This is a genomic window from Ruegeria sp. MALMAid1280, assembly GCF_049195285.1.
Taxonomy (GTDB): Bacteria; Pseudomonadota; Alphaproteobacteria; order Rhodobacterales; family Rhodobacteraceae; genus Ruegeria.
Map to the genome: position 1 here is coordinate 1 of NZ_JBMIRT010000040.1, position 110540 is coordinate 110540.

Sequence of the window (110540 nt, forward strand, 5' to 3'; positions counted from 1 at the left end):
AACAGGCCTTGCTCACAATGCATCGGGTGCGCCAGCTCATCGTCCGGCAGAAAACCCAGATGCTGAACGTGATCCGTGGTCTTCTGCGAGAGTTTGGCCATGTGATCGGGAACGGGCCGGTAGCGGCGATGCGCTTCGTCAAAACGTTCCAGACCGATGACTGCCCGGACATTCCGGACGTGGCGAAGAGCATGCTCAAGACGCTCTGCGACCAGGTTATTGATCTCGATGATCGGGTGACCTTCTACGACAAGCTGATCGAATATCATTCCCGGATCGATGAACGCGCCAAGCGGATCAGAACAGTTCCCGGCGTCGGCCCTATCACCGCTTCGGCCATTGTCGCCACCATCGGCGATGGCAAGCAGTTCAAGAACGGACGCGAGTTTGCCGCCTGGCTCGGACTCACGCCATTGAATCGGTCAAGTGGCGGTAAAGAGCGGCTAGGCCGGATCAGCAAGAAGGGTGATCGCTATATCCGACGATTGCTGGTGATCGGCATGACCTCGCAGGTTCAGCGTGCCCGCGGATATCCAGAACGTGTGCATCCCTGGATCATGCAGCTTTTGGAACGCAAACCAATGCGCCTCGCGACCATTGCTATGGCAAACAAAACGGCCAGGATCATCTGGGCCATCCTCACCAAGGAAACAAATTACCGGCAATCAGCCGCATAAACGGAGGAGCAATACAAACACGAATTGCAAGACGAATGCCATGATGGCACGTGCGGTCATCCGAGAACCCGGGAACCCGAGCTTTGTCCTGAACTTTCAGGTTCGCGTCGCCGATTGGGACCAGGTTCACGGAACCCATCAAGGCCAGCGGCAATATCGAAAACCGCGATCAAAGGCCGGACACAGGACTGTACTGACCAGCCGCGCAATCAGAGCATTTTTCCCTTGCAAAGCAGACGTCATCCACACAGGACTTTGCGGACTTGCGCAGTCGCAGATACTGCTGACGCAGCATCTTCTTGCATATGCAGCATTTCAATCACGGCTCCGAAGCGAAGTCGCCGGAGCAGACATTAACAGTCATGGATTTAGCAAAAACCTGAGCTGATTTTTCACCCTAGTCCGGCGGAACAAGTTATACGCGAACCATGCGTCTTACTGTTGCGTCTATTCCAAAGTCGGCTTTGACCAGTGTCGGTGTGGCACAGCGACCAACGCCTGATGGAACAACCTACTCGGCCCCTTTCACAAATGGCGACCCTAGTCGAGATGGTTGACTAATCAGCGGTCGCCACAGTCATGGCAGCCGGAATAGGCACCTCCCACTTTGGTCCCGATCCATGTTTTTCCAGAACTTTATCAACAACGGCCGCACGTATTGCAGCGGCATGCGTGGCGGGTTGCGGTCGCAGCAGTGCACCACCGCGGGCTGTTCCTTCAAGGAAGTAGTCATACGGCGCACCTGGGTCTGTCACGTGCCACTTCGACGCGACAATGACTTGTTGAAAATCTCTGAAACCAGCCTTCTCAAGGACGGGAAATGCAATCTCCGGATCGGCATAGTCGTTTGCGCCAGGCCCAGGTGGCAAGGCAATATCCGGAGACCCGTGTTGGCCTATTGCGCCAAAGACGTAGCCAAGCGCCGTGTCCACTTCAGGTCCACACCAAACAGAAAATGCCAGCTTGCCACCAGTACGGAGCACACGTCGTGCCTCCGCCAGAACTCTTGGTGGGTCCGGGACGTGAGGCATCCCAAAACCGATTGTCACGACATCAAAGGTCTCATCCTCAAAGCTGAGCGACATGGCATCGCCTTCGACAAACTTTGCCTCTGGCACCTCAACCCGGGCCATCTCCAACATGGCCGGTGAGAAATCCAGCCCGATCACCTGCGCACCGGCTTTGCACAGAGCAGCGGTCACGTTTCCCTGACCACAGCACAAGTCGAGCGCTTTGGAACCAGGTCTTGCCCCAACCGCAGAAACCATCGCTGGCACCACCATGTCTGCGGCCTTGGCAAAGACGCGGGCATAAGATTGTGCGACATCCGATTTTGCCCATTCTCGCCTTTCCAAAGCGGCAAAAGAGTCCGGCGTTTCTGTCTCAGCCATGTTTCCCCCCAGTTTTGTATCATTCAATAAAGAGTGCTCTGAATACGCCGACGCTCAATTGCTGTTGATACAACCAAGCTGTGACTACGATCCGGTCTGAAATGCGGAAATCACGATAGTTGGCGCAACGCCGTTCTCGTTATCCAAGATCGTGTAATAGTGCCGCCAGGCCCGCTCTAATGACCCATCCTCCCGCGTGAGCTCCCAATTTACGACTGCTAGGCTCAAATGAGGCCCTTGGCTAAACAGATCCACGGCGCGCAGGGAGGCATTGTGAACACCTCCAGCACGGAACGCATCAAGCCTCGTTTGATTGAAATCAGTGATCTCTGTCTGAGAGACGTAAAGCGTCATTTGGCCATCCAGTGAAACCATGAAGCATGGGACGTTGAAAAAGCGGTCCAATTCCTTGAGCGGAGCGTCACCTCGAATGACACTTTCCCAGGTTTGGCGGTAGTCTGAAACTAGTTGTCTGGCTGATTGCACGGTGTCGCCTCCTTGTTCGAGTTAAGGCCGTCTGGCTATGAGCGTTGCAAAGACCTGATAGCCATAAAGGGCGCCACTTTCAGCGCGACGGCGATATTCCGCAACCAGACCGTCGTGCAGCGCCTGGCCAATCTCGCCGCGCTTCATCAGCACCTTTCCGGTTTCTTCAACCCAAGGCAGCATCTGGTCATTGTCGAGAACGCTGCGGCTTTGGAAGCTGAAATCTTCCAACATGAACCCTGCCTCGGTGGCCAGCCTTTGCAACTTCGCAACGGCATGTGGGTCAGTGACAAACTCCTGAACGAAAATCTTGGCGCAGGCATCGAGAGGGTCGTGCGGATAGTTCCCCAACGACGCTTTGGAGAAGTCTGCATCGCAAACGACCAAACGCCCGCCGGGCTTCAACACACGCGAAGCTTCCGTCAGAAGTGCTGCCGGGTCTTCAACGTGGGTCAGCACTGTGTGCATGATCAGGTTGTCGACTGCCCCATCTTCCAGAGGCAACGAGGCTCCGTCTGCGACCTCGAATTCCACATTGTCTTGCCCTTGCACCCGTGCCTTTGCTTCTTTCACAAAGCCCTTGGATGGCTCGAAGCCAATGACGCGCGCGGGGCTGGCTTTCCCGGCGATGCGGCGGGTTACGGCCCCGGCACCGCACCCCACGTCTATCGTCAGACTGTCTTCTGAAAACGCGAGCTTCCCAAGGTATGCCGAAACGATCTTTTCCATCGTGGGGTCTGACTGTCGTTCATCCATCGAGTCAGCAAAGGCTGAAATAAACTCTTCCCCTGCTGCATCCACATCTTGAAACGGATCGGCCATGTGTATTGTCCCCCTAACACTCAGACTTCTTTGGTTTTCTCTCCTGGACAGTTCGCATCGGCAAAGTCAAATCGAAGAGCTGCCCGCACTCTTGCCAGCTTTCAGCTCTTTCTCGGATTCCAAAATGCCTTTCGAAAGGTCGTTCAGAACCGCGGCAAACGCGTTCTTGTCCAGCTTGTAGAACACCCAGTTCCTGATCTTCTTCGATGTCACGAGATTGGCCGCGGCGAGCACCTGCATATGTTCGGTGACGGCGGGCTGGCTCAGCTTGACCTTCTTCGTGATGAACCCGACGCAGACGCCATCTGCAACAAGATCGCCGTCGCGTTGTGGCGGGAAGTGGCTGGTTGGGTCCGCCAGCCAGTGAACGATCGTAAGGCGCTTCGGGTTCGAAAGTGCCCGCAAAGCCTCTGCCGTTGACTCGATTTCACTCTGCATATAGCAATCATCCTATATAGGTTGCCTCCTATATTTAGTGAGAAGGTGCTGCAAGTGAAACGGCATGTCACGTAAAATCGGCCTGATTGGCGGTCTTGGCTGGCCCGCGACGGTTGCGTACTACGAAGCCATTTGCAGGGCAGCTAAATTGGACGGTCACAAAGGATCGCCCGAGATGGCCATCGAGTCACTCGACATGTCCGTGACCGTCGCTGCCCGCGGCGTTGCAGGAGATGAGAAGAGTTGGTCGCGATTTGACGAAATCTTCAGGCAGGCACTCGGCAGATTGTCGGCCGCCGGGTGCGATTGTGCCGCCATCGCCAGTGTCACACCGCACAACCGACTGGATGCTATTGCGCGAGATACGCCGCTGCCCGTCATTAGCGTTGTGGATGCCGTGACGGACAGGGTTCGCCCCGGGACGCACTCTAAGGCAATAGTTCTCGGCACGAGCGTTACGATGAATGGCAACCTCTTTGACGATGGGCTGGCGGAAGTGGGTGTCACAACAATCCAGCCAAACAAGAACGACGTGACCGGGATGACCAGCCTTCTCGAAGATTTTTTCTACACTGGACGAGCCATCGAAGGTCGGAACAGTCTGATCGCCTTCATCAGATCAATTGTGGCCGATCAGAGGAGCGTCCTGATCATTCTGGCCTGCACCGACCTGACCCCTGCATTTCCGGAGAGCGTGGGTCAGGCAAGGTTCACCGCTAATGGCTTTGATTTTCTGGACGCAACGGCGGCCCATGTCGCGGCCATCTTGAAGGCTGCCGAGATTGAATTTTCGGATCAACCCGTTTCCAAGCGAATGTAGAACAAGAAGGACGGCCCATGCTCCAGTTCAACGCCGAAACCACCCGATTGCTAACGATTGCCTATGAGGGCGCCGAGTTGACCCGCCGGCGACAAGCTTCCTTTGACGCTCTGAAGCCCAGTACTGGTGACACAATCCTTGATGTCGGGTGCGGAAATGGCTTGCTCACCGCCGAGCTCGCGCGAACCGTAGGAAGCGACGGCAAAGTCGTCGGCGTTGACCCCAGCGTGGACATGTTGGCCGCCGCGAAGGAGCGCTGCGCGCCCTATGACAACGTAGACTTCTTGGAAGGCGTCGCTGACAGCATCCCTCTCCCGGACGGCACCGCTGACAAAGCGGTTTCCGTACAGACGTTTGAATACATCGATGATGTCTCCGGCGCGGTCGATGACGTCCTGCGCTGCCTGAAGCCGGGTGGACGACTTGTCATCAGTGATTTGCACTTTGGAACATTTGTCTGGGCGAGTGATGATCCCGAACGCATGTCAAAAATGATCGCCTCCTGGGACGATCATTTTGCCAGTGGGACGCTGCCGGAACGACTGCCAAGCGTCCTTAAAGCCAAGGGTCATGAGATCGAGGCCGTTGTGCCGCACAACATGACGGACCACGAGCTGAAACCCGACGGCCTTGCGATCATGATGATGCATCTGATGAAGAACTACGCCGTTGCGAACGAACACGTCGAGGAAGCCGTGGCGCAGGCTTGGTTCGACGAGCAAGTTAGCCTTGCGAAAAAAGGACGGTTCTTCTTTTCCCTCACCCAGTTTGTTGTCGTCGCGCGAAAGGCAGGCTGACACCGACAAAGCCTCTTCACATCAAACATCAAGGCCGTTTTGACGGCCGAAATCAGTGTAGAATGTATCGCTTCGGCACCTCTCCAAAGTCGCCTCATCGGCTTCTCTTGGGTCATTGCCGGGGCTTTGAACGCCTGTGCCCTCGATGAAGCGGTTCACGAGATTGAAAACGCCGCACACCTGGATGGCATCGAACAGAGCACCTTCCGACCAGCCCGACGCATACACGGCTTGCGCATCCGCCTCCGTCATGCGCGATGGTGAGACGGTGAGTTTCTCAACATAGGCAAGGACTGGCTTCAGGTCTTCCCGGACAGGGGCCGTGTCACGATCTTCCATCAATGCCGCTATCGTCTCGACCTCAATACCGTAGGCCTTGGCGAAAACAATGTGTGCACCATGGCAGTATGCGCAGGCGTTCAATCCCGAGACATAGGCTGCGATCAGTTCACGATCCGCAACCGAGAGATCGCTCTCACCCCGCATCACCAGACTTTCGTATGCACAGAGCGGCGCGAGCTTTTCCGGAAAGGCTTGATAGACACTGCCAAGTGTCGCGTTGTCGGGCAGAGAGGGAAACAGGCGTTTCATCTGATGTAGTCCAATTCTGCTGAAAGCACTCGCAACTCATACTGCGCAAATAGACATGCTCCTGCAACGAAACATGGCAACATTGCCCTCGAAGGACCAAAAAGGAGAATGATCGAGTGAGTGGTTTGCGCTTTTCTGATCCTTTCCGAAATCTGGGACAATAGAACTGGCCACGACACCTCATTCCGTACAATCAGTGTCATTTTTCCTCCGACCGGAATGCCAACTCACCTGCTGCTCTGCCGGCAGCCTTGAAGTAAGAGGTGTCGCCGTGGATCAGAGCAAGGCTCATGCTGCCCTCAATCAAGGCCATTACCTGTCTGGCGATTTCATCATGTCTTTCCAGCCCATGCTCATGAAGCAGTTCAGACAACCATTTCTCTGTCATTGTCTTGTGCGCGCTGGCTGCCAGACGTGCCGGGTGACCCGGCCGATCAGCAAGCTCGGTAGAGATCCGTGTGAACCCTGACCCCATATAGTTGTCACCATCAGCCCAGTCCGTGAGTTGAAGGAATAGGTTCTCGATGACTTGGTTTAGGGGTGTTTCCCTTGGTCCCGCCCAGGCCTTGAACCGACCGAGGACATAATCGTGCTGTGCGTTTAGTACGTCTGCGACGATGTCATCCTTGCTCTTGAAATGGTAGTAGATGGTGCGCTTTGTCACTCCGGTCGCCTCGGCGATCGCATCGACACTGACCCTCGAAAACCCCTCTCGATAGAAAAGCCGATAGGCAGCGGCAAGAATCCTCTCTCGGGTGCCGGTCTGACTCAAATCCATCCTCCATAGGTATACTCACTAGTGAAGTGACATAAAGTTTGCAGCGATCTAGCTGTCGGATCAACGCGATTGCGTTCAAATGAAGGAAAGCCATCCAGGTGAAGGAAGCCGCAGATATCCCAGAATCCCGATTCAGGTGGGTTGTCGCCATCTCCGCGGCCATGCTTCTGGCAGTGGCGATGGGAACCCTCGTGAATGGGATGTCTGCGTTTCTGGTGCCGCTCGAGGAAGCATTCGGTTGGCAAAGAGCAGAGACCTCGGCCATCAATTCCTTCGGGCTGATCGGCATTGCGCTCGGCGGCATTGCAATGGGTTTTCTTGCCGACAGGGCGGCGACCCGTACAGTCTGCCTCATTGGCGCGGGTGCAATGTGTGCAGCCCTAATGCTGTCCGCCCACGCCACTGCACTATGGCAATTCTACGCCTTGTTCTTTGTTGCAGGCGCTCTCGGCGGCGGGGCTTTCTTTGCGCCCGTTATTGCCTTGGTTGGCGGCTGGTTCCGACGCGGAGCGGGACTTGCGATAGGCATCGCTTCGGCTGGGCAGGCGGTAGGCCAGGGCCTCGTACCGTTCGGCTCCGGATACCTTATCGAAACCGTGGGGTGGCAGAGCGCGCTGAGCTACCTCGGGATCATATGCGCGGTTGTACTGGTGCCGTTGTCCTTCGTGATGATCGATCCGCCAGAAGGCAACGGGAGCGCCGCAGCCCAGGTTGAAAGTGGTTCGACGCTTTCGCCCCGTCTGGTTCTTCCCGCTTTGTCGATTGCAGTTTTGGGGTGCTGTGCAGGCATGGCCGTGCCGCTTATCCACCTTGTGCCTCTCATTCAGATCGTTTGCGGAGTCGGCGCTGAAGCCGGTGGTCCATTGCTTCTGATGCTCATAACGGCAATTGCAGGGCGCATCTTCTTTGGACGGCTCGCCGACACGATTGGTCCGCTTCGGGCGTGGATGGTAGCCACGGCTTGGCAAACTGCGTTGATGCTTGGTTTCATGACGCTTGGATCGCTGCAGGCGTTTTGGGTTTTCGTCGTTCTCTATGGGTTTGGCTACGGCGGCGTAATGACCGGCGTATTGGTGTCTGTGCGTGCCCTCACGCCAGCATCCCGACGCGCCTCGGCGACCGGAATTGTGCTGGCTTTTGCTTGGCTCGGTCACGCGGCCGGCGGATGGCAAGGGGGATTAACATTCGACCTAGCAGGTACGTATTTCTGGGCATTTGCAAACGCTACGGTTTTTGGACTTGTAAACCTTGCTATAATTGGTGCGATCTACTTGGTATCGCTACGGCGGTCTGTGCAGATATCTTGACCAGACTGAAGCAACGCATTGATTCGAAAGTCCTTTTTTCGTGATCTGGGACGACACGTTTACACGCTCAGGGAAGGATTTTGACTGAACCGTCAGCGTTTTTTCGGCCATCCGTTTTGGTTGCGCAGTGAAGGTCTGGTATCGATGCAGCCCAATTTTGATTCAGTTTTCTGATTTGAGCCTACTTAACCAGTCTTGCAGCATGGCTTTGAACAGAGCAGGGCGTTCCCAACTCAACGAATGCCCCGCAATATCGAGTAGTCCGTAGGTGGCTCGCGGATAGCACTCAAGCATCGCCATCGTGTCAGCATAGCCGGAGATCGAGTCCTGCCTGCCCGAAAGAATCAACGAAGGCTTGTCGAACCGCGATGCCAACATTTCGTCGTGGTATGAGAACAAGAATTTGTTTGTCACTCGCGCTTCGAGATCGGCATCGTGGAGCGCGGCGGCGGGAACCTTCGTCTGGCGGATTTTCTCGATGATTTCGGGGGTCTGGATCACCAGTCTCTCCGCTCGACCTGTCACTGAAGACGGCTGCCCTTTGAGCAAGTCTGGTCGCGCAATGATAGGCCGGGCTTCAGGCTTTGGCGGCGGCGGGTCAGTTGGAAATCCCCCGGGGACAATGAGACACAGGCCTGCAATCAATTCCGGATCGGAATAAGCTAGGCCTTGGGCGATGTAGCTGCCACGTGATTCACCAATCACGGCAATACCGTCACTGCCGGAAATAGAACGCGCGAAATCAAGGACGCAACTTGCAATATCATCTTGTGACTGCACACCCTCGAATCCGGTTGACTGCCCACATCCCGGCAAGTCCAGATAGACCCTTCGCCACCCGTTTAAACCCGCAAAGCACGGTTCGACCGCATCAACCATATGTCGGTGATCCAACCTGCCTCCGTGAAGGATGAGTAACGGAAACCCAGATCCAAATTCAGCGAAACTCAATTTCGACATAATGAAACCCCTAAATTGAAGACACTAGCCTCTAGATTCCGTGATGTCACTTGGCCGGTCCAAGAGGCAAAACTGCTGCATGGTTGCGTCGCTATCTCTGCCACCGCACAGCATTGTAAGTCGAACTCTTGTAGCGGTTTTCGTGCTGCATGCGCTCGCAGCGAAAAAGTGAATCAGAGGTTGTGCTCTCACCCCGGTTTCGCCGCCCAGAGCGTGAACTTCGGCTCTTGATTTGCCAACGACCGTGCATTGAGCGACACGACACAAGATCAAAGACTTGGACCGCCGTGCCGATGAACGGTCTCGACAAGCGTGTTACACTGGCGTCGCCGCACGAGCATCAGGCCGTTCTGAGCCGATTCCATTGAAGAACTCATTTCGATTTTGCGCTTTGGGGTTGGTTGTGGCCAATTTTTGTTCGGCAATCTGAGACGGTGCCGCTTGTCATCCTGTGGCCGGTACCATGGGCTTGAGTTTTGCTAGCTTCCGGAGGTTTTGGGCGGTGGCTGCGAGGGTAAACTCGTCTTGGACGCCGCATGGGCCGCGTAATCGGAGCCGGCCCAGGCCGAGGATGCGTTTTAGGTGGGCGAAGAGCATCTCGACCTTTTTGCGCCGCCTCTGGGCCGTTGGATTGAACTCTGAGGCCGTGCATTGGCGGGCGAAGTCTCGGACGATCTCGTATTTCTCGCGGTGGATTGCGCGGGTCTCCGAGTTCGGGCAACACTTGGCCTTCAGCACGCAATTCGTGCAATCGGACTTCCGCGCCCGATATTTGCGGGCGCGCCAGCTTGGCGCGTTCCGCTTTGGATCGGAATAGGTACGCCAGGTGTGTCGCATCTCCTTGCCGCCAGGGCAGATGTATCGGTCATTCTCATCATCCCATGTGAAGTCGGATCGTGAGAAGGTTCCATCGGTCCGCTCACCCTTGTCGAAGACCGGGACGAAGGGGAGGATCTGGCGCTTGAGAACTAGCCAGACCAGATTGTCGGATGATCCGTAGGCGGTGTCAGCGGCGATCCATTCGGGCTTCACGCCAAACCGCTCTTTCGTTCGGTCGAGCATCTTGCGCATGGCACCAACCTCCGCCGTCTTGTTCGACCGGCTGGCGTCTACATCGACAATGATCCCGTGGTCTGTGTCGATCAAGTAGTTGTCGGAATAGGCAAAGAAAGCGGGGCCTTTGTCTGACTTCACCGTGACCGTGATGCCCGAGAAAACCGGGCGGCGCGTCACCGGCGTTCTGATCGGCTGGGGGGCGAAGGACATTGAAGGCCGGAAAGCCGCCTATGCCGAGCTGCAACGCCCCCGCGTAGGCCGCAAGGCGCGGATCACCGGAACCGTTGAGGAAATGTTGCCGCCTGAGGTGATCGAGTAGGGCAAAAACCTGCCAAAACCCTATGAGTTTTGCCGTAGGTTTTTGGCCAGCAGCGATTTTCTTGGCCTTGCGCTTCGGTGACAAAAACGACCGTTTATGGCACTATGGCCGCAGCGGTGCACACGCAGGGGTTGCTATCGGGCTGGGACTTCATCGACAGCTGCGAACCCATTTTCCGGATGCTGTGCTTTGTATGGAAGTCAGGTTCTCAAACCGTCCTGACAGGCAAGACCAAAATACATCGCATCACTTAGCGGGCGGTGCTAGTGTCGTGTTGGGGAGAACGCGAATGCCTACATTTGACAGTGAAAACGCTGCGAAGCTGCACCGCGAGTTGCATACACACTTGCCCTCAGATCCTGTACTCAGGGTCAAGACATTGGAAAGTCTTGCAGTGGAACGTGGACTGGTCGCGCCTGAAAGCCTCGACGCTTGGATTGAAGCCTATTCAGAGCATATCGGACCGAAACGCGGGGCGCATGTAGTGGCGCGGTCATGGCTTGATCCGGGGTTTCGGACACGCCTGTTGGATGACGCGGCAGAAGCCATCAAGGAGTTTGACTATCAGGGGGACGCGAGTGCTCACCTGAAGGCGGTCGAGAACACCGACACGCAGCACAACATGGTCGTGTGCACGCTATGCTCTTGCTATCCCTTTTCGATCCTGGGGATGTCACCGGCGTGGTACAAATCGACCGAATATCGCGCCCGCGCCGTTCGAGAGCCTCGCAAAGTGCTTACAGAGTTCGGCGTGGCACTCCCTGAAGATGTGGGTGTCCGCGTCTGGGACAGCACTGCCGAGCTTCGCTATATCGTTGTGCCGCAACGGCCCCCGGGAACCGATGGGTGGGGTGAGGAGCGCCTGGCAGCCCTTGTCACCCGAAACTCCATGATCGGGACAGAGCGAGATTTGAAGGCGGAGGCGGGCTGATGGACGGCATTCACGATCTCGGCGGCGTTGAGGGTTTTGGCCCGGTGCCCGTAAAGAGCGGCGACAAGGATTTCCGCGACTTGGAAGATTGGGAAAAACGCGCCTTTGCGTTGAACTGGTCGCCGATTGCGCCCGGAAGCACCATAGACTGGTTTCGCCACGGGCTCGAACGCATGGTGCCTGCTGACTACCTTGCCTTTTCCTACTTCCAAAAGTGGTGCACCAACGATCTGATAAGGATGCTCGATAACGGCACGATAACACTTGAGGACGTCAAACGCGGTCACGTACAAAACCCCGTTGCGCCGCCTCCTTCCATGACCGTTGAGGAAGCTGTGGCGGATGTGGCCGCGTCGGATTTCAGTTTTGAGAGAGACACGTTGCAGCGGCCCGCTTTTTCCGTCGGAGACACGGTGCAAGCGCGGCGTCATATCAATGCAAATCATACCCGCCTTCCGCGGTACGTGCGAGGTCTAAAGGGTGTGGTACTTGCCCATCATGGTGCGCATGTGCTGCCAGACCGCAATGCCGAAGGTGTCGAGGTGCCGGAACATCTTTATACGATTGGCTTTCGCGCCGTTACATTATGGGGCGAGGATTCCGACCCACGCGACGATGTCACACTCGATTTGTGGGAAAGCTACCTTGTTCCAGCCTGACGATCCACTTGCCCCACCCCAGCCGGTCTTTGATGAGCCTTGGCAGGCGCAGGCGCTCGCCCTGGCAGACAATTTGGTCCAAGCCGGTCATTTTACCGCGGCGGCTTGGGCAGAAACGCTCGGCCAAGAATTGAGAAGCGCCGAGCGCAAAGGGGCTCCAGATAATCTTGACACATATTATGGCGCAGTCCTGAGTGCACTTGAAACGCTCACCGAGAGCACCGGTATTTCCGAGGAGACCCGCATGCAGCGTCGCACCGATTGGGAGACCGCATACCTTCGTACCCCTCACGGGAAACCGGTTGTGCTCTAGCCTGTGAAGGCGCAGGGAATCAACGGCATGCTCGCGCCAAAGTTGATCTCAAGTTAGCGCTCACAAACGACCGTTTTAGGCCGCGCAGACCTCAGCCCCGTTTTCCGTCGTTAGAATATTCCGAACCGTGGTCGCGTGCCACTTTCCGCCCCGTGCGGTTTTGATCCCGCGTGCGTTCAGCTCCGCCGCGATCTGGCGAAGGGATGCGCCCCCTGCCCTGATTTGCTCGACCACCGGTAACACGTTCTCAGCATGGGCCAGCGCCCGCGCCTTGTTCACCGCCGCACCCTTGCGTGCCGCATGACGCTGTTCAGAAGCCCGCTCAGGGATAGACCAGCCCAGTTTGACCCCGCGTGCCTTCGCCGCCGCCAGCGCCGCCTTGGTGCGCTCCGAGATTGCGCGGCCCTCTTGTTCTGCGACTGCGGCCATGATGTGCAGCACAAAGCGGTTCGCCTCAAGCATATCCGCCGCCGTGACCTCGACCCCGCTTTCTAGAAGGTTCGCAATGAAGGCGACATTGCGGGCGAGACGGTCCAGCTTGGCAATGAGCAACACGGCCCCTGCCCGCTTCGCCTCTGCGCGCTGCCGTCCATTGGCTGGCAGGGTCGGCATGAGCCGTGAACTTGGGCTTTGCCGTTGTCGCTGCGCCAAAAGCCTCATCATCAAGGGTATCGAGATACTCGCGCACGGCGCGGGGTGCATCTGTGGGATCAATCTTGCGGGCCGCCCAGTCCTCGGGATTGCTGGAGTTCTGCTTCTGAACATCGGCGCTGATCAAGCTGGCATCGACCGCAAAGCCCTGGCCACCAACCAAGCCTTCCTCCATGCAGCGCGCTACTGTCATCTCGAATACATGGCGCAGCAGATCGCTTTCGCGGAAACGGCCATGTCTGTTCTTGGAGAATGTCGAATGGTCCGGGATGCGATCCGTCAGATCAAGACGACAGAACCAGCGATAGGCCAGGTTCAGATGCACCTCTTCGCACAGCCGCCGCTCGGACCGGATGCCGAAGCAATAGCCGACCAACAGCATCCGGATCATCAGTTCGGGATCGACCGATGGGCGCCCCGTGTGGCTGTAGAAATCTGCCAGATGTCCCCGGATGCTGCTCAGATCGAGATGACGATCAATCGACCGCAGCAAATGATCGCGTGGGACATGATCTTCCAGCGAGAACTCGTAAAACAGTGCCGCTTGTGCTTCCTGCCTTGGTCCCATCATAGCAAATCCTCCCGCTCAATGACGGAAGTGAATCAGCCAATTTGCCGTCGATCAACAAAGAGTTTTTCAACGGAATCAGCCCGAAGTTGACCTTGGATAGCGCCGGGTGAACTATGCTTGACGCACAGCCACTTACTTCTTTGCCTTACGGCATCCGCATGTGGATTAGACGAGGTTCGTCCACTCCAAGTTGGAGTAAGATGAACAGATTTGCGAAGTCGGTTTGGCCAATGTCGGTATTTTCGAATATGCCAAGGTTCTCAAGAATACCGGGAATAGTCTCCGCGTGGCCAACAACCAGAACCGCGTCCTCCTCATGATCGAAACTGAGCGCGTCGATCAGTCCGGCAGTATCGGCACGGTTCACCGAGTTCAATGGTAATCCCAGTTCTTCAGCGATTATCGCACCTGTCTGTTGGGTACGTTTGGCATCTGAGGTGAACACGACATCCAAACCTACGTGTGCCAGCATTTCCGCCCACGCAGAAGCTCGTGCCTTGCCTTCTTCGGTGATTGCGGGATCGTCTCCGCTGAGTTCCTTCTCAGCATGGCGGATGACGTAGACGGCATCTTGCGCCGATGTAGTGGGAGCCGCCACCATGGCAAAAAGGAAAACCAAAAAAGGCAATCTCATATCATCACTCCAGCTAATTTTTCCGCAAGGGTACTGATTGGGCGCGAAGGAGACAACAAACGTGTCCTCAAGGGTAAGGTCGGCTTAGTCCCGCTCCTGGTGAATTCGGCGTCTGATCCTCGCTGCGGTTAACATGAATGACCCTTCCTTCCGCTGCGCGTCGGAACCGAAATTCAAGCGCATGCAGCATTTCTGGTGCTGCGAGCGCGCGCAGCAAGATTTTGACAATTCCGCTGTGGGCTCTCCTTAAACCTTCGCCGCGCCAAGCGTGAATGGCAGATTACCGGAGCACCTGCCTTTCACCTAGTCAGTCCCGAACAGGTAAGATGCGGGACGTAGCGAACTTTGAACTTCTTTCTCTCAAGGTCCGCTTCGTTGATCAGGGCTGGACAAAAACGATCGTCTTCTCGGCTATCAGCCTTCTGGTTTGGTGCGGTTGAGAACTACACATCGGCGCGCTTCAAGAAGGTCAACGCGAGACCCAAGGCGACAAGAAGACCACCACAAATTCTGTCGATCCAGAGCGCCCCACGATTGCTGAGAAACTGAACTGCTTTTGCGCCCAGGCCCGCATAGGCGGCCATGACGATCACATCGACGGCGATAAAGATCAGAGCCAACGTTACATACTGCTGAAACATCGCTTCAGTCGGTGTGAGGAACTGCGGAAGGAAAGCTGTGAAGAACAGGTAGCCTTTGGGGTTTGTGACAGCGACGAGAAAGCTCTTCCTAAAGACTGCAACGCTGTTGTGAAGCGTTCCCGATCTGTTGTCTTCGGATGGGTTCGCGACCGGTTCCAACTGGCCGGAAGATCGCATCATCTGTACGCCCAACCAGACGAGGTAGCCGACACCGATCCATTTGACGACGCTGAACCAAAAAACTGATGCGGCCAGAAGTGCTCCGAGCCCCAGACCGGCAGCCGTGATCAGAACAGCATCAGAGAATGCGGCCCCTGCGATGCCGTACCCTGCCGTAGCGATGCCGAATCGTGATCCATTGGACAGGGCGAGGAGAACGGTTGGGCCGGGCGTCATAACAACAACCAGCGCCAAAAGGGCGAATGTCAAAAGAGACAATTCCATCATGCGGACTCCGAATTCAGAAAGTAGATGGCTAGGCCGGTCAGGATCAGGCAAACCCCGCTCAAAATGGTCCTAAGCAAGTTCCAAACCTGCCAGGAGGCTGAGTAGTCTTGCCAAATTTCACGGGCTGATCCGATGTCAGTTGGTACGGCAACCTCCGCCAGGGCTTCATTCATGGGGACATTCACCGTTGCTGTGACGAGCAAGGCACCGACGATGTAAAGAATGGCGGCGAGTCCAAAGTGCACGGCTGATTTGTTCCTGCTCTGCCGGGCCGCGATGAATGCCGTTGCCGCCAAAATGATTGGAGTCAGAAAGAAGGCCGGGAAAAACACCGCGTTTCGGACGGAGGTGTTCATCGCTTGCATCGCGGCGATTGCCGTTCGCGGGTCCGTCGCGTCCAAACCCCACATCGTCGAACATACCCAAGCGTAGAAAAAGCCAAAGATGGCCCCGATGCTTAGGAGTGAAAGCATCGACATTGGCAGAAGCAACCGAGCCATTAGACTTGCTCCGCCTCAAGTTCCCGGTGTTGGCGCGCTGCTGACACGACCGAGGCAAAGATGACCACCGCAGCGAATTGACCAAGCAGAACCGCCGGATAGATCAGACTAAATTGCGCATCGAAATATTTTTGAGGCCCGAAGGACACCAAAGCCATGATTGCAGCGAGAGCGCTTAAAATGCGTCCCGCCCGACTGTCCAGCGGTTGCACGATGATAGCCCCCAAAGCGACAGACATCGCAGCTCCTAGAAATGGAGCAATGCCGAACAAGGGCGTGGCGATGGGCGGGTGAGGTCTGATCCCGGCATACAGGGCGGAAAGCATGATCCCCTGCAGAAGAATGAGTGTCGCCAGGGCGGCGATGACATGACGATTAGATTGTTCCATTGCTTCTCCAAAGCGTAACTATGATTACGGTTGCATGTATCCGTAATTACAGTTACGGTTACTGTCAACAGGCTGGAGAATAATTTTGCGTGAAGAGAAACGATCCCTGCGGCAGCAACAGATCGAGACGGCGGCATACGAAGTGTTGGAGGCCAAAGGGTACGGAGGTACGTCCATGCAGGGAATTGCCAAGCATGCACGCGCCTCGAATGAGACGTTGTACAACTGGTACGGAGACAAACAGGGGTTGTTCCGCGCCCTTGTCACACGGAACGCTGAAGAAGTTAAAGCGCATCTGGAATCCGAACTGCAAACCGACCATGACGCGCTTTCAATTCTGGGAACGTTGGGTCCGAAGCTTTTGGATTTGCTGACAGGTGATCGCGCTGTTGCCCTCAATCGAGCCGCAGCAGCCGATAGCAGCGGCGAACTCGGCGCGACGCTTTCAAAGGCGGGGCGAGAGGCAGTGTTCCCACTGCTCGAACGGGTGTTGCTGCGCGCCCGGGACGAGGGCGTGCTCAACTTCAAACATACCGGAGAGGCTGTGGCGCTCTATCTGGACCTGCTGATTGGCGATCAGCAGATCAGGCGCGTCATAGGCCGCCTTCCTCAGCCATCGGAGACCTTTTGCCAAGAGCGGTCCGCGCGGGCTGTCAGGCTCCTCCGCGACCTTCTCGGCTAGACTCAAAGCTACCAAAGGAAATCAAAACATGACGACCCTTCTCGCGCCCAATGCCTGCCAGACCATGGCCGATCTCCGCGCCCAAATCGACGCGATCGATACGGACCTGATAGGCCTGCTGGTCAAGCGCAGCCACTATATCGACCGGGCAGTGGACCTAAAGAAGATTGAAGGATTGCCTGCACGCACAACGGATCGGGTTGCTGCGGTGCTGGACAAGGTCAGCACAACCGCGTCGGAACAGGGGCTGGACCCGGACCTCGCGCACAAGCTTTGGGCTGAGCTGATCGAATGGTCGATTCAGCGGGAAATCAGGGAGCTTGGGGAATAATGCCTTTCGGAGACGCCAGCGGCGCAATTGATGGGGCGGACCTATGAAACTCATCCGCGATATCAGAGCTGCTGGGATTTTTCATAAGGCAGCGAAGTCAATGCAAGCAGGTGACTACCAAGGCGTTCTTGACCGCCTCGATGGCTTCCAGGCACAACCGTATTTCACGGCCAAGGCAGAACTGTTTCGCGCAATGGCGCGGCATCGGCAGGACAGGTTTGCCGATGCGGTTCATCACTATGACAATTTCCTGACGAACCATCTCGCGGACATGCCGCCAAAGGACCGTGTCTATGTGGAAGAGTACGCGAAATTCTTCATAAGCCGTGCTCAAGCGAGAATTGATCCGTCAACACCATTATATTCATCTCTTGCGGAATTGAGAGAACTTGCAGCCTTGGCGCCATTCCTCACCAGAGCCGAGTTTTCTTTTGACAACTGGGCAGAAGCCGACGTGACCGGAAAAATCTGACCTTCAATTTCTTGGCCAAATGGCGTTTTGATCTAAGGTTTGCGGCCGCTGCATCTACCCCAATGGCCGCTATTTGAGACGCAGGTCCTTTGGGTTTCGCCTGGCAACCTGATAGACCCGCCAGGTGTGAGCAACCCTACTCGCCAGAAAGAAAAAAGGTGAAAAGAGCCCGCGTTCTCTGGCCCTCCGATCCAACAGTACGCGTTGCGCGGGAAAATGTCCGCGATGGGCCGCCGAAATCAAAAATTCGTCGCCCTGATGAGAGTCACCTCGATCTGCCATTTCTCGATGAACGTAGTAGCCCATCGCAGGATCACCGGCCTCTTCCAGCCAGCCTACAACTTTGCGCACGGTGGAAATGTCCTCTGCAGCCAAGGAGAGCATAGCCACCTCCCGCAAAACCGGGCTCAGATCTCCGAACTGCGGACGGAGTGAGCTTTCGCTGCGGCTGCGCCAAAGACTGCTTCGAGTGAGTGTGTCAAAACCGGTCGTTCTTGATCGCTAACGGTGCGTCAGACATCGCGCGAGCTCTACCACCGATTTGATCGCGCGCCGGGCGCGTGCCCAAGTCGGGAGTGCGCGACAAAGCTGTTTTCCGTAGTATGGAAACCAGCCCCTTCCCGCCTCAATCCCAGTTTCTCTGAGAGTGCCTACTCAGAGAACCTTGCGGTAGTACACAGACCTTTTTCCTGCGCAAATTGAAAGAGAGGAAGGCGGAAATATGCAATCAAACGCATCTGCATGTATCAGAATTCTGGAATCCCTAGTACCGCCATCTGTTTGCCAACCCGCTCAAGTACGTCTGGAGAAAAGACCATTGCTTCTTTGAAGCGTTTCACTGTCATGTCTGGATGGGCGCGCAATAACTTCTCTGCAGACGTGCGCGCTTCTTCTTCGCGTCCTGCTCCCAACAGCGCGGCACAGAGGTTTCGGTGAACCCAATGTGCATTCGGGCGTTCTTGCAGAGCGCGAATAAATAGGTCTGCCGCCTGATTGTCGTCACCGGCAACCTGATGAGCGCTGCCCATGCCTACAAGATTGTTGAAATTCATCGGGTCTAACGGGCTTAGGCGCATCGCCCGTTCGAAGTGTTTCATGGCCATTTCTGGCCGGTCTGCATAGGTTTCGAGCCAGCCCAAACGGCTCAATGCCCATGCGGAATTGGGATCGAGCTGGATCGCGCGTTCGAGAAGGACACGCGCAGCACCATAGTTGCGTGCAAATGTGTGAACCGTACCTAGTACCGACAGTATCAATGGATCGTCGGAAGACATTTGGGCGGCCCGTTCCGCGCGGGATAGCGCCTCGGCCTTCGCTTTGCTGATATCAGCGACCCAATTGTACACAGAGCGTTGCGCCCAGCACCAAGCGGCGAGAGCAAGTGCCATTGGATAATCGGGATCGATCTCAAGAGCCTTGTCTAGAAGCTCCAACGCTCTTGCCGCTGATTGCTCCTCTAACATCCAGGCATCGGGCATGGCGCGCATCGTGTAGTCATACGCGCCAAGATCATGAGGCGGCTTCCGCCGTGTACGTTCAATCTCCGCAAATTGAATTGAGGGCTGCAGGGCGCCAGCGACTTTCTCCGTTATCTTGTCTTGGAGATCGAAGATGTCGTCGAGAGACCCGTCATACTTGTCTGCCCACAGGTGTGCCCCTCCATCGGTTTCGATCAGCTGCACAGTGATTCTAACGCGTTGCCCCGCACGTTGGACCGATCCTTCAAGTACGTACTTCACGCCCAACTCGCGCCCGATATCCCGGACATTCATGTGTCGACCCTTGTAGGCAAAGGACGAATTCCGCGCGATCACGAAGAAGGACCGGATGCGCGAGAGGGTGGCTGTGATTGCCTCGACGACACCATCCGCAAAGTAGTCTTGGTCCGCGTCACCAGACATATTGTCGAAAGGTAAGACGGCGATTGAGGGCTTTTCCGGCCGCTGGAGCTGAACGCTGCTAGAACTTTTATGGGTGTTGTTGTCAAGCTCCGGAGACCAACGGAACACACGCACCGGCGTGGGGATGTTCTTTAATTGATGTTCGCCATCATCGGCAAAACTTGCTTCGATCCTCTTGGCAACGTGTTCATGAGTGCTTGCACTAAGGCTTATCCCACCTGGAGAAGCAATTTCCTGAAGGCGAGCAGCGAGGTTCACACCATCGCCAAAGATATCTTTTCCCTCGATGATAATGTCGCCAAGGTTGACGCCGATCCGAAGTCGCAGGAGCGGTTTGCCTTGCGGGTCCTCCTTCCGGGTAGACATTGCGGTCTGTATCTCGACGGCGCAAGCCACGGCGTCTACCACACTGCCGAATTCTACCAATGCACCGTCACCCATCAGCTTAACCAAGCGTCCCTTGTGAGCGGCTACGGTTGGGCCGAAGATTTTCTTGCGGATTTGGTTGACGGCGGCAAGGGTCCCTGTCTCGTCGGCGTTCATCATGCGTGAGAACCCGGATACATCCGTGGACATGATGGCTGCTAAGCGGCGCTGAACGTTCGTTGAACTCATACTGCTTTCCTAGCGGCGACTGCGTGAGCTCGCAAGACCGACGCATATTCGAGGTAGTGTATCTACCGCTTCTGCTTGATTGTTCTTGGCTTCCCAGCGGAACATGAACAATAACAGAGGTGGTATGGCACTGTGGCCATATAAGCTGGCCCCGTTTCAGTGGACGGTTTCAAAAGGTCCAGCTGACCGGTCTGCGAAGTCAGCCGGGCTTACGTTGCCAAGATACCCATGTCGACGACTTCGATTGTAGAACAGGTCGATCTACTCGACCAGATCGAGCGACAGTTTGGTGGCGGCAGACCAAAATTCTTAGGACGATGGGGAAGCCGCTACAGGTCCGAAACCATGCGTCGCCTACTTTTGTGGCAGGTCATAGGCTAGCCCAGCTCTGAAGCTCGCATGTCTGAATCTCAGGTGGGCTCGCTGACCCAAAGGAATAGGGCGGAGGTTCACCCATCCTTAAGACTTTCTTGCGCTATGGACACCATCTCCTTGATCAAAATGTCGAAGTCGCTCTGCGTGCTGCGGTGATTGGCGATAGCGCATCGCAAGGCATAAGTGCCAGAGACGCGGGTATCCGAGAGCGCCGCAATGCCGGTTTCCTGCAATCTCAGCATAACCTCCCGGTTGAGAAACTCGCAGTCTGTATCGGAAAGCCCCTTTGGACAAAGACGAAAGCACACGATGTCCAGAACCGGCTCAGCCAAAAGTTCCATGTCGGTGCGTGCGCGGATCAGATCTGCCAGATAATGCGCCTGGTCGATGTTCTGGTCGATCAGGCGGGCAAACTTCGCGGCACCGTGCTCCTTCAGGCTCATCCAGACTTTCAGCGCCCGGAAGCCGCGCGAGGTCTGGATGCCGAAGTCGTGCAGCCAATCGGCGGCCGCAACGCCGCGGGTTTCGCTTTCCAGATAGGCCTGAGACAAGGCAAACGTGTCCAGATGTTGTTCACGTTCTTTAACTAAACAGCAGCCGACCTCAAACGGAGCATGCAGCCATTTATGCGGATCAAGCGCAACGGAATCCGCGCGTTCCATTCCAGCCAGTAGGTGTCCGTGTTTCGGCGCCATCGCAGCGAGGGCACCGATGCAACCGTCAATGTGGAACCACAGGTTTTCTTGTGCGGCTAGATCTGCCAAGGCAGGAAGATCATCTATGGCTCCGGTATTTATCGTTCCGGCATTGGCGATGATTGCCACGGGCTGGACGCCCTCGGAACGATCAGTTGCGATCTTCGTCTGAAGCTGATCTACATCCAACCGATAGTCAGGCGTTGACGGGATGCGCCGCAGCGCCCTGCGTCCGAGACCAAGAAGTTCCATGGCCGTCAGATGGCAGCCATGCACCTGGTCGGAGCCGTAAAAGGCCAGACGAGCGCCGCTCAACCCTCCTTCCCGGATGCTTTCTTGCCCAAGGGCTTCATTGCGGGCAACGGTGAGCGCAATGAGGTTGGCCACTGAACCGCCACTGGTCAGCGTACCGCTGGCGGTGCTCGGGAAGCCTGCGATTTCCTTGAGCCAGTCTACCACTTGCCGGTCCATCTGGGCTGCGGCGTGATTACCCCCCCCCAGATTCGAGCCAAGAATAGCGGCCAGGAAATCACCCAGAGCGCCGGTGAAGTTACTCGATCCCATGTACCACATCCAAAACCGCGGATGGATGTTGCCCATTGGATAAGGCATCAGATTCTCCTTGATCTGATCGAGCACCTCTTCCAGCGGCGTGCCACTCTCGGGTAACGGAGATTCATAGAAACACTGCACCTGCTCTGGCATCTGTTGCCAGACCGGCGCGTCGCGCACCTCGCTCAGATAGGCCACCGCATCGTCAACCGCGCGATGTGCCGCCGCGCGGTGCGCCGCCCAGTCAGCAGGATCAAGGGTCTCTTCGCCTGACACTACGCACCCATCTGCGCTGTGGGTGTCGAGTGCGAGATCGCGATTTCTTCTTCGGTCATCTCCGGCTCGATGTTTTCGAAAAGTGGTGTGGTCATATAGCGCTCTGCTGTGTCTGGCATCATGGCCAGTAGGACAGAGCCTTCGGGCGCGTCCTGTGCGACTTGCAGCGCAGCCAGAACGGTTCCGCCACCAGACACGCCGGTCAGTATCCCTTCCTGACGCGCCAGATCTTGCGCTGTTTTGATCGCGTCTGGACCCGCAACGGGCATCAGTTCATCAAAGTACTTGTTGTCCAGAGATTCTTGAAGAACCGCCGGGATGAAATCAGGCGACCACCCCTGGAACGGGTGCGGCTCCCAAGCGCTGTGGCCTGAAGCCGGGCTGCCATTTGGGTTGCGTTCCTGAGCAATGCCACTGGCGACCAGCCCCGCATTGGCAGGCTCGGTTAGCACGATTTTGGTTTCGGGGCGGTCACGTCTGAGCACCCTCGCCACGCCGGTCAGCGTGCCTCCAGTGCCGAACCCGGTCACAAAATGGGTCAGCTTGCGCCCCTTGAAGTCAGCGACGATCTCCGGCCCTGTGGTGCGTTCGTGGATTAGCGCATTGGCCTGCGTCTCAAACTGGCTGGCTAGAAACCAACCATTAGCCTCGGCCAGTTCCACGGCTTTGTTGTACATTCCGACCGCCTTGAGCGCACGCGGTGTTAAAACCACCTTGGCTCCAAGCATGCGCATCAGTCGCCGCCGCTCAACTGAAAAACTGTCCGCCATTGTGATAACCAACGGATAGCCCCGGGCGGCGCAAACCATGGCGAGGCCGATGCCGGTATTTCCGCTCGTGGCTTCGATCACCGTTTGCCCAGGCTTCAAGGCACCACTCTTCTCCGCCTCGTCAATGATGCTTACGGCCAGACGATCCTTCACTGATGCCGCCGGATTAAAGAACTCTGCCTTCACGTAAAGCTCCACATGTGATGGTGCGAGTTTTTGCAACTTGATGATCGGCGTGCTGCCAATGGTTTCAGTGATGTTGTCGTAGATCATCGTGTTTTCCCTCGTTTCGGCCATTTTGGCTGTTTGTTTTGAATCAACTCTATTCCAGCTTTGGCGTCAGAGCTTGCAGAACATCTGTAGAAATCCTGTAGAGATGTTATTGTAAGCGATGATTTATTGTTTTGGTGATTTTGAACTGGATACGGGTTCGGCTGAACTGCGATGCGGCGGACAGGAAATTCCTGTCGAGCGGCAAGTCTTCCTGCTGCTGGAGTTGCTGGTCAAGAACGGCGAAGGTCTGACCTCTCAGACAGACATAATTGATACGATCTGGAACGGGGCAGCGATCTCAGATGCGGCGATCGCCAGCCGTGTCCGATCGGCCCGCGCGGCAATAGGAGATGACGGCGAACACCAGCGCGTCATTCGCACGGTAAGGGGCCGGGGCTATAGGTTGGTAGTTCCGGTCGTGAAGCGAATGAACCCCGACATGGCCGGCTTTTCATCAGCGGAGGGGTCGGCTCCGTCTATCGCTGTGCTCCCGTTCAGTGCGTTCGGCGACTTGGACCGCGCAACGATCATTGCCCCTGCCTTGGCTCATGAGCTGATCGTTACTCTGTCTTTGACCCGGTCGCTGACGGTCATTGCACGGGCTTCTAGCTTTCAAGTGGCCGACGGGAGGGAAGCGCAAGAGCGGCTGGATGTCGATTACGTTGTTACTGGGTCCGTAGAGATCCGCGCCAAAAGCGTAACCGTGTCTCCGGTCATGACATCGTCCAAGACAGGAGAGGTTATCTGGGCCGACAGGTTTCACGGCAAGCTGGATGACATCTTTACGATCAAAGCAACTGTTGCCAATTCCGTTGTCTCTGCTGCGGAAATGCATGTGCCGCGCCATCAGGCCATTCAAGCCAAGGCGCTTGATACCGAAGCTTTAGATGCCTGGAGTTTCTTTCACCTTGGTCTCAACCAAATTTACCGTTTCACCTCCGAAGATAACGCCAGGTCGGCTCAGTATTTTCAGGAGGCCCTCTCAAGGGCTCCCGATTTTGCCCGCGCGCATGCGGGTCTGTCATTTGTCGCCTTTCAACGTGCCTTCACAAGTTTTGACGAAGATCGCGGGGCCGCCGCACAGGAAGCCCTGCGCGCCGCCGAAAGGGCTATGGAGCTTGCCCCCGACGATCCCTTTTGCAATTTTGTTTTCGGCAGAAGTTACTGGATGTTGCATGATTTGGAGTCAGCGACGCATCACTTGGAACGGGCCGTCCAACTGAATCCAAACTATGCCCAGGGCCATTACTCGTTTGGTCTTGTTCAAACGTTGAATGGGATCAGTTCAGACAGTATTGATCGCACATCCGAACTTGCCACGCGTCTCAGCCCGCTAGACCCGCTTCTTTACGGGATGCACGGCATGAAAGCGTGGGTCCGGGTCAATCGACAAGACTGGGCCGGTGCCGCCGAATGGGCGGACAGGTCCGCGCGCACACCCGGTGCTCATTTCCTCATAGACATGTTGGCGGCGATGACCCATGAGGCTTGCGGCAACAGCAATGAGGCAAGGCATTTTGCGTCCCGCGCCCGTTCCCGCCGCCCAGACGCCAATCAGGACCAGTTTTTTGCAGCCTTTCCGCTGCCTGAGGGCCTGGCCCGAAACACCGGTCGGGCCGCTCTGACACAACTGGGTTTTTAGACAGGTGTTGACGCAGGACAGGTCCGTAAGATCGGTTGGCGCACTCGACCTTAATGACTTGCAGAATAAACCTCTTCGTCTTTACCTCGGAGCTCAGATAGAAAGTGGTGTCAGTTCATTCCGCTGACCTCAATAAGTTCGCGCCGCCAAGACCATTGTTGACAATGCAGGCCACAGTTCGAACCAGTTGCTTTAGCCACCACCAGAGAAGCTGACATTGATGCCCGCTGCAGAAGCGGTCTCTTTGGGCTCACAGCAGCCTAATCTGAAGCCGCTACTAAACTTAACCAAATAGCAAAGTGTTATTGACGCTAAGTCGTTTGCTCTGTAACTTAACCAAATGGATAACCAATTACATACACAGTTCCACGCTCTTGCTGATCCCACGCGATTAGCGGTCGTGGAGCGCCTGCTGAAAGCCCCTGCCAGCGTAAGCGAACTGGCAGAGCCTTATGACATGGCTCTTCCGGCATTCACTAAACATCTCGGCGTTTTAGAAAGAACAGGTCTCATCACGAGCGAGAAAATCGGTCGGGTTCGAACTTGCTCGATTAACCCGGCAGCGATGAGCCAGCTTGAAAAATGGTTTTCTGATCGCCGCGCACTTTGGGAAGCGCGCCTCGACAAGCTTTCCGAACATCTCACTCACAACAAAAAGGACTGACCCATGGATATTTACCATGAGACCGTGACGCTGGAAAAATCGCTACCAGCTTCACCAGAGGACGTATTCCGAGCCTACACGGACCCGAAAGCCCGCGAGATGTGGTCTGCACCTGACGACACAACCGAAATCCGCATTCTGGAAAGCAACGTCCGAACAGGCGGTTCGGAGACAGGCATATGCGGCACACGCGGTGAGGAACTGAATTGGCGCATGGATGTCGCTTACCATCTCGTTGAAGAAGGAAAGCTTATCACCTTCACGGAGGAGCTTTGGGACGGCGATAACATGCTGACCATCGCGCTCATCACGTTCGATCTTAACAAAGCGCCAGATGGAACCACCATTTTGCACCTGACAGATCAGGTTACATCGTTTGTGGGAAAGGGCGGCGTCCAAGGTCATCGCGACGGCTATACGAAGGCACTTGATAATCTAGCTTCGATGTTGACTGAAAAGGTCGCTTGATTGCGCAGTAGAAAGTCTATGGCCGCTCATTCCTCCAAACGGCGGCGCTGTGAGCGGCCATTCGAGCGGCGTGCGGCATTTGGTAGGTGTGGGCTCTCTCCTGCCGTTCTCTGCATATTGAAGTAAGGTCCGGTTCGGCCGCGTCCTGTTACCCCCGTCAAGTGAAGGCGCTACTTTCAGCCCGTTTGGCTTTCATTTTCTCCATCGCCATATCTTTCGCTGACCGACTTTTCCGCTTTGCGACCGTGCGCTGCGCATCAAATGCCGCCTGAAGTTCCTGGTCTTTTTCAGAAACCTCTTTCACCGGGGCAGGGGCCGGTTTCGCATCAGCCACTGCCTTTGCCGTATCCTTGGCCTGCTCTTCAGCAAGATCCAGGTGTGTCCCTTTGATCTTTGGCGTGTCGCCACCAAGGAACTGCATGAAATAAGGATCTTCGAAATATCGAATCTTGTTCGCAATCACGGGCATCTTGCCTTCGCGGATCAGCACAACCTCGTTTTCCGGCAGACGACCAACGTGCTCTGGCCGGAGCAGCCGAATGCCTTCTTCACGCTCTGATATGCTGCCCATTTCCATCTTGCCGAGTGCTCGAGACTTCGACTTGCTTATGACCGTTTTGTCCCCGATGGACCTGGACACATGTTCGCGTACTTCGGAATCCTCTGAGGCGGCAAACATCTGGGTTCCAGCGTTTGCCAGCATCGCCCGCACACCCTCGTGCCCATAAATGTCCTGTAGGCGCGACAGTGTTTGCGAAATCACCACGAGCCTGCCCCCGAACGATCGCATGGTGTCATAGGCTTCAACAACGCGCTCAAGATGGCCGAGGCGTTGGAACTCATCGAGCAGCATCAAAACCTTGAACGGCTCATCTTCGCCCGGCTCAACAGTTTCGATGGTGTTCACCAGATCGAGGAAGAACAGGCGAATGAGCGTCCGGAACTCTTTGACCTTTTTCCCTGGCACGGAAAAGTAGATCGAGCTGGGGCGCCGACGCAGATCTTCAAAGTTGATGTCATTGCCCTGCGTGGCTCTTGCTACCGACGGGTTGCGCCAGAGCTGCAGGCCGGAGTTCAACATAACCGAAATCGTTGACCGCAGGATTTTGGATTCTTCGGCTGCAAGATTCAGAAACTCATCTGCAGCTCGCGCATATCCAACTTCTTCAGCCATTTTCTCATAGTCCTTTTGCTTGGTCGTTTTGACCAGGCGCAGGACTTCGGAAATGTATGGCCGCTTTCTTTTGATCGCCAGCATCGCCATTGCGCAGAACATGCCTTCAACACCACCCATAAAGCCCTGCGCGGACGAGCTGGGCGTGTCGAACATCTGAGTTGCAACCTGAATCACTTCTTCCCATCGCCGGTCCAGATTGTCGGCACGTGCTGCGCGGCGCAGAGGGTTGTAGCTGTGGCTTTTGTCGGGGTTCTCGGGGTCGAACATAAAAACCTCATCGCCCATTGCTGCCCGACGCGCGCCGGTTGTCTGGAAAATCTCGCCCTTGATGTCCAGGACGACGCAAGACCCATTGAAACGCAGGACATTCGGGATCACAAAGCCGCTGGTTTTGCCCGAACCAGACGGGGCAATGAACATCGCGTGCGGCTTTTGGACACCGGGGCCGGGCTTATAGTAGATCGCGTTTTTGTCCTTTGGCTCACCAAATTTGGCAAACACGATTTCACTATCCAATTTGTCTTTGAGCTTCAGAACCGACGCATAGCCTTCCTGGACGAGCTGAGGGGCCTTTGCAAAGGTCGCATCACCGTATTTCGTTGAGGGACCACGCAGCGCAGCCGCCACAAATGCAAAGGTCAAAACACCCACTGCGACCACCGCCACCAGACCCATGATCTGCTGCGTCTCTGCAGGCTGTGCCATGAACTTCTCTGGGATCGCCCAGATGTCCAGCCCGCGAAAGCCTCTGGTGTTGATGTATTCGAGAGCCAGCCCGACCACCAACACCGCGCAAGCCGAGGTAGCGATAAAGCCCATAGTACCGGCTATCGCGACCTTCTTGCCTTTGGGTAGATCCTGAAACTCAGCCATCGGTCAGCTCGCGTTTGAAGAAGCACACGATGCCAAACTCGGCAGGTACGACGCCGACCATTTCCCAACCGTCTTGCCCGAGCTTCGCAAACTTCTCGCCTGCATTTTCCTCTACCCGCATCAAGACATTACGATACTCAAATTTTTTCATTCTATTTCTCCTTCAGATAAGTTGATCAGCGGTCATCAGGGGTGGGAAGATCACTCCGTTGACCTTCCGTTCGTCACCGATTTTCTTCATGTGAACGATCATGTGAATGGTGGCCCGGATGTCATCGACCACTTCTGACTTTTGAACGGTCGGAGATCCGCGACGCACCATCTTGCTCATACGTCCAATGGCATCTACTGGTGAGTTGGCGTGCATGGTACAAACAGAACCATCGTGGCCGGTGTTCACCAGTTCCAGGAACATATTTGCGTCGTCGCCCCGAATTTCACCGCAGACGAGGCGGTCAGGCCGTAACCTCAGCGCCGATTCCAGCAGCTTTGTTGGTGATCGAGGGCCATCTTCTTCGGAACGGTCAGCAAGTAGATCGACAGAATTGGGTTGCTCGATGTCCAGCTCGGCCACTTCTTCAATCGTCACGATCCGTTCGCCAGGATCGACGCGCTTCAGCATTGCATTGAGAACAGTGGTTTTGCCAGACGAGGTGCCCCCGGCAATGATCACGTTCCATTTGCTTAGCATCGCAAGGTCGGCCAGCTCGTCAAAGTTCATTGTTCCGGCAGCGAGAGCAGCCCGAGCCTTTTCAAGCGCGCTGTGATCATTGTTTTCTGCCAACGCCGCCTCTTTGCTGGCGAAGCTGAACGCGCCCAGATCGACGGTTTTCACGCGGAGCAGGCGGATCGCCACGGACCCCACGCCGGTTGTTGCTGGCGGAATCACAACCTGCACCCGCGCTTTACCCTGCTGTGTCGGCACGTTGGCCGTCGCAATCGGCTTCTTTTCTCCGAATGTCACATCGCTGAATCCGGCCACGCAGCGCCCGATGTTTTCCACATCATCTCTGTTCAGAGTAATGTCTGTCCTGGTCATGTGTGTTGTGCCCATTTCTTCGACCCAGACCGATCCGTCAGGATTCACAGAAATTTCGCTCAGGCTTTCATCGTGCAACAGATGCTCGATCTTGCCTGTATAGTATTCCAGAAGGCTATTGCCGTTCCGCCCGCTCATGTTCTTGTCCTTGGTAGAGCACTTTTTTGAACACTGGAGGTTGCCTTCGCTGCATCTCGGCTTTGCCTCGAACACGAAGGCATCCACATAAGATTCATTGCTTCCAAAAAGTGCTGAATTTGCTTCAAAAAAGGCCGCTACCGCACTCGATCATGCTGGCAGCGGCCGGAAAGACTGCTGAGGCGGTCGGCTCATTGGCTCGCGCTCAGAAGCTATCGAACACAACGTCGCGCTGCAGGATGGCGTTGATGCGACTGCCCTGATCGACAAAGACTGTCGGAGTAATGCGCAGGTATTCATCAAGCGCCGCTGCCGTAGCGTTCTGCAGGTTAGACCCCACTTGCGTTGCCAGATCAGTGCGAACCGAGTTGTTGCTATCGTTGTCAGAGACCAGTGCCACCGGCGCAATGCCGATGATGGACAACAGCGCTGCAGTTCCGAACCGTTTCCCAAAGTGTGTGTTCACCCTGCCGGTCGCACCAGTCCGGCCTTGACCGTCCGTACCAGCCGATCCGACCTGAGTTGACAGGCCGTCAGGCGTGATGACACGGCTCCAAACGATCATGATGCGCGTTTGCGCCAATGTCGTGTCCGCTCGATACTCGCCAAAGAGCTTCGATCCGCGCGGCAGAAGCAAACGCGTGCCGTCCATCGAGTAGACGCCACGTGTAATCGTCGCCACGACACTGCCGGGCAACTCCGAGCTGACCGCGCCACCGAACACAGCCGACAAAACCGTGCCTTGCGTCAGGGTGCGCGACGGATCGTCAATGATCGAGGCCCCGACGATGGGGGGATATTCTTCGACCAGATTGTTTTGCCATGTCGTGTTTTGGTTTTCCTGATAGCCGCGTTGATCTTCAGGCAGGCGGGTGTCGTCTGGCTGGACTTGAACCGGCTGCGGCGCTGCAGGGAAGGGTTGGAAAATGACCGGCTGCGATCCACCATTGATCGGCTGGTAGTTTTGACCGGGTGCGTCCTGTGCCATCGCGCTTGAGGCCAACGTGACCAGGGCGAGGGTGAGTGCTGTTCTGTTCATCGTCAGCTCCATCAGTTTCTGCCGTATGGGTTTTCATCGAACACAATGCCGTCCGACTGGTTCTGCCGCTGGCGCATCCGCTTGAGTTCTTCAAGCCTGCGCCGCTCATCATCGGTCAGACCTGTAGTCTGCAAGTGGCTCATACTGGCGAGCGCCCGGGCTTCTGCATCAGCGACCGCTTGGGCCAGCTCAGTTTGAAACTTTTTCTCGCGCTCATCATATCTGACCTGAAGGCGCTCGTTGGTCAGGGTCAGCGTTGCAATTTCACCGTCTTTTTCGGACAGCGAAACCTTGGCATCCGTCAGCTCGTCTTGCAGATCGGAAATCCGGCCATTCTGTTGCTCGATTGTTTTCAGGGCTTGTTTCAGCCCTTCGGAATCGACCTGCGGCACTGATGCCGGTGTTGCCACCGCTATTTCCTCGGGCAAAGCCTCTGGTTCTGGCTCATCGACCTCTGGCCCCCGTGCGGTCAAAAGCCCGTATCGTTCGCCACCACCTTGCTGCAAAGCGTCCACGCGGACACCCGTGTTCGTGCTTTTGCCTTCGTCGCCCATGACAAACCATACAAAGCCCAGGAACACCGCGCCTGCTATTGCGACGGTCATCAGCTTCTTAGGGTCGAACTTCTTCCGGACACGTTGCGACGGCTGTTCAGCCGCCGCCCGTACCGCAATTGTCTGATCGCGGTTCATTACTTACTGCCCCCCGGTTTAACTGTCTGTGAAGTGACGGGCCTACCGCTCACACTTGCCTGCTGAAACTCGTCGCCATCGTTTCGAACACAGATCGAAGTGTCCTCGATGCGCAGTGTCCAAAGGTCGGAAAGGCCCTGCACCTGGATAATGCCGCGCTCTTTGACTGTGGTGTTCACCATCAGCTCGCGGCCATCAGGCAGGACACGGAAAATCCCCGGCAACTCCGCATCCTGCGGGATTTGCATATAGGTGTGAACGCCATCATCCCACACGGCGGTGGGCGCAAAGTCCGCTTTGCCCGAGCGCGAATAGTTCTGGTTCACAAACCGGCCAGTTGGCTTCGGCTCGCTCCGAGCGACTGTGCCGCGACGCGTTGTGGTCCCGCCGCTGTTGTTTTTGTTGTAGAACGTGACCCGAAATGGAACACGTTTGCGTTCGGCGGCGCTCTCGGCCGGAACCAGATAGAAGTTGTATGTCCCGCGATTGGTCAGGACGGTCAGGTTTGAATCCGAGTTCAGGATTTCTGGCTTGAACGCAATAACGCGACCTTCCTGCAGGCGGGTGATCTGAAAACTCTCAGTGTCGCCCGCGCCAATGCTGCGGACGGTCTCGCCCTGCGGAAAGTGAACATAGGTAATCAGGCGTTCACCTACAGTGATGCGGTACACCTGGTTCTCGACGTAATGGAAATGCGTGATGCGATGATCCGCATTCTTTCCGTCTGGCGTCGGTGTGATTTCAGCGAGCAGAGGCGTAGAGAATGCCAAAACTGCTGCGGCGGTGGCGGTGAGTGTTTTGAAAGAACGCTGCATCAGACCTTCCCTATGGCGTCTACGCGGTAGTTGGTGACGACGAAGCCGAACGGATTTTCCAGAAGCTCATCCATCGACGTCACGATTTTTTCCTCAAACCCGTAGGTCACAGTGACCACGTAGCGGGCTGAGGCCGTTGCTTGGTTTGGCACGATCAGGGACTTGCGGATCTCGACCTGCACCGTCTCATCGTTGACCGGCGAGACGCCCAGAATTTCGGTCTGCACCTTTGTCTTGGGCGTATAGATTTCGTCAGGATGGTTGTCGTTCGAACCGTCCCACAGTTCGCGGTAGGACGTTTCGGCCAGCTCATCAGAACGACGCAGCACCGATTTCAGGCGCTCGTTGTTGTCCTGGACATCATAGGTTTCCCGGTCGCGCACATAATTTGCGACTTCACGGAAGGCCATCGCCTCAGAAGGTTCCAGTTCTTCGACTTTTTCAGTCAGCAGGACCGGCAGTTTCGTGTCCGGATCAATGGAGAATGGCACCGCGCGGATTTCCTTCAGGGGAAGGAGCATCGCCCAGCCAATCATAGAGGCCACGCCCATTGCCATGCCGACCATGCCGAATACCTGCCATTTGAAGGCATCGCGGCGTGCGCCCAGAAAGAGTTCTTTTTCGTGATCTGTCACGTGTGACATTTGCTCTGTACCTCGATTTATGAAGATTTATTGGCGCGAGCTTGTCGAATGCTCTGCCGGTAACGGTCAGCGGCGTAGCTCTGACGAGCTGCCCCATCCTGATTTCGGGCTCTGTGCGCTATGTCCCGACGCGCTTGCATTGCGCGAGACGCGCTGTCACGAACGCCAGTCCCGTCACGTGCTGCGGAAGCCATAGCAGCGGCAGTTTTCCCACCGGCTACTGCACCCCTTGCGCCGTCGCTTGCAGTGCCCAATGCACTTCTTGCGGCTGCTGCAGCACCAGTTGCCACGGCAAGACCCGAGGATGCCGAAACGATTGCACCCGACATCCCGCCCGCGAGCGACGGGATCTGCGTGAGCATCACGATTGAAACAATGCAGATCGCCAAAAACCGGCCACTGGCCTCCATATTGTTCACATCCTCAACAGCGGTCAGTTCGGAGCTGAAAAGGGCCTGAATAAGAGAAACGATGCCTGTCAGAACGACGATGACCATGATCAGGCCAACAGTCGTTTTCGCCCAGGCTGCGAAGATATTGGCTGTTGCCGAGCTGAGCAGCGTTGCGATGAAAACAGGCGCTAGACCCAGCAGGACCGCTAGACCGCCTTTTGCGATCAGCGCCATGCCGGTGCCAAAAGCAACGATGACAGCCCCAACAACCCAGAGAATAGCCCCGGTGATGCTCAGACCCCAGGTTGCGTTTTCAATAGCCTGCTGGCCCATCAAGAAACACTGAAGCGCAATGTCATCGAGTGCTTCCCAGACATTTGTTGTGCCGGTCAGTTCTCCGGCAATCGTGTCTGGGAGGCTCGAAATGCCCTGATAAATGGGTTGAAAGAAGCTCCAGCTAGAAGCCATACCAATGATGATCGTCGCCCGAATGATCCAGCCGACATAGCCACCAAACCCGATTTCTCGGATTTGAAGCACACCGTTGATCAGCATTGCCACGAAGATCAGCGCGGCTATTGCCCAGAGGGCGGATGCTAGATCCGCCGCCAGGCTGTTGTATGCTTGCTGCGAGAAGTTATTTAGCGCAGCCTCAATCGAGCTGACGAAATCTTGGATCACGGCCCACAAGCCTCCTCAATTGCAGGGCGCAGAGCTTCCAGACGGGTCCGTTGCTCTTTTTTCAGCGCGGCAAGATTGTCGGACGGTTGGGTCCAAAACTCGTCTTGGTCAGCTCCGACCTTTTGGGCGGCGTCCTCACGGCTTAAACCGCCCAGCGGACATTCGGTGCTGAAGGTCTCGCCAGATTTGCGCAGAATGCATTGCTCGATGGTGGCCTCGTGCGCAGCGATGACCTGTTCATTCAGGATCACCACCGACCAGTTGGTCACAAGAGGCTGCTTGTCTGCGGATTGGCCCGCTTCGGCCATGCGCGCTTGATCGTTTTTGACGAATTGACGACCGTACTCACGCGCACCCGAGTACCCAAGGCACTTACGATATTCACCGAACGGCATATCGACCTTGGGTGATGGGCGCAGCTTCACCTGTGCCGATGCAGCCCCCGACATAACGGCGGCGGCTGCAATGGTCAGGATGAGAGTTGAGCGGAGTTTCATTGTGAGGTTCCTCGTACATAGTTGCTGAGTGTCGAAAGATCGGCAGCGGTTGCAGCCAGATCCGTGCCCGACGCCAGAGCATTAGCCGAGGTTGCGCGTAAGATTTCAATTTCAACCTGAAGGAGTTTAAGGAGAACCGCCGTGTTGTAGTCGATTGCATCCTTCAGATCTTCTTGCTGACCGATTTCACCGCGCAGCTTTTCTGCATCTTCGGAGAGCTGACCGGCCATGTCATAGCCATTCTCACCCAAGGCCGATGCCATCAAGCCAGCGCCACCTCGCTCCGAGAGAATGCGCCGGGCTGGCACGTCTGACGTACTGAATTCTTTAAGGATTCCATTGTTCAGCCCCAGGCTGATTGATCGGCGTTCCATCGCGAGTCCGGCGACGCCTGGAAGATCGCCAATCGTATCTTCGGTCGCGTTCAAGGCGTATCCAAGCGTGTCAGCTGCCGTTGCCAGTTTCAGAAAGCTGCGGCTGTTGAACTGGTCCAGATCCGTCAGACCACTGATGGTTTTGAGGGAGTTTTCGAGCAGTGCCCTCTGCTGCTCGAGCTTCTCATATTGTTGCATCAGCTGTTCGTATTGGCGGACCATTTCCGCGACTTCGCGGGCCGAATTGGCTGCGTCCTGTGCAATGGCCGTGGCGTCGATGGTCGGAACACCTTGGGCTGCCGTCATAACTGGCAGGGCGGCCAGAACCGAAACAGCAATGGTTGTGCGGAATTTCTTTGAAATATCCATCAGACAAACTCCAAGTTTTCAGGGGAGGTCATGCGCTCAAAGTCACAGGCGCATTTGCTGCGATAGCCCGAATAGGTGCTGGTGCAGGCCGAGACAGCGGCCAGAACTACAAGGGTGATGACAAGGCGGGCTTTCATGTGATTTCCTTCCAGAAGTTGGGGTTTTTTCGCCAGTCAGGATCAGGGAACGATTTTCCGTCTGATCCGCTCAGAACACGAAGAAGCGGGCCGAGCGCGCCGACATCGACATCGAGCCAAACACTCTCATCACCTTTCTTCATGAGCATTACGCGGTCGCCAAAATGCGCCCTCAGCGCGCCCAGCTCTGAATCGTTCAAGCCGATTGCCCGGTAGTCTGCTTCATTGCCGGATCGAGAGGGGAACAAGAGTTGCGTGCTGGTGTTTTCCAGGATCGACTTACTTGCCGCTGACGACAGGAGGTGATCGGGGATCTGCGTCATCATCATCATCATGACGTTCAGCTTCCGATACGTGGTGTAGGCATTTATGAGGATGCCAGCGCCATAAGGGTTGCCAGCAATTACCCATGCTTCATCAATCACAAAGACAGTGGGTATCTTGGTGGCGCAGCGGCGTTCAATCTGGCGCATGACGTAGCTGATCCATGCCAGCCGCACCAATTCGTCATCCAGAACCTCAGAAATATCGAACACAAGATGACGGTCGCCAGCAGCAAACGGATCTGAGCCACCCTCGCCAAACATCCAGGACAAGCGGCCTTCGCCCGCCCATTCACTTGCACGCTTGTACAGGTTCTTGTCATCGTCAAAGGCTCTGAACCGTTCCACCAGTGAATCGAAGTTCTGAAGCGCAGGCGGCAAAGTGGCATTGGCTTGGCAAGCCCTTGTGATTTCATCCTTCTGATCGGTGGTCAGTGGTTCGTCATAGCTCAACAGGGCAATGACCCAATTGGCGAGCCAGCTTTGCCCAGCCTCATCCGTCTCGGTCTGAAAAGGGTTCATGCCGGTTGGCTCACCAACTCGGACGCGGATGTACTGCGCACCGAGCGCCCGCATTGGAGCCTCCATTGCCCGGTCTTTGTCAAAAGCGATGATCCGCGCGCCCTGTGCAACCGCCATTGTTGCCAGCAGCATCGCGATCACAGTTTTACCCGAGCCGTTCGGTCCAAGAACGATCGTATGCCCGGAGGGCAGGTTTTCAGGGTCGTTACTGGTCTTGGGAAGGTGCAGCGAAACATCGTAGCTGTCCCCGTGTGTCGTCGGGAAAGTCGCCAATGGCCCCGGCCAAGGTAGCTTTTCCGCATCCAACCCTTTGGGGCGCATGTGGAACGCAACCATATCCGCAAAGTTCTGGTCCGTGATCAGTTCTTCACGGGCGCGGAACGCGAAATTGCCGGGGTGCTGTGCGAAGTACACGGCACGGGCCGACATCGCTTCGCGCTTCACCGTGCCACCCGAAATCTGGATTTCACCGATGATGTGTTTTTCGGCGGTTTTCAGATCTTCCTCGTTCCCAAACACGCAGATCGACAGGTGGTGCTTGCCGAGTGACATGGTGCCGGAGGCAATGCCGTCCGCCAGAATGGACAAATCCTCTTCAAGCGACTTTGCCTTGTCGCCTGCCGAGCGCATTTGTCCCGACTTGCGGCGTTCCATTTCCTGCGCCTGGGCGCGGCTGATCGGCAGGAAGGATTGCGAAATCACGACATCAACCGGCAGGTCTAGCCCGTCGAAAATGCCGGGGAACGAAGCCATCGGGTAATTCTTCAGGGAATAGACACGGATGGAGCGTTCCTGATCGTCGCCCGTGACCAGTTTGCCGCGCTTGCCCTGAAACAGCACATCCTCTTGCGGCATGTTGAAGGCGATGGGTTCTGCAATGTTCGTGTGAATGATCGGCTGATACCGACCGTTCAACAGCATTCCATAATAGCCGAGCCAACGCCCCTCGCTGAGCTTCAGCCGGCGCATACGGGCCTCGCCCAGCGTGCCCGCCAGTGTTGTGAACACACCGTCGAGCTGTTCCATCATTTCGCGGCGTTCCTCGTCTATCGTTCCAGACGACATGCCGAACATCTGTTTTGCCCGCTCATCCTGCCGCTTTTGCAGAATGGCGCTGATGATGATCTTGCGTTCTTTCAGCTCTGCATCGACGGACGCTGAGCGCATGGCCTGCGCCACTGCACCGGCAAAGCCGGTTGGATCTGTGATGACATGACCAGTCTCAGCTGGGACGGTCAGTCGATGAACATAAAAGGCCACCTCATTGGGTGTCGTGCGCAATACACGCTCAAACCGTTCGGCCAGGAACTCGAACTCGTTTTCGTCCAGCGTGTTTGCGTTGATTCCGGTGATTTCTGCAGCGGCGATGAGGCCACCGTTGCGTGTAGAAATGACCTCATCGTCCACGACATAGCCATACGGCAACATCTGAAAGAGGCTCATTTCATCCTTGCGCCAGCTCGGCTCGATCAACGAGCGGGCAAGGGTCCACAAATCCTGTGCAGCAGGCTTAGGCACTATAGTAATCTCCCCCATGATGCTGGCGGTTTTTGGTGCGCGGAGTTTTGGAAAGGGTTACGGACAGGACGCGGAAGAAAGCCGGTTCCCATTCGTAAAAGAGGCGAAGCCCGGTGTAGAAAACAAAACCCGCAATGATTGCTGGCGCTATCCCGAACATGAAGAACGAAAGCATGGTCATCCCGAGGATCACCAGCAGATAGATCACGGGTAAGCCGCCCCATTCTGCGGGGCGGCTCAGGCCGCGAAAGACCGTATTGCGGCGCGGCATCAATCAGCCTCCGATGAATGTATCAGCGAGGCCGATAACAGCGCCGACGACGATAGCGATTACCGGGCCTTTCAGCGAACCCCAGCCGAACACGTAGGCGAGACAGCCCCAGATGAAGCCGACAGCGGCAAGGCTGACGCCAACGACCTTCGAGTCGGCCAGCGTTTCGTTGATGAAATCGCCAATGGCATCTTGCAGCCAGCCAGCGGAGGCGGGCGCTGCTGTGATGATGAACGCAGTGATCGCGAAAAACGCCATCTGCTGGTAGAAGTGGGTTCTTTTCATGAGGAAGTGCTCACTTTGCTTAGGATGATCCGCACGTAATTGCGGGTTTCGGTGAAGGGGGGGACGCCGCCGTATTCGACGACGCGGTGAGGCCCGGCGTTGTAGGCGGCAAGCGCCAGCTTCCAGGTTCCGAACTCGCGGTACTGCGCCGCCAAATAGCGGGCACCACCGTCGAGATTTTCTGCAGGGTTCTTTGGGTTCACGCCCAGGTCTTTCGCCGTTCCGGGCATGAGCTGTGCGAAGCCATAGGCACCCTTGGGTGACAGAGCGTCAGCCCGATACCGGCTTTCCTGCCAGACCAGCGCCATGAACAACTCGGCCGGAATGTCATGGCGTTCCGCCGCTGCGTGGATTTCTTTGACGATCCGCTCCTGCGACCAGCCGCCCGAGGATCTGCGAGGCCGCGGTGCCTTGCCCGCAATCTCGATCTTTTCCTGTGGCTTGGCCTTCGGCGCTTCCGGTTTTTCGTCAAGCGTGTACTCACGCATCCGGATTGGCCGAACGACGCCATTGACGATTTCTGCCCGCGCACCGTTCAGAAACACGCTGCCATCCGGCTCGTATTCGATGACCTGGGCGCTTGCGCCGGTCGCCACAAATGCCGTGGAGACGAGCAGAAGGGGCCGCATTGCTGCGATCATTCGGATTTCTCCTTTGCTTGAGTTGGCGAGGAATTGGAGGGGTTCTGTTCGTCGCCGGTCGCGGCCACGTACTCATCAGTCCAGGACGGCGGAATGCTGACAGCATCCACCAACCAGCCTGCGAGACTTGCGTATTCTTCGCCACCAAGGGCCGAAGTCTTGCGAGCGATAGAGCGCGACAGAAACGAAGCTGCTACGCCGTGCTGCAGCAACAGCGAAATCAGAACGCACAGATCATGCAGATGGTATTCGAGGTCGCTGCCAGAGCGAAAACCGCCGCTATAGAACACTTCACGGGGTTTGATTGGCGACGCCGGATCATACCCGATGGTGACAAAGGCAGTGTGCCCTTGCGGAGTTTCAACGCGGCGTGTTTCAGCCAGCCGACGATCAGGAAGAACTTTGCGCGCAGGCTTGTTCATGACAAAGCTCCCTGCGCATCAAGTTCCGCTTGTCGGATTTGCATTGCGAAATCCACTTCAAGGCGCAGCTCAACGACCACTTCAAGCGGCATAACGATGTCCAGCCAGACACCCTCACGGATCAGGTGAACGTGATAGGTGGCGTTTGGGTAAACGAACCAAAGGGCTTCATGCCGGTTCAGAACGTCGCGCGCGGTGTCGGCGTCGATTGTGCCTGACAGGTCGCAACCGAATTTCAGGGTTGCGTATGAGTTGGCATAGTTTGCTCGGCTGCTGCTTTGGATGAGCGCAGCGGCCTTTTCCGGTGAAGCAAAGCGGAACAGCTCTTTCGGACCCAACGCCTTGTTAACGTCTGCGTGCAACTTCAAGGCTTTGTAGAGCCGATTTGCACGGACATACTCAAGATCATTGAGGACATGGAACATTTCGAGCGCGATTCCGAAAGCCGTGGCGCGGGCATCGCTTTCCAGCCAGTATTCGCGCATTCCGCGCTTGATGGTTGACCGTTCTCCGGCAAGGTGGCGGATTACGGTGAGAATGTCCTTACGGGCTTGCTCGAAGCTCTGGGCGGCAGGCACCCAGCGCCGATCAATCTTGCTTTCGATAGTGTCGAAGGCCACTGTGATCACCTTTCCGCCTTTCAAAAAATAGGTCAGTAGTTTTTACATAATTACTATTATGAGGTTGAGGTTCCGATCATCTGAGCAGCAGGAAATTGGATGCCGGGACACAGCACTGAGCCCTTCGCGGGCTTCGTAGAAAGCCAGCATTCAGCTTGGATCAATCAGCCGGAAGGTCTGACCAAAGTGTCGGGGATGTCCTGTTCGGCGCTGTCGCTGGTCAGTGCTGCGCCGTCGCAAGCGCAGACACGTTGTTCAGGGTCGCACCCATTGACTCTGGCGCGGTGCTGTCCGATCTAAGATCGGCATCTAGGGTTACTGTTTTTACCATAGTACAGTTCTCTCTTGATGTTTGAGGAATGCCCGGATGGATTTGGGGCGTTTCTTGTCCTGTCGGTTGTTGGCGCAATCGACAGGACCGCTCACTGCTCGGTGGTTTTGTTCTGTTGTCACTAAATCGTTGTTTGATCCTTTCCTTCAGCCGCACCAGGACCGGCGTTTGCCGCCATAGTATGGGCGCGCGAGACCCTCGGAAATCAGAATGGCCCCGACCTCCTGCCCAGCGACACGCCCAACCGCTAGGAAGCGGTCATGCACGTCCAGATCTGGTTGGATGACCAGCTCTATCTGGTCCGCCGACTGGATGAGCTCTGTCAGCCTTGCTTTCGCTTTCAATCCCAGAGTTTTTTCCGCACGGCATTGCGGCCGATAGGTCTCCGGCGCATCAAACCCAACAAGCCGATATCGGTGTTCGCCATGATCGAGCGTATCGCCGTCAACGGCAGTCACTTCGGACGCGCTAAGGGTCTTTGTTTGTTTTGATGGTTCAATCCAGACCGCAACAAAGAACAAAGACGCGAGTGTAGCGCTGAGAAACAAGAGCCGTTTCATGTGCCCTGCCCCAGTAATTTGATGAGCCAGGTTCTCGAACGTGCCAGATCAGGTTTTGGATTTCGCGTCCAGAGCCTGCGCCGCTTCCAGACCCTCTGGAGTGATCGACTCGATTGTGTAGTCCGATTTGACGCAAAGAATGCGCCCGTCGCCAAATTCCTGGTGATGCTTAAAAAGCCCCGGCCAAAGATCGAACTCTCTGGGCTCAGCGCCCGCGCGAGAGATCTTCGACTTGCACAAGGCCCCGACATAGTTCGGAGAGCTATAAATGCAGTGGTACTTTGGTCGTCCAAGGGAAGCGAGTCCGATAAATTCGTAGCGGCATGTAAAGGGAACCTGATCTTCTTTCAGGCCCCGGACCATCTCGATGGTTACCACAGTGTATTGTCTCTTGTTGTCCGCCATGACGACCCCCTATGGGCCGTCTTCTACATCCAAAAGTTGTGGACTAAAACACAATCTACGTCAATATAAGAAAGTCAGCCGATTTACGATATTGGATTGTCAGAAATATATTGGCCGGATATTGCTTAAGCGATTCGCAAGCAGGAGAGACCATCTTGAAACACTCAAAATCCAGGAATAGAACTCGCGCGAAGGTCCTTGCAGTTGCACTCGCTGCACTGCCGGCCACGCAGGCCAGTGCCTATCCAATTGACTGTGCCATATTCCTTTGCCTCGCCGGAGGTTGGCCAAGTTCGGCTGATTGCGTCGCAGCCAAGGCGGAGTTCATTCGGCGCATCACGCCCTACCCGGTCGAACCTCCGCTTCAACTCTGGCGCTGTCCGATGAATACGTCACACAGCCCCTCGGACTTGGGTCCTATGGAACGGTTGGAAGCCATCAAGCGCACCAGTGCTAGCCCAGTTCCAGAACTTCCATCGGATGACACCGCTAAGCCATTACTGGTAGACGCATCGATCTCGATAGAAGAGATCCAGTCACATCACGGCCAATACGGTGACGGTTTCCAAGCCACCCCGATCAGCGTCGATCTTTCCTCTTCCGATTTCGACGTTGTGAGGTCCATCAGGGTTTGGGATGTGCGCCACTACAGCTATCGCCGTCGGTCGCGAGAGGACGACTGCGAGCGTTCGCTTGATCTGGTCGTTGGCAGCTATGACGACAACGTAAGCTTTCAATGGTCCGATCACGCCCCCGCGCCAATCCCAGCCTGGCTGCCCCTTGGCAATCGTTGTGAACCTCCCAGCTTCTTCCGCGGCGTTGGTGTTGAGTGGACCGACATTTTCGGGTTCAGCGATTACGAGCTCATCCGATACTGACATTGTTTGTCTAGTGGGTGAATGCGTTGCCCCTGCTGATGCCAATAAGCTTGCCAGCCGGATTGGCACCGAGGTCGTCTGGGCCAGAGGAACACCCTAGTCCCAAAAACAAAAAACCCCCGCAAGGCGGGGCCTCAGCGGGGATCTTCCTAAGTCACGTTTGATCACCTGATTTATAGGAAACTCCCAATTTACTGACAAGGATAAACGCATCTGTGCGAACGGTTTTTCTGTGTCTTTTCGCTGAGGTTCAACCCGCTTTGCTTCCCCGATGAGAAGTAGAACATGAGACCGTTGAACCATTCCGAATTCCATGCCCCGCAAAGACGCGATGCCAATACTGACCTTTTCCAAGGGAAGCCAAAACAATGAGCTTTCGGCAGATCGCATCCACACATCACCACGAAAACATACCTTTTCACAACGGCCTTCCCGAGGGTTGGAACCGAGACAGGTTTCGACAGCTCTGTGTGTGCTATGCGCAAATCAGGGGCGCTTCGGCCCAGTGTATTCGCACCTTTGAGATCATCATCGACATGATCTCGCCATGCGTGTTTCGAGACCCGTCTCAGGAACCCTTTTGCTACGCGCGCCAGGAAACACTGATTGCCGGGCGTGGCGTGACAGATCGGACAATCCACAATCACGAACGAGAACTGGAATTGATTGGCCTGCTCCAACGCAGGCTTGGTGCAAATGGGGCGCGCTGTAAGCGCAAGGGGCTCGGCCTCTTTCTGACCCCTGCTCTGAACCTCATTTCAGAGATGCGCGACGCAGACGAGCAAAGCAAAGCCGAGAAGAAAGAACATGACGAGCTGCGCGGGGATCGATCACGGCTGTATCGATATGTGAAACACAGCCTGGCCGTGCTTGCCTCACTCCCCTGCCCTCCTGAAGGTTTCGACGCGAAGATGGACGCGTTTCGGTCCTGGCCGCGCGCAGACAAGCTGAAATACATGTCGCTGGAGGCGCTCAAGCTACACGTTCAAGCGGCTCATGACCTTTGGAAATGGATCGAAGATCATGTCGCAAAACCCGGTGAAATTTCGGGTGAACCCGAAGCCCGTTTCGGGTCCCATATACAAGACCAAATTGAAGAAACAATTCTGTCCTGTAACGCCGATGGCGAGAGTTCAATGTCCTCGGCAAAAGCCTCGGAACCAGATTGTTCCGGCTTCGGGCCTGACGGCCCTCCGAATTGCTTAGAAAGCAATCATCCGACAGATACGGCATCACGCAAGGCCCAAAAACTACCGCGGGTGAACAATCGCATCCTTTATGAACTGGCCTCACCCGAGTTGCGCATGCATATCGATATCGCCGGTGGTGGAGATCAGAATTCCAAGCCAAGCCTCTTTGCGATTGAGACCGGTGTTTGGTCCCGACTTTCGGAGATTGGCACCAATGTCTCCGCCTGGCACGCGGCGATTGATCGGTTGACCATCATGGGAGCGATCCTGGCTGGAGTAATCACGGATGCGAGGCTGAGTGATCCGCGGTTGCCGCCCGTGGTTAATTCGGGTGGATACCTTCGCGGCATGGTGCAAGCTGAAGAACGGGGTAAATTGAACCTGATTTCCAGTTTCATGGGGCTTTTGGCGCGTAGAGCCCGAGAGGAGGAAGACGGGCTTCCGCAAGACCACTAGAGCGGGTTTTAGCTGTGTCGGATTATGCCCGCCAGCTGCTCAAATTGACGTGTCTCATCGGCAGGATATCGCTCTGTTTCCGCCTCCAGAACAGAACCGTATTCAAATCTGTGATTGGCTACGGGAATTCCCGAGTAGTTTGTTCAGCTTTAGGTTGCTAATCGGCCCCAACGGCAACGCGGAACAGAAAGACAGCTTATGAAAATCGCGGATATTGGCAATTCTGAACTGGATTTCAGGCAAACAGGCGAAGCGCGCCTCCAGGAGATTTGCTCCAGGTTTGGACTGGAAAATGCGTCCTACGCCCATATCGACAAGTATCACAACGTTGTCCACGGCTGCACCACGTTCCCGGCCGAATGGGTCAGGCATTACGTCGACAACGATCTGGTTCTGGCCGATCCCCTCATTCGCTTTGGCGCTGCAATGATTGCACCAATTGATTGGGCTGTGTTTGATGACCAGCGTGAACATGCACCGCTATTCGAGGCTGCAAGGGAATTTGGTGTGGGTCAGAACGGCCTTTCCATTCCGGCTATCAATCCGTTTGGTGAGCGTGGTGTTTTTACGGTTACGTCCAATCTGCCGCGGTCTGAGTGGGACGCCTTGGTCGCTACAATGCTCCCTGCCCTTCGCCATGAGGCACAGGTCCTGCATCTGCTTGCGCTAGATGTCATTGAAACCGTATTCAACTTTCCCTCGGATTCCCTGTCTGGCGATGAACTGGATGTGTTGAAGATGCTCGCGTCGGGTTTGATACCGTCTGTCATTGCCAGGCAGACGGGGCATTCTTCGCGAATGGTAGAGGCACTGACTGCTTCGATCACCACCAAGCTCAAAAGCCGGACGATTGAACAGGCAGTGGCGCGGGCAGTCAGTACTGGATTTCTTAAGTGGAGCGATTTCTTTGCCGACCCTGTGGCCGAACTGGTCAATATGGAAAGTCAGCGACTATGCGGTGGGATCGTCCGTTGGGGTGGCAGGTCTCACGAGTTTATCGCTTTTGAAGACGGCAGACTGGTTCGGAACGCTGATAGCTTTCAGCCGGTCCAGATCACGGATCTCGTGAGAGAGTTTAACTTGAGTGCAAACGAGGTGGTCGAGGAACTTGCGCGTAACATTGATCAAAGATTGCGGATTAGGTATCTCTGAATTCGGCTAAAACGCACTGCTTTGTCTTTGAAAAGACCGCAGGCGCAAGTTTCACGTAATTTCGCTTACGCCGCTGTGCCACCGTAGTAGAGCCCACTCTAACTCTGGTTTCTAAATCTCCTATTCTGCTGAAAACGCGTCACGTTCAAAGCTTGGCTACAGAGCCCTTAGACGCGAGGGCAGCAGATGCTGTCACCTTCGTTCGAACAGCCAAAAATTGGAGATTGAGGCCTTATCTCTGCAATGCCCTGGTATACTGGAGGATCTTGCCCAGCGTGGTTTCACAGGAGGTGCTGACCCGTTCGCCGAAACAGCGAGTCTGGCGTTGGCCGTGAAAGCTCCAGTAATAGCTTCTGACGCCGTCAACGTAGCGCTAAGGCAAATCCGCAATCGTTGTCTATTTGGAACCTGTCCCTCTATGAATAGATTTCAATTGGCGTTCCGTCTTTGACCATAGCGTAGATCTCTTCAATCTCCTGATCTGTGACAGCGACGCACCCTGCGGTCCAGTCACGCTTGTTCGTGGGATCAATTCCAGGGCGAGGGCCGCCATGGATAAAAATATCACCGCCCGGAGAACGACCCCGAGCTCGGGCAAACGCAGAATCCGCCTCGTTCGGATAAGAGATTCCGATTGAAAGATGGAAAAGGCTTTCGGGATTGCGACGGTCAATTACATAGGAGCCTTCAGGTGTTCGCCCGTCTCCTTCGAATTGCTTGTGACCTTCGGGGGCAAATCCGAGTCCAATCGGAAAAGTCCGCAAGACACGCTCACTACCATCGAGGATAAGTAGGCGCTGCCCTTTGTATAGCCGAAGCCGAGTCACAACCGGCCCATTGTAAGTACGGAACTTGTTTGCACAGCCAGACAAAAAGGCGGCTATGAAGCCAGAGAGAAACAAACGTCTTTTCATAGGAACTGCCCGGCTCATTTTGATTTTTTCAAAAGAATATCACTAAAGGCCAGTTGAACAAAGGTGTATTGGATCTCACTAGGACAGGAACCGAAAACCAAGTGATCAGTTGTGGCCACCTCGTCAGCAGTGCAATGAGTGACACTTTGATTTCGACATTTGTTATTCTTACGCAACCTTTCAGTTTTCGCCTATTCAGTATCGAGATCGCTGCTGTAGTCAGGTTTTTTGCCGCTGGAAATCTTGACGCCGATTATTAAGCGAGCCAGATCGTCTACCGAATTGGATTCTTGTTCTAAGGGTTCGTTCACTACGCTGCACCTGTATCGATTTTCAGGTACCACGTAGTTTCGCGCCGGGCCACCCACCCTCAGATAGCGTCACTGTCTAGCTGCAACTTAGGACAATCTCTGTCTATCTGAAATTAGATCTACCAAATTTCGCAAACATATTTGAGGCTCTATTTGTTTCTACTTTGCTTCATCGGCCCGCCCAACGAACCGTTCAAACACTGCAAGAGTTTCGTCACTTACATGATGCTCAATACCTTCAGCGTCATGCTCTGCCACTTCCGGTGAAACGCCCAAGGCGATCAGGAACTCCACGACAATCCGGTGACGCCTTCTACAAGCTTCCGCCAATTGACGCCCGGCATCGGTCAACTGAAGTGAGCGGTAAGGTATTTGCTCAATGAAACCCTCTCGTTTCAAACGAGTCAAATTTTTGGAAACCGTAGGTTGGGTCACGCCCAATCGCTCGGCTATTTCGACCGGGCGCGCTGCACCATTCTGATGGATCAGCTCCGCGATAAGTTCAACGTAGTCTTCAACCATTTCGCTTTGGTGAGCCTGTCGCACAGCCTCAAACCCGCTCGCCTGGGTATCAATACTACGATCTGAATTTACCGGTTTTGTTTCGGTCATCGGCTCATGATTACGTCGCTGGTCTAGTCTCCAGTGTATGCACCTGAAAGCCGAGCTTGACAATGAGCATGCCTTCATCCTTAAATTAGACAAGGCTAACTTAAATAGACAGTGCTATGAAACATCTGATAGCGTCCACACTTCTTTGCGCACTGCCAGTGATCGCGGATGCCACGGCGATTGAAGAATCTCCTTGGGCCCCGCGCGCTGCCGCGTATCGACTGACCTTGTTCATGGGAAATCTAACCCCGGTTCCCTGGGATGAAATTGAGAGGAGTTGGACTTCGCCCGCACCTGGCAGTGACATTCAGGTCGCTCCCCTATCACGCGTCTCCGACAACGAAGCGCTTGCGATCAACCAAGCTATGCAAGCCGAAGATCGGCAGGCGCTGTTCGAAGCAAGCACAACTGCCATTGCGGAGGGAATCCTGCGCCATCTGGATGTCGCAAAGACCGCGCTGGGTCAGCCTGAGGCGGCCCGCGAGGTCGCGCAAGCGGCTGCTCTGTTCCGCGCATTCGAAGATGGTATCAAGGCTGCGGACACGTCGGCGGCTCGCGACCTGGGCCGGGCATGGCTGGTTCTGAACTCCACCCTTGGCAGCGCAGGAGTACTGGGCAACGGCGCCCAAACGGTGGATGCCGACCAATTTGCAGAAGCTCAGGCCATTGTCGCTGCCTATATTCGTGCCAACTATCTGCCATCCGAGTATGCCCAACGCGACAAGTTAACACCGCTGCCTGAAACAGTTGTGCTTTCCGGCGAACAAATCACAATGCCCGCCACGCTGCCGCCAGGGTCAAACATCGGAGATCAGGCGCAGCTGCCGCGGCTGGTTCTTCAGTTTGAGGAGGCGGGTGAGGATGAAGCTAATCTACCGCTGGTGGCCTACGGTGACATGCTGTTCGACAGCCCCGAAATCTTCGGCGGCCCGGCGCGTGAGTTGGGCATCGCCTGCTCGACCTGCCACAACCGCTCCGACGTGAACCGGGATTTCTTCATTCCGGGCCTTTCATCCCATCCGGGTGGGATGGATGTGGACGGATCGTTTTTCAATCCAATGTTCAATGACCGGACCGATGATCACTTGGACACGCCTTCTATGCGTGGCATCCGCTTTACCGCACCTTATGGCCGCGACGGGCGCGAACCCAGCCTGCGCCGGTTCATCCGAAATGTGATTGTGACCGAATTCGCGGGAAAGGAACCAACGCCGTTCCAACTGGACGCGCTGGAAGCCTATGTCAAACAGTTCGACTTTCTTCCCAACCCAAAGATCGACCGGTCCGGCAAGCTGACCGATCTGGCGTCAGATGCCGCCAAGCGCGGGGAGTTGCTGTTCAACACCAAATTTGCCGGACTTGGTGACAAATCCTGCGCTTCGTGTCACACGCCTGACCGTCAGTTCCGCGATGGTCTGACCTACGACATCGGCAGCGCTGAACCACCATTCCCCGGCGGCACGGCTTCTGCGTTCGAAACCCCGACGCTGCGCAACGTCAATTTCACTGCACCTTACATGCATGACGGATCGCTGCCGACGCTGGCCAGCGTTGTTGACTGGTTCAATGATACCAAAAATTTGGGTTTGGACGAAGCACAGCGCGCAGATCTGACGGCCTACGTCGAAGCTGTTGGAGACGGTGAAGACCCCTATCAAGTATTCGAAGGTCGCAACAGCGTATTCCGCTTGTCCTGGGAAGAGCTGACGACATTCGCCAGTACGCTCGATACCCTGCTGCCGATGCAGGATGCCGAAAACATAGCGGTTCTGATCGACACGGTAGCTCCTGATCTGGCCGCGGATGCCAGTGTCATGGTCAATCAGAACGCCAAGCCCGAAATCTACGAATTCGCCGCGATCCTGCGAGCGGTTGGCGATGCCAGCGCCGAAGGAAACTGGACCGAAGCCATCCGCCAGTGGGAACTGTTCAAGTCCATGCAGGCCGAAATTGACGAGAGGATGTTCTGATGTTGTCGCGCCGCAATTTTCTGGTCGCTGCAGCCGCATCTGCAGCCATGCCCGTAATGGCTGCAACTGACCAGGGGCTGAAGCTGGCCTTCATCCCGCAGGAGAACCCCGAAAAGCTGTTGGGTGACATCAACGTCATCACCGGCTGGCTTTCAGAGCAGATGGGCGTCCCGGTCACGGGGTTTGTCACGTTCGACCACGCTGCTGCCGTTGAGGCGCTGCGCAACGGTGATGCCGATATCTCGTTCATGGGAGCGTTGCCCTTTGTGTTGGCCGAAGACCAGATCGGCGCCGTACCGCTATTGTCCGAGGTTTATCGCGGGCAACCCAGCTATTCGGGCCGGGTCTTCGTGCGGCGTGACAGCGGAATCGAAGCGCTGGCCGATCTCCGGGGACGTGACATCGCCTTTTCCGATCCGGTCTCGGAATCCGGTTACATCTATCCGCTTGATCTGTTTGTGCGCGCCGGGCTGTTCGCGGGCACGGGCGATGCCGACAGCTTTTTCGGGCAGAAATTCTTTGCTGGCGGATATCAGCAAGCGATGCAGGCCATGGCCAACGGACTGGTCGATGCGGCAGGCGCAAGCCAGTATGCCGATCTCTATCTGACCCCGGATCAGCAGGCCGAGGTCAAGGTGCTGGCGGAATCAGAACAAATTCCCAGCCACGCAATCATTGCCCGCCCTGATCTGGACGCCGGGCTGCAGGCAAAGTTCATTGAAACCATGCTGCGCCTCAACGAGAGTGAGAACCGTCATCTGTTGGCCTACCTCTATGGCCCGGATGGCTATCTTCCTGCTGATCCATCGGTTTACGAGGGCGTGCGCGAGACTGCGCGGCGGTATGGGTTTCTGAAATGAATCCTGTAGTTTCACTCAACGCGATATCGCAACACTTTGCCAGTGCAGCGGCGCTTACAGAAGTTTCACTATCAGTGCAGCCCGGTGAAAGCGTCGCGCTACTCGGTCCTTCGGGTGCGGGCAAATCAACGATGCTGGCTTTGTTGGACGGTCGTTTGCGTGGTTGGCACGGCGAAGCCCAGGTGCTTGGCAAGCCACTTTTGGCAACTGGGGTTCCATCCCGCGAGGACCGTGCCAATACCGGCTTTATCTTTCAGGAATTCGCACTGGTTGATCGGCAGAGTGTTTATCAGAATGTAATGAACGGTCGGATGGGCCGGATGAATATCTGGTCTTCGCTTTGGGGGCGGTTCCGGGAAGAGGACCACATGTGCGTGACACGGGCGCTTCAGGATACGGGGCTGTCAGACCTGGCAAGCCGCCGTGCCGATCAGTTGTCGGGTGGGCAACGGCAGCGCGTTGCGATTGCCAGATGTCTGGCACAAGAACCCGAGTTGATCCTTGCGGATGAGCCCGTCAGCAATTTGGACCCTGCTCACGCCGAACGAATTCTGAGCCTGATCACAAGCTCTGCACGTAGCCGTGGTATCGGCGTCATTTTCAGCTCGCATCAGCCGGATCTGTCGCGCCGCTTTGCCGAGCGCATCATAGGCCTGCGAGATGGCGTGGTATTGTTCGACAAACCGTCGGCTCAATTTACCAGCGGGGACATCGACGAGCTGTATCACGGCGCCAGTGTCACATCGGGGCTGCGTGTAGTCAGTTGATGGGCCGATCTGTCATTTGGGTCATGCTGGCTCTGGCGATCCTGTGGTCGCTGACCAGCGGGGATATGGGATTGGGCAAGCTGCCAGGCGCAGGGCCCCGTCTGGCAGAGTTTATGGGGCGCATGATCCCACCTGACCTGTCCGTTTGGCGCGAGGTTCTGACAGGGCTGGCGGAGACACTGAGGATCGCCATTCTGGGAACATTGTTCGCTGTAATCCTGTCCTCGGGACTGGCCCTTCTGGCCTCTGAAACTATGGTGTCACCAACAATTTGGCGCCCCGTCCGCGCCTTGCTGGCGGTTATCCGGTCGATCCCGCTGATCCTGGTCGCCATGCTAATGGTGGGCGCTGTTGGGTTGGGACCACTTCCCGGTATTCTGGCAATCACATTTCACGCGACTGGCATGTTGGCAAAGTTCTATGCGGAAGCCATCGACAACGTTGCTACCGCTCCTGTGGCGGCGCTTGAAAGCGCGGGAGCCAACAGAATTCAACAGTTGCGTTGGGCGATCTGGCCGCAGATGGCGCCTGTGATCATGCGCGATACCGTATTTCGGTTTGAACTAAATCTGCGCGAAAGCCTGATACTGGGCATTGTCGGTGCCGGTGGCATCGGGCTGTATGTGCAAACCTATGTACGGTCGTTTCAGTATGAAAAGGCTGCGACCGTGACGTTGGCAATCATTGTTCTGGTTTTATTGTCAGAGGCGCTGAATACGGCCTTGCAAAAACGGTTCAACTAAGCCGGAATCTCCCAATTCTCCAAGGAAAAGGCTCGTGTCTTTCCTTTCTTCCATCGCGGTTGAAGGTTGGATGCTTCGCTTGAAACCGGGCCGGTGTAGTCTGCTACACACCCCCTCACGCTGGTTTGTTAAGGCCTCAAGCTTGCTAGATTGAAAGTCGCCTGCGTTGAGGAAAATTCTTGGTGCCAATCTAGCGTTCAAACGGATTCACCGCTGTTTCCATGGGAATGTGTTGCCGAAACATTTGCTACCAGCCTGCCAGTGCGTAGTGCTCTGACACGTGCGTTCATCCAATGCCTCACGACGACTCGGTACATCAGTTCACGGAAAAAGCCAAAGTTCTGCCTGTGACGGACATAGAAGGAGTCAGGGGAGTCAAAGACCCCAAAATCCTGCACGATGCCGTTTCTTTGAATGTATGTGTCACGGCCTTCCCATTCGACCTGGGGATCGCTCAGGCAATCCGTCCCCACACCATACCCACACAGGCTTTCTGTTTTGGGAAATGTCTGCTGCAACACGCGTAAGAAAAGCTCATCCAGAATAAAGCCTTCCAGCTTTAGCCACGTACCCTCTGCTTCGACTTCGACCCATGAATGCACAATCTCCATCGGCGCCATCGGATAGAAAAGCTCGGGAACCACACCCCTCTGCAATTCTTTGTGGATCGTAAAGCCATGCAAACGGCATCGGATACCGCTGCCGCGAAACAGTGCCATCAGAAGAGTGCCCTTGGTATTGCATTGCCCATAGCCATTGGCGAGTACCTCTGACGCCGGGATATCGTCTGCACGGTTGTAACCAAAGGCAATCTCGTTACGCACGAAATCATAAATAGCGCCAATTCGATCCAATACAGGCAGATCGGGCCAGCTCCGTTCCGTTATGAGCCCCAAAATTGCGGGTGTTTCAAAATCAAGCAGAGGTGTGGCGGTTAGCAACGGGTCTCGGTTCAGCATTTGGTCTCTCGTCGAATCAACTCAGAAAGACTTTTAACTGCTATAGTGACTATAGCTTCAAGAGGCTAATTCCAGTTCGCAATAACGCTGCCCGGGGTTACGCGCCGATTTCTTCGTGATCAGTAAGACATTCGGAATGATCGCGCAGAACTTCGAGAACACGACAGTCCGAGGTGTTGCCGCCACTGCATTCATGCACCATGCGCTCCAGCTCGGTCCGCAACGCTTCCAGCCGCGCCATTCTTTGCTCAATCTGTTTGAGTTGCCGGCGCGCGATACTGTCGGCTTCATGACATGGGCGATCCGGATCGTCGGACAAATCAAGCAGTTCGCGTATCGCCTCAAGCGAAAACCCCAATTGGCGGGAATGACGGATGAATGCAAGGCGATCCAGTTCGGCATGGCCGTAACGCCTCTGGCCACCTTCGGTGCGCCCCGGTTCCGGCATAAGTCCGATCTGCTCGTAGTAGCGGATCGTCTGAACCTTGGTTCCGGTCTTTTTTCCGAGCGTTCCGATCGTCAGCATCTGGGTCTCCTTGCAAAGTTACAGCTTATGTAGGTTCGCGTCGACACCGCACAATAGTACCTTCCAGCCGGTGGACCTGTGACACCCAGCCGCAGGCTCAAAAACCCCTTTGAACCTCTAGCAGGTAGAGGGTGTACATGCCGTTCTGAACCAAGAATCACAGGCGGACGGCTAACTTTGAAACTGACCGTGTTTCAGAAAATCTTATGGGTAATGGCTGGTGTCGCAACGGCGGCATTTGCCTATCTGATGCTGTGGTCAGAATATAGACCTGCGCGGATTGAGGAGGGGTCTGTCCCGTTCGAAGCCAGGTTCGAACTGACAGATCACTCTGGTGTTGTCCGTACTCAGAACGACTTTGCGGGCAAATGGATGTTGGTGTTTTTTGGGTTCACCAACTGCCCGGACGTATGCCCTACAACACTGTCTGAGGTAGCAGCAGTGCAGGAAGGGCTGGGCGACCAATCAAACCAAGTGCAACCTATCTTCATTTCAATTGACCCCGAACGCGACACTCCGGCCGTCCTGGCCGAGTATGTGCCACTTTTCGATGCGGGGATCATTGGGCTTACAGGCACGCCAGAACAGATTGCGCAAACGTCCAAGACCTTTCCGATATTCTACGAACGGATCGAACAAACCCCTGCGCCGGATGGATATACGATGGGGCATACCTCTCATCTGTTTCTGTTCAACAAGGACGCTGGATTCGTCCAGTCCTGGTCCTATGGCACGCCTGCCGAAGAAATTCTTGCGGATCTGAAACAGAGACTCTGAGCACCATGTCCCGGTTTTCTAAAGATACACTTCTCGGCCTGGCCTGGGCGATTGCCTTGGTTGCTTCTCTTTCTGTTCTGTTCATTGGAGAGATCCTGGGGCAGACGCCCTGTGTGCTGTGCTGGTTCCAGCGCGCGTTCATGTTCCCATTGGCGATCGTACTGGGGCTTGGCCTGTGGTGGCAGGACCAGAACGTGGGCCGATACGGGATAGCACTGGCATTGGGGGGCGCCGTTGTCGCCTTGTGGCACATGGGCCTGTATGCTGGTCTGATCCCGGAAAAAATCCAACCATGCTCGGCAAGTGGTCCGTCCTGCACCGACGCAAATCAATCTGTTTTGGGCATCCCGATTCCGCTGATGGCGCTCGTTTCATTCGCGCTGATCGGCGTTCTGTGCGCCCTTTCACTCAAGGAGAAACAAGTATGAACAGACGTGGCATGATCTTGTCCGTTCTCGCGCTCGGTGGGGCCGGATTCGGGGCCGCCGCCTGGTACGTGAACCGAACGACTGCTTCAGGCAACACCGAGCCTGTCGCACCCGAAATCGCCGAAACACTTATCCGTTCCTACTCGCCTGTTCTCGGCCCTAAAGACGCACCGGTTACAATTGTCGAATTTTTCGATCCGGCTTGTGAAGCCTGCCGTGCCTTTCATCCGGTCGTGAAGGACATAATGGCTCAGCATGGAGACGCCGTGCGTGTTGTGATCCGGTACACCCCTTTCCATGGCGAAGGCTCAGAGGAGGCGATCCGCGTGCTTGAAGCGGCACGCATGCAGGGGGTCTTTGAACCGGTCCTGGAAGCCGTGCTGCGAGAGCAGCCCAAATGGGCCGCGCATGGTGCGCCTGAGCCTGGTCTTATTATTCGAATTGCAGCAGCGGCGGGACTGGATGCCGAGGCAGCGCAGGCACAAATGCTTGCGCCCCAGACAGTTGGTGTTCTCAATCAGGATCGCGCTGATGTCGAAGCGGCCGGTATAAGGCAAACTCCGACATTCTTCGTCAATGGCAAATCTCTGGATCCGTTTGGTGAGGCTGAATTGAGGCGCCTGGTCGCTGCAGAAGTTGCAGCACTGCAAAGCTGAGCAGTAGCGAGAGGTACTATGAGACTCACTGCAAAAAATACTCTTCTGGCAGGTGTACTGAGTGCATTCGGTCTGACGGCCATTCTCTCGGCACCGGTTCTGGCAGGGGGCAACGATGTTGTCGTTGAAGATGCCTGGTCGCGCGCTTCTATTGGCTCCAACCGACCTGGGGTCGCTTACATGACGATCCGCAACACCGGCAATGAGGCCGTCACGCTGACGTCTATCCGCACCGATCTTGCGAGGATGCCCGAGATCCATCAGACATCGACCAATGCAGAGGGCGTCAGTTCCATGGCACCCGCTGGCGAGCTGGAAATTGCGCCGGGTGGTTTCGTAGCGCTTGAGCCGGGCGGGCTCCACGCAATGCTCATGCGGCTGCAACGCCCTATGATCGAAGGCGAGCGCTTTACGCTGACTCTTATCTTTGCTGATGGCGCAGAAAAGACCGTCAACGTGCCGATATTTGGCATCGCGGCGCGAGGCCCCGAGAGCTGATGCAGCGGCGACGCGTTCTCACATTCGGGTCTGCTGGACTTGGAGCAATCGGCCTGACGCTCTTTGCCGGATGGTGGCAAGTGGATGGGCCGGGAGCGGCTCAATCCGATCGCCTTCGCCCCCTTGCGTTGTCGGACATGAACTTTCGCATGGTTGATCACGAAGGGATCACCGTCACCCCGCAATCGCTGGTCGGACGTGCAACAATGGTGTTCTTCGGCTTTACCTACTGCCCGGATGTTTGCCCGACGACTCTTTCGGATATTTCCCTCTGGCTGGATGATCTGGGCAATGACGCGGACGAGTTGAACGTCGTGTTTATAACCGTAGACTCTGAAAGGGACACGGTCGATGCCATGGCCGATTATGTCAGCTACTTTCATCCGGCTATTCGCGGTTGGGTCGGCGTTTCGGACCAAATCGCGCAAGCCGCAGACGACTTTCGCGCCAATTATGAAAAAGTTCCACTGGAAGATGGCGACTACACAATGAACCACACCGCAAGTGTTTTTCTGTTTAACCCCACAGGCGAATTTGTCAGCACCATCGACTATCATGAGCAGAGAGAGTTCGCTGTACCCAAGATCCGCCGCGCTTTGAAAAGTGGAGCGGATACAACATCATGAACGCACGGTTTCTAGCAACCTCGGCGATCGCGATCAGCAGCGTCTCGATTGCTTCGATCATGTTCATTGCCTCGAACAGGTCTGAAATGACGGCGCCTGCGCCCACGGTCTTTCAGCTGCCCAAACTTCCTGCGGAACCGCAGATCACATCGGCTCCGTTGCTGAATGTACCATCGGCAGAACTCGCTCCAAGCCCCGTTTCGTTTCGACCTGCTCAGCCGGAACCCATTCAGGCAGAGGAACCTTTGCCACCTGTTGAACCACCTTCACGAACATGGACGCGCGAGCTTGCAGTGGGTGACACACTCGACAGTATGCTGTCTGACGCGGGGATCGACGCAACCGATCGCGCCGAAATCGCACTTGCACTTGGCGCTGAATACGACTTGCGGCGCTTGCGGCCGGGTCACTCGATAACAGTCGTTGCAACGGCAGCGGATCAACTGTGGAGTGTGGAGCTCGCCGTGGAAGATGGCGTGAGAATTGAAGTGACACTTAGCGAGACGTTGTCCACGCGCGTGGTCTCACCGGAACCCGACACTGTCATTCTGGCCCGCAAAACAGAGATCGAAACTTCGATTTCAAATGCGCTGAGTAGCGCAAAGATCCCGGTTCGTTTTGCGGTGGATCTCGCTCAGATGCTGAGCGGGACAGTGGATTTTCGGAGGGACCTGACAGGTGGTGAAGCTCTCCGTCTTCTCTGGCGCGAAAAGAGCATCGATGGCGAGAGGGTGGGCCAGTCCGAGCTCATTTTTGCGGCGCTGGAAGTTGATGATCGGCTTTACGAAATAGCATGGCCAGACGACGACAACGGTCGCGCCACGATCTATGTTGATGGTGAACTTCTTCGTGTCTTTGCCCAACCCGTCGAAGGCGCGCGCCTGAGTTCAGTCTTTGGTCGGCGAAAACACCCGGTCTACGGCAATGTGCGGATGCATACAGGTGTCGATTTTGCTGCTGCACGCGGCACGCCGGTACATGCGACAGCTCCGGGCCGGGTATCCTATGTTGGTTGGCGCGGGGGGTATGGGCGTGTGGTGGAAATCGCTCATGGATCGGATACGGTCACGCGATATACGCATCTTAGCGCAACCGCCGATGGTCTGGCCAAAGGTCAGCGCGTGGAGGCTGGCGAGATGGTTGGCCGTGTCGGGTCGAGCGGCACCGCGACCGGCCCCAATCTTCATTATGAAGTATTGGTTGACGGGCGCCCAACGGACCCGCTTTCTGACGACCGACTTGCTGCCGCTGCGAACAACGAGGTTGAAAGCGAAGCAGCGCGAAAACGCTTAAGAAATGCTCGGGCACAGCTTGAGGAACAGCTGGGCAATACCGTCGCCAAAAAAAGCGAATCTAGTTCGTGAGAGTTTCTTAAAACGGCTTCAGGTGCGCGGCTATCAGTTAGCGGGTATGCGCACCTGAAGCGAACTGCACTGCAGAAGAACCAAATCAGAGGATGTAAGATGATGGCAATCGCGGGGGCCTTGGTTGGCGCCGTTTGGGGTGGGGTCCTGGCAAAGCGCCGGAATGGCAACAGCCTTGATATTCTTCAATACGCTACAGGATATGCCATCGCTTTTGGCCTGGTGGCGTTCTTTCTTTCGATCGCAGTTGTGCGCCTGATGTAACGCGCCAGTAAGCGAGGCGAAAGCCGGACACCTTGAAGTCCGGCTTCCACTCTTATGTGGTCGCAGCGCCTGTTCCGTGCGAGCCAAGGGTATTTGCCGCAGTCTGGGCGGTGTGATCTTCCGGAGCTTTCAGAAGCCGTAAGGCATTGGCCACGACCAGCAAGGACACTCCGACATCCGCGGCGATTGCACCCCACATGGATGCCAGCCCAAAACCCGTCAGAGTCACAAACAATGCTTTGGTCGCAAGTGAGAAGCCGATGTTCTGACGGATGATCGACATGGTTCGACGTGAATGGTCGATCAGCCAGGGTACTTTACCGATGTCGTCGGTCATTAGAGCAATATCTGCGGTCTCAATAGCAGCGTCGGACCCAACTGCACCCATCGCGACCGCATAATGTGCCCGAGCCATCGCAGGTGCATCGTTGACGCCATCGCCGATCATCGCAACCATCTCGTGTTGCTCTGCCAGTTCTTCGATCGCAGCGACCTTGTCTTCCGGCAGAAGCTGGGCCCGGACTTCGTCGATGCCGACTTCGGCTGCTACCGCTCTCGCGGTTTGTTCGTTGTCACCTGTCAGCATGATGATTGACTTCACGCCCTGCGCGTGAAGCCGGGCAACGATGTTCTTGGCTTCGGGGCGAATGCGGTCCCGCAGCTCAAGCAAACCGGTGACTCCGTTCTCATCCCCGACAACCACAAGTGTGCTTCCCGCGCTCTCGATCTGGTTGCTCAATTCGGCAGGAATGGACGCGCCAAAGCCCTTCTCTACAGCGAAGCGGTCAGAGCCAAGCCAGATATTTCCGCGCTCGGTGCGGCCCTCAAGACCCCGACCGGGAACGGTTCGGATATCTTCAGCCGCAGATATCGAAATGTCGGTCTGTTCTGCCCTGGTGAGAATGGCGCGGGCCAACGGGTGTGAAGATCGAACCTCAAGGCTGGCAGCGCTTGCCAACAGTTCCCGCTCGGATGCGCCGCCCAGCGGATAGACATTGGCCACTTCAGGCTCGCCCATGGTGATCGTGCCGGTCTTGTCCATGGCCAGTGCGGTAGTGCGCCCGGGGGCTTCGATATATGCACCGCCCTTAATCAGAACCCCGGCCCGGGCCGAAGCGGTCAAAGCCGCAACGATTGAAACCGGCGTGGAAATGACGAGTGCACAGGGGCAGGCGATAACCAGAAGAACAAGTGCATTGTAAAACCAAAAGCCCCACGATGCGCCAAATGCAAGCGGTGGGATCAGGGCGATGGCCACTGCAACGACCATAACGATGGGCGTATAGATCCGCGCAAATTTTGTTACCCACTGCTCAACCGGCGCACGGCGCGCATGAGCATCACCGACCATCCGGATGATCTTGGCAAGCACGGTATCGGACGCTGTTTTCGTCGCACGTATTTTGAGGGTGCCTTCACCATTGATTGTGCCGGCGTAGACCTCATCACCCAGCTCTTTGGGGATCAGTGCGCTTTCACCTGTGATTGGAGCCTGGTCAACGGCACCGGCCCCTTCGATGACTTCCCCGTCAAGTGGAATGCGATCCCCACCCCGAACGATGAAGCTGTCGCCGACAAAGACATCCGCCGCCGGGACCGTTGCCTCTGAGCCGTCAGCACGAACCAGCCGAACCGTCGGGGGGGCCAGATCAAGCAGCGCGGATACTGCGTTGCGAGCCCGTCCGACACTCCAGCTTTCCAGATAAAGAGAGAGCGAAAAGAAAAATGCTACAGTTGCCGCTTCAAAAAACTCACCCAGACCGATGGCACCAGCGACGGCAACAACCATCAAAAGGTTCATATCCGGCGAAAGGCGCTGCGCCGAAGACCAGGCCTTGGGGGCCACCAGCCAGACGCCAAACAAGATCGCGACCGCGAACAAAGTGGCCTCGGGCAAAGGCATCGGAACCTCACCATGTCCCGAAAACAGTCCAAGCGCACCGCCCATGCCTGTTTCGAAAATGTGCCAACCAAAACCTGCCGCCCAAAACCCTCCGCTGAGTGCGGTGAACCGCCGCTGCCGCGCAATATGCGCCGCCTGATCCTGGGCGGCATTTCCGTCATCCCAAGGTTTGGCGGTCATACCGGTGCTGGCAACCAGCAGCATGACATCTTCGTCAGAAAGCTTGGCAGCACCGTCAAGAAGCGTCATCCGACCGTTGATCACATCAAATGCAAGATGCTCTTCGCCACCTGCTTTCGGGCCGACGACACGGTTCAGGATCGCCACCTCTTCGGCGCAATCGAGGCCAGAGACCTGAAAGCTTCTGCCACCTTCGGGAATCGGACCGGCGGGCGCGATGTCGCCACACCCGCCACTGCCGCACGCGTTGTGACCTTGTCTATTTTCGTGGTCATGGTCGTGGCTGTGGGTATCGGATGACATAGTTAGACCTCAAGAATCTCTGCGGTCCTTTGCAAATAGTTCCTACAGCAACTAGAGCTTCAATACCTTTCTGAATTTTTTAGCATCCGGGTTCGTTGCCCGCGATATTGATGCTTCATTCCGTCTTGCGGGCTGGTCGTGTGGATGCCATCTAGTTGCAGAGAACGCAGGAAACTTTGGAACAGGTCAATGCAGAAACGGATCGCAATTACCATCACGTTAGTATCGATTACTGCCGGTTGCTCAGCCCAGTTCACAGGGGGCAAGAGTAAAGCACTCGAACCAGGCAATCTGCCAGATTCAGTCGTTGCGCTGGCAGGGCCGGGGCAGGATCTGGCTACGGCACGCCTTTTGCCAGAAGACAATTGCTTCTGGTATGAGCACAGGGGACCCGTCGAGACGACATTGGTACCATTGCGAGCGACGAATGGCGCTCCGATCTGCGCCGCGCGCGACGCCTGACAAAAAAGAGGGCGGCGACGTCCACCTCCGCTGCCCAAAATTTATGAGCGGGCTGTGACGCTATCTTCGGCCGAGTATAAATATGCGGTCGAGCCGATTGTTACATGTGGGTAGAGATCATTGATATGGGCCATGATCATTCTAACACATCCAGAACTTGCGCGACCACCGATGCTTCTGGGCTGAGGTGTGCCGTGAATTCTGAGATATGTATCTCGATTTCCAACGTATAGATAAAGGGCTCGAGAGCCGAGAGCATTACTTGGCCCGGGTTCCATGCCATCCCGAAATTCCGCGTATTCGGGGTTGCGCTCGATCATTGAAGCCGTTGGCGTCCAATGTGGCCACTCGACCTTGCGCCGGATAGCATAGGTTCCGGGCTCGTAAAGGTTCCCTCGCGCGATCGCAACGCCATAGCGCATTGCGGTCCCGCCTTCCTCGATATGGTAAAGATAGCGCGCGACCGCATCGACATGGATGTCACCAGGAACCAAACCATCATTTGCTACGACACGTCGTGGTAAAAAACGGTCATGAACGCCCCATGGATTTGAGGTCGCTGGATCGTAATCAAATGGCGTGACCTGGCTGTCCCAATAGGTCTTTTGCGACGAGGTTGGCCATGTTTTGGCGATCAATGGACTGGCCGCAGACGCGGAAAACAGCGCAGTGGTTGATTGAATGAAATAGCGCCTTGTCAGCATAGATCTCAGCCTGGTTCACAAGTTCAATGTATTTGCATCGCATTTTCACGATCAAATTCGAGTCTTAAAGCCTCTAGCAGCTAGAGCTTCAAGAGGTTTCAGGTAACGCTTAGTTTATCCAGTCGATCAGGTGCGCGGTGGCGTGAACTCTGATTTGATCGAGTTTGCTTTGGACTGGGTCAAAAAAGCAATGGAAAGAACCGAAATGCCCATTGTAGTTGCTTCGTGTTTTCGGTTTCCGACGATGCAAGCCAAAGGAACAAGACGGGAATTCGGCGCGGCTTTGCAACAGCTTATCTGTCCTTGGATACAGAGCGGCAAAAACCCGCGCGCACGCTGTACTTGCCGCTTAGACCCGCTGAATCCGCGTAGTTGTCTTCTCAGCCAGGAATGTCAATCAGGAGTCATCGCCGTCAGGCTGCACGGTCACTTTGGCCTCCACGGGCACACCCTCAACCACCAGAGGGCTGTGGCTGTTGCCATTGAGAGAAACTTTTACTTCAACATCGCCATCGGGGAGCGACGGAAGGTGTAACCAATTGGCATAAAGGCGGCCCAGCTTTTCGCCGTTGATATAAACATGCGCGTGACCTTCGCCTGGAACGTCAGCCGTGGAGGCATTTTCCGGAGCAAAGCGAAAGTTCTGCGGTGTCACACGCAGATTCCAGCCCGCCATAGGATCCTTAATCATCTGGATCGCCACACTGGGGGCGTCGCTGTCGGCAGGCAGATTAGTGGCAGCGGAGTGGTCGTGCGCTGCCATCTCCATGTTGCCGCCATGTTGGGCCGGGTCAGTATGGTCATGGCTCTCAAAGGTGCTACCGCTGCTGGCGGCAATCACAAAGCCAGCACCGCCGCCAAAGACAAGTCCGATGGCAAAGAGAGCAAGAGAACGGGACATCTTGTCATCCTCAATAAAAAAACCCCGCCGGTGTAACCAGCGGGGTAGCAATGGAGGAGCGCGATCAGACTGCAGCGCCTGCGCGCTTGCCTTCTGTCTGCCAGAAGTAGCCGGTGAAACTGCCTAAGAGTGCCCAGGCGGCCATGCCGATGCCGAAGGCCCGGGCAGCAAAAAGCGCCCCGATCTCGGTCGGAACCGGCCCAGAGAAACTCTCAGGCTCAGGGGCCCCGATAATATGCGGTACCATTAGCAGCACGGCCGCAATCAGGTAGCTTACCAGGTTACCTCCAAAGGCAATCAGCCACATGGCTACGCCGGCTGCGGCAACGGTGACCGTCCACCAGATCTGACGCACTCCCACATCTGCTGCCGCTACGCCGGGAACTTCTGGAGCCAGTGACAAGCCAGGAGCAAAGTGGAAGGCGACAAAGCCCGCAAGACCCCAAAGCAGGCCGGTGCGGCCGTTGATCTCATGCCCCTGACGTTCGGCTACTGACATCAGCGCCGCCAGGACTAGCGCATAGCCGGTATAGGTAAGCATGGTGAAGATAATGCTGAGACCATCGCGCATCGGCTCGGCGAACATGCCGGGCAGGTCGGGATGCGCAGTTACGGGATCAGCGCCAAAATGCACCAGGTCGCCGCCCTCATAGAGCTCGGCGTGAAGTAGCACTGGCTGCACGAAATACAACTGCAGAAGGGCGGCAATCAGCCCCGCTGCAGCACCAGCGAACAAGCCGCTGGTCAGAATACGACTGAACATTGTTTTAGTGGCAGGGGAAGCCAGTTGCGTGGCGCACATCATGAGCCGCGTCATGCAGGCCAGAAGCCTGAACATGGCCAGTCACGGTAATGATCCCTAGACCCAGAACCACGGCGAATACTGCAGGCAGAAAGGATGCGCCAGCGGCGGATGCCTTGATCGTTTTTGTCGTCATTTTAATCCTCCTCGCCGTCACACCCGACGGCATATGTTGTGTCCATCCTACGGCCGGTCTCCTGACTCGCAGGTCACAGCAGACTTCCCCCTTCCCAGCGCCATTACGCCAGTGGTATTGGAAGGCCGCTCGCCGCTCACAGTCGCGGGGGCGGTCAAGGCTTCAGTGCGGTAGTTTGGTGCACCGTCCTCATTCCCGTTTCAGTCCCAGTGCGTAGGCACCTTTGGACACCGTAGAAGCCTTTATTGTTCCATAGTGCTTTGTTCCGTCAAGTACGAAAGCGACATCATAGTATTCTGCAGCGGTCAATCTTAGGTAATGGCAGGCTTGGTTTAGATTTTAGCCGTTCAGTGCAGAAGGCTAAGTCGAAAAACACAAACTGTAAGCTGAAAACTCGACACCGGAGCTTTGGTCGGCAAGTTGCATGTTGGCTATCTTTTTTGTGCCGGTATACGTGCAATCGCCTTGAAACGTAGCTTACCTAGCTTCCTGGCGTCAGCGAAGTCGCCGTCAGTACTGTCCTCATACATCCGCATGAAGATCATTATGTCCGGAAGATCGACAACCGTAACCTCACCGAAAAGATAGGCGGTCTTGCCGCTTTGTCGCACCGCCAACGTCTGTGGTCGGTGACAACCGGACATGCAATCCACTTGCTGCAACTCGGCTTGCACCCCCGATGCCTCCAGCGTTGCGGCTAATTGATCATAAAGGGTGGAATCCGCGTCGCGGCAGGTTCTGCAAAGCGTGAGGTTAGGTAGGCACATGCGTCAGGCTGATCCTTGATCGAGAACTTCCATCTGAGATTTCATATTTGCTGGTCGGTTGTTAGCTCAGTTTCAATACGTGTTTTGACTCTAAGTCTGGAAAAGAGTCCATACTCAGGCAGGAAGGACACATGAGCCCTAGCCCTCGAAAACTTTGCAAATACACCGAGTGCGAGACGGGGATTTGGCAGGGCGAAGAAGCAACCATCAGACGAAGAAATTTTTAAGTTTCTACGTGAGACTGAGCTGAAGCAGGTGGTAGGCGATGAAGTGGAAACAGCTCACGCGAAACATCTTTGTTCTTCAATAATCTGAAACAGCATTGCCTCCGGGATCGGCTCGCCATGACACGCCTATTTTCAGGTCCGCGCGCACCGCGCCTCCCAAGGCGAATTCCGAGACGCGACAGGTTCTTGTTGCGCGTAACTAGGTTCGTTCTATCGTCAATTACAGTCTAGATCCGGGACATATAGCGGGGTTCGTGCTTGATGGTTACCTTTCGGTTACCACGACCGATCATGGGACTGAATGCGTAGCGACAACCGACGACATTCAAAAGGAAGTACGCTGATGCGAAACGCCTCGGCATTAACAACTTTTCTGTCTGCGTCACTACAACCGAGGATCGCCCATGCCGCCATCGGTTCTCGCCGCAACCCGGTGTGATGGGTGTTGTGATAACGGCATATCTCCGGGTGCAGCCAGTCTTCGAACTCCTCCAATGTCATCGACGCAGTGCCGGAGCCGTCGCATTTCCCCTTATCCTTGGGGGATAATTGCGTTCTTCCCTAAAGTAGATGAACGGCCTCCATGGTCGTCCTAATCAGGCGTTCGATATCTTCGCCGTAACGCGCTCGACCCGGTGGCCTTTACTTGACGGAGATACTCCAATCTGAGCGGGTCAAATGGAAGGTTTCGCTGCGGAAACGCGCCCATTGTCTACGTGTATGGCTTGCGGAATCCCAGCAGTAGGCCAATACGACACCTCCGAGATATCTGGCGCGCGGATCGAATTCGTTCACACGCAATGGTGCAAACACAAGCAGATGGACGAGTCGGACTGAGCATCGAAACTCAACTATGCGCCCAGAACAATGCAGGTCGTGACATCAATTGCGAGAGGCAACCAATGTCTACCCAATGGTTTAGCCGCTAGAAACCTGTACCCAACGATCAGGGTGAATCGGGTCCTGTATTCGTAGGAAAAGATACCTTGTTTCCTTCCACGTTTTGATCCTGTTGGTAACATTGTCCAGAACCAAATCGCCTTCACTCGAGCGATAGACTAGAACAGCATGGCCATTGCGATTGGTGTCCAAGACGGTCGCGATTAGTAGCTTCGTAGGATCCACACCGTTCTGCACAAGTTCAAACTTCTTTTGCAAAGCGAAGTCTTCGCAATCTCCTGACCCTTGCGTCGGCAGTGTCCAGTATTCCTTTGTCCCGTATTGGCTTTGATCCGAAACGGCACGGATTCTCCGATTGACGCGCGTGTTGATCGTTTTAACGATCTGATTTTCTTGTGCCACGGACAGACCAGAACTACGAGCGCTCGCGCACGCCCAAGAGTAATCTTTGCATAGTGTTTTGGCACCGGATGGCGCTTCAATCTTTCTGTCAAGACCGATCGAGGGAAGCTCAGAGGCTTGTAATGTAGCGGCAGACACAAAAAAGCTGCATATAAAACAGATCATTGGGAGATAACCCAGCAGGTTTTTCGATAACATTCTCTGAACTAACGTGGGATTTGTCATATCTGCCTTCTCCATGCTCGTTCCTCGAAGGTATCCAAACTTCCGGGGCCAATGTATTTTATTCCAAGCCTTCATGTGCCTTGAGGCATTGCAACAGCTTCTTAGCCTCTAGGGGTAAAGCGGCAAAAATTTGCAGATTCTTTGGTATTTCTTCCTTAGTTGACAGCATCAGAGCATCCACGCCATCACCAGTCCGGCATAGCTAACAGCGCGAACTAGAGGGTAAGCTGATCGCAATTCTCTCATTCAACAAAAATACAACACAGATCGGCCGTCATCGCTTAAGGTTACGAAATACTGGGACAATGAAGCCGCTCCTCCCCAAACTGAGACAGGCAGTTTCGGTTTTTCCGGGCGCTGCAATTAGTGACCGCTAATGACATCTTTGACGACAGGCTCGTTGAGCAACGCCGTTAGCAGGGGGCATGCTGCTCCTTCAGTACAGGTCTGCACAAGTTCTACCAATGCTTGCTCCAGCCGTTGGAGAGCGGCGATCTTTGACCTGACCTTGTCGAGATGTTTTGTTGCGACGTCTTCGGCGTCACGACAGGCTTGCTCCGGCGCTTTGGACAATTCGCGAAGTGCGCATGCATCCTGAATAGTGAAGCCTAGATCGCGGCAGCGTTTGATGAATCTGAGCTCGGATATTTCCCGTTCCGTGTAAGCGCGGCGCCCCGAGGCGGTTCGACCGGCTTTCTCGACTATGCCTTCCCGTTCGTAGTAGCGGATCGTTTCGACCGACAGGCCGGTCAATCTCGCCGCTTCGCCAATCGCAATCATGTGATGACCTTTCCCTTGAACCTGTAGCCACTACAGGATGCATGTTGTCGGTCATGATGTCGAATTTCACAAATCGCACGAAGCAAAAATCGAGGAAGCCGAACCGGCTTCCGCTCAAGATCGTCAAAGTCGGAGAAAGCTGACCATGAGCAAATTTGTAGGGGCGAGTTTTCTTGGATCGTTTACCGCATTTGGCGTTGCGACCTGCTGCATCTTGCCGATGGCCTTGATTTTACTTGGCTTGGGAGGGAGCTGGCTGGCCGTATTTGGCAAGATCGCCGCCGCAAGTTATTACGTGCTCGGCGGTTCGACGGCCCTGCTGTTTCTCTCTGGCATCGTCGCGTACCGCCATGGTTCACTCGACCGCCTCAAATGGTGGCTGACAGGTAGTTTTGCGTTGACAACCATCGCTTGGGTTATCGTGCTCAACGAAATCCGAATAAATGATTTCCTGATAACCTTGATGTGACGCCATGAGTGAAAAACGCCTGAACCTTGTCAGCACGATCATCTGCCCGGAATGTAGACATTCAAGGCCTGAAACGATGCCAACAGACGCGTGTCAGTGGTTCTACGAATGCACATCTTGCGGAACAGTCCTGAAGCCACTTCCCGGCGATTGCTGCGTCTACTGTTCCTACGGATCGGCTCCATGCCCGCCAATTCAGGCGGGCGACAAATGCTGCGGTTGATACGGCGACCGGGATGCCGGTTTTGTCCGCAAAGCCGGTCATCAGGCTGTGCGGGCGCGGGCATTTTTTCACCGCAGGCTTGAATTTTCCCGGTGGGCCAGGGCAGGCGTGAAGCCACGGATCACCTGGTTTGCCGTGAAGAATGTCACGTAAACCGGGCAGAAGAAGCGAGCGCCGTGTTCTTCAGGATCTTGCCAGCGCCGTCGGGACTTCATGCGGCCGGGTAGCTGGCAAACACCTCTGTGGTTCCATCCTTGCGGATCAGGAAGACGTCAAAGGCTTCGCGTTCGCTTTCCGGCCCCATGCCTGGCGAGCCGAACGGCATTCCCGGAACCGACAGTCCGACAGCATCCGGGTGTTCGCCCAGCAGGCGCCGGATGTCAGCGGGCGGGACGTGTCCTTCGATCATGTAGCCCTCCACGCGGCCCGTGTGGCATGACATCATGCCCTCCCGAATTCCATTGGCGGTTTTGTAAGCGTTCAAGGCCTCCCAGGCACTGTTTTCCACGCTTACTTCAAAGCCTTCCGCCCGCATGATATTGATCCACGAGCCGCAGCATCCGCAATTCGGATCTTTCAGGACATGGATTGAGGGGCCGGTTTTCGCGAGGGCGGGAAGCGCCGCGCTTCCCGCAAGGGCCGCGGCTCCTTGCATCACGCGGCGGCGGCTCAGGTTATTCGTTGTCATGTTCCCTCCGGAGAAAACTTGTCTTGAACCGATGTGAAAGCGCACCGGCAGGATTGAATGCGGATCGCAGATACGAGACTGCCATATTCGTTACCCTCGGATACTCATCAGATATGGCTTTCTGGGCGACGCAGGGATTTCTCACAATGATCTGGCGCAAACTCTGCTCGGAGACGGAACCCTCGCTCTCCTTTTTTCGCTGCACCAGCCACTCTGGATCTTGCTTGGCAATAACCCGGTTCGCAAGCAACTCCGCTACCCTCTGTTCAAGGCCGGAATTGCGCCAATTTCTCACTGCTGCGTTCTATGGCACCCACGATCGAACAGTTCTGAATTCCACCACGCCCCGGACACGCCGCGATCAGCTCGTCCAGATTGTTCCTCAACCGTGCAAGCCCGTCGATCCGTTCCTGAATTTCGTCCCGCTTTTTGCGCGCTCTGGCCTGCATCGCGACGCACTCGGAATTTGGTGCCGTGCGCAACTCCAGAATTTCCGCGATTTCGGCAAGTGAAAATCCGAGCTTCTTAGCGCCGGATATGAATTTCAGCCGCCAAAGCGTGTCGCCACCATAGTCCCGCGCGCCGCCGTCAATTGGGCGCGGCGGCTGAGTGACAAGGCCCTTCCTTTCATAAAATCGGATCGTCTCGACGCCTATCCCGGCTTCGCGCGCGGCCTGGCCGATCTTAAGTGGTTGCATCGCGGTCTCCCTCCTTCACCGGCATCTTGACACCGTATCATGATACGGAGGTTAAAACATTGGGGTCTTGGTGCTTGCGAGGATGTCATATGCGGATCTTCCTGAAACGGTGGCTGCTGCCGATATTCGGCTCCGCCCTGGCGCTCTATCTGGTGTTTGCGCTCTACGGCAGCCTCGATTTTGCGCTGTTTCTGCAGGGCCTGCGCGGAGCCAACATGTTCTGGATCGCGATTCTTGCCGCCACCATCCTGCTGGAGCAGCTGATGAGCGGCTGGAAGTGGCGGCAGATCCTGTTCGACGTGAAACCGGTCGGCACCCTGCGGCTGACGGGGGCGCTACTGGCAGGTTATGGCGCAAATGTCCTTGTCCCGCTCGGCATCAGCCCGCTGGTCCGGGCCTGGCTGGTTGCCCGGCTCGACCGCTTGAAGATGGCGACCGTGCTTGCAACCGCGATCATCGCCCGGTTCCTCGACGGCGTCGTTTTCGCCCTTTTTGCCGGAGCGGTGGCCGCCGCCGGCCAGATTCCACAGATCGAGGGTGACCTGCGGCTGGGATTGAGCGTTGCGGGCCTATTGAACCTGATGCTTTTCGGCAGCCTGCTTTGGGTTCTGTTCCGGTTCCGCGCGTCACTTCTGAGCGAGGACCCTCTGGTCTGCCGACTCTTCGACTGGGCTGCCGCCCGCATCGGGGCCGATGGCGCGTATCTGCGCACCGCGCTCGGTGAAGGGATCGTCTGGCCACAGGCACGGGCCCGCCGCATCGCCGCCATTGCCGCAGCCATTGCGGGTAAGCTGGTGGCGACAACCCATTTCCTGTGGGCCGGGCTGGCGGTTGGCGTGGTGCTGAGCGCGTGGGATTATCTGTTCCTGATGGTGTTTGCCGGGTTCGCCATGGTTCTGGGTCGTTTCGTGCGCATCCCAGCGAGCTTTGTCTTTGGGGCGGGGTTCGCGCTCAAGGTGCTTGGCGTTCCGGACGAAACCGCCCTTCTGATGATCCTGTTCAACTATGTGCTGACGATCCTTCTGGTGGTCGGGATCGGCCTGACGGTGTTGTGGCAGAGCGGCATCGACATCCGCCGCGCCCGGGCGGAGGCAGAGGCGGCGAATGGCAAGACGTAATCCCGAAGACACGAGATTTTGGCGCATCGCCGGTGCTGGTGCGGTGTTTCAGGGCGGGTCGGCGGCGGTGGACAGCGCGACGGTGGTGGCCAGTCTGGTGCATATGCTGACCGGTAGCGCGCTGGCCGTGGGCTATGCCAGCACGGTCCTGCGTCTTGGCTGGCTGCTGCCCCAGTTCGCGGTGGGCTACCTCGCCGAGCGCACCGATCGGCGCATGCCGTTCTACGCCCTTGGTGCCTATGGGCGGGCGATCACGGTCGCGATGATCGGTATTCTTCTGTGGTGGGGGGCCGACTGGCCTCAGGTCGATTGGCCTCCGGTTCCGCTGGCGCTCGGGATGCTGGGATTGTGGACGGTCTATGCCTTTGTCAGCGGCGTGGTCGCGGTGCCCTACAACGACATCGTCGGCCGGGCGATCCCGTCCGAGCGCCGCAGCCGGATGTTGGCCTGGCGCTTTTTCGGCGGCGGTGTTCTGGCGGTTCTGGTGGCGGGCGTTCTGCGACTCGCGCTCGACGTGATGCCGCCGCTCAGGGCCTATGCGCTGATATTCTGGCTCGGCGCGGTGCTCATGATCGTCTCTGCGACGCTTTTTGTCTCGGCGGGTGAGGCCGCTACCGCTGCAAGGGCGCCACGGGACCGTCCTGCCAATCTGTCTGGATTTCTGCGCGAAGGTTTCTCGACGCTGCGGCAGGACCGCCGGTTCCGGCTGTTCCTGATCTTCCAATGGCTTGGTGCAGCGACGCTGATGGCGTTGCCGTTCTATGTCGTTGCCGCCAGCCGCAGCGGCCTCGGGGCGGCGGATGTCGGAACGCTGTTGGCGGCGCAGACTGTCGGCGCGCTGGCCTCGAATCCGCTCTGGGGCCACATCGGAGACCAGGCGGGCAAATTGCGCCTGCTGGGGATAGTGGCACTGGTGCGTCTCGGACCTCCGGTGCTGGTTTTGCTGCTTGTGGTCACGGGTTCGGGGCTGACCGGGTTCGCGGTGCTGTTCTTCCTGATCGGCGCGATGATGAACGGGGTGACCATCGGCTATCTCGGCTACTTGCTGGAGATCTCGCCCGACGACCGCCGCCCGGCCTATTCCGCGTGGTTCAACAGCTTTGCGACCCCGGCGGCGCTGGCGCCGCTTGTGGGCGGTGTGGTGGTCAGCATGATCGCCATCGAAGCCGTGTTCATCGCTGCGATCCTGGCCGCGCTGGGACAGGTCGCGATCGCCGCGCGGCTGACACGGGGTTGAAATAGCACCTTGTTCAGGACCAAAGCGTTTCCTCTCAACCCGCAATTCAGATGCGATCCTGTCAAAAGGCAAGATGGCATGTCTAAACATGGGCGAAGCAGAAAACGTTGAGCGCAGCGATTAGAATTGTTCCGTTCAGAACATGACGGCGAGGTCTCTTCTCGAAAACTCCAGAAAGCGGGGTACATGTCGAATTCCGCCGCATAGCATCGCGGCGCTGATCGAGGGATATTCGAGGACTGACAAACGAACCTGGTGAGGCACGCGCCTCTGAACAAAGTTCACCGCGCCGTCACCCAATTTTGACCCGTGTGTCGGTGACGAACTCGTAAGGGGGCAGATCGAGGTTGCGGGGCGCGGGGCCTTTCCGAATTCTGCCAGACGTGTCGTAATGTGAACCGTGACACGGACAGAACCAACCGTCCCAGTCTCCGGTGGGTTCGCTGCCGCCCTGCCCGAGTGGTATGCATCCCAGATGGGTGCAAACGCCAATAACTACCAGCCATTCCGGTCGCTGTACGCGCTCGGCGTCAGGTTGCGGGTCGATCATTGGTGCATCGTCTTCTGCTATCGCCAGCGCGATCCGCTCTTTAGTCCGGTGGTCTATAAAGATCGGCTTGCCTTTCCATTTGACAGTGATCCTCGTTCCTGGTCCGACACCTTCAAGATCTATGTCGACAACGGCTTGGGCGGATATGTCCGCACTGGGGTTCATGCTGTTAACAAGTGGCCAGACCGCCGCGCCCGTGGCCACGATGGCGGCACCGCCGGTGACGAAGTATAAGAAATCGCGCCGATTTTCAGGCTCTGAAGGTGCCTGTCTTTCAGAAAATTCAGACATATTGTTCCTCCTGTGCGTCAGGACAGGTTCATCGAATGATAGGACTCGGACGAGGTGGATCAGTCGCCCTGGTTCTCTTCTTCACCGCGATGCCCCATTCCCTATTCATCAGAGTGATCTTCGTCGGGGTCACCGTGCAATGCCTCTACAGGTAGTGCACCGGCCGTCAGGTGCAGTTCAGTTGCTGCTCTCCGAATTGGATTTGCTAACATGGCAATTTCCCTTCCTTATTGGGTTACAAATTTGTTCTGATCAGTTGGCCGTTGCTGCTCCTTGTTGCGCAGTGTTCTTGCCGCAAAGCCGCCAGCCATACAGGGCGCCGTTCTCAGTGTTTGCCGTGGCCGCGATGCATTAAGAAATGCATGCCCACGCAGACCAGCAAGAACAGCAACGGAGAACTGAGCAAAGGATAGAGTGTCTCGCGGTATTCCCAGCCCAGAACAGCGGCGCCCAACGCGATCGCAATGACAACCGGGAGCCAATTACGCTTGGCACCGTTGGCCGTCTGATCTTCGGTTTTGGGCGCTTCGGCCGTTACGTCAGAGCTGACCCTTTCGGTCGTCTCCTGTGTGGCGCGGGTTTCGTCGAAATTTGATTGGGTCATAGCTGATTTGTCTCCTTTTCGATGATCCATTGTTTGAGAAAGATGCGCTCATAGACGAAGACCAAGCCGATGCCAGCAACGGCATATACTACGATCATCGGGTCGGAGCGCAGCTTGAGTATTGTGAACGCGGTCAGGACTACGCAGTCCAGCGCCAGGGCGGTCAGCAAGACCCATCCACGGGCTTTGATCTGACCGCGCAAGCGTCGCCAGACACCCCAATGCACCGCCATGTCCATCACCAGGTAAAAGAACGCCCCCAACGAGGCGATGCGAGACAGGTCGAACAACACCGCAAGCAGACCCGCAATCACGACCGTGTAGATCAGCGTGTGAGACTGGATGCTGCCCGTCATGCCGAAATGGCTGTGCGGGATCATCTTCATGTCGGTCAGCATCGCCAGCATCCGGGACACGGCGAAAACGCTGGCGATCAGCCCCGAGGCCGTTGCCACCATCGCCAGCGCAACGGTCAGGTAGAACCCGCCCTGCCCCAGCACCGGCCTGGCAGCCTCGGCCAGAGCATAGTCCTGCGCCGCGCGGATCTGCTCGGGCGGCAGGCTGACGCCGACCGCAAGGGCGACCAGCAGGTAGACCACCGCGCAGATCGCGATCGAGATCATGATGGTGCGCCCGACATTGCGGTGCGGGTCGACGATCTCAGCCCCGCTGTTGGTGATGGTGGTGAAGCCCTTGAACGCGAGGATCGACAGGGCCACCGAGGCGACGAACCCCAACGGCGCCGCCGGTTCCGAGCCCTGAACCTGCCAGGTTCCGCCCGCCGCCCAAAGTGCGGCGATGCCGAATATTGCGATCCCGCCTATCTTGAGCGCCGACATGATGATCGACCACAACCCCACCGACCGGTTGCCCGACCGGTTCACCGCATAGGCAAAGACGATCAGCGCAACAGCGACCAAAGACACCAGCGGTCCGCTCTCGATGTTGAACGGGCGGAGCGCATAGGTCGCGAAAGTACGCGCGACGAGGCTTTCGTTGATCACCATCGACAGTGCCATCAGCAGCGAGGCCGCCGCCGCAACCGCCCCGGGCCCATATGCCTTGGTCAGGATCATGGCGATGCCGCCCGATGAGGGCCAGGCGTTGGACATGGCGATATAGGTATAGGCGCTGAAAACCGTCACCACGGCCCCGACCACGAAGGACAGCGGAAACCATGGCCCCGCCAGCCCGGCGATCTGTCCGGTAAGTGCAAAGATCCCAGCGCCAATCATCACGCCGGTCCCCATGGCGACGGCTCCGGTCAGCGAGATTGATCCGGGCTTCAGCGCGCCACTGGCGCCGTGGGTACTATGCTCGTGCGTGCTCAAATCTTCGCCCCCCGCAATCGCAGCGCATTCAACACCACTGAAATTGATGAAGCACTCATAGCGAAGGCCGCAAACATCGGGCTGATCAGGATGCCGAAGAGCGGAAACAGAAGGCCTGCCGCCACCGGAACGCCCGAGGCGTTGTAGATCAGGGCAAAGAAAAGGTTTTGCCGGATATTGCGCATGGTAGCGCGGGCCAGCCTTCGGGCGCGCACGATGCCATCGAGGCTACCGTTGACCAGCGTGAAGCCTGCACTTTCGATCGCCACGTCGGCACCGGTCCCCATGGCGATGCCCACATCGGACTGCGCTAACGCGGGTGCGTCGTTCACTCCGTCACCCGCCATGGCGACCTTTGCGCCTTTCTCCTGCAGTTCGCGAATTATGCGGGCCTTGTCCTCAGGTACAACGTCTGCTCGTATCTCATCGATACCCAGACGTTCGGCCACCGCCTTTGCAGTGCGTTCGTTGTCGCCAGTCGCCATGATGATCCGGAAACCCAGTTCGTGCAGCGCCTTGAGTGCGGCTGGTGTTGTTTCCTTGACCGGGTCGGCGACGCAGACCAACCCCGCCACTGAACCATCAAGCATCACGAACATCACCGTTTCGCCGTCATCCCGACGCGCATTGGCCTTGGCCGTCAGTTCGGCCGCCTCGAGTCCGAGATCGGTGACCAGTTTCAGATTGCCGAGCGCGACGGGGCGGCCATCCACCGTGCCTTTCACGCCTTTACCAGTCACCGCCTCGAAGTCACTGGCGTCGGACAGGGCTACGCCACGTTCCTCGGCTCCTGTGACGATTGCCTCAGCTAACGGGTGCTCCGAGCCCTTCTCCAGCGTTGCGGCCAGCCGCAGCACCTCGACCTCGTCATGGCCAGGTTCGGGTAATACAGCCACAAGCTTTGGCTTGCCCATGGTCAGCGTGCCAGTTTTGTCGACGATCAAAGTATCGATCTTCTCGAACCGCTCCAGCGCTTCGGCATTTTTGATCAGCACTCCGGCCTGCGCCCCGCGCCCCGTGGCCGTCATGATCGACATCGGAGTGGCCAGGCCAAGCGCGCACGGGCAAGCTATGATCAGTACCGACACCGCTGCGATCAAGGCGTAGGAGAGCGCCGGAGCCGGTCCCCAAATTGCCCATGCAATAAAGGCCAGCGCAGCTATACTTATGACCGCCGGTACAAACCAGCCCGCCACTTTGTCAGCGTATTTCTGAATTGGTGCGCGCGAGCGTTGCGCGTTGGCCACCATTTCGACAATCTGGGACAGCATTGTGTCAGAGCCCACTCGGGTTGCTTCGATCACAAGGCTACCGGTGCCGTTGATTGTGGCCCCTGTGACCGGCTCGCCTTGTACCTTTTCGACCGGAACCGGTTCGCCAGAGATCATGCTTTCGTCAACAGATGAGCGCCCTTCGAGTACAATGCCGTCTACTGGCACCTTGTCGCCGGGGCGTACGCGAAGGCGGTCACCTACCTGTACTTCTTCAAGCGGAATTTCCTCTTCACTGCTGTCAGGGCGGATAATGCGGGCGGTCTTTGCGGCCATGTCCAGCAAAGCGCGGATTGCCTTTCCTGTGCCTTCGCGTGCCCGCAGTTCCATCACCTGCCCGAGCAGAACAAGTGTAACGATAACTGCGGCCGCTTCGAAATAGACCCCAACATGGCCTTCTGAATCTCGAAAACCGTCCGGAAATATGTGGGGCATCAATACGGCGACAACGCTGAACAGCCACGCGGCCGAAACCCCCATGGCAATCAACGAGAACATGTTCAGGTTCATGGTGCGAAACGAATTCCACCCTCGTTCCAGAAATGGCCAACCGCACCAAAGAACAACCGGAGTGCCAAGTATCAGTTCAATCCATAGGGTTGTTCGCTCACCAAAAATCTCTCGCACACCAGACAGCCCAACGTAGGGGCCCATCGTGAAAACCAAAAGTGGAAGCGTCAGAATCGCACCTACCCATAGGCGCCGGGTGAAATCCACCAGTTCCGGGTTCGGCCCCTCGTCCACCATCGCCGCGCTTTCCAGCTCCAACCCCATGCCGCAGAGTGGACAGGACCCGGGATGGGTTTGCCGCACCTGCGGATGCATCGGGCAGGTATATACGGGTCCGTCATAGCCTGTCGGAACGATGTCATATTCACCGTTCTCGTCCGTCGCGCCATGATGCGCGGAATGGTGGTGATGCGCATGCGCATCCACCTCGCCCTCGGGCACAAGGTGCATCCCGCATTTGGGACAGTCGCCGGGCCCAGATTGACGCACGTCAGAATGCATGGGGCAGACGTAAGCGACCTCGGTCGGGCCGTTCGCGTGGATTCTGATGTCGTGGTCTTCTGTCATGTTCTGCTCCCTGGTTTAAGCTTTGGTCGTAGAGCCGTTTAATTACGCAATGCCGGGCACAGTCCTTCAGGGCAGAACAACCATCTGGTGGCCCTCACCCAGTATCGGCATTTCGGTAATAGCCGTCAGGCTGACTTGATCGACGATCCAGACCTTCGGTTCGGTTCGGCTTGATACCATCACTTTGCCTGAGTTCGGTATGGTCGTCAGGTGATAAGGTGCCGGTGACAGGTTGGTCGAGCGCTGTTTGCCCGTAGCAAGATCAATCGACAACAACCGGTCGGTGCCTTTGGCGGCCACGAACAGTACGCCCTCGCGGTCGGACAGGCCGATCCCGTGCAACTCGCCTCCAATGTCATAGGTTTCGGTGACAGAACCGCTGGCAAGATCTACGCGGAAGGCCTTGCCACCATCACTGTCGGCTACGAAGGCGGCGCTGCCGGTGGCGTTAAGTACAAGATGCTCAGGGCCTTCGCCGACGGGCATGTTGCGTACGACGAAGCCTTTGACGACATCCACTTCGCTAAGTGTACCATTGCCGGTATTGGTGACATAGACCCTGTCGCCGTCAGGCGCGAATACCGCATAGTTGGGCATTGGCCCGGTTGCTACGAAACCAAGGAAGCTGAGCTTATCGAGATCGACGATCGAAATACCGTCACCGCCCGGATGGGTCGCCACCGCGAACCGCCCGTCGGGCGACACCGCAGTGTGATGCACCGCACCTGGAACCTCGATCTGGCGGACGACCTCGCGTGTTTCCGCATCAAGGATCGTCAGCAGGCTCCGCCCCTTGTCTTTGGGCAACGCAGTGACATCGCGCTTGGCGTGGTGCGCAGCGTGTTCATCCTTGGACATACCTTCGGGTTTTGGTGGCGTTGTGGCCTCGGTTTCTGCGTAGCTGCCCGCGACCAGGTACTTAAAGCCGGGCGCGCCGGCCAGCCCATGGACCGCCACGAGCCTCGGCAGCCGCTCGACGGTCTTGCCGGTTTCGGAGTCGATCACCAGAACCGAGTCCGCGCTGCCTTCGGGAATGAACACGGTTGCCGCCAGCGTGAGCGAAGGCGCAGTCAAAGCTGCGACGGACAGGCCTGCGGCCAGATTGAACAGGGTCATTTAGGTTTCCTTTCGTCAACTGAAACGCGCGCATTGGCGGGCACGTGCAGAAAAATCCGGTAGATGACGGCCATCAGGAAGGGCGTCAAAAGCAGGGTCAGAGCGATGGCCTTCATGGCTTTGTCCTTTCAATCAGTTGAGTTTTGTGCGAGCCGCAAAGACATTGAACAGTCCGCCGAACAGCAACGCGGCGTACCAGCCGTAGAGAAACGCCCATAACAGTCCCAACAGGAATGAGGGCAGGCTGAGCCAAGTCATTCCGGGCATCAGGCCGATCCAAGCCCGGTACATGGCAAAACTTGGAAAGATCAGGTCAAAGGCCACGCACAGCAGGTAGGTTGCGGCCAGAAACAGGCTGAGCGCCCAGCCAAGGGTTGTCACCGGAACACCGGGATGATGTTCTTGTGTCCCCATCACACAGGGGCCACAGGTCAGGCGCAACAGTGCGAATAGCACCACGCCCGTGACGAAAAAGTACAGAATGGTAAGCATGGTAAGTGTCCTGAACTGAGTTGGGCCGCAATCAACGGCTTGGGCAAGACCCCGGAGCGATTCCGGAGCCATTGCCGGTCACGTTCAGGACAGGTTTGGCGGATGTGGTAGTGGTGCGACCGGCAGGCTTGCGCGTGGCCGGAACCGTTCTGGCGCCACGGGCGTAGCAATACGCATCGAGAGCAATTCAGGTGCCGCCATAACTGCCATCGCATAGCAGCCCGGGTGCACTGAGCAGTCTAATTCTTCTGATGGATGAGACGCGGGATACCCACCGCTGTCATCGATCACAAGCTCGGCCTGGGTGGCGGCCTTCGCGATGTCATGCCCGGCATGGGACGGCACAACAGAGATCAGCATCGAAACCACCAACGCACAGATCAACAGGACCTGCAGCCGGCCCATGGCTCGGGCCGTCCGTGTCGCAGTTGATATCCATTGTGCGCGGATCACTTAGGGTTTCCTCCATTCTCCAACAGTTTAGGGCCGCTTGGACCGGTCGCATTGATCTGGCTCAATTCGTGGTCTGAAGAGCCAACAGGCATCTTGCGTTTCCAAGCCAACCAGATAAGTGGCGCCCCCGTCAACAGCCCAAGCCCGATAACCGCAAGGCTGGTGCCGCCTGTCGCGGTTTCGGTAATCTGGCTGCCCAGATGGGCCAGAACGAAACTGGCCGGCAGGAGTCCAGCCAAGGTGGCCAGTGCGAACCGCCAAAATTGAAGTCGGGTCAGACCGGCGGCATAGCTGACCATGTCGAAAGAAACGAAAGGCATCAGGCGGCTGGTGAACACGGTCAACATCAGGGCATTCTGCGATCCAAGCAACCCCAAGTCCAGCTTGTCGCCGAACCACTGGCGCAGCGCGTCGCGCCCCAACCAACGGGCTATCAGGAACGCCAGCAGCGCCCCCAACTCCGCTCCGATAGCAACCAATGCGGTTCCCAGCCCATGCCCATATGCCACCCCGGCAGCGACAGCGATCGGAGCGCTGGGGATTGGGCTGGCAACCACTGCGGCTGTCATGAAGCCGATGATGACAACGGGTCCGAACGGGCCGGCCCAATCCACCCACGCAGTAATGACTTCGCGCGATAGTCCTGCGTCCAACGCGCCAGACAGCCACAACCAGATGGTGGCGATCAGCAACGCGATCAAAACCGCGATGAAAACCAAACGGCTATTGCTGTGCAGGCCCTCCAGCTTTCGTTCCTCCTATGACATAGCCCTCCACCCCTAAACGGGAGTGACGGATTCCGAGGTCACTTAGCGATGTATTTGATCAGCGCTACGATCGCCAGAACGATCAACACTGCGATCAGCAACATCCAGATCATTCCAAACCCCATTCCAGCGCCATAGCCCATCATCGCTTTGTTCCTCAGTGGTTTGTGCCGAGTGCGATGACCCGGCTACACGGTTGCGTTTCAGTTGTTGGTTTCAGAAGCCTTTGTCACAGGTTTCGAGGCCTTCATGCCGTGTTTCGGCGACATCGTCTTTGCGCCTTTCTCGATTTCCCCTGTGGTCACAACGCCATCGCCATTGGCATCAAGATGCTGAAATCGGTCCACCATGGTTTCGCGGATCATCCCGGAATGCAGCGCTTCGAACTCATCAATCGACAGGTTGCCATCTCCATTAACGTCATGCGCCTGCATCCGGGCCTTCAGACCTTCGGCGATCTCAGATTCGCTCGGGCGACCGTCCTCGTCCATGTCCAGAACCGCCAGCCAGTTGCCGCCCATCATCTGGCCATGCATTTTCACCATCATTTGCATCATGCCTGCGTGATCGCCCATCATGCCGCCGGGCGCACCCTGCATCATGCCGCCCTCATGGCCCTGCATCTGCGCGCTGCTGCCATGCTGACCGGCGGCAAGCGCGGGCAGCGCCATCAAAGTCGCGGCAATGGCTCCAGCGGCCAGCGTGAAGGTACGTTTCATGACTTTCACCTCTCGGGTTTTTGTTTCTACACAAAGCATATGGCCGCCCTCGGTCGCGCCACCACCCCCCTGCTCAACCCGGTTTGTATCGTTGTGTCGCAGCCCGCCCAACTGATACAAAGGGATACAAAAAAGCCGGGATTTGTACCGCGCCGGGGCTTATGATTGCGCCATGACTGAAGCACCACATATCTTGATTGTCGACGACCACCGCGAAATCCGTGATGCTGTCAGCCGCTATCTGGAAAAGAATGGGTTGCGCGCCAGTACCGCGCGCGACGCAACCGAGATGGACGCACGACTGGCGGCCGGTCGGATTGATCTTATCGTACTCGACATCATGATGCCGGGCGAAAACGGATTGTCGGTCTGTCGCCGCCTGTCCGCGGCCGGTGGCCCGCCGATCCTGATGCTGACAGCCCTCAGCGATGACACCGACCGTATCGTGGGTTTAGAGATCGGCGCCGATGACTACCTGCCCAAACCATTCAACCCACGTGAATTGCTGGCCCGGATCAAGGCGATCCTGCGGCGTTCCGAAACCACCGTCCCCCCGGCTGGCGATCTGAGCGGCAAACGGATCGCCTTTGGAAGCTGGGTTCTGGATGCCGACAGTCGCACCTTGATATCCGCCGAAGGGGCCGAAGAAAGTCTGACCACCGCCGATGTCCGGCTGCTGGCCGTATTCCTGCAGCGGCCCCGCAAACTCCTGTCGCGAGACGAACTGCTGGATTTGACCGCCGGCCGCAGCCCGCACTTGTTCGACCGTACGATCGACAACCAGGTCAGCCGCTTGCGTCGCAAGATCGAAGCTGACCCAACGCGGCCGAAGCTCATCACCACGATAAGAGGTGGCGGTTATTGCCTGTCGACCGACGTGAGCGAGCTTACGGGATGAAAGCCTTTGCCCAAAGTCTGCGCGGTCAGCTTATCCTTTTGATCATCGCCGCGCTGGCTGCCGCGCAACTGGTCAGCCTGTGGCTGTTCGTCGACGAACGCTCAATGGCAGTGCACATGGCCCTTGGCCTGGAAACCGCCGGACGCGCCGCAAACATCGCGCGGCTGATTGAAGAAGCTCCACCCGAGATGCACGACGCGATCCTGCGGGCGGCAAGTTCTCCACTGGTGCGTTTCAGCCTTACAGATACGCCCGCAGTCGATCACACCGGACATAGCGCTGGTGGGACGGTCGAAAACACAATCCGCAGAATTCTGCCAGGCTATGAAAACCGTCCCATCCGGGTAGAGTTGCATGAGTTCTCTCCCGATATGCTGCCGGTTGAAGGTGTTCCGTCTACAATGGCTGAAATGCACATGGCAATGATGCGTGATCACGTTTCCGCAATTGAAATGCAGCTGTCGATCGCTCTGACGACCGATCAATGGCTCAACGTGGATACCCGGTTCCATAACCCTCCTCTGCAATGGCCTTTGCAGTCCTTCGTCAGCTTCGGTTTCACTGCAACTTTAATTCTTGGAGCAGCCATTTGGTTTCTACTGACACGGCTGACCGGCCCGTTGCGCCGCCTGTCACTGGCTGCAGACCAGTTTGGTCGCGGTGAAGACGTCCAGGAACTGACGGTTTCTGGTCCGACCGAGGTGCGAGATTTGACGCAGGCGTTCAACCATATGCGTGATAGGCTGACTCGCTATGTTGCCGATCGGACCAGACTATTGGGGGCGCTGGGTCACGATTTGCGGTCGCCACTGACGGGATTGCGGGTTCGCGCCGAACTGGTGGAGGAAGAGGAGACCCGTGACCATCTGATCGAGACCATCGAGGAAATGCAGGAGATGGTGGACTCCACCCTGTCATTTGCCAAGGGCGTGGCCACGCGCGAACCTTCCAGTACCGTCCCAATTGGTGAATTCGTAACCAAAACGACCGAAGACATTGTGCAAGCCGGTGACACGGTTGAAGTATCGGTCGCAGACAATCCGGCCGTCACGCTTCGGCCGATGCTGATGAAGCGAGCTCTGCGCAATATCATTGAAAACGCCTGCCGGTATGGTGCCCGGGCCAACGTCTCAGTCATGCAAGAGGGGAATGAGGCAAAAATATTGATCCAGGATCAGGGGCCCGGCATCCCCGAGCATATGCTCGATGCGGTATTCGACCCATTCGTGCGGCTTGAAACATCCCGCTCGCGAGAGACTGGCGGAACCGGCTTGGGGCTGTCGATCGCACGTACGATCATCCAGTCGCACGGTGGCACGATAGAATTGCTAAACGGGGAAACTGGCGGCTTGTGCGCTAAGGTGGTTCTGCCAGTTTTTGAGGGCCAAACGTAACTTGTGAACACAATCGGCATGCCCCGAAAGCTTATTGGAAGCGTACCGCTTTGGGCCAGTTTCAGGTGTGGGCTCAAACGCAGCGGCGGAGAACACTGAACTGGAAAGACTGACTTTCCCCCCAAGAGGTTTGGTGCAGGTGATGGCGATGCGCGACGAGTTCAAAGTGTTCCTCAAAAAGCACGGCGATATCGCTCGGACTATAGCGGGCGACAGGGAGACCACTGCAAGTCTCCGGCCCATCAAGTGCAAACGTAGCAATGATCACATGGCCGCCAATTTTTACCCCTTTCTTCACGCTTTCCAGATAGGCCGCGCGTTGCGATGTATCCACGAGAAAGTGAAAAACCGCCCTATCATGCCAGACGTCATATCTGCGATCGGGGACCCAAGAAGTTATATCTGCAGAAATCCAAGTGACTGTTTCAGCGGCGCGCCCCAACCTTTCCCGGGCCGTGTCCAACGCGACCTGCGATAGATCGAGAACTGTCACGTCATGGAGCCCCTTCGCAAGCAACGCTCCAGCAAGACGAGATGTACCTCCACCAATGTCGATGACGGATGAAGGCTTAGACACTCTGATCAACTCGATGAGTTCAAGCGATATCTCTGGATCATCCTCGTGCCAACTCAATTGGGTGTCAAACTTCTCGCCATAGACATCGTCCCAGTGCTCTCTTGTGTTAGCTGTCATGTCGTATCGTTTTCCCAAGTCGTCGCCCTGGAGATATCCTCATTTTGACCGCTCCGCGCTGCGTTTTCGACTGAAGCAAAAACCAACAAGGCAACGCCCCAGACAATTCGACGCTGGTCCGTTGAATGGCCGCGTGAAGTCATCTCGGCGACAATGTAGTACACACATTCCAATTGTGAAATGTTTTAGGTGGGATTTGCTTGTCGGTCAGATTTCCACTGGGCTGCGCAAGTAGCTCCAGAATTTTGCGCAGTTTAACTGCAGTGGCGCGGGCCGGAGATACCGAAGCGTTGGCAGTTTGTGTACTGCTTGCCTGGATTGCTCTGTTCAATCAGTATAGCCGGAAGATTTTCTGAGCTTTGGAGCTTCAATCAGTCAACGAATTGCTTAAAGCGCCTTTAACCGACAATGGACTGATAACTTATGAGCAGAGCCACAGATCGTTGAAATACGATTTGGTTCTTGAGTGGCTCCTACTCCATTTCTCTTAGTTCATAGAATTTCCTACAGTCGTTGAAACGGCGAACAATCACATCATTGGTGAATAGCTGCCGCATCAACAGACTCAGTTTTTCATGATCGCGCCGATCGCATACATACCATCATCGCTTTTGACCAACATCAGTGTGACTTCGTCACCTGCGCTGATCTCACCCATCATCTGGGCATTCTCAAGAAGCTGCAAATCCATCGTCATCGCGGGCCACCCGATCTCGGGGATCGGATCATGGCTGACGTTAGCGGTTTCGTCGCCAATTGAGTTCACCAAAGCCTTTGCGTGGACCGCACCTTCCATCTGTTCGGAAGACATGGGCATGTTGGAATGGTCCATGCCGTGGTTCGTTTGCGCGATGCCGGATGTTGTAGACACGGCCAATAGGGCCAAAATTGCAGTCAAAGTTTTCATCAGATGCTCCTGTTTCAAGGTTGTGGGTATCATTCTGCCGGAAGCGCAGGGGGCACTTCCTGGATCGTGTGGGAGATCTCTCGGTTCACGCGATTGAGCGCGAGCCGTTTCCAAATCACGAATATTGCGGGAATGACGAAAAGCGTAAGAAGGGTCGCTGTCACCATGCCCCCAATCATCGGCGCAGCGATCCGCTGCATGATTTCAGAGCCTGTACCGGTGCCGTACATGATGGGTATCAGTGCTGCAAAGATCGTGGCTACAGTCATTACCTTCGGCCGAACCCGAAGAACGGCGCCTTCGAACACCGCGTCTTCGATATCGTCACGTGTCAGCTTTCGCTGTTCCGATTGCGCCAGCCCACGACGTTTCTCCCAAGCAAGATTGAGGTACAGCAACATGACAATCGCTGTTTCCACGGCAACTCCCGCCAGCGCGATGAAGCCCACGAGCACAGCAATTGAGATATCGAAGTTAAGATACCATAAGAACCAAACCCCACCTGCCAATGCGACCGGAAGCGCCGCAAGAATTATCCCGACCTCAATCACCCGATTGAACGCCAAGAAAAGCATGAGCGTGATGATTAGCAGGGTTGCAGGAGCAACGATCGTCAGCCTGTCCTGCATTCTCTCAATGTACTCATACTGCCCCGACCAGGTCAGCGAATAACCCGGAGGCAGGTTGACCTTTTCTGCAACCACCTCTTGTGCTTCGGCCACATAGCCGCCCAGGTCGCGCCCTGCGATGTCGATGAACACGAACCCAGTTCGTCGAGCGTTCTCTGATCGTATCATTCCCGGCCCGTCAACTATTCGAATATCGGCGAGAGCGGACAGTGGCACATGAGCACCCGACGGCGTGACGACAGGAAGATTTTCGAGCCGTTCCGGGCTGTCTCGCCATGCCTGAGGGTACCGAAGGTTTATAGGAAACCTCTCCAGCCCCTCCACAGATTCCGACACTTGCATACCGCCAATTGCGGTCTGCACTACGTCCTGAACTTCTCGAACACTCATCATGTATCGGGAGGCGGCATCACGCTTGACGTCGATTTCGATGAAACGCCCGCCAACAGGTCGCTCTGCGTAGGCGGAAGCCGTCCCTTCAATATCAGCGACCGCACGTTCTACTTCGATCCCTATATCTGTAATGACCTCCAAGTCGGTGCCGGATATTTTGACACCGACAGGTGTACGGATACCGGTTGCAAGCATATCGATGCGGTTCTTGATAGGTTGGATCCAAACATTTGTGACGCCCGGAACCTGAACAATTCGATCGAGCTCATTCCGGATTTTCTCCATTGTCATGCCGGGTCGCCATTCTTTTTTCGGCTTGAGTTGGATAGTGGTCTCCACCATCGTTAGAGGTGCTGGATCGGTTGCAGTCTCCGCACGCCCAACTTTACCGTGAACAGTTTCGACTTCAGGCACGGTCGCGATCAGACGGTTGGTCTGCTGCAGTACCTCACGGGCTTTTCCCGTCGAGATCCCGGGGTAGAAGCTCGGCATGTAGAGAAAATCACCTTCGTTCAACTCGGGCATGAATTCAGAGCCAATTCTCTGGTACGGGTACCACATGGACGTCACCAGAACGCCGGCCAACAGTGTTGTTGCCCATGGCCAGGCAATTGCCGCGTCCAGAAATGGGCGGTACACGAACACGACCAAGCGATTTAGCGGATTTTTTCGCTCCGGTAGAATACGCCCCCTTACAAAGTAACCCATCAAGACCGGAACCAGCGTTATCGAAAGGATGGCGGCTGCAGCCATGGCGTAGGTTTTGGTATAAGCGAGTGGCGAGAAGAGCCTACCTTCCTGATTTTCCAGAACGAAGACAGGCAGAAAACTAACCGTGATGATCGCCAGAGAATAAAAAAGTGCTGGTCCCACCTCAGACGCGCACTCTTGCACAATCCGCCATCTGTTCTCTGCTGTGAGCTTTTCTTTTTCCAACCGCCTGTGCATCGCCTCGATCATCACAATCGATGCGTCGACCATCGCACCAATAGCGATGGCTATGCCGCCGAGCGACATGATGTTTGCGTTTACTCCTTGCGCCTTCATCAGAATAAATGCGGCAAAGATTCCCAGAGGGAGCGACAGAAGAATTACGAGGGATGACCGCAGATGAAGTAGAAAAGCCGCGCACACAAGAACAACGACGATGAATTCCTGCGTCAATTTCTTCTGGAGGTTATCGATAGCGCGCTCAATCACACCAGATCGGTCGTAGGTCGTTATGATTTCGACCCCTTCCGGCAGGTTTGAACGCAACTCTTCTATGCGCGCTTCCACCGCTTTGATCGTCGCTAATGCGTTCCCACCCCATCGCAGGATGACCACTCCGCCAACCGCGTCTCCTTGCCCGTCGAGCTCCCCGACACCACGGCGCATTTCAGGCCCCAGGCGGATTTCAGCGACGTCTCCAAGCGTCAGAGCGGCGCCGCGCTCGTTGACCATCAATGGCGCGCTTGCAAGGTCTGACAATTCATCGATGTAGCCCGATGACCTGACCATGAATTCGGCTTCACCCATCTCAATGACGCTGCCGCCCGTCTCGCGGTTGGCCGCCTGAATAGCCGTCCTCAATTGTGCAAGTGTTATGTCATAGGCACGTAGTTTGTTTGGGTCGACGACGACCTGGTACTGTTTGACCATTCCGCCGATGGTGGCGACTTCTGAGACGCCTTCCACGGCTTGTAATTCGTATTTCAGAAACCAATCCTGCAGAGTCCTGAGCTGAGCCAGATCATGATTTCCGGTTCTGTCAACCAGCGCATACTGATAAATCCACCCGACCCCAGTCGCATCTGGGCCAAGTTGTGGCGACACGCCTTCAGGCAAGCTGCCGGTAATCTGGCCCAAATATTCGAGCACACGCGACCGAGCCCAGTAGAGGTCCGTCCCGTCCTCAAAGACGACATATACAAAGCTGTCTCCAAAGAACGAGAACCCGCGAACGTCTTTTGCACCGGGTACGGCCAATAGGGCTGTCGCAAGTGGATATGTGATTTGGTTTTCGACAACTTGAGGTGCTTGCCCGGGATATGGCGTGCGAACAATTACCTGGACATCCGAAAGATCCGGGATTGCATCAACCGGCGTCTCACGAATGGCCCAAATACCCGCAACTCCTATCATGAATGCGAGGGCCAAGATGACGAACCTGTTGGCAAGAGAAGAACGAATGATGGCCGTGATCACTGCGTAACACTCCCATCAAGCGCGACCTCTAACAGCGTCATCGAAAAGTCGGGATTGCGGCGAAGGATCAAAGAAACATCAATCCCTACAGGCAAGTTAGAAACCTCAATCCCCTCCGCAACCGGGAAATCCATGGTCATGCCCGGCATGCCGATCTCAGTCATCGGACCGTGTGTTACATTCGCGGTCCGCGCGTTTGCGTCGATACTGTTAATCCGGCCAGAAACCTGAAGCGGCGGCGCAATAGGCGTTGCCTCGGCCAATACCATTGTCATGCCATCTGCACGCGCGAAAGTCAGAGTCATTTCAGAACCGACTTCGAGCATGTTAGGGTCCAATGACGGCTCTAATGGGAAATCCATGGTCATCCCCGGCATACCAATCTCAGTCATCGGCCCGTGAGTGATGCTTGCAGTTCCCGCCTCAGCATTAACGAGGTTGATCGTGCCGGTGACCACAATCGGTGGAGCAGAAGGCGTCTTGGTTTCTTCAGGTTCAACAGAATCCGTTGGCGTGGAGCCCTCTTCGCGAATTGCCACAATCGAGAACATCCCCCCTTCTCCCTCAGCCAGATCAAACTCAATTGGCATGCCGATAGGCACGGTAGTGAGATCTACTCCGACAACCGACAAATCCATTGTCATGGCCGGCCAACCGAGCTCGGGGATTGGTCCGTGCTCAAGCGTCAATTTGCCATCGGAAGTGACGGCGCGCGCAACACCAGCTCCAGTTCCGGCAATACCGTCGTCCGGCGCAAGCTCCATCAGGCTCAGAAGCCCATCCGCACCCCGCGCGATCACGAAAGCAACCGCGTCGCCAGCATTCAAACGGTCGAGCGAAACACCAGACCTAACCGGAAACTGCGAAGTCATTGCGGGCCAATCGAGGCTTTCGAGAACATCGTGACGAACAGTTGCCATACGATTTTCGGCATCGAGTGAAACCAGGGTGCCTGCCCCGCGTGCTGGTTCGGTATCCGTTGGTGCCATTCGGGTGAAACCGGCGCTCAAAGCACTTTCACTGTCGATTAGAAACTGTGCGGATGCGACAACTTCCTCACCGGGTTCAAGCCCTTGCAGAACTTCTGTTCGACCCCCCTCGCCGAAACTGTCTCGAAGACCTGTGGTCACCAGTCTCGGGCGAAAAGTACCATCGCCTGTTTTCAAGATGACGCGTTCCGCCGAACCAGTACGAATTAGCGCCTCTGATGGAACAGTGAGAACATTCCGGCTTTCATCCGGTATAAGGCTAACGCTGCCAAACATGCCCGGCCGAAGAACGCCGTCGGTGTTATCGAAACTCAGTCTGACGGGAAGAGTTCGGGTTTGCGGATCAAGCTCAGGGTAAACATAGTCGATTTCGCCTTCGAAGGTGCGACCGGGTAGGTGCTCGAACCTTGCTATTGCGCGCATGTCCTCCGACAAACGTGCAATATCTCGTTCGAAAACATCGACGATCAACCATACTTCAGAAAGATCGGTGACCGAAAACGCAAGCGTGCCTGGCTGCAGGTACATTCCATCAGCGGCATTCAGCGCTATGACAACACCGTTTTGAGGCGCCTCAATTTGCACATTTCGAACCAACTCACCGCCCGCCTCGATCTCTGCAACCTGACGTGCGGACATACCGTGGCTGATCAACTTATTGCGCGCCGCGTCCAAAATCCGCGGGTCACCGGCTTCAACTGCGCGTACAAGATCGCCGGTCGCAGCTGCGATCAATGGTGAAAAGAGTTCAAATAAAACTTGCCCCTTCTCAACCCGATCACCGACCGCGCGAACTTTCAGTTGCTCAATCCAACCTTCAACACGCGTATGAACGTGATTGGTCAGGTGTTCGTCAAAGCCGACGAAACCCACCGTCTCGATGCGAGGTTCGATATCAGTCATGCGTGCAACCGCAGTCCGCACACCAATTGCGTTGATTTCCGCAGCGCTTAGGGTGACTTCTTCAGGGTCGCCGGTAGGTTCCTGCCCAGAATAAACCGGGATCAAATCCATACCCATCGGCGATTTTCCAGGTCCAGGCTGCCGAAAATTCGGATCCATCGGTGCTACCCAATAAAGGACCTCTGGTTCGTTCGACTGGCCCTGATCAATTGGATTCAGGTACAGTCTTTCAAGAATGACACCTCCACCCAGGCCAAACGCCAAGGCAAGTACTGATAGTGCCGCATATCTTCCACGCATAATAATCTCCCGACGGTCGCATTGAATGCTGGAACCGAAACAACATGAATGCCCGCGCTTGCGGGCCTGAGGATGTCAGGAGATTTGAGGAGGACGATCGGGAGTCAGAGGTCCCTGAGACAGATGGGTTTCCGAATCCATGTTTCGGTTTTGCTGCCCGAAAGCTGTAGCCAACACAGCAACACTCACTTGGGTAGGATATTCACCAACGCAGCAGATGCCGGAATGACATTCTCCGCTGTGATTTACGTGGCTATCAGTGTGGATTTGGCCAGTCGTCGGATGCAAACCGCTATGGTCGTGTTTGAAGTCTGATGACTTTGCAGCCATTGAAACGCCGTGAGGCTCAGAGGTGCTACTGTTTTTGACGTCACTGCTCGCGACCACAACAGTGCCGACGAAGGTCATCGCCAAGCAGACGCATGTCAGAAACGTCATTCGCAACACTGAGAAAAACTTCCACTTCATCCCGTGCAGTTAGGACGAACGTAACGAGTGTTCAAGCCAGTCGGAGGAAAAAACAGGTGAGTTGGTGCGCTGTATCGAAATGAAGCGGATTCCCGCGAATACACGTAACAAACTGCCAAAATAGGAGGCAGTTCATACGATGAGCGCATCTAAGTTTGGCCGAGGTTCTTCAGGATCGGGCAGTCGGGACGGTGGTCTCCGGCACATTCATCGATTAAATGAGACAGTGTAGCATGCATGGCCTTCAGGTCCGCGATCTTGGCATCTATTTCTTTTAGGTTCTGTTTGGCGATATCCTTCACGTCCGCGCTTGCGCGTTCTTTGTCCTCGTACAACGCCAGTAGTGAACGGCAATCCTCAATGGTAAAGCCCAATGAGCGGGCCCGCCCGATGAAGGCCAGTTTGTGCAGTTCCTTTTCGTCGAAATGTCGATACCCGTTCAGACTGCGCCTGGGTTTGATGAATCCGATATCCTCGTAATAACGGATGGTTTTGGCAGGCAGACCCGAACGTTCTGCTACATCTCCGATATTCACAGCGGTTCTCCTATTCTATTCAGCAGGCGCTGATCGCAGCGCCTGCTCTTCATTCTGCGAGATCTGTTCTCGCCCAACTTTGATCGGCTTAACCCAGCGCAACCGCAGCGCGTTGGTCAGGACAAATACACTGGACAGCGCCATGGCACCTGCAGCCAAAACCGGCGACAGCAACGGGCCGCCAAACGGATAGAGCACCCCCGCTGCAACCGGTATGAGCAGCGTGTTGTAGCTGAAAGCCCAGAACAGGTTTTGGCGGATGTTACGCATGGTGCGCTGACTAATATCGAAGGCGTTGACCACGCCTGTCAGGTCGCCTGACATCAGAACGACGTCAGCCGCCTCGATGGCGATGTCAGTGCCTGTCCCGATCGCAATTCCTACGTCAGCCGCCGCCAGAGCGGGGGCATCATTGATGCCATCACCCACAAAGGCCAGTTTTCCGCCATTTGAGCGCAGATCTTGCAACGCGGATACTTTACCCTCTGGCAGAACCTCGGCCACGACATGATCGATGCCAAGCTGCGCCGCGATGGATTTGGCTGTAGCGGTATTGTCGCCGGTAATCATCGCTACTTTCAGCCCCAGTCCGTGCAAAGCTTCAATTGCGTCTGGCGTGGTGGTCTTGATTGGGTCCGCCACGGCGATGACGGCTGCGATAACTCCGTCTACGGAGGCATAAAGTGGAGTCTTTCCGTTGATTGCGAGTTCAGCGCCCCGATCAGACAACGCGCCCATTTCAACCCCTTCGCGACTCATCAGGCGGTCGGCCCCGATCAGGATTGTATGGCCTTCGACTGAGGCGCTTACCCCGTAACCGGTGATCGACGTGAAGTCTTCTGGCTTCGAAAGCTCCAGACCACGGGTTTCAGCCGCGCGCACGATGGCCGTGGCGATCGGATGTTCGGATGTGACCTCAACGGCAGCAACAAGGCGCAGAACCTCATCCTCGGCCAATCCTTCGGCCACAATCAGGTCGGTCAGCTCCGGACGCCCTTCGGTCAAGGTCCCCGTCTTGTCCACCGCAACAACGGTGGTTTCCTGCAGCATTTGCAAGGCGTCGCCCTTTCGAAACAGGACACCCATCTCGGCCGCGCGGCCGGTGCCGACCATGATTGAGGTGGGTGTGGCCAACCCCATGGCGCAGGGGCAAGCAATGATCAGTACCGCAACCCCGGCTACCAACGCCAAGCTGAGCGCAGGATCGGGTCCGAACAACATCCAAACCAGCACAGTCATTACGGCCACAGCGATCACTACCGGCACGAACCACAGCGTGATGCGGTCAACCAAGCCTTGAATCGGAAGCTTGGCACCCTGTGCTTGTTCGACCATTTGAATGATCTGGGCCAACATAGTGTCTGCGCCGATCTTTTCAGCCCGGTACGTCAATGCGCCCGCGCCATTAACTGTTCCGCCGACCACAGTTGCGCCCTCGGTCTTTTCGGCAGGAACCGGCTCGCCGGTGATCATGCTTTCATCGACATATGACGCGCCGGTCACTACGGCACCATCCACCGCGATTTTTTCGCCCGGTCGAACGTGCACAATATCCCCTACAACGATCTGCTCGATCGGTAGCTCGACAACCGATCCGTCGCGCTCAACGCGCGCTGTTTTTGCCTGCAGACCGACCAGTTTTCGGATCGCTTCACCAGTTCGCCCCTTGGCGCGCGCCTCGAGGAACCTCCCCAGCAATATGAGAACCACGATCACCGCTGCGGCCTCGTAGTAGACGTTTGCGGTTCCGGCGGGAAGAACACCCGGCGCAAAGGTGGAAACAAGCGAGAACCCATAAGCCGCCGAAGTGCCCAGAGCCACCAGAGAATTCATGTCCGGCGCGCCTTTGAACAAGGAAGGGAATCCCTTAGTATAGAACTGCAAACCTGGCCCAAAAAGAACGATCGTGGTTAGAAGGAATTGCAGGTAATAGCTGTTCTGGATGCCGATCGTGCTCGCTATCAGGTGGTGCATGCCCGGAATAACATGCGAGCCCATTTCAAGGATAAAGACCGGCAAAGCGAGCAAGGCGGCAAAGCTTGTTCGCCGGGCCAATTGGCGAATCTCTTTGGCTTTGCGGTCTTGTGGTTCGGTCTGCGTCGCGGATCGCAGGCTCGCCGGATAGCCAGCAGATGCCGCAAGCGCCGCGATGGCTTCGGGTGTTGTGACTCCCTCAGCATAACGTACAGTTGCACTTTCGGTGGCCAGATTGACCGACGCGGACAAGACGCCATCATCTGCTTGCAATGCCCGTTCAACGCGCCCCACGCACGATGCGCAGGACATGTTCTGAATATCCAGCGTTACCTCTTCCGTCCGTGCCAGATATCCGGCGCTGTTTAACGCATCAGCAATGGCCGCTTTATCGGCTGGATCGCGGAAATCGACCTGAACGCTTTCGCTGGCGAGATTAACCGAAGCGGCATCTACCCCTGGCACATCTTTCAACGCGCGCTCAACCCGCCCTACGCAGGACGCACAGCTCATACCCTGAACTTGAAACCTTGCATGTGAAATTTCAGTCATATTGTCACCACCAATGTTCTGCTGACGGGAAACATAAGGGTTCCAGCAAGTGGAAGGTCAAGGGATGGGGCTGACTTTCTTTGCCACTAATTTTGACGATCCAATAATCACGACTTGACCTTCCTGTGCTGGAATACTTTAGCCGGGACGACGGAACACAGGAGCAAACATCCATGACGACCCTAAATATCCCGGATATGAGCTGCGGGCACTGCAAGTCAGCTATCGAAAAAGCCGTTGCCACGGTGGATTCCTCCGCACAGTTGGACTTTGACATGGAAAACCGCAGGGTACGTGTCTTAAGCACCAATTCACTTGATCATATCCTTGCAGCGCTGAAGTCCGAGGGATACGAAGCCACGATCGCATGATAAACTTAGGAGCGCACATGCTGTCGCCCCCTTGGTTCTATCTTGCGTCTCTGACTGCCACGATTAACCGGGTCATTTCATCTTCGGTGATCAGACCCGGGGCAAGCGCATCTCCAATCACAAACGAAGGAGTGCCACTGAAGCCAAGCTGTCGGGCCAATTCCATGGAAATCTGAATATGCGCGTCGACTTCCGGCGCTTCCATATCTGCGCGCAATTGATCCTCGTCCAGGCCAAGTTCCCGAACAACTTTCAGTACACTGGCCTCAGTGGCACGACCGTTCAGAGCCATAAGCGCCCAATGAAATTCTTCGTATTTTCCCTGGTTTCGTGAGGCCAGCGCAGCGCGTGCCGCGAAGTCGGAACCTTCTCCAAGTATGGGCCATTCTCGATAAACAATTCGCACATCGGAATCGCCCGCGATTACGTTCTTCACGACCGGGGCAGCGCGTTTGCAATATGGGCAGTTATAGTCGAAAAACTCGACCACGGTTACATCGCCTTCCGGGTTTCCGATTACAGGCGCATTCGGATCCTGTTCCAGCAATTCACGCTGATTTTCCAAGACGCTTCCAATTGCTTCGGCTTTTGCCTGATCCTCGCGCTGTTGAAGCAATTGAATCGCCTGCATGATGATCTCAGGGTTTTCCAAAATGGCTTCGAGAGCCAGCCGTTTTACATCGGAGTCAGACAGCTCGTCGGCGCGTGCCATAGGAATGCCAATCGACATGGCGATAGCGACTAAGCCTGCAAGTATTCGTTTCACATCAGTTTCCTTCCGTTTGTTCTGCTTCGGTGCGTTGCTCTTGCAGCTTGCGTTCCCGATCCGGCCAACTCTCCTGGATGAAGGCGAGGATGTCCCAGATATCCTGATCCGACAGAGTGTCCCCGAAGCCTGGCATGCCGCTTTTGACGTCAGCGACACCCATCTGTTTCAAAGTTTGGTCCCCGCCAAACTTTGTATAGTCGAACAACAGCTTGTCGCCGTGATGCCAGGTATGCCCGGTTCGGTCATGCGGGGGCGCCCGCAAGACGCCATCCGGATCAGGTGTTTGCCAATCCTGCTGACCCTCCAAATTTGCCCCGTGGCATGACGCGCAGTTTTCGGCGTACAAAACTGCACCACGTGCCGAATCCGCTGATGCACTGTTCTGCGCACGCCCACTCAGGCCCCAGCCAGCGACCGCGACAATGATCACTACAGCAGCCAGTGACACCCATTTCGCCGAACTCTTGTTCATCATGCCACGCTCAGCCAGGTCTTCATACCAGCGGCCTGATGCGACAGCATATGGCAATGAAACAGCCAATCCCCCGGGTTATCCGCAACGAACGCAATCTCCCGCTTTTCTATCCGGTCAACCAGGATTGTGTCCCGCAGCGGCCCTAGGTTGCCGTTTGGCAGAACTTCCTGAAAGTGCGTCCCGTGCAAGTGCATAGCGTGCGGAAAGACGGTGTCGTTCTGCATCTGAATCCGGACTATGTCGCCACGCGAAACGGCAGCAAGGGGGTTTTCAGGTAACCCGGCGACACCGTTGAATGTCCAGATCTGCCCTTCCTGAACCAATTCATTGGTGCTCATGACCTGGCCGTTAAAAGTGCCTTGACGCAGTCCGCCCATCGCCCCGCCTTCCATCACTAATGGGATTGTCAAAGCGTCAGAAACATCTTCGAGAAAGGAAACAGGGTTGGGTGGCAGGGCTTCTATTGCACCGCGGTTTGCGGATGCACCGCTTCCCGAAACCGGGATTTCAGCAATGACAAACGATTCATCGCGTTCGTGAAGAGTTATTTGAACGGCTTCGTTCGATTCCGCTGTGACATCAACAATTAAGTCTGCTCGCTGTGCAGGCCCAAAAACAAGGGTTTCAAAATCCTCTGGCTGCCTTACAGGCATGCCATCATAAGCGACCAGTTTCCCGTTTGCGCCACCTACTGAGACATACATGATCCGATCAGTTGCCACGTTGACCATTCGAAGTCGCAAACGCTGGTTTGTCAGAACTTCTGTCATGGGCGATATGTGTGCGTGAACGTAGTTTCCCATTCGGCCTGCATGCGTCCAGTCATGCATCGCGCCGAAATCATCGACGATTTGGGCGTCCTGACCCAACCTCCAGTCATCCAGCAGGATCGTAATGTCATGATCCGTGTCCGGCGGGTCCATTTCGTCGACGATGAACGCGCCGTAAAGGCCCCTGGCCACTTGTTCCGTTGACTGGTTATGAGAGTGGTACCAGAAGGTTCCTGCATCCTTCAGAGGCAAGTCATACTGAAACTCGCCGCTTGTTGGTACAGCCTCCTGTGTAAGACCCGGCACCCCATCCATGTTGTTTGGTACCCGCAGTCCATGCCAATGGATTGCCGTAGGCTGAGGCAGTGAGTTCAGGAGTGTCCGGCGAACCGTTTCGCCCTGCCGGGCACGAATTTCGGGGCCCGGAACACCGCCATCATATCCCCATATCTCGGTTTCAGGATAGCTGTCGGGGGCAACACGTGCCAATCCTGAACGCGCCTCGATTATTCGGGGGGCGGTAGCCGCCCTCCCGATAGTCGGCACTGCGATTAGTGCCGACGTGCCTGCAACGAATTGCCTGCGATTGAGCTTCATGAGGACTTCCCTCCAAAGAAAATTTGATCTCTCACTCGATTACCCCCCGTCGTGCACATCCAGCAGATAGGTCGCCATTGCCTTCCGGTCTTCGTCTGTCAGAAAGCTGGTGCCATAGTTTACGACCTCTCCCATGGCGCCGCCGAAGACATCGCCATCAGGCATGACGCCGGTGCGCAACGCGTAGGCCAAATCATCTACCGTCCAACCACGCTTTTGCAGGGTCTCAAAGTCGATGGCCGGTGCCTTGTCACCGCCCGGCAGAGAGTCACTTCCCTTGAAGTGTTCCGTGTCCGAATTTCTTGCGCCAGCCAGGTTCCTCCCGGTGTGGCAGGCCGCACAATGTGTGGCACCTTCGACCAGTAGCCGGCCCCGGTTCCACACTTCGTCATTGCCCGGCACGGGATCAGTGCGGGGTGGTTCCAGAAAAGCCGCGCGCCACAGCTTCAGGCCCCATCTCTGATTGAAGGGGAACGCCATTTCCTGTTCTTTTGACGGTTCCGCTACCGGTGGAACTGTTTGCCATGCGGCCCAGAGATCGGCGATGTCGTGATCCGTGAAATTGGCATAGAATGGATAAGGAAAGGCCGGGTAATAGGGTTGTCCGCCGGGTGATACGCCTTGACGCACCGCGCGGGCGAACTCCTCGATTGTCCAATCACCGATCCCGTGATCGGGATCTGTGGTCAGGTTCGGCGAAAAGAGCGTGCCGAACGGGGTATCCAACTCCACCCCACCGGCCAAGGCCGCGCCCCCTTTGGCAAAATCTGTGTGGCAAGCGATACAACCACTTGCCCTTGCCAGATACGCCCCGCGGTTAACGTCACCCTGAATGTCGAGAGCTTGTAAGGGCTGGCCAATCGGCCAAGCCATCACAGCAACAAGTCCCGCTGACGCCGCTACGGCGGCAGCAAGGCCCAATCGGAATATCGGTCTCATGACGCATTCCTATTCCGACCGAAATTGCGTGTGACACGCCGAGCATGTCTGGCTCAGCATCATGAACACACCATCTGCCGGCATTTCAGAAAGTTGTGCCTGGTTTGGACTGCCGCCCATCATTCCGGCACCCATCATAGAACCGCCACCCATCATGGATGCGCCGCCCATCATGCCCGAACCATGGCCCGACCCGGACATCATCAACCCGTTGTCCGCCGCAAGCACAAGGCCTTCAGAGTAGGATTCCAACTGCCTGGCTAACTCTGCAAATGAACCCCAATCCTGCCAGATCTCCGATTTGGCCTCCGAGGGTTTGCCATCAGATCCCTCTGGAAACAGCTTTGTCATGCTCTCGCCAGCGTGACGCCCGATTTTCTTGGCCTCGCTTCGTACCGTTTGCGCATTGTAGGGCGTTTTCCCCTGCATCATCGGCGTAAGGATCTTCATGCTGTCCTTCATCGCGGACATACCATCCATGCGTTCTTTGACGATGCCGGTTGCGCCACCATGCGCCAGGGCGGCGGCTGCAAACAGAGAAACCAGGGCAACGCCTGTGGTCATTTTCAGAATGTTCATTGTTTTGTCCTTGTCGTCTGCTTCGACGCGCCCAGGTTGAGCGCAATTCGACTGGTCAGATCAGGACACGCGGCGGTGGTGGGTCAAACGCCGCGATACCGAGAACCCGGTATTGGGCTCGAGGGATCGAGTATCTTTGTTCAGTATCTTGGGGGCCAGGCGGTGGTGGACCCATCGAAAATAGACCAACAGCGTTGCAAATCGTTCCGCCATGACAATGTCCGGGATGACCCTGCTTGACATGCTCAACGTCCGCGGAGTCCGTTTGGTCAATCACGTGCTGAGAACCACTGCCATGTGCATGAGCAGAATCGGCCGTCACAAGCAGCCCGCCAATGGTCAGCACCATTGACAGTATGATGTAACGAATTGCACTGCCCATTCGGCTCGTCACCTTCAGAAAATCCCGTTTTCCTGCTGCAGCTCTCTGATATACGCCACGATGCCCTTCACATCCGCACGGGTCAAGCCATCGACCGGCGGCATATTGCCGAACTTCCAATGGTGTGCCCGAACTCCATTCTGGACTGCCACATAAAATGACTCGTCCGAATGGTGGCTTGGTTCATAGATTTTATGCACCAAAGGTGGTGCAAGGCCTTCCAGACCTGTTGCATTCGCGCCATGGCACGCCGAGCATTTGGCGTCGAATGCCACTTTGCCGACGGCCGCAAATTCGCTTAGCTGGTCCGGCAGAGTGACGTTTTCGATTGGGTCTCCTTGCTCCAGTGCTGACGTATCGGGCGGCGTCATCGAGTGACCTGTTGGTTGCTGATTTAAGTTGTAGACGAACGCGGCGGCGCCTGCGATCACTACTCCGCCGATCAAGAGTGTAAGTTTATCCATCTCTGTTCTTCACATGATTGTCAGTTCTTAGGTTCAACGCGCGCAAAAAAAATCGGCCTGACCAAGGTCAGATCAGTTTTACCTGAGTGCCCACAGTGGCCAGTTCGAACAATTCCGCAATCTGCTCGTTGTACAAGCCAATGCAGCCGTTGGAGGATCTTCTCCCGATCTTGCGCGTGTCGTTGGTGCCGTGGATCCGGTAGTATTGCCAGCTCAAATAAAGTGCATGTGTCCCCAGAGGATTCTCCGGACCCGGGCCCACATAATCGGGCCAAGCGGGGTTGCGCTTTTTCATTGCTGGTGTCGGTCGCCAAGACGGCCCTTCGACCTTGCGAGTAACTGTGGTGTAGCCCAGCCTTGTAAGGTCTTCCGTCAGCGGTACGCTGGTTGGATACATTCGGTAGACGCTTTCGTCTTCCGACCAATATTGCAGGACCTTGGACTGTGTATCGGACAGGATCACACCATTCTTAAGCGTATCAAAGTGGTCCTGCCATTTAGCAACGCGGAATGAGGAAACATTGCGGCGCGTCCCCTCAGTTGCCGTTGATTGGGCCCAAACGGCCGGTGCTGGAAAAAGCGTCGTCGCAGCAAACGCGGCAATCACTCCACGTCGCGTAACAACCTTTCCTTCTTTGCTCCGTTTCATGCCTGCCATCCCAAAGTTTATTCTTTTTTTCCGACTCAAATAACTCGTATGCCCGGTTCCTGCGCTGGAAGGTCAACACGCAAATGACATTTCATATGGGATGTCTCGTCTGAATTGTCGTTGCCGTTGGCGCAGGGATATTTCCTTAGAAGGCGGACCCAAATCATCAAGTCATTGTGGAAAAGCAATTTTTCTTGGACGTAACTCCAGGCTGCTTTAAGCAAAACCTGACTTTCTTGAATCAACCGAACACAAAAAAGCAACGCTAACAATTGCTTAGTTCTTGGTGAATTGATGTGATCACCCGTCGATGCGAGGGTAGCAGGCACTACAAATGACAATCACAGTGGACTAAACACCATGTCCTTCAGGAAAGCTTTCCAAGCACTGGCCGCACTTTTGTTCATCGGCGCTTGTACCGAAACAACGTCAATATCTGCAGATAGCGAGCCCGGAACGCTTTCCCAAGTTCCTGACGCCGTAGCCCAGATTGCTGCTCCGGGCCAGGACCTGAACGCAGTGAAAATCATGCCTGAGGACGGTTGCTATTGGTATCGCTATGTTGGGCCAGTTGAAACAACCTACCTACCACTTAGGACTATTGAAGGGCGCCCAATCTGTACGCGCGCCTGACAAGCGCCTGTCAGCTGGTCGCGGTCAGAAGCCGCTCGGGAGGGTAGAGATGAGCCGTGGACCCTGGCCTGACACGATCATAAAGCCCGATGATATGTGGCATCGCCATCCTTACGCAGCCAGAACTTGCGCGACCTCCGATAGATCTTGGATAAGGCGTTCCGTGAATTCGCAGGTATGTGTCGCGACCACCTTCGAACAGATAAAACGCCCTTGATCCCAATGGGTTTGTCGGCCCACCGGGCACACCATCTGCGAATTGCGCATATTCATCAGGGTCGCGCTCAATCATTTCGGCTGTAGGAGTCCAACGCGGCCATTTGGCCTTTCGCTTGATCGTGTAGACTCCGGGCTCGTAAAGATTGCCTCGGGCAATGGCTACGCCGTAACGCATTGCTGTGCCACCGTCTTCGATGAAATACAGATATCGTGCCACCGCGTCGACATGAATGTCACCCGGAGTAAGTGGTCGATTGGTTTGCACACGCTGAGGCAGGAAACGTGGGTGTAAACCCCAGGGATTGGATGTTGCGGGATCAAAATTGGCTGGAGTTACTTGCGCATCCCACTCCGACCATTGCGAGGCCGCCGCCGACGTCACTCCAAAAACCGGCTGAGAGAAAATGGCGAGCGAGGCTGCAACAAAATGTCGTCTGGTCAGCATTGATAGCGCTCCTATTGGCTGGTTGGTGTCTGGAGTTAGTACCCAGGGGATTAGACAATCCGCGACGGGGGAAGATTTGTCCATTCAATTATTCGTTCGATATCGCTTCGACCCACCCGCGAGTTTTCAAGGCTTAAAGTGACCTAGGCAGCTTCGTGTTTAACCTGAAACTTCACCAGGCGTCGGGACGACAATGCCTGCTGTTCATACCCCTAAAAACTTCCCTGTTCCGGCCGTGTCTATGCACCAAGTAAGGCCCAAGCAAATGCTGGACTGGTTTGACAGCGTCAAATTCGCTTCGCGCCAAAACAGCTTGACCTTCCATCGTGGGAAGGCGTTAGCAGAGGTCTCCAATCCAAATTTTGGAGTTGAATGTGAAAGAAAAACAGACTGCAAACGCGCCGCAGGCGTCAGTACCGGTTAGCGGCGGCAAGATAATGAAATGGGGCATGATGGTATGTTGCATTGCCATGATAACGCCGATCGCTCTCTACTTGATCGCCGGCGGGACGGTTGGTGGGCTTTCTGACTCCTTGGGTCTTTTCGCACCGTTGATCCTGTGCCTCGGAGCCCATTTCTTTATGCACAAGGCGATGGAAAAATCCTGTCATTCGAACAAATCTGAATCGGAAAGACCAAAGGCAACAGACGCCGCGGTCGGACCGAACCCAGTACACCGGCAATAATCTTCAATCATGAAGCTTTGGTGCTCAAGGTTGGCCGCCATGTCGCTGGCCGCTCTTTCGCTGGCGGCTTGCGCACCACGCCCTAAACTATGCCCGCTGCAACCGCCGCAGCCTGAATACGCCCTGCCCCAAGGTTGCCGGGTTCAATGGGAGGGCGCGGATGGCGGGGCCTATTTCATCTGCGAAGACGGGCGCGAAGGTTTCGTGAGCTGATCGTGGGGATGTGACATTCCGGCTCGTTGACCCTCCAGCGCTGGAATCTGGCAGAGACGGGTGCAAAACAACCGATGGCAACGCGCAATGGCAAGAACACTCCTAAATTTATGTATTATGATCTTGGGGTTAATCTTTGGCCAGACTTCCGCCGGGACAAGCCTTGCAGCTACATCCCAAGCGTATGAATCAGAGCCCCTGGTCGCACACATAATTACCGCGCAGGACGGGATCGCGCCTGACGTCAAGACGATCACTGCAGGACTGCATCTGAAACTGGGCGAAGATTGGAAAACCTACTGGAAGTCGCCTGGTGAGGTGGGAATTCCGCCCAAGATCACTTGGAACGGCTCGCAAAACGTCAGCGACGTACAGTTTCACTGGCCCGCGCCGATCCGTTTTCGCGCCTTCGGGATCGAGAATTTCGGGTACAAGGACGAAGTGGTCTTTCCGCTGACCGTCACACTCGAGAACCCCGGAGCGCCAGTTGACTTGAAGGCCGCTGTGACAACGCTGATCTGTTCCGATATCTGTGTGCCGGTCGAGTTTTCGCTGGACTTGTCGCTGACTCAGGGAACGGGTCGGGATCAGGACTCGGCCCGGCTTATAAATGCCTTTCTGTCGCGGGTGCCAACCACGGGAAACACAAGCGGAATGAAGTCCGACGCCGCGACCCTGGATACCGAGTCCGAGATGCTGACGCTGAATTTCACCAGCGACCTGCCCTTTGATGCGCCTGATGTCTTTCCCGACATGGGACGTGACACCGCGTTTGGTGCACCCGACATCCGGCTCGCTGGCGACAGGCGTCAGCTATGGGTGCAGTTCCCGGTCCTCGCTCTGGCACAGGACCCCCCCGCCTTGTCCGTCACGGTTACCGACACCAACCGCGTGGCCGAGTTTTCGCCCCGTACCGACGCTCCCCCTACCCCGCCACCATATGAGATCGCGGCCGCCGAAACTTCAGCCAGCGCGCTGGTCTGGATCATTTTGCTGGCGGTGGGCGGCGGGTTGATTCTGAATGTCATGCCCTGCGTACTGCCAGTGCTTTCGATCAAGCTTTCCTCGGCGGTAAAGGCTCGCGACCGCTCTGCGGCTCAGATTCGCGCCGGGTTCCTGGCTTCGGCAGCCGGAATCCTGACATTCATGTGGCTGTTGGCGGCTATCACCATTGCGGCGCGGTCGCTGGGCTATTCCGTCGGCTGGGGCATCCAGTTCCAGAATCCGCTTTTCCTTGCGGTGATGATCGTGGTGCTGGCGGTTTTTGCAACCAGCCTCGCGGGCTTGTTCGAGATCACGCTGCCGCAGTCGCTGAACACCCGGCTTGCCCATGTCGAAAAGGGCCGCGTGTCGCTGGTCGGGGATTTCCTGACCGGAGCCTTCTCAGCAGTTCTGGCGACGCCCTGCTCGGCCCCCTTCCTCGGCACGGCGGTGGCCTTTGCCCTGACCGGCCGACCGGTGGATATCGTGGCGATCTTCACCGCAATGGGGGTCGGGCTGGCCATTCCTTACCTGCTGGTTGCAGTGCACCCGAAACTTACCGCCGCTCTGCCTAAACCGGGGCGTTGGATGGTGGGATTAAAATGGGCCCTGTCGGCGGCACTGCTGACCACGATCGGCTGGTTGGTCTGGGTGATGGTCGGGGTGGCCGGAGACACTGCTGCAACTGCTACCGTGCTGGCTGCAACTGTTCTGGTCCTGTTGATCTGGAAAAGTACGATGATGCCACCCGTTTTGCGCTGGACAGCCCTGTTGCTGACGCTGACCGCAGCGTTTGCCGCACCGGTTGCGATTGCCGGCAAAGACCGGTCCAGGCTGCTTGAACCAGCCGGAGAGATCCCTTGGATTACCTTCAGCCGCCCCGAAATCGCCCGCCTTGTGTCGCGCGGCGAGGTGGTTTTCGTCGATGTCACAGCCGACTGGTGTCTGACCTGCAAGGCCAACAAAGCGCTGGTGCTGGAACGCGGCGAGGTTCTGGCAACACTGCAATCGGACAAAGCAATTCCGATGCAGGCCGACTGGACCCGCCCCGACGATGTGATCGCCCGTTTCCTTGAGGACAATGGACGGTTCGGGATCCCCTTCAACATCGTCTACGGCCCGTCGGCCCCCGAAGGCATCGCCCTGCCAGAGATCTTGACCACGAACGCCATTCTCGACGCGATGGAACAGGCCGCGCCGATTGCGGGCGGAGCCGTGGAAAGCGGATCCTGACCCCGGAGTTCACATATCCCGGACGCGGTTGCTCTGCTGCGCTAAACGCATGGTCTCGTGCTCTTCCATATCCAGTATCGCCTGAAAGAGTTCGCGTGCCTCGGGTATCTCGGCACGCCCGTGCAAATACCGATATAAGTCGATCACCTGATTGTGAAGATCGAAGACCGCTTCGCAGATCTCATCGACGCTCATCTGTGCGAACGGCCTGTCGCAGGCGCGATGTGGGTCGATCGGCTCATTGCCCAAATAGTCATATACCCAGGTGTTGAGCGCTTTGGGATCGGCTCGTTTCACGAAACCATCGACGATTTTCTCCAGAGCAGCCTCATGATCGGCGAGGTAGGTAAGCAACATCCTGGCCAGCTCCTGCTCTGACTGTGTCGAACAGTGGGCCAAACATTCGGCGAGCCAATGATGCATTTCCCGCGTCCAGACAATTAGATCAGAAAACGTTTCAACTTTCATGGTCTCAACCTCCTAAAGATCGGCATGCGATAGCCTAAACCGGAATTTTCCAGATGGCTCACTGGGCATCAGCGCGAAGTCGGCGCCGGCCCGATCCACGCCGGGCTGCGGGAATCAACCCCCCAGTTCCAGCAATGCCCGGTCGATTGCCACCTTGCGCGGATCCCCCTGCGGCAGGTCATCCGCCAGATCCCTTGCCCTGCCATAGGCGTTCCGGGCGCCGTCGGTCTCGCCCAGCACCGAATAGGCGTTGCCCAGCCGCATCCAGCCGTCCAGATCGCCTGGGTTTTCCTGCATCCGGCTCGCAAGCCGTTCGACCATCGAGCGGATGAAGGCCTGCCGGTCTTCGTCTGACATCTCCTCGGCCGCCGCCACCTGATCGGCAGTTGGGCCGGGCATGGAAGGGGCAAAAGCCGCCAGATTCACCGGAGCCCGTCCGATCGACGGGGCGATGCGGTTAAGCTGGGCCACAAAACTCTCCATCCATGGCCGGAACTCCTCTTCGGCGTCCATCCGCGTCTTCAGTAGGTCATAGGCCTTATCAGGCGATCCAGCCTGCTCCAGACCAATGGCTTTGTAGAATGTCGCTGCTGGGTTCGATGGGTCCAGTTCCAAGGCTCGTTCAAACGCCCGATCGGCCTTGGGCGTAACGACACCGTCATCGGCATAGACCAACGCCTCGCCATATTGCGACACCAGCGCTGAATTCGCATTGGGTCGGTCCAGCAACCCCTCGAACGCGTCTGCGGCATCTCCAAAGCGTCCCATACGCATATAGGTCTGAGCCAACAACACCCATCCCTCGGTTGGCCCGCCGGTTTCATCCGCCTCAAGCCGCGACTTCAGGCGCACGGCAAGGTCGGCGATTTCACGGGCTTCGGCCTGCTCCCCCTCGCGTTGGGCAAATGGCTGGCTGGGGATGTAGGGACTACCCAGTTGCCAATAAAGACCGGCTCCGAGCGCTGGAACTACCAGCGCGGCAAGTAAAATCAGCGCACGCCCGGAATGGCCCATTATCGCTTTGTCGTCCGATTGCCGGTCAATCGCCTTCAGGCGACGTTCTATCTCGGCTCTGGCGGCCTTGGCCTCTTCGGCTGAGATAATTCCTCGTTCCAGGTCCTTCTCCACTTCGCCGATCTGGTCGGAAAAGATGGCAGAGGCGCTTTCGCGTCTCGACAAGTCCGAGGTCTTGCGCCCCAGGCCGGAGAGGGCGAGCGTCAGAAACACCGCCACGGCCATGAATGAAAAGATAATCCAGATCATGCGTGCGGCTCCGTGAGTGAATGGTTTTCGGGATTCCGTTCTTCGCTCGCGCCGCGTTCCGTCTCTTGTTTTCGCGACTTCCGATATCGGCGCGCATTTTGGGTCAATACCGCTGCAGTCGCGATACCACCCAGCCCCAGGATGACGATAGGCGCAACCCACAGAATGTAAGTTGATGGCTTCCATGGCGGGTTGAACAGAACATAGTCGCCATAACGCGCAACCAGAAAGTCCATAACCTGCTGGTCCGTGTCGCCTGCCACCAGCCGTTCGCGCACAAGCAGACGAAGGTCGCGCGCCACGCCAGCGTTAGAACTGTCGATGTCTTGGTTCTGGCACACCACGCATCGCACCTGTTTCGAAATCGCCCGGGCCCGCTCTTCCAATACCGGATCTGCAAGTATCTCGTCGGGCTCAACCGCGAATGCCGGCTGCGACACCAGCATCGCCAGAGTGACCGCGGTAATTACAATGCGACGTATCATGACGCCTCTCCTCCGGCCGCCCGCGCCTGATCCAGCGCGGTGCGCATCTTTGAAATTGCCTCGTCGCCCAGCACCGGGCCGACAAAACGGAATACGACCTTGCCCGCGCCATCAATCACAAAGGTCTCCGGCACGCCGGAAATCCCCCATTCGATCCCGGCTCGGCCGTCCAGGTCGGAACCGATGCGCTCATAAGGGTTGCCCAGATCGTCGAGCCATTTCCGCGCGTCCTGCGGCTTGTCTTTGTAGTTAATGCCCATCAGGCGAATGCCCTCATCGCGTACCATACGCGTCAGCACCGCATGTTCGGCCCGGCAGGGCACGCACCAGGACGCAAACACGTTGACCACGATCGGAGCTGACCCGTCATTTTCCACCAGATCGGTACTGGACAGCCCGTGGGTATCCAGCCCTTCGACCGGCGGCAAGTCGAACTCAGGCACCGGCTGCGAGATCAAAACAGACGGGATTTCGTTTGGATCGCGATCGGGATTCAGTCCCCATAGCAGGAAGGCACCCAGGATGCCGGCAATCGTAATTGGGAACAGTGCAAATAGACGTTTCATTGCCCTACTCCGCCGCCACCGCAACGGAGCTCTGCCCAGTCCGTTTTCGTGGTGCACCGACGCGTAGACGCCGATCGGAGAGTGACAAGACACCACCAAATGCTAACAATCCTGAACCTATCCAGATCCAGACCACCAATGGCTCATACAAGATACGCAGGGTCCATTTGCTCTGTTCTGATTCCGCCGCCGGTTCCGATATTGAGGCGTAAAGGTCCCCTGCCAACGTCGTTCGAATTGCTGACTCGGTCGTACTGGTACCCGCCACGAGATAGGCCCTGCGCTCGGGTTGAAGCGTGGTGACATAAGCGCCATCGCGAAATACCGTCAGTGTGGCCGCGCGAGACAGATAGTTCGGACCGCGAAGCTGTTCCACACCGTCAAAACGCACGTCGAACCCTGCTATCTCAATCTGTGTTCCGGGCTCGGCAAAAGTCACGACCTCGGATTTCCAAGCGCTGGACCCGATAAAGCCGATCATACAGACAGCCAACCCCGCATGGGCCACGACCATGCCGTAATGAGAACGCGGTAGGCTGCGGGCCCGACGCAGGGACTCGGCCAACGGTGCCTCACCCAGCTTAATTCGGCTGGCCCACTCTGTCAGCACAGCGCCCAGCAACCAAACCGCAAGGCCGATCGACACTACCGCCAAGGCTGGGCCGCCGGTATCCAGATACCACACAAGCAACGCTACGAGCAGGCTAACCCCGGCCACCCATTTGAGCCGGGACAGAACACCGCGCAAATCCGCCCGCTTCCATGACAACAGCGGCCCAATCCCCATTACAACGACTAGAACCAGCATGATCGGCACGAAACTGGCGTTGTAATAAGGTGGTCCAACCGAAATCTTTTCACCTGTCACAGCCTCAAGCAAAAGCGGATAAAGCGTACCGAATAGAACCGTCGCCGTTGCGGTGGCCAGCAGCAGGTTGTTAATAAGCAAACCGGCCTCGCGGCTGATCGGGGCAAAAAGACCGCCGCCCTCCATCTCCGGTGCGCGTATGGCAAACAGCGTCAATGAACCACCGATCGCGACAGCCAACAGCGCCAAGATGTAAATGCCGCGTTCGGGATCGACCGAAAACGCATGGACCGATGTAAGCAAGCCTGAGCGGACAATGAATGTCCCCAACAAGGACAACGAGAAGGTCAAAACGGCCAGTAGGATCGTCCAACTTTTGAAGCTGCCGCGCTTTTCGGTCACAATGGCCGAATGGAACAGCGCTGTGCCAGCAAGCCAGGGCATAAACGAGACATTCTCGACCGGATCCCAGAACCACCAGCCGCCCCAACCCAGTTCGTAATAGGCCCACCAGCTGCCCAGAACGATACCAAGTGTCAGAAACACCCAGGCCGCCAATGTCCAGGGTCGGACCCACCGCGCCCATGCCGGATCGACCCGCCCCTCAATCAGGGCAGCCACGGCGAAAGAAAATACGATAGAGAAGCCGACGTAACCCAGGTATAGGAACGGCGGGTGCATAGCCAGGCCGACATCCTGCAACAGCGGATTTAAATCCTGACCATCCAGCGGTGCCGGAAACACCCGGTCAAACGGGTTCGAGGTGAACAGCATGAATGACAGGAACCCCGCGCTGATCCAGGCCTGCACTGCCAGAGTGCGCGCCTTGAGTTTCAGTGGGATGTTCCGAGCCAACAGAGACACACCCAGCCCGAAAATCACCAATATCAGAATCCACAACAGCAGCGACCCTTCGTGGCTACCCCAGGTCGCAGCCACCTTGAAAAGCATCGGTTTCAGCGAATGAGAATTGCTGGCCACATTTAGCACAGTGAAATCGCTGACCACGAAGGACCACATCAGAGCGGCGAAGGCGATAGCAACCAGCGCTGTCAGTAGGACCGAGGTCGCAGATGCCGATCGCATCCACATGACATTGTTCCGTGCTGCTCCAATCAAGGGAAATACGCTTTGCACCAAGGACACGGCCAGGGCAAGCGCCAGGGCGAACTGCCCGATTTCCGGTATCATTCCAATCCCTCCGGATTTCCGGTTTTGCGGCCTTGTCCGACAATCCAGCGCTGGAGGGTCAAGCGCATTATTGCCGCACCCCCTTCGGCTGATGCATGCTTGACGAGCGCAAATCTGGCCGGCGGCCTTGACCTTCCAGCGCTGGAGACCCCCACCATTTCGACTTCACCGATGGACGTACCGAACACTTTGTTTTCAGGGCAGGGACTCAGGAAACAAACGAACACGAGGGCATCATGACACGGAGCAACAGCAAGATTACGTGCGTCTGGCAACGCCTCCAGGCTGTAATACTGGCTGGGGGGCTGAGCCTTGGGTCAACTGCCATGGCCCAACCGGAAACCCGTCCGGCTGACAACGTGGCGATGAACCCGCAAGCCTCCAGCAACATGTCAGGTATGGGAAGCATGTCCAGGATGATGCGCCCCGACGCGGTGCCGCCAACGGGTGTCGTTGGCGGTATGCATCCACCCGAGGGTGTTTTGATGCCTGTGTTCTCTTACATGAACATGGAGATGGACGGAAATCGTACCGGAACGCAGTCGCTGTCTACCTCGAACGTTCTGTCGCAGTATCCGATCGCGCCGCTCAGCATGAGCATGAACATGGCGATGGTCGGCCTGATGTACGGTGTGACCGACGAGATCTCGGTGATGGCGATGCTGCCCTATACCCGCAAGACGATGAAGCACCAGACCCGCATGGGCCAGACCTTTAAGACCAGGGCACAGGGGTTTGGCGATCTGAAGATCATCGGCGGATATGATATCTACAAATCCGACGGGCAGGTGCTGGAACTATCTCTTGGCCTCAGTCTGCCGACTGGCTCGATAGACGAGACCGACACCACGCCAGCTGGGCCGGACCAGCTGCTGCCCTACCCCATGCAACTGGGTTCAGGCACCTACGACCTGCTGCCGGGCGTCACCTATACGGGCCAGAACGCGGATTGGTCTTGGGGCGCCCAGCTGGCCGCCGTGATCCGGATGGGTGAGAATGATGCCGGTTACACCTTGGGTGACGTCTATTCAGCAACAGTTTGGGGTGCACGGCGCTGGAATGACCAGTTCAGCTCCTCGTTGCGGGTGGTCGGCGACATCGTGGAAAACATTGACGGGTCGGATGCGCGCCTGAACCCAGGCATGGTGCCCACCGCTGATCCGACCCTGCGCGGCGGCCAGTTTCTGAGTATCGGAATCGGAGTGAATTACCTTGTGCCGGGGTCGGGCGTTTTGGCGGGCACGCGCCTGGGTATCGAGGGCGTGATCCCTGTGTATCAAGATCTGGATGGGCCCCAGCTTGAACGCGATTACGCAGTCTCCTTCGCGATACGCAGGGCGTTCTGACCCTTCAGCCCCAAACCGACTGTAAACGGACAATCAGCGCCGCCGCGGTGGTCAGAACGACCACTGACACCGCCATCAGTAGCAGGGCCAATGTCACAGGTCCGCCGCGCCCAGGTACGCGACGTGCCAGTTGGGCTGCAAATCCAGTACCGTGGGCGATCTGGCTCTGAACGACGGATAGGTATAGCGGCAGCGCTCCGACCAGCGTGGCGTACAGGTAAACGCCTGAGATGTTCTCGAAGTAGGCGGAGCGTACCAGCGTCGGACCGACTACCCGCAACGCCACTACGGGATCACCGCCGAAAGACCCGAACCAGTCTGCCGAAAGCGCGTAGATCAGCGCGTGCAGCGCGATGAACAGGACGGCCCGTAGCAGCAGGTCAATTAGCAGATACCGGGCCGGGATGGCCCCCCTGCCCCGCGCCCTTACCCCAACGGCGAAAAGAAAAAAGCTGAGATAATTTAAAAGGAAAACGACCGGCAACCCATTCGTCACCACCTGACGCAAAAACCGAACAAACGCGGGACCACTGTTCAGGAGGTGCGTCGCAAAGCCCGGCGTGCGCAAAACGAAGATGGCCAACAGCGGAAACAACGCAAGGCAACTGACGATCAGCGTGTTTCTGGCAAACTTCCAGAAAGGCAATTCAGTGGCAAAATATCTGTTCATTTCATTTAGTTTGCCAACGGTTCCAGCGCAATGTCGATGCCAATTGGTTTACAGACCTGCGACAGAACCTCCGATTTTATTATTCCGCAAGCCCTCTACCTACTTTACGCGCAAAATCTGTTACTTTTGCTCGTTACTTTTGTTGCGCTATCAGTTTCAAGTTACACTCGATAAGTACCCCTTATCGTGAGTAATTGATCCTGCCGCGAAAACCGCGCAGAATGGACCACATGTGTCGGTTTTCCTTAATCCCTGGACTCGCGACGGGATTGGTCCGTAACCCGTAGACCCCTACCCTGCCCGACGCTCTGTTTCCGCAAAATCTGATCGGCGCGCCGCCGCAGCGCTTTTGCTGTGACCGGTTGGCCTTGAGCCGCCAAATCTGTGCGCGCTTGCGCAAGCGCCTCAGCTACGCGCTCTTTCAGCCCGTCGAGAACAGATACCGGCTGCGGAGGTTTTGGTGTCACCATGGCTGTGCGCGCCTGTACGACAGGTGCCCTGCCCTGGATCGCAACCGCCTCGCGCTCCGCCAGGACCGGCATATTCGCCAGCACAACGTTTCGTTCCGAGGCCGCGATTGCACAGGCTTCCAGGCCAGCTCGCCAGTCTCGTAAAGATGCGTCTACCGCGAGGTGTTGTCCGTATTGCCCGGCCAGCTGTCCCAGCGCGGCCCAATCCAGAGCCCCGGTCATCGCCCGGACCCGTGTCCGATCAGGGTCCGACACGATCTTCACGATACGCCGATGGATCGAGGCCAGGCACGCCATTGCCCTGGGATCGACCGGATCAACCGGGGTGACGCGGTAGGGCGTGGCACAGCGGGCACAACAGGTAAGTGGCAGGCCGGTCACAGGCAAGGGCTCCTGGCAGTGGCTGCACGCCCGCTCAAGCCACACGTGATGCGTCAGGCACACCGGACCGCCCATGCGCCAGTGCAGCGGCCATAGCGGCGTGGCCGTGGCCAGGCACAGGGGACAAAAGCGCCGGGTGCCATCTAACAGCCGGAACGGCCCGATCCGCCATGGAGCAGCTGTGACCCGAAGCCGATCCGCAAGCCTGGGCGCCTCCTCGACCCACGGCAACACCATCGCAGATAACCGCGCGACATCGATGCCAGTGCACCGGGCCAGCGCCTCCAGATGGGCGTGATCGGGTCGATCGCTATCCGCGAGGCCGTTTTGCTGGCCCATCCACCACCACATGCGCCGTTCCGTCCCAAAATACAGCGCCTCCAGCTGACTCAACCAGCCCGAAAGGCTTTCTCCGGCCCGAGGCGTAGGGACAAATGGCAATTTGTCAGGCAAGGGCCTGCCATTCCCCCGCAGCTGCGGCTTCGAGACCCTGTAACGTAATACGCTCTTCACCCCCGACCGCTGCTGCCGCAGCCGTCGTCAGCAGATGAAATACATCCCCCGTGATACCGCCCGAAAGGGCCACAAGCGCCCGCATCACAGCCCTGTCCTGCACCGGGCTTGGGGCGCGCAACGGCATTGCAGCCACGATGCTGCACACCAGATCCGCAAATGCCTCATTATCTCGCCAGACCCGCAGGCCATGCTTGTCAAACCGGCTGTCGACCTGGGTATCCAGCTTCAGAACATGCAGGGAGGCATCGGTGCCGAAGGCGATCACGGGCATTTCAAGCTCGTTGGCCAGAAACTTGATCAGGTTCAGCAGCGCCTGAACATCCCGAACCCCTGATGCCCCCACATGCTGGAACTCATCCAGCAGAAGCGCCGCCGGCTGCAGGTGCCGCAACAGCCGAATGGCGGCAATCTCGATCTGGTCCAGCGTGTCCCGCGGGCGCGCAGGGGCGCCCAGCCGGTCCAGAAGATGTGCGTAAAACCGCCGCTCATCGGGTCGGGCCGGCAGTTGCATCGATACCAGCGGATGCGGCCTGTCGCTGCCCGGCACGGCAAAGCCGTCCGCATGATCCCGTTCCAGTTTGCGCCGGATCAGGGTTTTGCCCATGCCGGACGGGCCATGGATCAACAGCGAGCGCATTCGTGACACCCTGGGCCGCTGCAGCAACTCCTCGACCCGCCGCACCGTCTGCATTGCCAGCGGGTAGCTCACCCAACGATCAGACCGGATAATCCGCCTGCGCT

General features: G+C 56.5%; 120 protein-coding genes, 2 pseudogenes and 1 riboswitch (1 of these 123 running past the window's edge). Of the genes and pseudogenes, 40 read left to right on the top strand and 82 right to left on the bottom strand.

Going from position 1 to position 110540, the window contains the following annotated elements; genetic code table 11:
- Window positions 1-677: IS110 family transposase (locus tag ACOQFT_RS05415; RefSeq protein WP_421597028.1), on the top strand; the 677-nt coding region annotated here is incomplete at its 5' end.
- Between the two features lie 557 nt (window positions 678-1234).
- On the opposite strand, the gene ACOQFT_RS05420 is transcribed toward ACOQFT_RS05415, so the two are convergent.
- From ACOQFT_RS05420 to ACOQFT_RS05435, 4 genes are all read right to left on the bottom strand, one after another.
- Window positions 1235-2068, bottom strand: coding sequence for a methyltransferase domain-containing protein (locus ACOQFT_RS05420; protein ID WP_421597029.1), 834 nt, complete (start codon window positions 2066-2068; stop codon window positions 1235-1237).
- Window positions 2069-2152: 84 nt separating this feature from the next.
- Window positions 2153-2554 (bottom strand): hypothetical protein, encoded by a 402-nt coding sequence (locus tag ACOQFT_RS05425; RefSeq protein WP_421597030.1) that lies wholly within the window; start codon window positions 2552-2554, stop codon window positions 2153-2155.
- A gap of 21 nt (window positions 2555-2575) precedes the next feature.
- On the bottom strand, window positions 2576-3376 hold the full coding sequence (locus tag ACOQFT_RS05430) for a methyltransferase domain-containing protein (protein ID WP_421597031.1): 801 nt from the start codon (window positions 3374-3376) through the stop codon (window positions 2576-2578).
- 66 nt (window positions 3377-3442) lie between these two features.
- Window positions 3443-3814: an ArsR/SmtB family transcription factor gene (locus tag ACOQFT_RS05435; protein WP_421597032.1), complete on the bottom strand. Its 372-nt coding sequence runs from the start codon at window positions 3812-3814 to the stop codon at window positions 3443-3445.
- A 64-nt stretch (window positions 3815-3878) separates the two neighbouring features.
- Between ACOQFT_RS05435 and ACOQFT_RS05440 the strand changes: the two genes are divergently transcribed.
- Together ACOQFT_RS05440 and ACOQFT_RS05445 are read left to right on the top strand one after the other, a co-directional pair.
- Window positions 3879-4634, top strand: a complete 756-nt coding sequence (locus ACOQFT_RS05440) for an aspartate/glutamate racemase family protein (RefSeq protein ID WP_421597033.1) — start codon at window positions 3879-3881, stop codon at window positions 4632-4634.
- Window positions 4635-4651: 17 nt separating this feature from the next.
- Window positions 4652-5431: a methyltransferase domain-containing protein gene (locus tag ACOQFT_RS05445; protein ID WP_421597034.1), complete on the top strand. Its 780-nt coding sequence runs from the start codon at window positions 4652-4654 to the stop codon at window positions 5429-5431.
- Between the two features lie 21 nt (window positions 5432-5452).
- On the opposite strand, the gene ACOQFT_RS05450 is transcribed toward ACOQFT_RS05445, so the two are convergent.
- The gene (locus ACOQFT_RS05450; RefSeq protein WP_421597035.1) at window positions 5453-6022 is read right to left on the bottom strand and encodes a carboxymuconolactone decarboxylase family protein; all 570 of its coding nucleotides are present in this window, start codon (window positions 6020-6022) and stop codon (window positions 5453-5455) included.
- A gap of 199 nt (window positions 6023-6221) precedes the next feature.
- A complete protein-coding gene (locus ACOQFT_RS05455; RefSeq protein WP_421597036.1) occupies window positions 6222-6794 on the bottom strand; it encodes a TetR/AcrR family transcriptional regulator in 573 nt (190 codons plus the stop codon).
- Between the two features lie 104 nt (window positions 6795-6898).
- Between ACOQFT_RS05455 and ACOQFT_RS05460 the strand changes: the two genes are divergently transcribed.
- Entirely contained in the window at window positions 6899-8107 is a 1209-nt protein-coding gene (locus ACOQFT_RS05460) for an MFS transporter (protein ID WP_421597037.1), read from the top strand.
- 162 nt (window positions 8108-8269) lie between these two features.
- Here the strand turns inward: ACOQFT_RS05460 and ACOQFT_RS05465 are convergent, their stop codons facing one another.
- Window positions 8270-9067, bottom strand: a complete 798-nt coding sequence (locus ACOQFT_RS05465; RefSeq protein ID WP_421597038.1) for an alpha/beta fold hydrolase — start codon at window positions 9065-9067, stop codon at window positions 8270-8272.
- 444 nt (window positions 9068-9511) lie between these two features.
- A pseudogene (locus ACOQFT_RS05470) lies at window positions 9512-10249 on the bottom strand (transposase); the annotation flags it as partial.
- Between ACOQFT_RS05470 and ACOQFT_RS05475 the strand changes: the two are divergent.
- From ACOQFT_RS05475 to ACOQFT_RS05490, 4 genes are all read left to right on the top strand, one after another.
- Window positions 10248-10442, top strand: a complete 195-nt coding sequence (locus ACOQFT_RS05475; RefSeq protein WP_421597039.1) for a hypothetical protein — start codon at window positions 10248-10250, stop codon at window positions 10440-10442. The pseudogene ACOQFT_RS05470 and the gene ACOQFT_RS05475 overlap by 2 nt on opposite strands.
- Before the next feature lie 289 nt (window positions 10443-10731).
- Window positions 10732-11373: a nitrile hydratase subunit alpha gene (gene nthA / locus ACOQFT_RS05480; RefSeq protein ID WP_421597040.1), complete on the top strand. Its 642-nt coding sequence runs from the start codon at window positions 10732-10734 to the stop codon at window positions 11371-11373.
- Window positions 11373-12032: a nitrile hydratase subunit beta gene (nthB, locus tag ACOQFT_RS05485; RefSeq protein ID WP_421597041.1), complete on the top strand. Its 660-nt coding sequence runs from the start codon at window positions 11373-11375 to the stop codon at window positions 12030-12032. The genes nthA and nthB overlap by 1 nt, the downstream gene beginning before the upstream one ends.
- Window positions 12019-12345 (top strand): nitrile hydratase accessory protein, encoded by a 327-nt coding sequence (locus ACOQFT_RS05490; protein WP_421597042.1) that lies wholly within the window; start codon window positions 12019-12021, stop codon window positions 12343-12345. The genes nthB and ACOQFT_RS05490 overlap by 14 nt, the downstream gene beginning before the upstream one ends.
- A 75-nt stretch (window positions 12346-12420) precedes the next feature.
- Here the strand turns inward: ACOQFT_RS05490 and ACOQFT_RS05495 are convergent, their stop codons facing one another.
- The 6 genes and pseudogenes from ACOQFT_RS05495 to ACOQFT_RS05520 form a co-directional block, all read right to left on the bottom strand.
- Window positions 12421-12957, bottom strand: coding sequence for a recombinase family protein (locus ACOQFT_RS05495; RefSeq protein WP_421597043.1), 537 nt, complete (start codon window positions 12955-12957; stop codon window positions 12421-12423).
- A pseudogene (locus ACOQFT_RS05500) lies at window positions 12911-13567 on the bottom strand (transposase); the annotation flags it as partial. The pseudogene ACOQFT_RS05500 and the gene ACOQFT_RS05495, both read right to left, overlap by 47 nt.
- A gap of 145 nt (window positions 13568-13712) precedes the next feature.
- Complete coding sequence (locus ACOQFT_RS05505) at window positions 13713-14201, bottom strand: SixA phosphatase family protein (protein ID WP_421597044.1); 489 nt, start codon at window positions 14199-14201, stop codon at window positions 13713-13715.
- Between the two features lie 443 nt (window positions 14202-14644).
- Window positions 14645-15289 carry a LysE family translocator gene (locus tag ACOQFT_RS05510; RefSeq protein ID WP_421597045.1) on the bottom strand — a complete coding sequence of 215 codons (645 nt, stop codon included), beginning with the start codon at window positions 15287-15289 and terminating at the stop codon, window positions 14645-14647.
- Window positions 15286-15789: a DUF1772 domain-containing protein gene (locus ACOQFT_RS05515; RefSeq protein ID WP_421597046.1), complete on the bottom strand. Its 504-nt coding sequence runs from the start codon at window positions 15787-15789 to the stop codon at window positions 15286-15288. The genes ACOQFT_RS05510 and ACOQFT_RS05515 overlap by 4 nt, the downstream gene beginning before the upstream one ends.
- On the bottom strand, window positions 15789-16178 hold the full coding sequence (locus ACOQFT_RS05520; protein ID WP_421597047.1) for a hypothetical protein: 390 nt from the start codon (window positions 16176-16178) through the stop codon (window positions 15789-15791). Before ACOQFT_RS05520 ends, ACOQFT_RS05515 begins: the two co-directional genes overlap by 1 nt.
- 85 nt (window positions 16179-16263) lie before the next feature.
- Between ACOQFT_RS05520 and ACOQFT_RS05525 the strand changes: the two genes are divergently transcribed.
- From ACOQFT_RS05525 to ACOQFT_RS05535, 3 genes are read left to right on the top strand one after another with little or no spacing between them, the layout of a single operon-like run.
- Window positions 16264-16860 carry a TetR/AcrR family transcriptional regulator gene (locus ACOQFT_RS05525; protein ID WP_421597048.1) on the top strand — a complete coding sequence of 199 codons (597 nt, stop codon included), beginning with the start codon at window positions 16264-16266 and terminating at the stop codon, window positions 16858-16860.
- Window positions 16861-16888: 28 nt separating this feature from the next.
- Window positions 16889-17191: a chorismate mutase gene (locus tag ACOQFT_RS05530; RefSeq protein WP_421597049.1), complete on the top strand. Its 303-nt coding sequence runs from the start codon at window positions 16889-16891 to the stop codon at window positions 17189-17191.
- A 43-nt stretch (window positions 17192-17234) separates the two neighbouring features.
- Window positions 17235-17663: a hypothetical protein gene (locus ACOQFT_RS05535; RefSeq protein ID WP_421597050.1), complete on the top strand. Its 429-nt coding sequence runs from the start codon at window positions 17235-17237 to the stop codon at window positions 17661-17663.
- Window positions 17664-17732: 69 nt separating this feature from the next.
- On the opposite strand, the gene ACOQFT_RS05540 is transcribed toward ACOQFT_RS05535, so the two are convergent.
- The 4 genes from ACOQFT_RS05540 to ACOQFT_RS05555 all read right to left on the bottom strand — a co-directional run bounded on the left by ACOQFT_RS05540 (window position 17733) and on the right by ACOQFT_RS05555 (window position 23120).
- Window positions 17733-18047 (bottom strand): hypothetical protein, encoded by a 315-nt coding sequence (locus ACOQFT_RS05540; RefSeq protein ID WP_421597051.1) that lies wholly within the window; start codon window positions 18045-18047, stop codon window positions 17733-17735.
- A gap of 362 nt (window positions 18048-18409) precedes the next feature.
- Window positions 18410-20179, bottom strand: coding sequence for an adenylate/guanylate cyclase domain-containing protein (locus ACOQFT_RS05545; protein WP_171676752.1), 1770 nt, complete (start codon window positions 20177-20179; stop codon window positions 18410-18412).
- 449 nt (window positions 20180-20628) lie between these two features.
- Window positions 20629-22077 (bottom strand): pyridoxal phosphate-dependent decarboxylase family protein, encoded by a 1449-nt coding sequence (locus ACOQFT_RS05550; RefSeq protein WP_171676754.1) that lies wholly within the window; start codon window positions 22075-22077, stop codon window positions 20629-20631.
- Window positions 22077-23120 (bottom strand): PLP-dependent cysteine synthase family protein, encoded by a 1044-nt coding sequence (locus ACOQFT_RS05555; protein WP_253762222.1) that lies wholly within the window; start codon window positions 23118-23120, stop codon window positions 22077-22079. Before ACOQFT_RS05555 ends, ACOQFT_RS05550 begins: the two co-directional genes overlap by 1 nt.
- 118 nt (window positions 23121-23238) lie before the next feature.
- On the opposite strand from ACOQFT_RS05555, the gene ACOQFT_RS05560 reads away from it, so the two are divergent.
- From ACOQFT_RS05560 to ACOQFT_RS05570, 3 genes are all read left to right on the top strand, one after another.
- Window positions 23239-24762, top strand: coding sequence for a winged helix-turn-helix domain-containing tetratricopeptide repeat protein (locus ACOQFT_RS05560; protein ID WP_171676758.1), 1524 nt, complete (start codon window positions 23239-23241; stop codon window positions 24760-24762).
- Between the two features lie 340 nt (window positions 24763-25102).
- A complete protein-coding gene (locus ACOQFT_RS05565; protein WP_421597052.1) occupies window positions 25103-25426 on the top strand; it encodes an ArsR/SmtB family transcription factor in 324 nt (107 codons plus the stop codon).
- A gap of 3 nt (window positions 25427-25429) precedes the next feature.
- Window positions 25430-25894, top strand: coding sequence for an SRPBCC domain-containing protein (locus ACOQFT_RS05570; protein ID WP_421597053.1), 465 nt, complete (start codon window positions 25430-25432; stop codon window positions 25892-25894).
- A 157-nt stretch (window positions 25895-26051) separates the two neighbouring features.
- Here ACOQFT_RS05570 and ACOQFT_RS05575 read toward each other — a convergent pair whose 3' ends face one another.
- From ACOQFT_RS05575 to ACOQFT_RS05665, 19 genes are all read right to left on the bottom strand, one after another.
- A complete protein-coding gene (locus ACOQFT_RS05575) occupies window positions 26052-27944 on the bottom strand; it encodes a type IV secretory system conjugative DNA transfer family protein (protein WP_152460673.1) in 1893 nt (630 codons plus the stop codon).
- A complete protein-coding gene (locus tag ACOQFT_RS05580; protein ID WP_152460674.1) occupies window positions 27937-28095 on the bottom strand; it encodes a DUF4177 domain-containing protein in 159 nt (52 codons plus the stop codon). Before ACOQFT_RS05580 ends, ACOQFT_RS05575 begins: the two co-directional genes overlap by 8 nt.
- A gap of 12 nt (window positions 28096-28107) precedes the next feature.
- The gene (locus ACOQFT_RS05585) at window positions 28108-29208 is read right to left on the bottom strand and encodes an ATPase, T2SS/T4P/T4SS family (protein ID WP_421597054.1); all 1101 of its coding nucleotides are present in this window, start codon (window positions 29206-29208) and stop codon (window positions 28108-28110) included.
- A 118-nt stretch (window positions 29209-29326) separates the two neighbouring features.
- Entirely contained in the window at window positions 29327-30160 is an 834-nt protein-coding gene (locus ACOQFT_RS05590) for a TrbI/VirB10 family protein (RefSeq protein ID WP_170575215.1), read from the bottom strand.
- An 11-nt stretch (window positions 30161-30171) separates the two neighbouring features.
- Window positions 30172-30852 carry a hypothetical protein gene (locus tag ACOQFT_RS05595; RefSeq protein WP_421597055.1) on the bottom strand — a complete coding sequence of 227 codons (681 nt, stop codon included), beginning with the start codon at window positions 30850-30852 and terminating at the stop codon, window positions 30172-30174.
- Window positions 30852-31667 (bottom strand): TrbG/VirB9 family P-type conjugative transfer protein, encoded by an 816-nt coding sequence (locus ACOQFT_RS05600; RefSeq protein ID WP_421597056.1) that lies wholly within the window; start codon window positions 31665-31667, stop codon window positions 30852-30854. Before ACOQFT_RS05600 ends, ACOQFT_RS05595 begins: the two co-directional genes overlap by 1 nt.
- Window positions 31667-32311: a virB8 family protein gene (locus ACOQFT_RS05605; RefSeq protein ID WP_152460679.1), complete on the bottom strand. Its 645-nt coding sequence runs from the start codon at window positions 32309-32311 to the stop codon at window positions 31667-31669. The genes ACOQFT_RS05600 and ACOQFT_RS05605 overlap by 1 nt, the downstream gene beginning before the upstream one ends.
- A gap of 17 nt (window positions 32312-32328) precedes the next feature.
- A complete protein-coding gene (locus tag ACOQFT_RS05610; RefSeq protein ID WP_152460680.1) occupies window positions 32329-33384 on the bottom strand; it encodes a type IV secretion system protein in 1056 nt (351 codons plus the stop codon).
- Entirely contained in the window at window positions 33381-33881 is a 501-nt protein-coding gene (locus ACOQFT_RS05615; protein ID WP_152460681.1) for a hypothetical protein, read from the bottom strand. Before ACOQFT_RS05615 ends, ACOQFT_RS05610 begins: the two co-directional genes overlap by 4 nt.
- Complete coding sequence (locus ACOQFT_RS05620) at window positions 33878-34624, bottom strand: type IV secretion system protein (RefSeq protein ID WP_152460682.1); 747 nt, start codon at window positions 34622-34624, stop codon at window positions 33878-33880. The genes ACOQFT_RS05615 and ACOQFT_RS05620 overlap by 4 nt, the downstream gene beginning before the upstream one ends.
- Entirely contained in the window at window positions 34624-34761 is a 138-nt protein-coding gene (locus tag ACOQFT_RS05625; protein ID WP_170425207.1) for a hypothetical protein, read from the bottom strand. The genes ACOQFT_RS05620 and ACOQFT_RS05625 overlap by 1 nt, the downstream gene beginning before the upstream one ends.
- Window positions 34758-37124: a hypothetical protein gene (locus tag ACOQFT_RS05630; protein ID WP_170797136.1), complete on the bottom strand. Its 2367-nt coding sequence runs from the start codon at window positions 37122-37124 to the stop codon at window positions 34758-34760. Before ACOQFT_RS05630 ends, ACOQFT_RS05625 begins: the two co-directional genes overlap by 4 nt.
- A complete protein-coding gene (locus ACOQFT_RS05635) occupies window positions 37117-37395 on the bottom strand; it encodes a VirB3 family type IV secretion system protein (RefSeq protein WP_152460684.1) in 279 nt (92 codons plus the stop codon). Before ACOQFT_RS05635 ends, ACOQFT_RS05630 begins: the two co-directional genes overlap by 8 nt.
- Before the next feature lie 3 nt (window positions 37396-37398).
- Complete coding sequence (locus ACOQFT_RS05640) at window positions 37399-37680, bottom strand: hypothetical protein (protein ID WP_152460685.1); 282 nt, start codon at window positions 37678-37680, stop codon at window positions 37399-37401.
- Window positions 37677-38321: a lytic transglycosylase domain-containing protein gene (locus ACOQFT_RS05645; protein WP_152460686.1), complete on the bottom strand. Its 645-nt coding sequence runs from the start codon at window positions 38319-38321 to the stop codon at window positions 37677-37679. Before ACOQFT_RS05645 ends, ACOQFT_RS05640 begins: the two co-directional genes overlap by 4 nt.
- Window positions 38318-38743 (bottom strand): hypothetical protein, encoded by a 426-nt coding sequence (locus tag ACOQFT_RS05650; protein ID WP_152460687.1) that lies wholly within the window; start codon window positions 38741-38743, stop codon window positions 38318-38320. The genes ACOQFT_RS05645 and ACOQFT_RS05650 overlap by 4 nt, the downstream gene beginning before the upstream one ends.
- Window positions 38740-39363 carry a hypothetical protein gene (locus ACOQFT_RS05655; RefSeq protein WP_152460688.1) on the bottom strand — a complete coding sequence of 208 codons (624 nt, stop codon included), beginning with the start codon at window positions 39361-39363 and terminating at the stop codon, window positions 38740-38742. The genes ACOQFT_RS05650 and ACOQFT_RS05655 overlap by 4 nt, the downstream gene beginning before the upstream one ends.
- Window positions 39364-39840: 477 nt before the next feature.
- Window positions 39841-40254, bottom strand: coding sequence for a thermonuclease family protein (locus ACOQFT_RS05660; protein ID WP_170634636.1), 414 nt, complete (start codon window positions 40252-40254; stop codon window positions 39841-39843).
- A 48-nt stretch (window positions 40255-40302) separates the two neighbouring features.
- Window positions 40303-40659, bottom strand: coding sequence for a hypothetical protein (locus ACOQFT_RS05665; RefSeq protein ID WP_142638830.1), 357 nt, complete (start codon window positions 40657-40659; stop codon window positions 40303-40305).
- Between the two features lie 419 nt (window positions 40660-41078).
- Here ACOQFT_RS05665 and ACOQFT_RS05670 point away from each other — a divergent pair, with 419 nt between their 5' ends.
- The 3 genes from ACOQFT_RS05670 (at window position 41079) to ACOQFT_RS05680 (ending at window position 44335) form a co-directional block, all read left to right on the top strand.
- Window positions 41079-41537 carry a hypothetical protein gene (locus ACOQFT_RS05670; protein ID WP_170634638.1) on the top strand — a complete coding sequence of 153 codons (459 nt, stop codon included), beginning with the start codon at window positions 41079-41081 and terminating at the stop codon, window positions 41535-41537.
- Between the two features lie 368 nt (window positions 41538-41905).
- Window positions 41906-43183 carry a helix-turn-helix domain-containing protein gene (locus ACOQFT_RS05675; RefSeq protein ID WP_170634640.1) on the top strand — a complete coding sequence of 426 codons (1278 nt, stop codon included), beginning with the start codon at window positions 41906-41908 and terminating at the stop codon, window positions 43181-43183.
- A gap of 198 nt (window positions 43184-43381) precedes the next feature.
- Complete coding sequence (locus ACOQFT_RS05680) at window positions 43382-44335, top strand: helix-turn-helix transcriptional regulator (RefSeq protein WP_170634642.1); 954 nt, start codon at window positions 43382-43384, stop codon at window positions 44333-44335.
- A gap of 416 nt (window positions 44336-44751) precedes the next feature.
- Here the strand turns inward: ACOQFT_RS05680 and ACOQFT_RS05685 are convergent, their stop codons facing one another.
- Window positions 44752-45249, bottom strand: coding sequence for a L,D-transpeptidase family protein (locus tag ACOQFT_RS05685; RefSeq protein WP_170634645.1), 498 nt, complete (start codon window positions 45247-45249; stop codon window positions 44752-44754).
- Window positions 45250-45719: 470 nt separating this feature from the next.
- Window positions 45720-46172: a manganese-binding transcriptional regulator MntR gene (mntR, locus tag ACOQFT_RS05690; RefSeq protein ID WP_170634647.1), complete on the bottom strand. Its 453-nt coding sequence runs from the start codon at window positions 46170-46172 to the stop codon at window positions 45720-45722.
- Window positions 46173-46537: 365 nt separating this feature from the next.
- On the opposite strand from mntR, the gene ACOQFT_RS05695 reads away from it, so the two are divergent.
- The 4 genes from ACOQFT_RS05695 to phnE are packed head-to-tail and all read left to right on the top strand — an operon-like array spanning window position 46538 to window position 50512.
- Window positions 46538-48142 carry a cytochrome c peroxidase gene (locus ACOQFT_RS05695; protein ID WP_421597057.1) on the top strand — a complete coding sequence of 535 codons (1605 nt, stop codon included), beginning with the start codon at window positions 46538-46540 and terminating at the stop codon, window positions 48140-48142.
- A complete protein-coding gene (locus tag ACOQFT_RS05700; protein WP_170634651.1) occupies window positions 48142-49002 on the top strand; it encodes a phosphate/phosphite/phosphonate ABC transporter substrate-binding protein in 861 nt (286 codons plus the stop codon). The genes ACOQFT_RS05695 and ACOQFT_RS05700 overlap by 1 nt, the downstream gene beginning before the upstream one ends.
- Window positions 48999-49769, top strand: a complete 771-nt coding sequence (locus ACOQFT_RS05705; protein ID WP_209251504.1) for a phosphonate ABC transporter ATP-binding protein — start codon at window positions 48999-49001, stop codon at window positions 49767-49769. The genes ACOQFT_RS05700 and ACOQFT_RS05705 overlap by 4 nt, the downstream gene beginning before the upstream one ends.
- Window positions 49769-50512 (top strand): phosphonate ABC transporter, permease protein PhnE, encoded by a 744-nt coding sequence (gene phnE / locus ACOQFT_RS05710; protein ID WP_209251502.1) that lies wholly within the window; start codon window positions 49769-49771, stop codon window positions 50510-50512. Before ACOQFT_RS05705 ends, phnE begins: the two co-directional genes overlap by 1 nt.
- Window positions 50513-50709: 197 nt before the next feature.
- Here the strand turns inward: phnE and ACOQFT_RS05715 are convergent, their stop codons facing one another.
- Window positions 50710-51471: a transglutaminase-like domain-containing protein gene (locus tag ACOQFT_RS05715; protein ID WP_170634657.1), complete on the bottom strand. Its 762-nt coding sequence runs from the start codon at window positions 51469-51471 to the stop codon at window positions 50710-50712.
- Window positions 51472-51568: 97 nt separating this feature from the next.
- Window positions 51569-51997, bottom strand: coding sequence for a MerR family transcriptional regulator (locus ACOQFT_RS05720; protein WP_170634659.1), 429 nt, complete (start codon window positions 51995-51997; stop codon window positions 51569-51571).
- A gap of 213 nt (window positions 51998-52210) precedes the next feature.
- Here ACOQFT_RS05720 and ACOQFT_RS05725 point away from each other — a divergent pair, with 213 nt between their 5' ends.
- From ACOQFT_RS05725 to ACOQFT_RS05755, 7 genes are all read left to right on the top strand, one after another.
- Window positions 52211-52774: an SCO family protein gene (locus ACOQFT_RS05725; protein WP_209251500.1), complete on the top strand. Its 564-nt coding sequence runs from the start codon at window positions 52211-52213 to the stop codon at window positions 52772-52774.
- A 5-nt stretch (window positions 52775-52779) separates the two neighbouring features.
- Window positions 52780-53202 (top strand): disulfide bond formation protein B, encoded by a 423-nt coding sequence (locus tag ACOQFT_RS05730; protein ID WP_209251498.1) that lies wholly within the window; start codon window positions 52780-52782, stop codon window positions 53200-53202.
- Window positions 53199-53858, top strand: a complete 660-nt coding sequence (locus ACOQFT_RS05735) for a DsbA family protein (protein WP_209251496.1) — start codon at window positions 53199-53201, stop codon at window positions 53856-53858. The genes ACOQFT_RS05730 and ACOQFT_RS05735 overlap by 4 nt, the downstream gene beginning before the upstream one ends.
- An 18-nt stretch (window positions 53859-53876) precedes the next feature.
- On the top strand, window positions 53877-54356 hold the full coding sequence (locus tag ACOQFT_RS05740; protein WP_209251495.1) for a copper chaperone PCu(A)C: 480 nt from the start codon (window positions 53877-53879) through the stop codon (window positions 54354-54356).
- On the top strand, window positions 54356-54982 hold the full coding sequence (locus tag ACOQFT_RS05745; RefSeq protein WP_209251494.1) for an SCO family protein: 627 nt from the start codon (window positions 54356-54358) through the stop codon (window positions 54980-54982). Before ACOQFT_RS05740 ends, ACOQFT_RS05745 begins: the two co-directional genes overlap by 1 nt.
- A complete protein-coding gene (locus ACOQFT_RS05750; protein WP_209251493.1) occupies window positions 54979-56346 on the top strand; it encodes a M23 family metallopeptidase in 1368 nt (455 codons plus the stop codon). The genes ACOQFT_RS05745 and ACOQFT_RS05750 overlap by 4 nt, the downstream gene beginning before the upstream one ends.
- Before the next feature lie 99 nt (window positions 56347-56445).
- A complete protein-coding gene (locus tag ACOQFT_RS05755) occupies window positions 56446-56610 on the top strand; it encodes a hypothetical protein (RefSeq protein WP_170481525.1) in 165 nt (54 codons plus the stop codon).
- A 52-nt stretch (window positions 56611-56662) separates the two neighbouring features.
- Here the strand turns inward: ACOQFT_RS05755 and ACOQFT_RS05760 are convergent, their stop codons facing one another.
- Complete coding sequence (locus tag ACOQFT_RS05760) at window positions 56663-58996, bottom strand: heavy metal translocating P-type ATPase (RefSeq protein ID WP_421597058.1); 2334 nt, start codon at window positions 58994-58996, stop codon at window positions 56663-56665.
- A gap of 189 nt (window positions 58997-59185) precedes the next feature.
- Between ACOQFT_RS05760 and ACOQFT_RS05765 the strand changes: the two genes are divergently transcribed.
- Window positions 59186-59458 carry a hypothetical protein gene (locus ACOQFT_RS05765; RefSeq protein ID WP_421597059.1) on the top strand — a complete coding sequence of 91 codons (273 nt, stop codon included), beginning with the start codon at window positions 59186-59188 and terminating at the stop codon, window positions 59456-59458.
- 41 nt (window positions 59459-59499) lie between these two features.
- On the opposite strand, the gene ACOQFT_RS05770 is transcribed toward ACOQFT_RS05765, so the two are convergent.
- The 7 genes from ACOQFT_RS05770 to ACOQFT_RS05800 form a co-directional block, all read right to left on the bottom strand.
- The gene (locus tag ACOQFT_RS05770) at window positions 59500-60162 is read right to left on the bottom strand and encodes a L,D-transpeptidase (RefSeq protein WP_421597060.1); all 663 of its coding nucleotides are present in this window, start codon (window positions 60160-60162) and stop codon (window positions 59500-59502) included.
- A 397-nt stretch (window positions 60163-60559) separates the two neighbouring features.
- The gene (locus tag ACOQFT_RS05775) at window positions 60560-61063 is read right to left on the bottom strand and encodes a hypothetical protein (RefSeq protein WP_421597061.1); all 504 of its coding nucleotides are present in this window, start codon (window positions 61061-61063) and stop codon (window positions 60560-60562) included.
- Window positions 61064-61127: 64 nt separating this feature from the next.
- A complete protein-coding gene (locus tag ACOQFT_RS05780; RefSeq protein ID WP_421597075.1) occupies window positions 61128-61826 on the bottom strand; it encodes a CbtA family protein in 699 nt (232 codons plus the stop codon).
- A 4-nt stretch (window positions 61827-61830) separates the two neighbouring features.
- Window positions 61831-62001 carry a CbtB domain-containing protein gene (locus tag ACOQFT_RS05785; protein ID WP_170481539.1) on the bottom strand — a complete coding sequence of 57 codons (171 nt, stop codon included), beginning with the start codon at window positions 61999-62001 and terminating at the stop codon, window positions 61831-61833.
- A gap of 34 nt (window positions 62002-62035) precedes the next feature.
- A riboswitch (cobalamin riboswitch) is annotated at window positions 62036-62251 on the bottom strand.
- 181 nt (window positions 62252-62432) lie between these two features.
- Entirely contained in the window at window positions 62433-62768 is a 336-nt protein-coding gene (locus ACOQFT_RS05790; protein ID WP_170634680.1) for a DUF1636 family protein, read from the bottom strand.
- A gap of 1145 nt (window positions 62769-63913) precedes the next feature.
- Window positions 63914-64537, bottom strand: a complete 624-nt coding sequence (locus ACOQFT_RS05795) for a transglutaminase-like cysteine peptidase (RefSeq protein ID WP_247748073.1) — start codon at window positions 64535-64537, stop codon at window positions 63914-63916.
- Window positions 64538-64885: 348 nt separating this feature from the next.
- On the bottom strand, window positions 64886-65302 hold the full coding sequence (locus tag ACOQFT_RS05800) for a MerR family transcriptional regulator (protein ID WP_421597062.1): 417 nt from the start codon (window positions 65300-65302) through the stop codon (window positions 64886-64888).
- Between the two features lie 145 nt (window positions 65303-65447).
- Between ACOQFT_RS05800 and ACOQFT_RS05805 the strand changes: the two genes are divergently transcribed.
- Together ACOQFT_RS05805 and ACOQFT_RS05810 are read left to right on the top strand one after the other, a co-directional pair.
- On the top strand, window positions 65448-65771 hold the full coding sequence (locus ACOQFT_RS05805) for a hypothetical protein (RefSeq protein ID WP_170481547.1): 324 nt from the start codon (window positions 65448-65450) through the stop codon (window positions 65769-65771).
- A 4-nt stretch (window positions 65772-65775) separates the two neighbouring features.
- Window positions 65776-65994 carry a GDCCVxC domain-containing (seleno)protein gene (locus tag ACOQFT_RS05810; RefSeq protein WP_421597063.1) on the top strand — a complete coding sequence of 73 codons (219 nt, stop codon included), beginning with the start codon at window positions 65776-65778 and terminating at the stop codon, window positions 65992-65994.
- Window positions 65995-66205: 211 nt separating this feature from the next.
- Here the strand turns inward: ACOQFT_RS05810 and ACOQFT_RS05815 are convergent, their stop codons facing one another.
- Window positions 66206-66682 carry a DUF411 domain-containing protein gene (locus ACOQFT_RS05815; RefSeq protein ID WP_421597064.1) on the bottom strand — a complete coding sequence of 159 codons (477 nt, stop codon included), beginning with the start codon at window positions 66680-66682 and terminating at the stop codon, window positions 66206-66208.
- Between the two features lie 266 nt (window positions 66683-66948).
- Window positions 66949-67380, bottom strand: coding sequence for a heavy metal-responsive transcriptional regulator (locus ACOQFT_RS05820; protein ID WP_421597065.1), 432 nt, complete (start codon window positions 67378-67380; stop codon window positions 66949-66951).
- Between the two features lie 89 nt (window positions 67381-67469).
- Here ACOQFT_RS05820 and ACOQFT_RS05825 point away from each other — a divergent pair, with 89 nt between their 5' ends.
- Together ACOQFT_RS05825 and ACOQFT_RS05830 are read left to right on the top strand one after the other, a co-directional pair.
- A complete protein-coding gene (locus tag ACOQFT_RS05825; RefSeq protein WP_421597066.1) occupies window positions 67470-68498 on the top strand; it encodes a lysylphosphatidylglycerol synthase domain-containing protein in 1029 nt (342 codons plus the stop codon).
- Window positions 68485-69735 (top strand): MFS transporter, encoded by a 1251-nt coding sequence (locus ACOQFT_RS05830; protein WP_421597067.1) that lies wholly within the window; start codon window positions 68485-68487, stop codon window positions 69733-69735. Before ACOQFT_RS05825 ends, ACOQFT_RS05830 begins: the two co-directional genes overlap by 14 nt.
- Window positions 69736-70027: 292 nt before the next feature.
- Here the strand turns inward: ACOQFT_RS05830 and petA are convergent, their stop codons facing one another.
- The 9 genes from petA to ACOQFT_RS05875 form a co-directional block, all read right to left on the bottom strand.
- Window positions 70028-70576, bottom strand: coding sequence for a ubiquinol-cytochrome c reductase iron-sulfur subunit (petA, locus tag ACOQFT_RS05835; protein WP_421597068.1), 549 nt, complete (start codon window positions 70574-70576; stop codon window positions 70028-70030).
- A 325-nt stretch (window positions 70577-70901) separates the two neighbouring features.
- A complete protein-coding gene (locus tag ACOQFT_RS05840; RefSeq protein WP_170417934.1) occupies window positions 70902-71180 on the bottom strand; it encodes a DUF2933 domain-containing protein in 279 nt (92 codons plus the stop codon).
- On the bottom strand, window positions 71177-72511 hold the full coding sequence (locus ACOQFT_RS05845; RefSeq protein ID WP_255612171.1) for an APC family permease: 1335 nt from the start codon (window positions 72509-72511) through the stop codon (window positions 71177-71179). Before ACOQFT_RS05845 ends, ACOQFT_RS05840 begins: the two co-directional genes overlap by 4 nt.
- Window positions 72508-74793 (bottom strand): copper-transporting P-type ATPase, encoded by a 2286-nt coding sequence (locus ACOQFT_RS05850; RefSeq protein ID WP_421597076.1) that lies wholly within the window; start codon window positions 74791-74793, stop codon window positions 72508-72510. The genes ACOQFT_RS05845 and ACOQFT_RS05850 overlap by 4 nt, the downstream gene beginning before the upstream one ends.
- Window positions 74794-74925: 132 nt before the next feature.
- On the bottom strand, window positions 74926-75975 hold the full coding sequence (locus ACOQFT_RS05855; RefSeq protein WP_170417931.1) for a YncE family protein: 1050 nt from the start codon (window positions 75973-75975) through the stop codon (window positions 74926-74928).
- 132 nt (window positions 75976-76107) lie between these two features.
- Complete coding sequence (locus tag ACOQFT_RS05860; RefSeq protein ID WP_152460765.1) at window positions 76108-76467, bottom strand: hypothetical protein; 360 nt, start codon at window positions 76465-76467, stop codon at window positions 76108-76110.
- Between the two features lie 84 nt (window positions 76468-76551).
- A complete protein-coding gene (locus ACOQFT_RS05865; protein ID WP_157054266.1) occupies window positions 76552-76920 on the bottom strand; it encodes a hypothetical protein in 369 nt (122 codons plus the stop codon).
- Window positions 76917-77639, bottom strand: a complete 723-nt coding sequence (locus ACOQFT_RS05870) for a TVP38/TMEM64 family protein (RefSeq protein ID WP_331252139.1) — start codon at window positions 77637-77639, stop codon at window positions 76917-76919. Before ACOQFT_RS05870 ends, ACOQFT_RS05865 begins: the two co-directional genes overlap by 4 nt.
- Before the next feature lie 251 nt (window positions 77640-77890).
- Window positions 77891-78406 (bottom strand): calcium-binding protein, encoded by a 516-nt coding sequence (locus ACOQFT_RS05875; RefSeq protein ID WP_170417928.1) that lies wholly within the window; start codon window positions 78404-78406, stop codon window positions 77891-77893.
- Between the two features lie 172 nt (window positions 78407-78578).
- Between ACOQFT_RS05875 and ACOQFT_RS05880 the strand changes: the two genes are divergently transcribed.
- A complete protein-coding gene (locus tag ACOQFT_RS05880; protein ID WP_170417925.1) occupies window positions 78579-79304 on the top strand; it encodes a response regulator in 726 nt (241 codons plus the stop codon).
- Window positions 79301-80698: an ATP-binding protein gene (locus ACOQFT_RS05885; RefSeq protein WP_050605707.1), complete on the top strand. Its 1398-nt coding sequence runs from the start codon at window positions 79301-79303 to the stop codon at window positions 80696-80698. Before ACOQFT_RS05880 ends, ACOQFT_RS05885 begins: the two co-directional genes overlap by 4 nt.
- Before the next feature lie 73 nt (window positions 80699-80771).
- Here the strand turns inward: ACOQFT_RS05885 and ACOQFT_RS05890 are convergent, their stop codons facing one another.
- From ACOQFT_RS05890 to ACOQFT_RS05915, 6 genes are all read right to left on the bottom strand, one after another.
- The gene (locus tag ACOQFT_RS05890) at window positions 80772-81392 is read right to left on the bottom strand and encodes a class I SAM-dependent methyltransferase (protein ID WP_170417923.1); all 621 of its coding nucleotides are present in this window, start codon (window positions 81390-81392) and stop codon (window positions 80772-80774) included.
- 565 nt (window positions 81393-81957) lie between these two features.
- Window positions 81958-82299, bottom strand: coding sequence for a copper-binding protein (locus tag ACOQFT_RS05895; protein WP_170417920.1), 342 nt, complete (start codon window positions 82297-82299; stop codon window positions 81958-81960).
- Between the two features lie 29 nt (window positions 82300-82328).
- Entirely contained in the window at window positions 82329-85508 is a 3180-nt protein-coding gene (locus tag ACOQFT_RS05900; RefSeq protein ID WP_209251487.1) for an efflux RND transporter permease subunit, read from the bottom strand.
- On the bottom strand, window positions 85505-87700 hold the full coding sequence (locus ACOQFT_RS05905) for an efflux RND transporter periplasmic adaptor subunit (protein ID WP_170634709.1): 2196 nt from the start codon (window positions 87698-87700) through the stop codon (window positions 85505-85507). The genes ACOQFT_RS05900 and ACOQFT_RS05905 overlap by 4 nt, the downstream gene beginning before the upstream one ends.
- 617 nt (window positions 87701-88317) lie before the next feature.
- Window positions 88318-88704, bottom strand: coding sequence for a Cu(I)-responsive transcriptional regulator (cueR, locus tag ACOQFT_RS05910; protein ID WP_152460772.1), 387 nt, complete (start codon window positions 88702-88704; stop codon window positions 88318-88320).
- Between the two features lie 15 nt (window positions 88705-88719).
- Window positions 88720-91230 (bottom strand): heavy metal translocating P-type ATPase, encoded by a 2511-nt coding sequence (locus tag ACOQFT_RS05915; protein ID WP_170417908.1) that lies wholly within the window; start codon window positions 91228-91230, stop codon window positions 88720-88722.
- A gap of 173 nt (window positions 91231-91403) precedes the next feature.
- Here ACOQFT_RS05915 and ACOQFT_RS05920 point away from each other — a divergent pair, with 173 nt between their 5' ends.
- The gene (locus ACOQFT_RS05920; RefSeq protein WP_170417905.1) at window positions 91404-91601 is read left to right on the top strand and encodes a heavy-metal-associated domain-containing protein; all 198 of its coding nucleotides are present in this window, start codon (window positions 91404-91406) and stop codon (window positions 91599-91601) included.
- A gap of 37 nt (window positions 91602-91638) precedes the next feature.
- Here the strand turns inward: ACOQFT_RS05920 and ACOQFT_RS05925 are convergent, their stop codons facing one another.
- The 8 genes from ACOQFT_RS05925 to ACOQFT_RS05960 form a co-directional block, all read right to left on the bottom strand.
- Window positions 91639-92367 carry a DsbA family protein gene (locus tag ACOQFT_RS05925; RefSeq protein WP_414478956.1) on the bottom strand — a complete coding sequence of 243 codons (729 nt, stop codon included), beginning with the start codon at window positions 92365-92367 and terminating at the stop codon, window positions 91639-91641.
- 1 nt (window position 92368) lies between these two features.
- Window positions 92369-92842: a c-type cytochrome gene (locus ACOQFT_RS05930; RefSeq protein WP_171724989.1), complete on the bottom strand. Its 474-nt coding sequence runs from the start codon at window positions 92840-92842 to the stop codon at window positions 92369-92371.
- Complete coding sequence (locus tag ACOQFT_RS05935; RefSeq protein WP_170417903.1) at window positions 92842-94212, bottom strand: multicopper oxidase family protein; 1371 nt, start codon at window positions 94210-94212, stop codon at window positions 92842-92844. Before ACOQFT_RS05935 ends, ACOQFT_RS05930 begins: the two co-directional genes overlap by 1 nt.
- A 39-nt stretch (window positions 94213-94251) precedes the next feature.
- On the bottom strand, window positions 94252-95151 hold the full coding sequence (locus ACOQFT_RS05940) for a c-type cytochrome (protein WP_421597069.1): 900 nt from the start codon (window positions 95149-95151) through the stop codon (window positions 94252-94254).
- A gap of 9 nt (window positions 95152-95160) precedes the next feature.
- Window positions 95161-95730, bottom strand: coding sequence for a c-type cytochrome (locus tag ACOQFT_RS05945; RefSeq protein ID WP_170417895.1), 570 nt, complete (start codon window positions 95728-95730; stop codon window positions 95161-95163).
- A 396-nt stretch (window positions 95731-96126) separates the two neighbouring features.
- Window positions 96127-96576, bottom strand: a complete 450-nt coding sequence (locus ACOQFT_RS05950) for a c-type cytochrome (RefSeq protein WP_170417891.1) — start codon at window positions 96574-96576, stop codon at window positions 96127-96129.
- Window positions 96577-96643: 67 nt separating this feature from the next.
- Window positions 96644-97234: a L,D-transpeptidase gene (locus ACOQFT_RS05955; protein ID WP_170417888.1), complete on the bottom strand. Its 591-nt coding sequence runs from the start codon at window positions 97232-97234 to the stop codon at window positions 96644-96646.
- Between the two features lie 634 nt (window positions 97235-97868).
- Window positions 97869-98522 carry a L,D-transpeptidase gene (locus tag ACOQFT_RS05960; protein WP_050605720.1) on the bottom strand — a complete coding sequence of 218 codons (654 nt, stop codon included), beginning with the start codon at window positions 98520-98522 and terminating at the stop codon, window positions 97869-97871.
- A gap of 374 nt (window positions 98523-98896) precedes the next feature.
- Here ACOQFT_RS05960 and ACOQFT_RS05965 point away from each other — a divergent pair, with 374 nt between their 5' ends.
- The 3 genes from ACOQFT_RS05965 to ACOQFT_RS05975 all read left to right on the top strand — a co-directional run bounded on the left by ACOQFT_RS05965 (window position 98897) and on the right by ACOQFT_RS05975 (window position 101635).
- Entirely contained in the window at window positions 98897-99208 is a 312-nt protein-coding gene (locus tag ACOQFT_RS05965; protein ID WP_255612174.1) for a DUF2933 domain-containing protein, read from the top strand.
- A 39-nt stretch (window positions 99209-99247) separates the two neighbouring features.
- A complete protein-coding gene (locus tag ACOQFT_RS05970; protein ID WP_170417885.1) occupies window positions 99248-99421 on the top strand; it encodes a hypothetical protein in 174 nt (57 codons plus the stop codon).
- Window positions 99422-99538: 117 nt separating this feature from the next.
- The gene (locus ACOQFT_RS05975) at window positions 99539-101635 is read left to right on the top strand and encodes a protein-disulfide reductase DsbD family protein (protein WP_170418009.1); all 2097 of its coding nucleotides are present in this window, start codon (window positions 99539-99541) and stop codon (window positions 101633-101635) included.
- Window positions 101636-101644: 9 nt separating this feature from the next.
- Here ACOQFT_RS05975 and ACOQFT_RS05980 read toward each other — a convergent pair whose 3' ends face one another.
- The 5 genes from ACOQFT_RS05980 to ACOQFT_RS06000 all read right to left on the bottom strand — a co-directional run bounded on the left by ACOQFT_RS05980 (window position 101645) and on the right by ACOQFT_RS06000 (window position 106416).
- Window positions 101645-102103, bottom strand: coding sequence for an ATPase (locus ACOQFT_RS05980; RefSeq protein WP_170417881.1), 459 nt, complete (start codon window positions 102101-102103; stop codon window positions 101645-101647).
- Between the two features lie 114 nt (window positions 102104-102217).
- The gene (ccmI, locus tag ACOQFT_RS05985) at window positions 102218-103366 is read right to left on the bottom strand and encodes a c-type cytochrome biogenesis protein CcmI (protein ID WP_170417878.1); all 1149 of its coding nucleotides are present in this window, start codon (window positions 103364-103366) and stop codon (window positions 102218-102220) included.
- Window positions 103363-103851: a cytochrome c-type biogenesis protein gene (locus ACOQFT_RS05990; RefSeq protein ID WP_170417876.1), complete on the bottom strand. Its 489-nt coding sequence runs from the start codon at window positions 103849-103851 to the stop codon at window positions 103363-103365. Before ACOQFT_RS05990 ends, ccmI begins: the two co-directional genes overlap by 4 nt.
- The gene (locus ACOQFT_RS05995) at window positions 103848-104417 is read right to left on the bottom strand and encodes a DsbE family thiol:disulfide interchange protein (protein WP_170417873.1); all 570 of its coding nucleotides are present in this window, start codon (window positions 104415-104417) and stop codon (window positions 103848-103850) included. The genes ACOQFT_RS05990 and ACOQFT_RS05995 overlap by 4 nt, the downstream gene beginning before the upstream one ends.
- A 4-nt stretch (window positions 104418-104421) precedes the next feature.
- Window positions 104422-106416, bottom strand: a complete 1995-nt coding sequence (locus ACOQFT_RS06000; protein WP_170417870.1) for a heme lyase CcmF/NrfE family subunit — start codon at window positions 106414-106416, stop codon at window positions 104422-104424.
- Window positions 106417-106742: 326 nt separating this feature from the next.
- On the opposite strand from ACOQFT_RS06000, the gene ACOQFT_RS06005 reads away from it, so the two are divergent.
- Window positions 106743-107762, top strand: coding sequence for a transporter (locus ACOQFT_RS06005; protein ID WP_170775027.1), 1020 nt, complete (start codon window positions 106743-106745; stop codon window positions 107760-107762).
- Between the two features lie 4 nt (window positions 107763-107766).
- Here ACOQFT_RS06005 and ACOQFT_RS06010 read toward each other — a convergent pair whose 3' ends face one another.
- From ACOQFT_RS06010 to ACOQFT_RS06020, 3 genes are all read right to left on the bottom strand, one after another.
- Window positions 107767-108432: a hypothetical protein gene (locus ACOQFT_RS06010; RefSeq protein ID WP_050605729.1), complete on the bottom strand. Its 666-nt coding sequence runs from the start codon at window positions 108430-108432 to the stop codon at window positions 107767-107769.
- Between the two features lie 245 nt (window positions 108433-108677).
- On the bottom strand, window positions 108678-109736 hold the full coding sequence (locus ACOQFT_RS06015) for a TniQ family protein (protein ID WP_421597070.1): 1059 nt from the start codon (window positions 109734-109736) through the stop codon (window positions 108678-108680).
- Window positions 109729-110540, bottom strand: partial view of a TniB family NTP-binding protein gene (locus ACOQFT_RS06020; RefSeq protein ID WP_421597071.1) — the 3' portion only. It continues 64 nt past the right edge of the window; only the last 812 of its 876 coding nucleotides appear in the window; its start codon lies beyond the right edge, outside the window — the gene reads right to left on this strand; it ends in the stop codon at window positions 109729-109731. Before ACOQFT_RS06020 ends, ACOQFT_RS06015 begins: the two co-directional genes overlap by 8 nt.

What these genes read in the sequence shown, in the direction of transcription:
- ACOQFT_RS05420 (WP_421597029.1), bottom strand. Translation starts at nt 2,068, where the DNA reads ATGGCTGAGACAGAAACGCCGGACTCTTTTGCCGCTTTGGAAAGGCGA.
- ACOQFT_RS05430 (WP_421597031.1), bottom strand. Translation starts at nt 3,376, where the DNA reads ATGGCCGATCCGTTTCAAGATGTGGATGCAGCAGGGGAAGAGTTTATT.
- ACOQFT_RS05435 (WP_421597032.1), bottom strand. Translation starts at nt 3,814, where the DNA reads ATGCAGAGTGAAATCGAGTCAACGGCAGAGGCTTTGCGGGCACTTTCG.
- ACOQFT_RS05440 (WP_421597033.1), top strand. Translation starts at nt 3,879, where the DNA reads ATGTCACGTAAAATCGGCCTGATTGGCGGTCTTGGCTGGCCCGCGACG.
- ACOQFT_RS05445 (WP_421597034.1), top strand. Translation starts at nt 4,652, where the DNA reads ATGCTCCAGTTCAACGCCGAAACCACCCGATTGCTAACGATTGCCTAT.
- ACOQFT_RS05450 (WP_421597035.1), bottom strand. Translation starts at nt 6,022, where the DNA reads ATGAAACGCCTGTTTCCCTCTCTGCCCGACAACGCGACACTTGGCAGT.
- ACOQFT_RS05465 (WP_421597038.1), bottom strand. Translation starts at nt 9,067, where the DNA reads ATGTCGAAATTGAGTTTCGCTGAATTTGGATCTGGGTTTCCGTTACTC.
- nthA (WP_421597040.1), top strand. Translation starts at nt 10,732, where the DNA reads ATGCCTACATTTGACAGTGAAAACGCTGCGAAGCTGCACCGCGAGTTG.
- nthB (WP_421597041.1), top strand. Translation starts at nt 11,373, where the DNA reads ATGGACGGCATTCACGATCTCGGCGGCGTTGAGGGTTTTGGCCCGGTG.
- ACOQFT_RS05495 (WP_421597043.1), bottom strand. Translation starts at nt 12,957, where the DNA reads ATGCCGACCCTGCCAGCCAATGGACGGCAGCGCGCAGAGGCGAAGCGG.
- ACOQFT_RS05505 (WP_421597044.1), bottom strand. Translation starts at nt 14,201, where the DNA reads ATGAGATTGCCTTTTTTGGTTTTCCTTTTTGCCATGGTGGCGGCTCCC.
- ACOQFT_RS05510 (WP_421597045.1), bottom strand. Translation starts at nt 15,289, where the DNA reads ATGATGGAATTGTCTCTTTTGACATTCGCCCTTTTGGCGCTGGTTGTT.
- ACOQFT_RS05515 (WP_421597046.1), bottom strand. Translation starts at nt 15,789, where the DNA reads ATGGCTCGGTTGCTTCTGCCAATGTCGATGCTTTCACTCCTAAGCATC.
- ACOQFT_RS05520 (WP_421597047.1), bottom strand. Translation starts at nt 16,178, where the DNA reads ATGGAACAATCTAATCGTCATGTCATCGCCGCCCTGGCGACACTCATT.
- ACOQFT_RS05530 (WP_421597049.1), top strand. Translation starts at nt 16,889, where the DNA reads ATGACGACCCTTCTCGCGCCCAATGCCTGCCAGACCATGGCCGATCTC.
- ACOQFT_RS05535 (WP_421597050.1), top strand. Translation starts at nt 17,235, where the DNA reads ATGAAACTCATCCGCGATATCAGAGCTGCTGGGATTTTTCATAAGGCA.
- ACOQFT_RS05540 (WP_421597051.1), bottom strand. Translation starts at nt 18,047, where the DNA reads ATGCTCTCCTTGGCTGCAGAGGACATTTCCACCGTGCGCAAAGTTGTA.
- ACOQFT_RS05545 (WP_171676752.1), bottom strand. Translation starts at nt 20,179, where the DNA reads ATGAGTTCAACGAACGTTCAGCGCCGCTTAGCAGCCATCATGTCCACG.
- ACOQFT_RS05555 (WP_253762222.1), bottom strand. Translation starts at nt 23,120, where the DNA reads ATGATCTACGACAACATCACTGAAACCATTGGCAGCACGCCGATCATC.
- ACOQFT_RS05560 (WP_171676758.1), top strand. Translation starts at nt 23,239, where the DNA reads ATGATTTATTGTTTTGGTGATTTTGAACTGGATACGGGTTCGGCTGAA.
- ACOQFT_RS05565 (WP_421597052.1), top strand. Translation starts at nt 25,103, where the DNA reads ATGGATAACCAATTACATACACAGTTCCACGCTCTTGCTGATCCCACG.
- ACOQFT_RS05570 (WP_421597053.1), top strand. Translation starts at nt 25,430, where the DNA reads ATGGATATTTACCATGAGACCGTGACGCTGGAAAAATCGCTACCAGCT.
- ACOQFT_RS05575 (WP_152460673.1), bottom strand. Translation starts at nt 27,944, where the DNA reads ATGGCTGAGTTTCAGGATCTACCCAAAGGCAAGAAGGTCGCGATAGCC.
- ACOQFT_RS05580 (WP_152460674.1), bottom strand. Translation starts at nt 28,095, where the DNA reads ATGAAAAAATTTGAGTATCGTAATGTCTTGATGCGGGTAGAGGAAAAT.
- ACOQFT_RS05590 (WP_170575215.1), bottom strand. Translation starts at nt 30,160, where the DNA reads ATGAACAGAACAGCACTCACCCTCGCCCTGGTCACGTTGGCCTCAAGC.
- ACOQFT_RS05595 (WP_421597055.1), bottom strand. Translation starts at nt 30,852, where the DNA reads ATGAACCGCGATCAGACAATTGCGGTACGGGCGGCGGCTGAACAGCCG.
- ACOQFT_RS05600 (WP_421597056.1), bottom strand. Translation starts at nt 31,667, where the DNA reads ATGCAGCGTTCTTTCAAAACACTCACCGCCACCGCCGCAGCAGTTTTG.
- ACOQFT_RS05605 (WP_152460679.1), bottom strand. Translation starts at nt 32,311, where the DNA reads ATGTCACACGTGACAGATCACGAAAAAGAACTCTTTCTGGGCGCACGC.
- ACOQFT_RS05615 (WP_152460681.1), bottom strand. Translation starts at nt 33,881, where the DNA reads ATGAAACTCCGCTCAACTCTCATCCTGACCATTGCAGCCGCCGCCGTT.
- ACOQFT_RS05620 (WP_152460682.1), bottom strand. Translation starts at nt 34,624, where the DNA reads ATGGATATTTCAAAGAAATTCCGCACAACCATTGCTGTTTCGGTTCTG.
- ACOQFT_RS05625 (WP_170425207.1), bottom strand. Translation starts at nt 34,761, where the DNA reads ATGAAAGCCCGCCTTGTCATCACCCTTGTAGTTCTGGCCGCTGTCTCG.
- ACOQFT_RS05635 (WP_152460684.1), bottom strand. Translation starts at nt 37,395, where the DNA reads ATGCCGCGCCGCAATACGGTCTTTCGCGGCCTGAGCCGCCCCGCAGAA.
- ACOQFT_RS05640 (WP_152460685.1), bottom strand. Translation starts at nt 37,680, where the DNA reads ATGAAAAGAACCCACTTCTACCAGCAGATGGCGTTTTTCGCGATCACT.
- ACOQFT_RS05645 (WP_152460686.1), bottom strand. Translation starts at nt 38,321, where the DNA reads ATGATCGCAGCAATGCGGCCCCTTCTGCTCGTCTCCACGGCATTTGTG.
- ACOQFT_RS05650 (WP_152460687.1), bottom strand. Translation starts at nt 38,743, where the DNA reads ATGAACAAGCCTGCGCGCAAAGTTCTTCCTGATCGTCGGCTGGCTGAA.
- ACOQFT_RS05660 (WP_170634636.1), bottom strand. Translation starts at nt 40,254, where the DNA reads ATGAAACGGCTCTTGTTTCTCAGCGCTACACTCGCGTCTTTGTTCTTT.
- ACOQFT_RS05665 (WP_142638830.1), bottom strand. Translation starts at nt 40,659, where the DNA reads ATGGCGGACAACAAGAGACAATACACTGTGGTAACCATCGAGATGGTC.
- ACOQFT_RS05670 (WP_170634638.1), top strand. Translation starts at nt 41,079, where the DNA reads ATGGAACGGTTGGAAGCCATCAAGCGCACCAGTGCTAGCCCAGTTCCA.
- ACOQFT_RS05675 (WP_170634640.1), top strand. Translation starts at nt 41,906, where the DNA reads ATGAGCTTTCGGCAGATCGCATCCACACATCACCACGAAAACATACCT.
- ACOQFT_RS05680 (WP_170634642.1), top strand. Translation starts at nt 43,382, where the DNA reads ATGAAAATCGCGGATATTGGCAATTCTGAACTGGATTTCAGGCAAACA.
- ACOQFT_RS05685 (WP_170634645.1), bottom strand. Translation starts at nt 45,249, where the DNA reads ATGAAAAGACGTTTGTTTCTCTCTGGCTTCATAGCCGCCTTTTTGTCT.
- mntR (WP_170634647.1), bottom strand. Translation starts at nt 46,172, where the DNA reads ATGACCGAAACAAAACCGGTAAATTCAGATCGTAGTATTGATACCCAG.
- ACOQFT_RS05695 (WP_421597057.1), top strand. Translation starts at nt 46,538, where the DNA reads ATGCAAGCCGAAGATCGGCAGGCGCTGTTCGAAGCAAGCACAACTGCC.
- ACOQFT_RS05700 (WP_170634651.1), top strand. Translation starts at nt 48,142, where the DNA reads ATGTTGTCGCGCCGCAATTTTCTGGTCGCTGCAGCCGCATCTGCAGCC.
- ACOQFT_RS05705 (WP_209251504.1), top strand. Translation starts at nt 48,999, where the DNA reads ATGAATCCTGTAGTTTCACTCAACGCGATATCGCAACACTTTGCCAGT.
- phnE (WP_209251502.1), top strand. Translation starts at nt 49,769, where the DNA reads ATGGGCCGATCTGTCATTTGGGTCATGCTGGCTCTGGCGATCCTGTGG.
- ACOQFT_RS05715 (WP_170634657.1), bottom strand. Translation starts at nt 51,471, where the DNA reads ATGCTGAACCGAGACCCGTTGCTAACCGCCACACCTCTGCTTGATTTT.
- ACOQFT_RS05720 (WP_170634659.1), bottom strand. Translation starts at nt 51,997, where the DNA reads ATGCTGACGATCGGAACGCTCGGAAAAAAGACCGGAACCAAGGTTCAG.
- ACOQFT_RS05725 (WP_209251500.1), top strand. Translation starts at nt 52,211, where the DNA reads ATGGCTGGTGTCGCAACGGCGGCATTTGCCTATCTGATGCTGTGGTCA.
- ACOQFT_RS05730 (WP_209251498.1), top strand. Translation starts at nt 52,780, where the DNA reads ATGTCCCGGTTTTCTAAAGATACACTTCTCGGCCTGGCCTGGGCGATT.
- ACOQFT_RS05735 (WP_209251496.1), top strand. Translation starts at nt 53,199, where the DNA reads ATGAACAGACGTGGCATGATCTTGTCCGTTCTCGCGCTCGGTGGGGCC.
- ACOQFT_RS05740 (WP_209251495.1), top strand. Translation starts at nt 53,877, where the DNA reads ATGAGACTCACTGCAAAAAATACTCTTCTGGCAGGTGTACTGAGTGCA.
- ACOQFT_RS05745 (WP_209251494.1), top strand. Translation starts at nt 54,356, where the DNA reads ATGCAGCGGCGACGCGTTCTCACATTCGGGTCTGCTGGACTTGGAGCA.
- ACOQFT_RS05750 (WP_209251493.1), top strand. Translation starts at nt 54,979, where the DNA reads ATGAACGCACGGTTTCTAGCAACCTCGGCGATCGCGATCAGCAGCGTC.
- ACOQFT_RS05755 (WP_170481525.1), top strand. Translation starts at nt 56,446, where the DNA reads ATGATGGCAATCGCGGGGGCCTTGGTTGGCGCCGTTTGGGGTGGGGTC.
- ACOQFT_RS05760 (WP_421597058.1), bottom strand. Translation starts at nt 58,996, where the DNA reads ATGTCATCCGATACCCACAGCCACGACCATGACCACGAAAATAGACAA.
- ACOQFT_RS05765 (WP_421597059.1), top strand. Translation starts at nt 59,186, where the DNA reads ATGCAGAAACGGATCGCAATTACCATCACGTTAGTATCGATTACTGCC.
- ACOQFT_RS05770 (WP_421597060.1), bottom strand. Translation starts at nt 60,162, where the DNA reads ATGCTGACAAGGCGCTATTTCATTCAATCAACCACTGCGCTGTTTTCC.
- ACOQFT_RS05775 (WP_421597061.1), bottom strand. Translation starts at nt 61,063, where the DNA reads ATGTCCCGTTCTCTTGCTCTCTTTGCCATCGGACTTGTCTTTGGCGGC.
- ACOQFT_RS05780 (WP_421597075.1), bottom strand. Translation starts at nt 61,826, where the DNA reads ATGTTCAGTCGTATTCTGACCAGCGGCTTGTTCGCTGGTGCTGCAGCG.
- ACOQFT_RS05785 (WP_170481539.1), bottom strand. Translation starts at nt 62,001, where the DNA reads ATGACGACAAAAACGATCAAGGCATCCGCCGCTGGCGCATCCTTTCTG.
- ACOQFT_RS05790 (WP_170634680.1), bottom strand. Translation starts at nt 62,768, where the DNA reads ATGTGCCTACCTAACCTCACGCTTTGCAGAACCTGCCGCGACGCGGAT.
- ACOQFT_RS05795 (WP_247748073.1), bottom strand. Translation starts at nt 64,537, where the DNA reads ATGGAGAAGGCAGATATGACAAATCCCACGTTAGTTCAGAGAATGTTA.
- ACOQFT_RS05800 (WP_421597062.1), bottom strand. Translation starts at nt 65,302, where the DNA reads ATGATTGCGATTGGCGAAGCGGCGAGATTGACCGGCCTGTCGGTCGAA.
- ACOQFT_RS05805 (WP_170481547.1), top strand. Translation starts at nt 65,448, where the DNA reads ATGAGCAAATTTGTAGGGGCGAGTTTTCTTGGATCGTTTACCGCATTT.
- ACOQFT_RS05810 (WP_421597063.1), top strand. Translation starts at nt 65,776, where the DNA reads ATGAGTGAAAAACGCCTGAACCTTGTCAGCACGATCATCTGCCCGGAA.
- ACOQFT_RS05815 (WP_421597064.1), bottom strand. Translation starts at nt 66,682, where the DNA reads ATGACAACGAATAACCTGAGCCGCCGCCGCGTGATGCAAGGAGCCGCG.
- ACOQFT_RS05820 (WP_421597065.1), bottom strand. Translation starts at nt 67,380, where the DNA reads ATGCAACCACTTAAGATCGGCCAGGCCGCGCGCGAAGCCGGGATAGGC.
- ACOQFT_RS05825 (WP_421597066.1), top strand. Translation starts at nt 67,470, where the DNA reads ATGCGGATCTTCCTGAAACGGTGGCTGCTGCCGATATTCGGCTCCGCC.
- ACOQFT_RS05830 (WP_421597067.1), top strand. Translation starts at nt 68,485, where the DNA reads ATGGCAAGACGTAATCCCGAAGACACGAGATTTTGGCGCATCGCCGGT.
- petA (WP_421597068.1), bottom strand. Translation starts at nt 70,576, where the DNA reads ATGTCTGAATTTTCTGAAAGACAGGCACCTTCAGAGCCTGAAAATCGG.
- ACOQFT_RS05840 (WP_170417934.1), bottom strand. Translation starts at nt 71,180, where the DNA reads ATGACCCAATCAAATTTCGACGAAACCCGCGCCACACAGGAGACGACC.
- ACOQFT_RS05850 (WP_421597076.1), bottom strand. Translation starts at nt 74,793, where the DNA reads ATGCATTCTGACGTGCGTCAATCTGGGCCCGGCGACTGTCCCAAATGC.
- ACOQFT_RS05855 (WP_170417931.1), bottom strand. Translation starts at nt 75,975, where the DNA reads ATGACCCTGTTCAATCTGGCCGCAGGCCTGTCCGTCGCAGCTTTGACT.
- ACOQFT_RS05860 (WP_152460765.1), bottom strand. Translation starts at nt 76,467, where the DNA reads ATGCTTACCATTCTGTACTTTTTCGTCACGGGCGTGGTGCTATTCGCA.
- ACOQFT_RS05875 (WP_170417928.1), bottom strand. Translation starts at nt 78,406, where the DNA reads ATGAAACGTACCTTCACGCTGGCCGCTGGAGCCATTGCCGCGACTTTG.
- ACOQFT_RS05880 (WP_170417925.1), top strand. Translation starts at nt 78,579, where the DNA reads ATGACTGAAGCACCACATATCTTGATTGTCGACGACCACCGCGAAATC.
- ACOQFT_RS05885 (WP_050605707.1), top strand. Translation starts at nt 79,301, where the DNA reads ATGAAAGCCTTTGCCCAAAGTCTGCGCGGTCAGCTTATCCTTTTGATC.
- ACOQFT_RS05890 (WP_170417923.1), bottom strand. Translation starts at nt 81,392, where the DNA reads ATGACAGCTAACACAAGAGAGCACTGGGACGATGTCTATGGCGAGAAG.
- ACOQFT_RS05895 (WP_170417920.1), bottom strand. Translation starts at nt 82,299, where the DNA reads ATGAAAACTTTGACTGCAATTTTGGCCCTATTGGCCGTGTCTACAACA.
- ACOQFT_RS05905 (WP_170634709.1), bottom strand. Translation starts at nt 87,700, where the DNA reads ATGCGTGGAAGATATGCGGCACTATCAGTACTTGCCTTGGCGTTTGGC.
- ACOQFT_RS05915 (WP_170417908.1), bottom strand. Translation starts at nt 91,230, where the DNA reads ATGACTGAAATTTCACATGCAAGGTTTCAAGTTCAGGGTATGAGCTGT.
- ACOQFT_RS05920 (WP_170417905.1), top strand. Translation starts at nt 91,404, where the DNA reads ATGACGACCCTAAATATCCCGGATATGAGCTGCGGGCACTGCAAGTCA.
- ACOQFT_RS05930 (WP_171724989.1), bottom strand. Translation starts at nt 92,842, where the DNA reads ATGAACAAGAGTTCGGCGAAATGGGTGTCACTGGCTGCTGTAGTGATC.
- ACOQFT_RS05935 (WP_170417903.1), bottom strand. Translation starts at nt 94,212, where the DNA reads ATGAAGCTCAATCGCAGGCAATTCGTTGCAGGCACGTCGGCACTAATC.
- ACOQFT_RS05940 (WP_421597069.1), bottom strand. Translation starts at nt 95,151, where the DNA reads ATGAGACCGATATTCCGATTGGGCCTTGCTGCCGCCGTAGCGGCGTCA.
- ACOQFT_RS05945 (WP_170417895.1), bottom strand. Translation starts at nt 95,730, where the DNA reads ATGAACATTCTGAAAATGACCACAGGCGTTGCCCTGGTTTCTCTGTTT.
- ACOQFT_RS05950 (WP_170417891.1), bottom strand. Translation starts at nt 96,576, where the DNA reads ATGGATAAACTTACACTCTTGATCGGCGGAGTAGTGATCGCAGGCGCC.
- ACOQFT_RS05955 (WP_170417888.1), bottom strand. Translation starts at nt 97,234, where the DNA reads ATGGCAGGCATGAAACGGAGCAAAGAAGGAAAGGTTGTTACGCGACGT.
- ACOQFT_RS05960 (WP_050605720.1), bottom strand. Translation starts at nt 98,522, where the DNA reads ATGCTGACCAGACGACATTTTGTTGCAGCCTCGCTCGCCATTTTCTCT.
- ACOQFT_RS05970 (WP_170417885.1), top strand. Translation starts at nt 99,248, where the DNA reads ATGTCGCTGGCCGCTCTTTCGCTGGCGGCTTGCGCACCACGCCCTAAA.
- ACOQFT_RS05975 (WP_170418009.1), top strand. Translation starts at nt 99,539, where the DNA reads ATGATCTTGGGGTTAATCTTTGGCCAGACTTCCGCCGGGACAAGCCTT.
- ACOQFT_RS05980 (WP_170417881.1), bottom strand. Translation starts at nt 102,103, where the DNA reads ATGAAAGTTGAAACGTTTTCTGATCTAATTGTCTGGACGCGGGAAATG.
- ccmI (WP_170417878.1), bottom strand. Translation starts at nt 103,366, where the DNA reads ATGATCTGGATTATCTTTTCATTCATGGCCGTGGCGGTGTTTCTGACG.
- ACOQFT_RS05990 (WP_170417876.1), bottom strand. Translation starts at nt 103,851, where the DNA reads ATGATACGTCGCATTGTAATTACCGCGGTCACTCTGGCGATGCTGGTG.
- ACOQFT_RS05995 (WP_170417873.1), bottom strand. Translation starts at nt 104,417, where the DNA reads ATGAAACGTCTATTTGCACTGTTCCCAATTACGATTGCCGGCATCCTG.
- ACOQFT_RS06000 (WP_170417870.1), bottom strand. Translation starts at nt 106,416, where the DNA reads ATGATACCGGAAATCGGGCAGTTCGCCCTGGCGCTTGCCCTGGCCGTG.
- ACOQFT_RS06005 (WP_170775027.1), top strand. Translation starts at nt 106,743, where the DNA reads ATGGCCCAACCGGAAACCCGTCCGGCTGACAACGTGGCGATGAACCCG.
- ACOQFT_RS06010 (WP_050605729.1), bottom strand. Translation starts at nt 108,432, where the DNA reads ATGAACAGATATTTTGCCACTGAATTGCCTTTCTGGAAGTTTGCCAGA.